The sequence below is a fragment of the Bifidobacterium sp. wkB338 genome (genome assembly GCF_003688325.1).
Classification (GTDB): domain Bacteria; phylum Actinomycetota; class Actinomycetes; order Actinomycetales; family Bifidobacteriaceae; genus Bombiscardovia; species Bombiscardovia polysaccharolytica.
Window position 1 is genome coordinate 1 of sequence record NZ_NPOR01000013.1, and the last position, 115,343, is coordinate 115,343.

The window sequence follows — 115,343 nt, forward strand, 5'->3', positions numbered from 1 at the left end:
GGGGCAGCGGTGAATTCAAGCCCCGGTAAACGGCGGTGGTAACTATAACCATCCTAAGGTAGCGAAATTCCTTGTCGGGTAAGTTCCGACCTGCACGAATGGCGTAACGACTTCCCCACTGTCTCGACCAGGAGCTCGGCGAAATTGCAGTACGAGTAAAGATGCTCGTTAAGCGCAGAAGGACGAAAAGACCCCGGGACCTTTACTATACCTTGGTATTGGCGTTAGGTGCGGACTGTGTAGCATAGGCGGGAGGCTTCGAAGCGGGTGCGCCAGCATCCGTGGAGCCGGAATGTGAAATACCGCTCTGTCCTCATCTGGCCTCTAACCTCGGCCGGTCATCCCGGCCAGGGACAGTGCCTGGCGGGTAGTTTAACTGGGGCGGTTGCCTCCCAAAGAGTAACGGAGGCGCCCAAGGGTTCCCTCAGCCCGGTTGGCAATCGGGTGTTGAGTGCAATCGCACAAGGGAGCTTGACTGCGAGACCGACGGGTCGAGCAGGGACGAAAGTCGGAGATAGTGATCCGGTGCCGGCGTACGGACGCGGCATCGCTCAACGGATAAAAGGTACCCCGGGGATAACAGGCTGATCATCCCCAAGAGTCCATATCGACGGGATGGTTTGGCACCTCGATGTCGGCTCGTCGCATCCTGGGGCTGGAGCAGGTCCCAAGGGTTCGGCCGTTCGCCGATTAAAGCGGCACGCGAGCTGGGTTCAGAACGTCGTGAGACAGTTTGGTCTCTATCCTCTGCGCTCGTTGGAATCTTGAGGAGCCCTGCCCATAGTACGAGAGGACCTGGGTGGACGAACCTCTGGTATGCCGGTTGTCGCGCCAGCGGCACGGCCGGTTGGCTACGTTCGGATGGGATAACCGCTGAAAGCATCTAAGCGGGAAGCCCCCTCCAAGATAAGGATTCCATGAAGCCTTGCGGCTTCTGAAGACCCCATGCAGAACACATGGTCGATAGACCGGACGTGGACACCCCGCAAGGGGCGGAGCCGACCGGCACTAATGGTCGAGGACAACACAACACCCACCCCTTACAGGGGTGGCGGCATCAACACCTGCTGCGAAGCCTGCCTGCGGCAATATGCACGAACATTCGCAGGCGATCGAACACACGAGACACGCGTCCACCATCCGGTCCCCAAGCCGCCAGGACACCCCGACCCCGCACGGGTCGGCAGAATTGAAGATTCGCGGCGGTCATGGCCTGGGGGAGACGCCCGGTCCCATTCCGAACCCGGAAGCTAAGACCCAGCACGGCAATGGTACTGCACCCGGAAGAGTGTGGGAGAGTAGCACACCGCCGCCACAACACGAAAAAGTAAAGGCCTCTGATGACACGAATCATTAGAGGCCTTTACTGTATGCACGGACATACACCCAATGCCGCTTCTTCAGACATTGCGCCAGTCTTGAGCTTTCATCGGCTCGGTTCTTGCTCCGTCCTACAAACAAGACACCGGCCCTTGTTAGAGTGAGAAGAACCTGACAACAAAGGAGATGACAGTGAAGACGATTGAATTGGGTACCTCTGGTGTCGAATTCTCTAGCGTAGCCCTTGGGGCCATGAGGATTGACAACAAGACCAGGCAGGAGGCATCAGAGATTGTAAAGGCGGCACTGGATGCCGGCATAGATTACTTTGACACCGCAGACTGCTATCACGATGGTCTGTGCAGCACCATGCTGGGCCAGGCCTTGAAGGACTGCGGTGTGAAAAGGGAGGATGTTGGTATACAGACTAAATTCGGCATCTTCCGAGATAAGGAGAGCGGCAGGGTCACCCGTTATGACTTTTCCAGGAAGCACCTGTTGGAGGCCATGGAGCAGGAGCTCGAGAACCTGCAGACTGACTACGTGGACTTCGTCCTTCTGCACCGGCCCGACACCCTGGTCGAGCTGGATCAGCTGGCCGAGGCCTTCAATGAGCTTCAATCTTCAGGCCGCGTTCGCCACTTCGGGGTCAGCAACGTCAATCCCATGCAGGTAGAGCTGCTCCAGAGTGCTCTGGATCAGAAACTTCAGGTGAACCAGTTGCAGTTCGGCCTTGGACATACCGGTATGATTCGCCAGGAGATTCATGTGAATATGGCCGACGAGGCCAGTCTAGACCACGACGGTGGGATTTTGGCTTACTCCCGCCTCAAGCGTATGACTATTCAAGCATGGAGTCCTTTCCAGAGTGGGACCGGCGAAGGGGTCATCATCGACAACCCGAAGTTCCCTGAGCTCAACGACTGCCTTGCCAAGATCGCAGATGAACATGGCGTCAGTAAGAACGCCATTGCAGTCGCATGGATACTCCGTCATCCGGCCGGGATGCAGGTCATCATCGGATCCATGAACCCGTCCAGGATTGCTGAAATGGCCTCCGGGGCGGATGTAGAACTGTCTGCTGAGGAGTGGTATCAGCTCTATGTGAGCGCGGGCAACGATATCTTCTAAATCCTGTGGTCTTCCGCGCTGTACTGTCACAGTGCCTGCCGGATCTTTGGAACAGACAATAGGGAATCGGTGGGGAAGACCGATATAACTGCTGGAAAGCAGTTATTCCCATAGTTGCAGGGTCAGTTGCTATGCGTTATTTTGTTCCCCACCGGTGCCCCCGGTAGCGCCAAAATCACGTACCACGACCAGGCAAAGGTTGCTAGGGCCGCGGAGCTATATCGAACGAGGGGCGAAGCGCTGGGTCTCTCGCTGTGGCTTCTGCTAAATCTGGCATCTGGCCAGTCATGACCCAACCCTTTATGATCGCCTGCATGGGCATGATCACCGTGCTAAGCCGCGATCGGGGAAGAGGAGCTATAAGCCACGCCATTGACGAAGGGGAAGTCCAGTGCATCGGGTCGGTTGTGCTGGGCTTCCCCTTTATAATCTCTATTTTCATATTCTTCTTACTATTCTCGTGTTGGCCTGTCTGTCAGCTTGGATCATCGGTACCATTTCCAATTTCCCTTGCATCCGGTCTGGAACCGGTCAGAAAGACCCTCTTCCATCTGTTGCCAATCCGCCTCTGGCATTCGACTTTGCAGGCCGACGGATAACGGTCCAGGTGAAAGCCTTGCCTTCGATGGATAGAAGCATCGGCTCATGGGCCGACTCGGAATCCACGGCATGATCTGCGATGATGGCGCTATAGGTCCTGCGCGGGGTGACCGTCTGGCTAATGTCTCTGTAGTAACGCTGGACTACCTCATCGAAATAGGCCAGGGCTCGCTCGGTTCGTTCGTCCTAGGGTCTGCCTTCAGCGCCCAACTCAGGGTAGCGGGTCTCGAATATCCGGGGCCGCATGCTGTGCCGTCTCTTCCAGCGCTTGGACATCATTGTCGCTAACTGGACGGCTCGGTGAAACGCCTGATGGACCGTCTCCCGTGAGCACTCGGATAATCTCGTTGGTCATCGGGTTTGAACCGGTATTGTCAGAAGGTTCCCTCGTGTGAGAGTTGCACCTGTCATAGGCTTACTCTGCTGTCAGAGGGTGCGACACACAAAAGAGCCAGCTCACATTATCGCTGACACGGCTTCGGCACCGATTCCGTTCTGCCCGATGGGCCGCTCTGCAACAGTCCCTGACTGATTCAACCCTAACGGCGTTGATGACGGCGGTCCACGAATGCCTGGGACCCCCGGTCGATCACTCCCGAGACCAGGGTGGTGAGGGCGGCTGAAAGGACAGCGAAGGCCAGGCTGGCTATAGCCCCCTGCTGCTGCCCCTCTTCGGACTCGAGCCCCCCATTACGTCGGGTCTGTGCATTGTCCCAGACTGATTGGAATATCTTGCCGGCTAGGTAGCCGGCAAGGGATGGCAAGACCCACTTGATGACCTTGTCGGTGAGGGAGTCTGGGTCAGATTTAACTGAAGAAGTCATATCGCGTACCTTGTCGTCTATTGCGTGGAAACGTTCGACGATGGCATCAGCACCGTCCTTGGAAGGCCCAATCGCACTAGTCATGATGCCATTATCCCACACTGCACCGCTTGTGCCTGATACTGAGGGCCGTCGTGGTCCATACGGATGGTGTTGCTTTCCGGTACCGCAGGGGGCGAAGGTAGAATAGGTACATGACAGTTTCACAGCCAATCGCGAGTGAAGGAGCTCGCAGCAAAGGACGCGTCGTCTTGCTGCGCCATGGTCAGACTGCATGGAGCCTGTCGGGACAGCACACCGGGAAAACGGACATACCCCTCACGGGGGAGGGGCGGGATCAAGCCAGGAAGGCGGGGGAAAGACTCAGACGGGCTTTCCCGGACGGGTTTGAACCGGAATACGTGTATGCATCACCGCTGAAGAGAGCCCAGGACACGGCCCGCTTGGCAGGTTTTGACAGAATGACCATATGTAATGACCTGGCTGAATGGGACTACGGACGGGCAGAAGGGCGGACCAGACAGGAGGTGTCGCATCTGGCCGGTCGTGAGTGGAACCTGTGGCGCGACGGCACTCAGGCTCTGGGATCGGACATGGATGGGACATGGCAGGACACCCTTCCGTCCGGAGAACATGTGACGGTCAGAAACGGACCGGGGGAGACTCTGAACCAGGTGGCCCTTCGGGCTGGGCGGCTGGTGGCCAGGCTGGAGCCTTTGGTCAATCAGGGGCGGCAAGTCCTTCTGGTGGCCCACGCCCATATTCTGCGGATTCTGACGACCCAGTGGTTGAGCCTGCAGGCAGATGATGCCTGCAAGTTCCGCCTGGACACGGCCCACTACAGTGTCCTTTCCCAGTACAAGGGCAACAATGTGATAGAGACTTGGAACTGCTGAAGATTCGGAGGGCCTTCCATCCTGGACCATACCGTCATCTTCTGTCCCAGGCACTTGTGCCTTCGGATTTGCCACTGGTAGATCCAGATGAGGGTCTTGACAGGTTTCCGCGCCATAGGTTACAGCTCCAAGGCAAAAACATCAGGGCCGCCTCGGAGTTTGCCGCCTGCGGGGGTACCAGTGCCCAGAGCCCGTTACGAGGTGGGTGGCATCGTCCTCGCCGACCAGAATCTAATGAAGGACTGCGGAGTCGGCACAGATATGGTGGCGGTAGCTCAAAACGATGCGCTGGATGAACGCATCTGTCGACTGGATCAATTAGACAGGCATGGCTGGTTTTTGAGACTCTGTGCGGGCTTGGGCGAGGCTATCATGAGAGTCAAAGTCAATGCTGACAACGTTGCTGCAAGGACCGAGTACTGGAATGACACTTATTAAAACTAAAAACCGACTGGCCCATACTGTACAATCCGAACGGGGACGCAATCAAAGTTCACAGTGTTTTCGGCCCCATTCATGCGGGCGTATGGGGGTGCTGTGATGGCGGCGGAGCCTGACTGCTTCTTGGCCGTTGCATCTCTGGCGTGCGGCAATGACGAGCCGGAGTATCGCAGTGGCGGGGATCTTGCATCGGCGGGTGGCCGATGCCGACTATATTGAGGACGCGAAAGGGCGGACATTATGCCACAGCGATTCACCACGGTCTTCTTCGACCTCTATGGGACCCTTCTGGACATTAGGACCGACGAGGATGGACCTGAAGGATGGCAGTACCTCTGGGAGTATTTCCACTCCCACTGTGACATCTGGCCTGATGCCACAGCTGTCAGGAGGGATTTCAAGCGGATTCAGGCCCCATTACAAGCCGAGGCGGATCGCCGTTACGAGGTCGGTGAGGTGGAGGTCCGTAAGGTCTTCGCCGCCCTCTTTGATCAGGCTGGTCTACCCCACGATTGGCGTGATGTAGACGACCTGGCCTGGTCCTTCAGAAAGGCCACCACCACCCTTCTCAGGCCATACCCGGGTGCTTTTGACCTCTTGGAGGCTCTGAAATCGGCGGGGCTGCGGGTCGTTCTAGTCAGCAATGCGCAGGCCTCCTACACGGATCCCGAGTTGGATTTGACCGGCCTGCGTCCGCACCTGGACCGGATTTTTATATCCAGCGACTGTGGGGTGAAGAAACCCGATCCCGCCTTCTTCCGGATGGCTCTGGACGCAGAAGGGGCCGATCCGGACAGGACAGTCATGGTGGGCAACGACCGCGGTGCGGACATCATCGGAGGCAACCGCAGCGGTCTGACCACGGTCTATTTGGCCACTGGTATATCGCCGGGTAGTGACGGCGGTTTCTCGCCCGAAGCGGACCTCTCCCTTGCTGGTGCGGACTATGACCAAGTCTTCGACCTGGCCACAGGGGGTCTCAATATCGGAGGGGACCGCAACCAGTCATAAGGAGGGGGCGATTGTAGGTTGTTCCTGGACTGCCCGGATTCCGCGGATACGGGAGCATCCGACCCGCTGCCCGATTCCGAAACGGGGAGGAGATGCAGCGGGCCGGGTTTGACCATTACCTCAAGGAATGAGCAACCGGTGTGTGAGAGGTTTTGATTTACAGGGCCAGAACTGCGAAACTCTGTCCCCTCAGGGCCAGGGTGCCTTGGGAAAGATCGCAATTTACCATGACCAAGGGGCGGGGAATCTGGTCGGCGGCACCGGCACTGACCAGACTCAGCGGGAGGTCCTCCTCCTGTCGGCTGGGATTGAGAGCCACCAGGAGGCGATCGTCGCCCTGGGTGCGGGTGTAAGCGAAGGAACGGCCATGCCTGGGGGCGTGGACCACGGCGAAGTCGGCGCCCGGTCTCAGGGACTGGTGCCCACTCCTCAAGGTGGTCATCTGCCTGATGAAGGTCAGGAGTGATTCCGGGTCTCCATCCTGGTCGGCCACGTTCGGGGCGTCGGGACTCCCGTCCACGGGCAGATAGAGTTCGGTCGGGTCGGCCTTGGAGAACCCTCTGTTAGCCGAGCTGTCCCACTGCATGGGGGTGCGGGAACCTGTCCGGTGATAGCCGCCCTCCTTGGTGGGCAGGGTTTGGTAGCGCATTCCGATTTCGTCACCGTAGTAGATGAAAGGGACCCCTGGCATGGTCAGGAACATTCCATAAGCCACCTTGATTTCTTCGGGGGTCAGACGGGGCGCTAGGCGGGTGGTGTCGTGGTTGCAGGTAATGAAGCAGAAGCTTCCCAGATTTCGGCTACGCAGGTATTGGGGAAGGTAATCAGCCAGGAAGTCTGATATGCCGGTCTTGCTGTCTGCCTTGAAGTAGCTGGCATCGTCAGGCCCTTCCAGCTCGTCTTCAGTGTTGCGTGTCAGGAAGTTGTAACCGTTTGGTACGCCTGCCCACCGCCAATTCAGGTAGAAGTCCATGTCGAAGCCAGCCTCCAGGGACTGCCAGGGCTTGCCCCATTCAGAGACGAATGCTGCCTGGGGGAATTCCTTCCTGATCGGCTCGAAAAGGCGATGCCAGGTGTCGATGGTGGCCGTCTTTTCCTTGTCGTCGTTCTTGACGAGAGAGTCGGCCATGTCCACTCTGAAGCCATCGCAACCCTGACTCAGCCAGAAGCGCATGACGTCGATCATGGCCTGGCGGGTGGCTGTTGGGCCTGGGTCGTCGGGTGACTGCTGCCAGGAGCGGTCCCTTGAAGCGAATCCATAGTTGAGGGCTGGTTGGCACTTGAAGAAGTTGAGGATGTAGGCGGCATCCCTGGGAGCCTCACCGCCTATGAAGGGCATGCCGGGGTAGCCCTCGAAGCTGCTGTCCGTCCAGATGTAGCGGTCGGAGTACTCGTTGCGGGAGGCCCGCCCGCTGCTGGCGAACCAAGCGTGTTCTTCGCTGGTGTGCCCGGGAACCAGATCCAACAGGACATGGATTCCCCTTCGATGGGCCTGTCCGAAGAGGTCGACCAGGTCCTGGTTGGTTCCGTAGCGGGATGCCACCTTGGTGTAGTCCCTGACGTCGTAGCCTGCGTCCTTGAACGGGGAGTCAAAGCAGGGGTTGATCCACAGGGCGTTGCAACCCAAGGAGGAAATGTAGTCCAACTTGGCTGTGATGCCCGGTATGTCACCGATGCCGTCATCGTTGCTGTCGTAGAAGCTTTGAGGATAGATTTCGTAGAAGACTGCTTCGTCCAGCCATGATGGTGTCTGGTGCATATATACTCGCTTTTTTCGTCTGACCTTCGTCGGTCTATCTGTATGGACGCTGACCATGGTAGAGATCGATGATGACAATGGATGCATCATAAAACGCTGGGGCGGTCGATGACCGAGGTTGGCGGAACAGCGCGCCGTTGGTAGTGGAGTTCGTGCTGATTATCTGGGCCCGGGCGGCATCGAGCGCCCTCTGGCGGTTCCCGGCTAAGATCGGCTCGGGCGAATGAAGGACCACAACACGGTAGAGACCGATGCCCCGGCTCTGCGTGCCATGTCATGTATCGTGGACCTCACCGCATACTTCTCGCTCACGCCTATCGGTTCGTTGCCGTCGCTTGCAATCAGTGGTAGGCAATGGTGCCCGTCTAGAATGAATGGACATGGTCACTCTTCAGGATATTGCCCGAGCCGCCGGGGTCTCGGTCGCCACTGCCTCGTGGGCCATCAATGACGACCCCAAGGCCCGTATTCCGCAAGCCACCCGCAACAGGGTCCGCAGGGTGGCCTCCGAACTGGGTTACCGCCGCAACGCCCTGGCGCGTGGGCTTGCCAGGGGGCATTCCGATCTGATCGGTTTTATCAGCGACGGGGTCGCCACCTCACCGTTCGCCGGTCAGGTGATTCGCGGTGCCCAGGATGAGGCATGGAGGCAGGGGAAGATTCTACTCGTCGTGGACACGGGCGGGGACAGGAAAATAGAGGAGAGGGCTTTCGAGTTTATGTTGGAACGCCGGGTGGAGGGGCTGGTCTATTCCAGCTGGGTCCACCGACGGGTCGACGCTCCTGCGGGGCTGGCCGGTGTGAACGCAGTGCTAGTCAACTGTTACGACCGGCTGGGCCGTCTGCCAGCCGTGGTCCCGGATGAGGTCGGTGGAGGGCTCAGCGCCACCCGCCTACTGCTCCAGGCCGGCCACCGGCGAATTGCCTTCATCAACGCCAGCGCCCGTACCCCGGCCTCCGTGGGTCGGCTCAAGGGCTACCGGCAGGCCCTGTCCGAGGCCGGTGTGGCCTACGACCCCTCACTGGTGATCCGCGAGAAGGAGGCCGACCAGGAGTCGGGCTACCGGGCCATGAGCGAGGTGATGGCTACCGGTGCCACGGCGGTCTTCTGCCACAACGACCGCACGGCCATGGGCTTCTATGATGCCCTACGTGAATATGGGCGGCGGGTTCCCGATGATATATCCGTGGTCGGCTTCGACAATCAAGAGGTGATATCCGCCCACCTCCACCCGGCTCTGACTACCGTGGGCCTGCCCCAGTATGACCTGGGGAGATTGGGAATACGTGCGCTCATGGCAAGGGGGGACGATTCGACTAACCATCCGGCTGCTGGCTCTGGCGGCCTCGAGCCGCAACTGGTTCCTTGCCCTCTGGTCGTCAGGGATTCCATAGCTCGGATCTGATCCTCTGGTGCCTCCGCCCCGGGGGCAGAAATTACCCGGTCTTCTCTGTGGCTATCTCATGCCATTCGTTCCGCTTCTTGTGGAAACTCCTGTCCGACTACTTGCCGGGTCGCCATCCCGTTTGACAGCGGCGTAGGCACTTTTATAATGGTTGCTTAACCGCTTAAACAACTGGCGGGGATCCTGCCGAGGTCGTCGAGGAAGATGCGCGGCCCGGACGTATGGATCATCGGCGATACGAAAGGGTCAACATGAATAAGCTCTACTATCAATTCCCAGGCACCTGGTTTGGGGACTGCATGCCCTATGGGAAAGGCGATGAGTTCTTCCTCTTCCATCAGCGGGACACCCGCGACCCGGCCCCATTCGGGCAACCCTTCGGATGGGACCTGGCCACCACCAGGGACTTCGTCCATTACCAGGATTGTGGCACCGCCATACCCAGGGGCGGTGACGGAGACCAGGACCAGTTCATTTTCGCAGGCAGCGTCTTCGAGGGGCCGGACGGCTACCACGCTTTCTACACGGGTTTCAACCGTGATTATCCGGCCGAGGGCAAAGCCTCTCAGGTCCTGATGCAGGCCGTCAGCCAGGATCTCCGCCATTGGCGGAAGTTGGACCAGGCCCCCGCTATCGCCCCCCAGCCTGGGTACGACCCCGACGACTGGCGAGACCCAATGGTGGTCAGGGACGAGCAGGCCGGTAACTACCTGCTCATCCTGGGAGCGCGGAAGAAGGGGCCCAAGACCATGCAGACAGGACGGACGGTCAAATTCACTTCCGACGACCTGGTTCACTGGGAGTTCGGCGGGGATTTCTGGGCCCCCGGTCTTTACACCATGCATGAGATGCCTGACCTATTCAGAATCGGGGACTGGTGGTACCACATCGTCACCGAATACAGCGACCGACATGGGATGACCTACCGGATGTCGCACAGCCTGGAAGGCCCGTGGACAGCCCCTGTGGATGACGCCTTCGACGGGAGCGGATACTATGCGGGTCGTACCTTCGAGCTGGGCGGAAGACGGGTCCTCTTCGGCTGGGTGGGGACCAAGGCAGGCGACGACGACAGGAACAACTATGAGTGGGGCGGGACCTTCGTTCCCCACGAGGTCTATCAGAGGGAGGATGGGTCCCTGGGTGTGAGGCCGGTGGATACCCTCTGGGCCGCCTTCAACCCCCGCACCCCCATGGACGATGTGGACATCCAGGCACCTCATGAGAGGAAGGAGGTGGTCATTGACCCCGACTGCCCCGACCTCTTCTCATTCGAAGCTGATGTCAGATTCACCCCGGGCACCCGGTCCTTCGGTCTGCGCTTGCGGGAGGAGGCCGGGACCGGGCGGTCTTATCAGTATGACTTCCAAGTGGGGCAGGGGCGTTACCTATTCGAGGGGTCGCCCAATGACCCCTGGTTCACGGTCATGAACATAGGCCTTGAAAGGCCGATCCGTCTGGAGGCCGGACGTATCTACCACCTGCAGCTGGTGGTCGACGACACCATAGCCACCCTCTATGTGGATGGAGTGGCCCTGAATGCCCGGATTTACCGGCCGGGGCAGGCCTTGGGCATCTACGTGACCGAGGGCGGTCTTCAAGTCACCGGGATGAGCCTGGCCAAGGGCCTGCAGAAGTAGATGTTTTCCTGCCGGCCTCTGGGCGGGCAGATTCGGTTCGGGCATCCTCCTGATGAATTTGTGCCATGACGGGAATAATATTTGCCTCGGGAAGTTGAGTGATGTAGGCTCAAGTTTCGGAGTGGTCATGATGGCTGCTTGCCCGGGCCGACGGGAGCCGGCCATCGGGACCACGAACGAAGCGCGAGCGGAGAACGTGAACGTCGAGGTGTGGGGTCAGGCCCTACGCCCAATTTCATCAGGAGGTAACGAGTATGGCACGTGCAGTTGGCATCGATCTGGGAACCACCAATTCCTGCATTGCAACCCTGGAGGGCGGCGAGCCCACCGTAATCGTCAACGCTGAGGGCGCGCGGACCACGCCGTCGGTGGTGGCATTCAGCAAGTCCGGCGAGATTCTGGTCGGCGAGGTGGCCAAGCGTCAGGCCGTCACCAATGTGGACCGGACCATCAGCTCGGTCAAGCGTCACATGGGAACCGACTGGTCCGTCGAGATCGACGGCAAGAAGTGGACCCCTCAGGAGATTTCGGCCCAGATCCTCATGAAGCTCAAGAGGGACGCCGAGTCCTACCTGGGCGAACCCGTCACTGACGCGGTCATCACCTGCCCTGCATACTTCAACGATGCCCAGCGCCAGGCCACCAAGGATGCCGGCAAGATCGCCGGTCTGAACGTCCTGCGCATCATCAACGAGCCTACTGCCGCTGCTCTGGCCTACGGCCTGGAGAAGGGCAAGGAGGATGAGCGCATCCTGGTCTTCGATCTGGGCGGCGGCACCTTCGATGTCTCCCTGCTGGAGATCGGCAAGGATGACGACGGCTTCTCCACCATCCAGGTTCAGGCCACCAACGGCGACAACAAGCTGGGCGGTGACGACTGGGATCAGAAGATCATCGACTGGCTGGTCACTGAAGTCAAGAACAAGTACAACGTGGATCTGTCCAAGGACAAGATTGCCCTGCAGCGGCTCAAGGAGGCCGCCGAGCAGGCCAAGAAGGAGCTGAGCTCTTCCTCGTCCACCAGCATCTCCATGCAGTACCTGGCCATGACCCCCGACGGGACCCCGGTCCACCTGGACGAGACCCTGACCCGCGCCCACTTCGAAGAGATGACTTCTGACCTGCTGGGCCGCTGCCGTACGCCGTTCAACAACGTGCTGCACGATGCCGGCATTTCGGTTCAGGACATCGATCACGTGGTGCTGGTCGGCGGCTCCACCCGTATGCCCGCTGTCAAGGATCTGGTCAAGGAACTGACCGGTGGCAAGGAAGCCAACCAGACCGTCAACCCCGATGAGGTCGTGGCTGTCGGCGCTGCCGTGCAGTCCGGCGTCATCAAGGGCGACCGCAAGGACGTGCTGCTGATCGACGTGACCCCGCTTTCCTTGGGCATCGAGACCAAGGGCGGCATCATGACCAAGCTGATCGACCGTAACACCGCCATCCCCACCAAGCGGTCCGAGGTCTTCTCGACTGCTGAGGACAACCAGCCCTCCGTGCTGATCCAGGTCTATCAGGGTGAGCGTGAGTTCGCCCGTGACAACAAGCCTCTGGGGACCTTCGAGCTGACGGGCATCGCTCCGGCTCCGCGCGGCGTTCCTCAGATCGAGGTCACCTTCGACATCGACGCCAACGGCATTGTGCACGTCTCCGCCAAGGATAAGGGCACCGGCAAAGAGCAGTCCATGACCATCACCGGCGGTTCCGCCCTGCCCAAGGACGAGATCGATCGCATGGTCAAGGAGGCCGAGGCCCACGAGGCCGAGGACAAGCAGCGCCGTGAGGACGCCGACACCCGCAATGCCGCCGAGTCCGCCGCCTACCAGACCGAGAAGCTGGTCAACGACAACAAGGACAAGATCTCCGACGAGGTGGCCAAGGAGGTCACCGACAAGGTCAACGCTCTGAAAGAGGCTCTGAAGGGCGAGGACATGGACAAGATCAAGAATGCTCAGAGCGAGCTGATGACCTCTGCCCAGAAGATTGGCCAGGCCCTCTACGCCCAGCAGGGCTCCGGTGACGCTGCAGGCGCTCAGGGCGCTGCAGGTGCCGCCGGTGCTGCCTCGGGTGCGGGCTCCTCCTCGTCCGCCGATGACGACGTGGTGGATGCCGAGGTCGTGGATGACGACGACAAGAAGAAGGACGGCGAGTGACATGTCGGCCTTCGACAAGGATGATGCCGGGCCGCTGAAGGGCGACCCGGCCGCCGCCGGCGAACCGGACGGAAACGAGGCCAAGGCCTCTGACGCCGCCTCGACGGCCGGTCAGGAAGCGGCTCGCGGACGTCACGCCGACAAGACCGCTGCGGACGAGGGCCAAGCGGCCAGCCAGTCCTCGTCGGATTCCTCCGCCAAGGATGCGTCATCAGCAGATGCTCAGGCTGACGATAAGACGGATGCTGACTCGGCTAAGGAAGACGGTGCCGACAAGGGATCAGAGGGGCTGACTCCTCTGGGTCAGGCCAAGAAGGAGGCCGCCGATTATCTGGAGGCCCTCCAGCGCGAGCGGGCCGAGTTCGTCAACTTCCGCAACCGTGCCAAGAAGGAGCAGGACATCTTCCGCCAGCACGGCATCGTGGATGTGCTGACCGCCCTTCTTCCGGCCCTTGATGACATTGACCGGATCAAGGAGCACGGGCAGATGGACGACTCCTTCCAGGCTGTGGCCAAGAAGATCGACAAGACCTTCGAGAAGTTCGGTGTCGAGAAGTTCGGTGAAAAAGGCGAGGACTTCGACCCCACCAAGCATGAGGCCATCCTGCACAAGCCGGACCCCGAGGCCAAGAAAGAGACCGTTGACACGGTGGTCGAGGCAGGTTATCGGATCGGCGACCGGGTGATCCGGGCCGCCAGGGTAGTGGTGACATCGCCCGGGCAGTAGCAGGGACGGTGATTGCGGACCTTCCGCAGGCTGAATCGACGCCTTCGCATGCGGCGGCTGGGTGGGGTTATGATCCCGCCCGCCGCCGCACGCGAAAGGGCGGATTCCAATTCGATATATTCGTAGCTTATGAGGAAAGGAGACATGGATGGCTGAGAATGAATGGCTGAGCAAGGACTATTACAAGGTCCTTGGTGTCTCCAAGGACGCCAGCGAAGCGGAGATCACCAAGGCCTACCGCAAGCTTGCCCGCAAATACCATCCCGATCTCAATAAGACCAAGGAGGCCGAGGAGAAGTTCAAGGATATCTCCGAGGCCTACGACGTGCTCAGCAACAAGGAGCAGCGTCAGAAGTACGATGCAATCCGCCAGTTCGGCATGGGGGGAGCCCGGTTCGCCGGGGGCTCCGGCCAGGGCGGCTTCAACACCGATGCATTCTCGGACATCTTCGGCTCCATGTTCGGCGGGGCCGGGGCACCCGGAGGCACCCGCATCCGTTTCGGCGATGGTTCCGGACAGCCCGACTTTGCTGACATCTTCTCCTCCTTCGGCGGGGGTGGCGGTCGGACCGCTTACCAGGAGAGCAGGCCCAGGCCTGTCAAGGGAGAGGATCGCAACTCGAAAATTGGGCTGTCCTTCCGTCAGGCGGTCAAGGGGGCCACGGTCTCCCTGAGCGTGGGAGGCAAGCGTTTCAAGACGCATATCCCCGCCGGGGTGCGCAACGGCCAGCGGATCAGGCTGGCTGGCAAGGGTCGGCCTGGCAGGGACGGGGGCGCCAATGGCGACCTCTACCTGCAGATCAGCGTCCAGCCCAGCCAACGGTTCACCATGAAGGACAGGGATTTGGTCATGACCCTGCCGGTGACGGTAGCTGAGGCGGCCCTGGGGGCCAAGGTCCAGGCCCGGGATATCGATGACCAGGTCGTCACCTTCAAGATTCCGGCTGGCTCCTCCAGCGGCGACGAGATTCGCATCGCCGGCAAGGGGGTTCAGGACCGGCGCGGCAAGGGCGACCTGGTGGGGCGCCTTGAGATCCGCATGCCCGGTCGGCTCGGCATGGCCCAGAAGAAGGCCATGCGCGACTTTGCCAAGGCAAGCGGTGACTTCGACGAGCAGATCGCCGGGGAGCGCATGAAGATATGACGATCCGGATGCCGGATCAAGTCGGAACGAGCAGCGGAAAGGAGTGATGATCATGGTCAGGGTGGATCCTGAGACCAGGCGGATTTATCTGGCCTGCGCTCGCGGTCTGGTGGCCGGGCACATCAGCCTGGATGCTGCCGACGATGCCGGCTTGGACATCGAGCTGCCGGTCTTCAGCGTCGGTCAGGTCGGGCAGTTGGCCAATATCCATCCGCAGACCCTGCGCCAATATGACCGGCTGGGTCTGATTGTGCCGGAACGGACCGAGGGGGGCGCGCGCCGATACTCCCTGCGGGATCTGGATCGGCTTGGTCAGGCTCAGCATCTGAGCCAGGACGAGTCCATCAACCTGGCCGGGGTGACCAGGATTCTGGCCCTGGCCGAGGAGAATCGTCAGCTGAGGCGCCAGCTGCGCCGCTCCCACCAGTCACAGGGATCCAGCATGTTCGCAGCAGCTGCCGACGGCCGGGTCGTCGAAGTCAGGCGTTCCAGCAGGGCCCGGCTCTGGCGGCAGGACACAACGCATGACGAGGCCGACCCCACGGAGTCCAAATCGCTGATCGTCTGGAGCGTACGCTCCTGAGATGGGTGAGGGGCCTGTGCTATGGTGTACAGGTTGGCCGCTCGCCCAAGAGCTGCGGCTGATCGTCGCCTGAATGCTTTGAGTACGGGGAAACCGCTTGCGCGAAATTCGTCATTCTCTGCTTTGCACGCGGCCTGCGAACTGTCGACCGACAGTACCGTTTTCTTCCCTGTTGTGAAAGGTCATTGTGACTGCTTCATCCATGCCCGATTCCAATTCTTCCAATTCCGGCCAATCTGCCGTAGAACCTATGACTTTCGACCAGCTGGGGGTGCCTGAGCCCTTGGTCCGTGTTCTGCGCAAGGACGGCAAGACCAGCGCCTTCCCCATCCAACGGGACACCCTGCCTGATGCCCTGGCTGGCCGTGACATCCTGGGACGGGGGCGGACCGGTTCCGGCAAGACCTTGGCCTTCAGCATTCCTCTGGTGGCTCGACTGGCTGCTGGCGAGGGAGGACGGGCCCGCCATGGTCGCGGGGGCGCCGCCGGATCCGGCAGTCTGCCCCGCCCGCGTGGTCTTGTCTTGGCTCCCACCCGCGAGCTGGCCAATCAGATCGACGAGGTTCTCAACCCCCTGGCCCAGGCCTACGGCATGCGGACCTGCACAGTCTACGGCGGTGTTGGCCAGGGTCGTCAGGTCGATGCCCTTCGGCGCGGGGCCAAGATTGTGGTGGCCTGCCCGGGTCGCCTGGAGGATTTGCTCCGCCAGCGCAAGCTCAGTCTGGAGGACGTGGAGATCGCCGTGCTGGACGAGGCTGATGAGATGGCCGACATGGGCTTCTTGCCCGCTGTGGAGCGGATTCTGGCCCAGGTTCGTCCGGGCGGTCAGCGCATGCTCTTCTCGGCCACCCTGGATCATGGTGTGGATGCCGTGGTCAAGCGTTTCCTCAAGGATCCCAAGATTCACGAGGTGGATTCGGCCACCCAGCATGTGGATCTGATGACCCACCACATCTTTCGGACCACCCAGGCAGCCAAGCATGATCTGGTGCGCAGGCTGGCCTCGGGTACCGAACGGCGTATCCTCTTCACGCGAACCAAGTTCCAGGCCAAGAAGCTGGCCAAGAACCTGATTGACAACGGCATCCCGGCTGCACAGTTGCATGGCAATCTTTCTCAAAACCAGCGCGATCGCAATCTGGGGGCCTTCTCCCGAGGCGAGGTGAAGGTCCTCGTGGCTACAGACGTGGCCGCCCGCGGCGTGGACATCAGTGACGTAGACCTGGTGGTCCAGGTGGATCCACCAGCCGATCCCAAGTCCTTCTTGCACCGGTCGGGCCGCACAGCCCGGGCTGGCCGTTCCGGCGATGTGGTCACCCTGGTTCTTCCCGACCAGTGGCGTGACACCAGGCGGATGCTGCGCATGGCCCATATCGATGCCAAGCCGGTTCAAGTGACTGCCGATTCGCCCGAAGTTACCGAGCTCGTGGGGCCGTTGGCCAAACCTGTACACGGCTGGTCCTTGCAGGTCGAGCAGCCGCAGGCTTCCAACGGTCGGCCTGCTCGTAGCGGCCGTGGTGGACATCGGGGCCGTTCCCGCGCAGACAGGCGCTTTGATCGTGGTGGCCAGGGCCGTGCTGCAGGCCGGGGTCGGGATCGTCGACCTTCCCGTTTTCAGCGGTCCTCAGAGGACCGACCAGTATTCGATCGCGAGGATGGCCCCTTGGACGGCCGGTCCAGAGTCCATCGTCATTCCGGCAACGGCGAGCGGGTCCACGGTCATGACCGTGGTCGCGCTGGCTCCCGTTTCGATGCTGATCGTCGTGGATTCCGCCGCGGTCATCGCCGCCACCGCCGTGATGACAACCCCTTCCGCTCCGCTTCTAAGCGCTGATCCGCTGATGGGCGCGTTTGCATAATGCGCCCATAGTGGTTATCGGTGCTGATTAGAATCGACAGTGTCTTCACTATTGGGAAGGCGATTGCCGGCTTCGCTGACACATCTCTGAGTGTTCGACGAGAAATTACAAGCTTGTCGGTTCAGGAATTGTCGTGCAATCCTACCCTGGCCCTATGCCAGGGTTTTGCTTATCAAACTGTCTGATTCGACTATGCATCTACTGACTGATGGGTCATGGCAGGAAAGCGGTGGTAATGCGTCGCTGCGACTGGAATTAGCAGGGGCTTCATCGGTCATGATGACGAACGACTTGGCGCATTGTCCAGTAACTGGATGCGGTCAAGAACGGCAAAGAAGAAAAAGCATTATCTCGACACTGTGGAGCTGAGGGTAGTCGAAACCCCGACCTCTTCGATGCGAACGAAGCGCTCTACCAACTGAGCTACAGCCCCATACGTTGCCCGACCGTAGCCGAACAACAGACTGTACTGTATCGCAGGGTGGGCACAAACGCAATTTGGACGGTCTGTGCCATGACTCCGTGTTACGACCCATGGTTCGGTTTTCGCGTCTGCCGGATGGGTTGTCATATTCAGTCACTGAGGTTCGCGTCCTGCTTGATTTTCCCGGGCTCGTCCTGGTCGGCGGCTACCTGCGCGGATTCGGCCCTTTTGCCCCTGCCTGCCCTGGCCTTGATCAGGCCGATAACGGTCGGCATGACGGATATGAGCAGAATAAGGATGATGACCAGTTCGAAATGCTCCTGGACGGCCGGGATACCACCGAAGAAGTAACCCAGGAGGGTGAAGAGGGTGGACCAGACCAGGCCCCCCAGAACACTGAAGGGTGTGAACCGGCTCCACTTCATCCCCGAGATCCCCGAGATGAAAGGCATGAAGGTCCTGATGAAGGGGAAGAAGCGGCCTAGGAAAACAGCCAAGGGGCCCCACTTGTCTATCATTCCCTCTGTTTTGGCCAGCCGCTCCGGGGTCAAGGCCTTCACCCTGCCTGACCTGATGATGGCCCGTCCGAAAAAGTGCCCTATGAAGTAGTTGCTCTGGTCGCCGAGGATCGGAGCCAGGCAGACGAGCGGCAGGAGGATGTCCAATGCCATCCCGCTGGTGGGGTCGTGTGCGAAGACGCCGGCCGCGAATAAGAGGGAGTCACCGGGCAGAAAGGGCATGAAGACCACGCCCGTCTCGATGAAGATGATCAGGAAGATGAATGCGTATGTGGGCACCAGTCCCATGGCAATCCACCCCGCGATAGCGCTGCGCGGATCTTTGAGTAGGTTGATGAGCCAGTGTATGAATCCCATTTGTCAAAGACCGTCCTGTTATGTTGAAACACGAACAGTTTCAAACTGTAACAAGTCTGGTTCACGGCAGGTTGGCATTCACTAGACCCTTGCGAGGAAGACACAACCACCGGCCTCTGGCACTGGGCCTGTGCGAGGGAGGTAAATTGTTCCTATGGTGACTTAATTCGAAGGGTAACGGCTGGTGTCCATGGTCAAAGCCGTTATCAATGACTCCAGTCCAGCCAGTCGTTAGGTCCGCCTGACGTGCAGGTGGAAGGCGGTGGCCTGTCATGGGCTCCCAAGGCCTATCTGCGGATGCCGTACCTGACGGACTCCCTGATAGGGATAGCAAGAGGCGTTTCCTATTTGCGATTATTGGGATTCCCCTGCTAGTCTAATTGACATAAGAGGAATTGTTAATTTAATATCCTATTTACAGGGCTTTGGTAAAACCAAAGCGAAATACATGGCTGTATTCCATTTGACCATGTACCGCATTCGAAGAAGCGAAGTGGCTGACCGAAGGAGGAAGGGTGCAGGTTAATCATCAAGATGCGAACGTCGTTTTGGACCGGGCCGTCGGGTCTCCCGCGTCCGAAGCGACGCTGTCTCATAGTGCGCGAGCGTCCGCGCCGAAAAGGAAAAGACGGTTTCCAGGGAAGGTAGAATCCTCCAAGCGCCACAGTTTCAATCTTTGGCTCCTCATCGTTCCCCTTCTCATTTTCGTAGTTCTCTTTAGTTATCTCCCTCTGTTCGGGTGGGTTTACGCCTTCTTCGACTACCAGCCCCCTATCCCTCTGTCGAAGAGCAAATTCGTGGGCCTCCAGTGGTTCGAGATGATGATTCAGAACCCCGCTCAGCTTCGCGCGGTCTGGCAGGTGCTCATCAACACCTTCGCCATCAGCGGCCTGAACATCCTGACTAGCATGTTCCCCCTCTTCTTCGCCATCGCCCTCAACGAGATTAGGTCCCGTTGGTTCAAGAACGTCGTCCAGACATTGACTACCCTGCCCAACTTCATCAGCTGGGTCCTGGTCTACGCCGTGGCATTCGCCATGTTCTCCTCCTCTGGAATGGTCAACGAGACCCTGATGGACCTCCATCTGATCACAGACCCCATCAAGTTCCTCGATTCCGACTCGCACACCTGGCTGAAGATGCTGGCCTGGAGCCTGTGGAAGGGGCTGGGCTGGGGGTCGATCATGTACCTGGCGGGCATCGCCGGCATTGATCCTGAGCTTTACGAGGCAGCCGAGGTGGATGGGGCAAACCGCTTCCAGCAGATCATCCATGTGACGATTCCGCAGTTGATGCCCACCTACTTCGTGCTCCTGCTCCTGTCAGTTTCCAACTTCCTGAACAACGGGATGGATCAGTACTTCGTCTTCCAGAACGCCTTCAACCTCAAGCACATCCAGGTGCTTGACCTCTACGTCTACAACGTGGGCATGGGCCAGAACAGTCTCTCTCTCGCCACAGCCATATCCATGCTGAAATCCATAGTCAGTGTGGTCCTCTTACTGAGTGTCAACACACTGTCCAAACGTGTGCGCGGCGAGTCGATCATCTGAGGTCCCGAGCGGAAAAGGAGAGCTGAAATATGAGTGACGCTATCGACACATCTGCCAGGACCTTGGACGGGTCCCATCTGATTCGCAGATCAAAAGGGGAGAAGGTCTACAATGTTTTTAACATCGCCTTCTTTGTCCTCTTTGCCTTCATCTGTACATATCCCTTCTACTACCTGATCATCAACAGCATCTCCGACAATGATGCAAGTGCGGCTGGTGATGTCAACTGGTTCCCCCAAGGTTTCCACCTGGAGAACTACAAGGCCGTCTTCAAGCTGGAGGGCCTGGGGGATGCTGCTATGGTCTCCCTGGGACGTACCGTGATCGGCACGGCCCTGACCGTCATAGCCAGCGCCTTCCTGGGCTTTATGTTTACTCAGAAGAAGATGTGGCACCGGTCCTTCTGGTACCGGTTCGTCATCATCACCATGTACTTCAATGCTGGTCTGATCCCTATGTTCATCACGATGAAGAATCTGGGTCTGACCAATAACTTCTGGGTGTACATCCTGCCGGCCGTCGTGCAGCCCTTCAACATTATTCTGGTGAAGACCTACATCGAGTCCATCCCCTCTTCCCTCCAGGAGGCGGCCGAGGTTGACGGCGCTGGCACACTGACCGTTTTCAGAAAGATAATACTGCCTATGTGCACGCCGATCCTGGCCACGGTGGCTATCTTCTCGGCCGTGGGGCAGTGGAACTCCTTCCAGGACACTCTGCTTTACATGTCGGATTCCAAGCTCTACTCCCTGCAGTACGTGCTCTACCTCTACATCAACCAAGCAGCTGCCCTGGCCTCCTCGGTCAAGGCTAGCGGTACGGGTAGCGCTCTGAATGCGGCCGCTATGGCCACCCAGCAGACCCCGACCTCAATTCGCATGACTGTTGCTGTGATTGTGGTGCTGCCCATTCTCTTCGTCTATCCCTTCTTCCAGCGCTACTTTGTCAAGGGCATGATGCTCGGCGCCGTCAAGGGGTGAACCGTACCCCCCCCCCTCCCGCAAAGCGGCATCCGGCCGGGAGGGGATTCGGCCGGACCTGCCTGTGGGAGGTGACGTTAGTGAGGTAGATGGTTCCGGCCAATAGAGAAGGAAAAACAAAACGGGAGAGCCGACGTGGGGTGTCGACTTCCGATCTGGCCCTAAGGGGTCGGACCGCTCCGGAAGAACTAAACAATAAGAACTAAACAATAAGAATCAAAAATAGAAGAAAAAGGAGGAACAATGTCCCTCAAGAAGAAGGCATCAATGGCGATGGCCTTGATCCTGTCCTCGGCCATGGCCCTTGCAGGCTGCGGCGGTGAGAGCAGCAGCGAGGGTGCTGATGACAAGGGCCTGATGAATGTGGAGATGTTCTCCATGTCCGCCACCGCCCAGGGAGAGCAGAAGGGTTGGTTCGCCAAGATACTCAAGGACAAGTTCAATATGAAGATGAAGGTGGTTGCACCTGCTCAGACGGGTAACGCGGAGACCATCTTCCAGACCAGGGCGGCCACTGGCAACCTGGGTGACCTGATTTTGACCAACACGGACAATGGTCGTCTGGAGAAGCTGGTCAAGGCCAACCTGATTGCCGACATGACTCCTTACATGAAGAATGAGAAGCATCTAAAGAAGTTCCAGGGTGCCCTGGACAGGGTCACCAAGGTGGCGGGTAAGGATGGCGTCTGGGGGGCCCCGTCCGATGTGGCCACTCAGTCGCCCGCCAAACCTTCCGCCGGTGACGAGCCGGGCACGGCCCCCCATATCCGCTGGGATTACTACCGCGAAGTGGGTTACCCCAAGATCAACAATCTGGATGACTTCCTTGACGTTCTCAAGCTCATGCAGGACAAGGCCCGTGAGGACACTGGGAAAAAGGACATCTATGCCCTCAGCCTCTTCAAGGACTGGGACCAGGAGATGATGAAGTACCCGATGGATATGGCATCCTGGTACGGGTACAATCCCATGAACACGGTCCTTACCCGGGCCGACGGGAAGGACGACCAGCCTGTTACCAAGGAGGGTGGCATCTACGAGCAGATGCTGCGTTTCCTCAACAAGGCCTCCAGGATGGGCCTGGTGGATCCGGATTCCTCCACCCAGACCTGGGACAACATTTCCCAGAAGGTCCACCAGGGCAAGGTCCTGGCAGACATTTGGAGCTGGCTGGGCCAGCCGGCCGTCAATACCGTGGGCAACAAGGCCAAGGGGGTTGGATTCATGCTGGCCCCAGTACCCGGCCTGAAGGTCTACGCGGACGGGTTTATGCCCGACGGTCATGACCCGGTCATCGCCGTGGGTGCCAAGGCCAAGAACAAGCAGCGCCTGGTCGACTTCATCGACTGGCTCTACTCGCCCGAGGGTGTCTATGCCACGGCCACCGGTGCCATGGGACAGGCCTGCCCGGAGAAGATGTGCTGGGAGCGGACCAAGGACGGTAACAAGATGACCGACCTGGGTATCAGGGTCATGTTCGGGACTGAGGAAGACCCGGACAATAGTCAGCCGGTACCTGCCAAGTTCGGTGGCGGCCAGTACGGCAAGGGAGTGTCGATGATGCACTTCACCGGCATCCACAAGAACGACATCGACCCGACCACCAAGGAGACCTATAACCCCCAGCTGTGGAAATCTGAGCTGGCCAAGCCTGATGCCCTCAGGGATGACTGGTCCGCCCATATGGACGGTGCCAAGACCGCTCTTGAGTGGCTGCAGAAGCATGACGAGGTCATGGTCGCCGTCGGGGCAGGCTTCGTGGCTCCGACTGAGGACTCCTCCATCAAGGCTTTGCGCGGCCAGGTCAAGTCCGAGATCGTCTCCCAGTCCTGGAAGGCGGTCTACGCCAAGGATGACAACGAGTTCAACACCATCCTGAAGACCATGAGAGACAACCTGAAGGGGCTTGGATACGAGCAGGTCGAGAAGATCGACATGGCCAACGCCAAGGCCCAGACCAAGGCACGTCAGAAGATTGTCAAGGAATGGGAGGAACAGCACGGCAAGTGAGATCCGGTCCGGTGAAAGACGGCCCGGGTTCTGGCGGGGGCCGTACAGCCCCCCGTACGCCCCGATGACCTGCCCGGACCGGTCAAGGAAATCCAATTCAGATTTTTCTGGCCGGACCGGGGAGCCGGACGGTGGTAAGAGACGCCACGGGTTGGGTGGCGGATGACAAAGAAGGAAGATAATCGATGAACCTCAAGAAGAAGGCAATGGCGGCGATCGCCGTCGCCATCACCGGTGCCATGTCCTTGGCGGGCTGTGGTGGCGGTGCTAATTCAAGCGATGGCCCGGACGACCACTCTGAAATGACCGTTGAGATGTTCTCCCAGGACGCCACGGCCCAGGGTATGCAGAAGGGCTGGTTCGCCAAGCTGATCAAGGACAAGTTCAACATCAAGCTCAAGGTCATCGCACCGGGTGTCACCGGCAACAGCGAGACTCTCTTCGAGACCCGTTCGGCAGCCGGGAACCTGGGCGACTTGATTCTGACCCACACCGGCAATGGCCGCCTGCAGAAGCTGGTTAAGGCCGATCTGATTACTGATCTGACCCCCTACATCAAGAACGAGAAGTACTTGAAGAAGTACAAGGGCGCCCTGGACAGGGTGACCAAGGTGGCGGGTAAGGATGGCGTCTGGGGCATCCCCGGAAACGTGTCCTCCCAGTCCCCGCTCAAGTCGAACGCTGGAGATGAGCCCGGCACGGCTCCCCACATCCGTTGGGACTACTATCGTGAGGTCGGTTACCCGGAGATTAAGAACCTGGATGACTTCCTCAACGTTATGAAGCTCATGCAGGACAAGGCCCGGGCCGACACCGGCCAGAAGGACATCTACGCTCTCAGCCTCTTCAAGGACTGGGATGGGGAGATGATGAAGTTCCCCATGGATATGGCCTCCTGGTATGGGTACAATACGATGAACTCGGTCCTGACCAAGGCTGACGGCTCTGATGACCAGACCCCCATCCAGGAGGGCGGCATCTACGAGAAGCTCCTGCGCTTCCTCAACAAGGCCCAGAGGATGGGCCTGATTGATCCGGATTCTTCCACTCAGACCTGGGACAACATCACCGCCAAGACCAGCCAGGGCAAGATGCTGGTCGACATCTGGTGCTGGCTGGGCCAACCCCGCATCAACTCTGCTGCCAACAAGGCCAAGGGAATCGGGTTCATGCTGGCGCCCTTGCAGGACATGAACATTTATTCAGACGGCTTCGCCCCCGATGGGGTGGATCCCATCCTGGCAATCGGTGCCAAGGCCAAGAACAAGCAGCGCCTGGTTGACTTCCTCAACTGGCTTTACTCGCCTGAGGGTGTCTATGCCACGGCCCAGAACGCCGGTGGCCCCGTCTGCCCGGAAAAGCTCTGCTGGACCAGGAGCTCTGAAGGCAACAAGATGACCGATTTCGGCCTCAAGGCCATGAATGAGGCCGACGGACTGAAGGTCCCCGCAGAGTTCGGCGGCGGTGACTACAACAAGGGCATCTCCATGATGCACTTCCAGGGGCTGAACCAGAACGACATCGACCCGACCACCAAGGAGACCTACAATCCGGCCCTGTGGAAGACCGAACTGGCCAAGCCCAACGCCCTCAGGGATGACTGGTCCGCCCATATGGACGGTGCCAAGACGGCCCTGGAGTATCTGGAGAAGCACAAGCAGATTGTGGTCGCCCCCGGCTCAGGGTACATCCCGCCCGAGGAGGACTCCCAGATCACCGCAGTTCGCGGCCAGGTCAAGTCCGAGATCGTCTCCGAGTCCTGGAAGGCGGTCTATGCCAAGGATGACAACGAGTTCGATACCATCCTGAAGACCATGCGCAACAATGTGAAGGGGTTGGGCTACGAGAAGATCGAAAAGATCGACATGGCCAACGCCAAGGCTCAAACCAAGGCACGCCAGGACATTGTGAAGGAGTATGAGAACAGGACCAAGTGATTCCACGATTCCGGCCTGCCTGGCGGTCCATGATCCGTCAGTAGAGCCGGGGTCCTATAGGTAAAGCGAGGGGGGCGGTGTCCGCCAGGTTCAGAGCCAGCGGACAGCTGCCCCCTTTCTGTACCCTGTATGCCACTCTTGGCAGCCTGGACGCAACCGTGGTTCATGCGAGCGGCCTATACCCTGTCAATCTACGCGAAATGTGATCTGCCATTCAGCGAGGTGTGCGGGGGCACCGCCTTGGTTACAGAGAACCGTTCTTATAGGTGGTTGTGGTGTCTCCCTTGGCACCCCGCTCGAAACGGTCGAAGGCCCGTAGATAGATTAGTGACTTGGCATATGCCAGCCAGGAGAAGCCGAAGATTATGGCCATGACCCGCAGGAAGGGAACATAGTAGACGAGGAAGGCGAAGGCCACGTCGATGGCCAGGAGGCAGATGGCGTAGAGGGGGATCCCCATGGGAACACCGACGGAGAGTTTGAAGAAACCCCAGACAGTATTGGTGTAGCGGGATTGCAGGGGGTAGAAGAACTCGTATGAGAGGACGAGTAGGACGGTTCCGATGATCAGGACAATGATGGCGAGATAGGTCATCGCCCCCTTCATGCTCAACCAGAAGGCCAGTGAGTAAATGATGATGGCACCCAGCGCCACGTGGATGATGAAGGCGATTATGGACTGCTTGAACTCCCGGATGAAGCGGTGCAGGTACTGTCTGCAGAGGGGAATGTCGTCGTGGTCGTCATAGGCGAAGACCGTGCCGTAGAGGGCGCTGCGGGAGGGCCCTATCGTGATCAGGGGTATGCAGGTGACGACGAAGAGCAGGTTCAGAGCTGTGAATCTGAGCAGGGTGTTCACGAACTGCCAGAAGGGGCTTTCGAGGTTGAAGTGCATGATCCGCCTTTCCTCTTTGACTCTACCTGTCAGTGCACCCGGCGGGGGCGGCGGCACGCGGGCAGGAGACTGGGCGCGGCCATCCTGTTGTTCTGTCTTCTGCTCCGTTGGCTACAGGAACAGCTGTCGGACGGGTCTGTCAGAAAGGTGACCGATCTTGCCTGGACCCATGGGTGGGAGCGGTCCTGTCTTACGTGGTGACATGCCTTGCAGCATACCGCGGCTTGACAGCTAAGTTAAATCGGTGTACTAATCTATTTACAAACATATAAATAAGCCTACTACGGTAAACACGGCGCCGAAAAGTAGTGGAAGCATTCGGCGCATGGCTGGCAACGCAATGGAGCGGGCTTATAGGAAAGACAGGAGGGCAGGATGTCAACTGGCGACATTCCGTTGAACGCCACCCGGCGGGGTAAGACTAAACGCCAAGGGGGCATAAGCGGCAAGAAGAGACACAGCATCAACCTCTTCCTCTTGACCGTCCCCTTTCTGATACTGGTCATCCTCTTCAGTTACTATCCACTGCTCGGATGGGTATATGCCTTCTATGACTATCAGCCACCCATTCCCCTTTCGGAGAGCCAATTCGTCGGCTTCCAGTGGTTCAAGATGATGATCCAGAATCCGGCCCAGCTGCATACGGTCGTCCAGGTCCTGATCAACACTTTCGTGATGAGCGGCCTGGGCATTCTGACCTCATTCTTCCCGCTGTTCTTTGCCATCGGCCTCAATGAGATTCGCAGCAAGCACTTCAAGAACGTCATCCAGACCCTGACTACCCTGCCCAACTTCATCAGCTGGGTCCTGGTCTACGCCGTGGCATTCGCCATGTTCTCCTCCACTGGCATGGTCAATGAGCTCCTGCAGAACATCCACCTGATTTCACAGCCTATCCACTTCCTGGATTCCGATAACTGGACCTACATCAAGATGCTCCTGTGGAGCCTGTGGAAGGGTCTGGGCTGGGGGTCCATCCTCTACCTGGCCGGCATATCCGGCATCGACCCCGAACTCTACGAGGCCGCCCAGGTGGATGGGGCCAACCGATTCCAGCAGATCATACACGTTACGATTCCGCAGCTCATGCCCACATACCTGGTCATGCTGATGCTGAGCGTCTCCAACTTCCTGAACAACGGGATGGATCAGTACTTCGTCTTCCAGAACGCCTTCAACCTCAAGCACATCCAGGTGCTTGACCTCTACGTCTACAACGTGGGCATGGGTCAGAACAGCCTCTCTCTTGCGACGGCCATATCCATGCTGAAATCCCTGGTCAGTGTGGTCCTTTTGTTCCTGGTCAATTGGGCCTCCAAGCGGACCCGTGGCGAGTCAATCATCTGAGCGTGAGGGGAAAACAATCATGAGCGACAGCATGGCAATCGAATCGAAGGGCGTTTCTCCCCTCCTGCAGCGGACCAAGGGCGAGAAGGTGTTCAATGTCTTCAACATCGTCTTCTTCATCCTCTTCGCCTTTATCTGTACATATCCTTTCTACTATCTGATCATCAACAGCATCTCCGACAACACCCTGAGTGCCGCCGGCAAGATCACGATTCTGCCAAAGGGAATCCACTGGAGCAACTATGTGGAGGTCTTCAAGCTGGAGGGCCTGGGCACGGCAGCCATGGTCTCCCTGGGACGTACCGTGATCGGTGCCGCCCTGACCGTACTGGCCAGCGCCTTCCTGGGCTTCCTCTTCACTCAGGAGGGAATGTGGCATCGCAAGCTCTGGTACCGCTTCATCATCGTGACCATGTACTTCAATGCTGGTCTGATCCCTATGTTCATCACGATGAAGAATCTGGGTCTGACCAATAACTTCTGGGTGTACATCCTGCCGGCCATCGTGCAGCCCTTCAACATTATTCTGGTGAAGACCTACATCGAGTCCATCCCCAAGTCTCTCCAGGAGGCGGCCGAGGTGGACGGCGCCGGCACACTGACGGTCTTCTTCAAGATCGTCCTGCCCATGTGCACGCCGATCCTGGCCACGGTGGCCATCTTCTCGGCCGTGGGGCAGTGGAACTCCTTCCAGGACACCTTGATCTACATGACTGATTCAAAGCTCTACTCTCTGCAGTATCTGCTCTATCAGTACATCAACCAGGCAAGCTCCTTGGCCAGTGCAGTCAAGGCCAGCGCGGGCGGCGCCCTGAATATGGCGGCCCTGGCCACCCAGCAGACCCCGACCTCAATTCGCATGACTGTTGCCGTGATCGTGGTGCTGCCCATCCTCTTTATCTACCCGCTCTTCCAGCGCTACTTCGTCAAGGGCATGATGCTCGGCGCCGTCAAGGGCTGATCGAGAGGAGGTGCAACCTAGCCGCCGTGCGGGCCTGATCCCACGCGGCGGCCAGGAAGCGTTCATGTCGATTCATCAAGGAGGACAAATCGATGAGAGATGCAAGGCCGGCAATGGCCCCGCCGGTCCGAAGGAGATCAACCACGGGGTTGACCATCACCGCTCACGGAGTCGTCGGCGGTGGGCAGGGGCCTGGGGGCCGGGAGCATGGACTGAGGGGGACCACGCAGGCCGTTGAGACAATCTAAGAGACATAGGGATGTAAGCGGAAGTCAGAACCCTCCTGATGACCTGCAGCCCGCCGACTTGCCGAAGGTGACAGGACGGGCCCAGGAGCCGGACGGTGTCTGGAAAGGGGAAACAATGCAAGCCAAGAAGCTGACGGCGGTGGCTGCCGCTGTCATAACCGTGTCCATGGCCCTGGCGGGCTGTGGCGGCGGAGACAATTCCGCCAACGAGAAGGACGACGGGTCGCTCATGCAGGTGGATGTCTTCGATGGTCTGGCCAACTACCAGGGCATCCAGAAGGGCTGGTTCGCCAAGATGGTCAAGGACAAGTTCAACCTCAAGTTGAACATCGTGGCCCCCAATGTGGCGGGCGGGGGCAGCACCCTCTTCGACACCCGTTCAGCAGCCGGGAACCTGGGTGACATCATTATCACCGGCTCCGGCTCCGGCCAGGCGGCCAAGCTGGTCAAGTCCCACCTGATCGAGGACATGACACCGTACATGAAGAATGCGAAGAACATCAAGAAGTACAAATCCGCCACCGACGCCTTCAACAAGGTGGCCGGACAGACAAGCGGGGTCTGGGGGGTGCCCGGGTCGGTCACTTCTCTGCCGCCCACGGAGCCCTCCGAGGGGCTGGAGCCCACCTTCGGCCCCTACGTGCGGTGGGACATCTACAAGGAGGTAGGCTATCCCAGGATCGCCGACATGGATGACCTGGTCAATGTCCTCAAGCAGATGCAGGACAAGGCCAGGGCAGATACCGGCGACAAGAGCATCTACGCCATGTCCCTCTTCAAGGACTGGGACGGCAACATGATGAACAACGCCAAACAGCCCACCTGCTACTACGGTTACGACGAGATGGGCTTCGTTCTGGCCAAGGCCGACGGCTCTGACTACCAGTCGGTCACCCAGAAGGGCGGGATGTACGAGAAGGCCCTCCAGTTCTTCAACAAGGCATCACAGGCTGGCCTGGTTGACCCCGAGTCGACCACCCAGAACTACGACACCATGTATGCCAAGTACCAGCAGGGCAAGATCCTCTTCTCCTTCTGGCCATGGCTGGGGCAGGCCGCTTACAACACCACGGACAACAAAGCCCAGGGCAAAGGCTTCATGATCGCCCCCCTGGAGGATATGAAGATCTTCTCCTATGGCGCCACGCCTGACGGGGGCAGCACCTTCATCGCTCTGGGTTCCAAGGCCAAGAACAAGCAACGCCTGGTCAACTTCATCGACTGGCTTTACTCACCTGAGGGGGTTTACGCCTCCGGTGCCCAAACCGGCGGATCCGCTGGTCCTAAGAACCTGAACTGGACGGTCAAGGACGGCAAGCCGGTTCTGACGGATTTCGGCGAGAAGGTCCTCTTCGGCAACGGTGCCAACGTGCCGGCCGATTGGGGTGGCGGCACCTATAAGGACGGGGTTTCGGCCTTGAACTACCCGACTGTGATTGTCCAGGACAAGGATCCCTCCACGGGCTACCCCTACAACGCCAGTATGTGGCCCTCGCAGCTGGCCAAAAATACGGACGCGCTGAGCACTGACTGGTCTGCCCACATGGGCGGGGCCAAGACCACCATGGAATATCTGAAGAAGAACGACAAGATCATGGTGGCCCCCGGTTCCAGCTACGTGACCCCGGACGAGTCCTCCCAGATCAAGACCCTCCGCGGCCAGGTGAAGACCGAGATCGTCAACGCCTCCTGGAAGGCCTCCTTCGCCAAGGATGACAACGAGTTCAATGCCCTCCTCGATGAGATGCGCTCCAAGGTTGACGGGATGGGCTACAAGCAGGTTCTCGATGTGGACATGAAGGACGCCAAGGACCAGAACACGGCCCGGGTAAACATCAAGAAGCAGTTCGAAGACAAGAAGTGAAGCAGAGTATGAGCGTCCGGTCCCGTCGGGAGCCCTGGGGGTTCGGGCCTCACATGAAGTCTTGACCACCTTGCTGGGCCTGTGTCGAGCGACCGGCACGAGCCGACCAAGGGAGTCTGAAAATCAGACTATTGCAGAGAAAGGTAACAAGGAAACCATGAAGAAGAGTAAACTCGCAGTGGTGATGGCAGCGGTGCTGTCAGCCTCGCTGGCCTTGGCCGGCTGTGGCGGCGGAGGAGACAACTCGGCCAACGAGAAGGATGACGGCTCCTTGATGAAGGTGGACGTCTATGACGACCTGGCCAACTACCAGGGCATCCAGAAGGGCTGGTTCGCCAAGATGGTCAAGGACAAGTTCAACCTCAAGTTGAACATGATCTCGCCCAATGTGGCCGGTGGTGGCAGCACTCTCTTCGATACCCGTTCGGCAGCCGGGAACCTGGGCGATCTGGTCATCACCGGAGCTGGCAACGGCAGACTGACCAAGTTGATCAAGGCCCACCTGATCGATGACATGACACCGTACCTGAAGAATGCGAAGAACATCAAAAAGTACAAGTCCGCCACCGATGCCCTCAACAAACTGGCTGGGCAGAGCAGCGGGGTCTGGGGGGTGCCGCAGAGCGTCTCCACCAAGAGCCCGACCGATCCCTCCGAAGGTAACGAGCCTGTTTTCGGCCCTTACATCCGCTGGGACTACTACCGTGAGATTGGCTACCCCAAGTTCAACAACCTGGATGACTTCCTGCAGATCCTCAAGCAGATGCAGGACAAGGCCCGGGCAGATACCGGCGACAAGAATGTCTATGCCTTCTCCCTCTTCAAGGACTGGGACGGCAACATGATGAACAACGCCAAGCAGCCCACAACCTACTTCGGTTACGACGAGATGGGCTTCGTTCTGGCCAAGGCCGATGGTTCTGACTACCAGTCGGTCACTCAGAAAGGCGGGATGTACGAGAAGGCCCTCCAGTTCTTCAACAAGGCCAACCAGATGGGCTTGGTCGACCCCGAGTCCTCCACCCAGAACTACGACACCATGTCGAACAAGTACAAGCAGGGCAAGATCCTCTTCTCCTTCTGGAGCTATCTTGGTCCTGCCGCTTACAACACCACGGAAAATAAGGCCCAAAGCAAGGGCTATATGCTGGCCCCCATGGGTGACATGAAGATCTTCTCCTACGGAGCCACCCCCAATGGCGGCGCCGCCATTATCGCTGTCGGGTCCAAGGCCAAGAACAAGCAACGCTTGGTGAACTTCATCGACTGGCTCTATTCCAAAGAGGGCGTCTATGCCATGGCTGGCAATGTCAAGGGCATGAACTTCGACATCAAGGACGGCAAGCCCGAGCTGACCGACTTCGGCAAGAAGCTTCAGAGCGACAAGTCCTCCAAGGTCCCCGCCCAGTTCGGCGGCGGCTCTTACGCCGACGGTGTATCTGCCCTGAACTTCACCACTGAGCTGGCCACTGACATCGATCCTGATACCAAGGAGCCATATGACTCCAGCATGTGGAAGTCCACCATCGACCAGTTCAGCAACTCGGCCCTGGACAAGGATTGGTCCGAGCACATGGACGGGGCCAAGACCTCCATGCAGTATCTGGAGAAGGCGAACAAGCTCATGATCGCCCCCGGCTCCAGCTTCATCCAGCCCGATGAGTCCTCCCAGATCTCTACCCTGCGCGGACAGGTGAAGACCGAGATCGTCAACACCTCCTGGAAGGCAGTCTTCGCCAAGGACGACAACGAGTTCAACAGCCTAATGGACGAGATGCGTTCCAAGGTCGACGGACTGGGCTTCAAGCAGGTACTGGATGTGGACATGAAGAATGCCAAGGACCAGAACACGGCACGTGTCAACATCAAGAAGCAGTTCGCCAATCGCGAGAAGTCGGAAAGCAACTGATTCCGCGCCGGACGGTGAGGCAGGGGAGCTCTGGCGACCCTGCCCGCCGTCAGACATGTACCGGTGGGGAGCGTTAGTCGGGCGGGTGGTCAGCCACCCTCTGCCGCGCTCCCCTTGCCATGCCGATGGCACAGCGGATGGTTCCACAGTCATCGGTGATGAAGCAGCCTCGGTCCCAATCAGGGGCCGTGCCGCGAATGACAGAAAAAGACAGAGAAGGAAAACGAGGTGCGAGAGCTGTATGCTCCCATTTGAAAAGAATTCAAGGATTGTCTTCTGTGGAGACTCGGTCACTGATGTCAACCGTGATTACAAGGCCGTTCCCGCCGGTTGGGGCTCTTTCGGCGATGGCTATGTCAACCTGGTCCATGCCCTTCTTACCGCTGTCTACCCCGACCGGGAACTCATGATCATGAACGAGGGAGTCAGCGGAGACGACATCAAGTTGATGGCGGCCCGGTGGGACAGGGATGTGCTCGACATGAAGCCCGACTACGTCTCCGTCATGATAGGAATCAACGATGTCTGGCGTCACTTTGATGGCCCCTTCCGTCAGGCGGACCTGGTCTCCCTGGATGAATTCGAACAGACCTACGAGAATCTGATGTGCAGGACCGAGCCCCGTGTCAAGGGCCTGATTGTCATGAGTCCCTTCATGATGGAGCCCAACAGGGATGATCCGATGAGGGCCATGGTCGACCGTTATGCCGAGGTGGCAAGGCAGGTGGCGGACCGGCATGGGGCCACCTACGTGGACGTCCAGGCTGCCATGGACCACTTCCTCGAGAAACAGAGTAGCTACATACTCAGCATGGACCGTTGCCACCCCGGGATCGAGGGGCATATGCTGGTGGCTAGGACCTGGCTCCAGGCCGTCGGCTTTGACTGGGAAAGGACCACATTCGATGACGAAAAGTGAACAGGAGCCCCGCCCCCTGCGTGAAGACGTAGTCGGGGCCGACAATCTTTCGCGGGTGGATGACGAGATCAGCCGTGGCGCCTTCAAGGCCGATTGGGCCTCCCTGTGCACTATGGAACCTCCCACCTGGTTCGCCGATGCCAAGTTCGGCATCTTCACCCACTGGGGCCTATACAGCGTGCCCGCCTTCAATAACGAGTGGTACTCGCGCAACATGTATATCAAGGGGTGCCCGGAGTTCGACCACCATGTGAAGACCTACGGACCTCAGAAGGAGTTCGGTTACAAGGACTTCATCCCCATGTTCAAGGCAGAGCGTTTCGACCCTGACCAGTGGCTGGACCTCTTCCGCCGGGCTGGCGCTCGCTACTACATGCCCGTGGCCGAGCACCACGATGGATTCCAGATGTACCGCAGCGATCTGTCGGAATGGAACGCCTTCGACAAGGGGCCCCATCGCGATCTTATCGGCGAGCTGCGGCGGGCCACTCTGGATCAGGGCCTTCATTTCGCCCTGTCCGACCACCGGGCTGAGCACTGGTGGTTCATGGGCCACGGGCAGGAGTTCGACAGCGACGTGCATCAGCCCATGAAGAAGGGCGACTTCTACTGGCCCGCCATGCCCGAGCCTGACAATCAGGACCTCTTCAGCAAGCCCTATCCCACCAAGGAGTACCTGGACGATTGGCTCCTTCGGGTCTGCGAGGTGATCGACGCCTATCGGCCCGAACTCCTCTATTTCGACTGGTGGGTTCAGCATGAGGCGTTCAAGCCCTATTTGCAGCGCCTTGCCGCTTACTACTATGACCGGTCCGTCGAGTGGGGGGCCCCGACCGCCATCTGTTACAAGATGGACGGCATGGCCTGGGGTTCGGGCATCGTAGATGTGGAGCGCGGCGGCTTCGCCAACCCCACCCCCTTCGTCTGGCAGACGGACACTGCCATCGCCCGCAACTCCTGGTGTCACACGACCACGTTGGATCACAAGTCGGTGGCTGAAATTCTGGCCGCCCTCCTCGACGCGGTCAGCAAGAACGGCAATCTCATGCTCAACATTGGTCCTTGCGCCGACGGGTCCATCGACCCCGAGGAGGAGGAGATGTTGGAATCCATCGGTCGTTGGATGGATGTGAACGGGGAAGGAATCTATGGATCCCGCCCCTGGTGGATCGCTCAGGAGGGTCCCACCCACCCGGCAGAGGGGTCCTTCGCGGACCAGACCGAGGCCGTCTTCACCTCCGAGGATTTCCGGTTCACCTCGGCATCAGGCGCTATTTACGCCTACCAGCTCAAGCCTGCAGCAGACGGACGGGCCCTGATTAAGGCCTTCGCCCCACGCGGCAAGGAGGGGTCGGTCTTTCAGGGGATTGTCCGCCAGGTTAGCCAGTTGGGTGCAGGACCAGTCAACTACCAGCTGACGGACCAGGGACTGGCGGTTCAAGGCCTCAAGGACCCCGTCGCGACCACGGTCGCAGGTCTGCCCTTGGGCATCCGGATCGATGTGGAGTGAGATTCGGATTCTGCATGATTTCTGTCACCAGCTCTAGGACATAGTGACCGACAACAACAAGGAAAGTTAGGAAAACATGAAGTTTCTCAACGGAGAGTGGCTGGTGCGAGACGGTTTCGACGTCAAATATGCGGCCAACATCTACAGCGCCGACGTCGAAGAGAGGAAGCTGACCCTCTACGCCCCCTTCCAGGTGATCAGGAATCCTGGCATGACCCTGGACGGAGGACTGCTCACCATCGAGGTCACCTCTCCCCGTCCCGACATCATCACCACCCGGATCATCAACTACAGGCAGGATCACAGCCATGACCCCCGGTTCACACTGAACCGGACCGATCCCCCGGTGAAGATTGAGGAGAGTGAGAAGGGATGGACCTTCACCAGTGGCAGGCTGGTCTTGAAGATCGCCAAGGGTGACGCCATCGACTTCGAGTACGAGTATGAGGGCCGTCCGTTGACCAAGTCGGCGTGGAGGGGCAAGGCCCTAGTGACCGATGACAATGGCAGGCCACACGTGGTCGAGTCCCTCAATCTGGGCGTGGGAGAGAAGATCTACGGTCTGGGCGAGCGTTTCACCAACTTCGTCAAGAATGGGCAAACGGTCACCATCTGGAATCAGGATGGCGGCACAGGCACGGCCCAGGCCTACAAGAACGTCCCCTTCTATATGAGCAATCGGGGGTATGGGGTCTTCGTGGATTCCACTGATAAGGTGGAGTTCGAGATCGGTTCCGATGAGGTCTCCAAGGTCCAGTTCTCCGTCCCCGGCCAGGAGCTGACATACTCGGTGATCGGCGGCCAGGACCTTAAAGGGGTGCTGAACACCTACACCGATCTGACCGGCAAGCCCCCTCTGGTCCCCGACTGGAGCTTCGGTTTGTGGTTGTCGACCTCCTTCACCACCGACTATGACGAGAAAACCGTCAACGAGTTTGTCGACGGGATGGCGGAGCGGGACATTCCCCTGTCGGTCTTCCACTTCGACTGCCGCTGGATGGACGACCTGGAATGGTGCAACTTCGAGTGGAAACACTCCGCCTTCCCGGATCCCGAAGGGATGCTGGCCCGCCTCCACCAGAAGGGTCTCAAGGTCTGTGCCTGGATCAATCCCTACATCGCCCAGAAGTCCAAGCTCTTCAAGGAAGGGGCCGAGAAGGGGTACTTCATCAAGCGCACTGACGGCCAGGTCTGGCAGTGGGACAAGTGGCAGGCGGGCATGGCCATCGTCGACTTCACCAACCCCGAAGCAACGGCCTGGTACCAGAGCAAGCTCAGGCACCTGCTGGATCAGGGTGTGGACTGCTTCAAGACCGACTTCGGCGAGCGCATCCCCACTGAGGGCGTCGTCTATTATGACGGTTCCGACCCGGTCAAGATGCACAACTATTACACCCTCCTATACAACAAGGCCGTCTATGACCTCCTGGTCGAGGTGAAGGGGGCCGACCAGGCCATTCTCTTCGCCCGCTCCGCGACGGTGGGTGGTCAGTGCTACCCGGTCCACTGGGGTGGGGATTGCACCTCCAACTACCCCTCCATGGCCGAAAGCCTGAGGGCCGGCCTCTCTTTCGGCATGAGCGGATTCGGTTACTGGAGCCACGACATCGCAGGCTTCGAGGACCAGCCCACCCCCGACATCTACAAGCGCTGGACCCAGTTCGGCCTCCTTTCCTCGCACTCCCGCTACCATGGGTCCACCGCATATAAGGTTCCCTGGCTTTATGGAGATGAGGCCGTCGAAGTCACCCGTGAGTTCGCCAAGCTTAAGCAGCGTCTTGTGCCCTATCTGATCAAAATGTCGCATGAGACCCATGAGACGGGCCTGCCCATGATGAGGGCCATGGTCTTGGAATTCCCCAGTGACCCGACCTGCGAGGACATCGACACCCAGTACATGTTGGGTGACGACATCCTGGTGGCCCCAATCTTCAACGAGGACGGGACCGCCCGCTTCTATGTGCCAGATGAGGGCACGGGCCGACCCTGGGCCAACATGCTGACCGGGAAGACCTATGAGCCTGGACGCTGGTTCCAGGAGACCTACGACTACCACACCCTGCCGGTCCTGGTCAGGCCCGGCACCGATCCTCTCCACGTGTGAGCCAGATCCTAGTGCTACGTGCTACATGCGAGACCGGGTGCCGCTTTCGGCATCCGGCCCCTGTGCCCGGTGCGGTCCTCCCCGGACCAGTAGGTCAGGGGAGGACCTGGATTGCATAAATGAAAACGCTAATGGATGCATGTGCTCGTAGGCTTCCCCTCCGATTAAAGACCCTGCCGTCAGGGCGGTGCATCCCTTATCGATACAGCCTTATCGGCAGAAAGAAGTGGATGGTTCATGGCGACAGCCCTTGAATTCGTCAGACAGTTGGGCCTGGGTTGGAACCTGGGCAACACCTTCGATGCTTTTCCCCTCCAAGGGGAGCATGAGAAGGCCGTGAAAGAGGGTTGGACCTGGACCCCGGAGGATCAGGAGAAGCTCTGGTTCAACCAGCCCTTCACCCCTGAGTGCGCCCGCCTGGTCAAGCAGGCCGGGTTCGACACCATCCGCATCCCGGTGACCTGGGTGGAGTGGATTGACGGGGAGGGCCACGTGGACTCCATCTGGATGAACGCGGTCCGCCGGGCCGTCGACTGGAGCCTGGATGCCGGGCTCAAGGTGATAGTCAATGTCCATCACGATGGTGGTGAGGGTGATCTCCCCTGGATCCGCAAGGCGGACAAGGACCCGGATGGGGTCTGCAGGCGGTTCGCCGGACTCTGGCGTGAGATCGCCGACACGTTCAAGGATTACGGGCAGGACCTCATTCTGGAGGGTGGCAACGAGATTGGCTTCGATGGCATGGACCGGGACCAGGCCTATGTACTCTTGGAAAGGCTCAACCAGATTTTCGTTGACACGGTCAGGGCCAGTGGATCGCACAACGCCGACCGCTTCCTGCTGATTCCCGGTTACAACACCGACACGGCCATGACCTGTGACTCCCGTTACCACCTGCCTAAAGACAGCGTGGCGGACCGGCTGATCGTATCCATCCACTATTACTCCCCGGCCGACTTCGCCCTGGCAACACACGACACCACCTGGTGCAAACCCAGGCAGGAGTGGGGCAGTGAGGCGGACGTCAAGGCAATGGAGGCCGATTTCGCCACCCAGCGCCGTCGCTTTGTCGATACAGGCATCCCCGTGATCATCGGAGAGTATGGACTGCTGACCGAGGCCGTGGACGGGAAGGACCACGCCAGTAACCTCAAGTGGATATCGACCGTTCTAAACTGCTGCCGCGAGAATGGATCCTGCCCGGTCCTCTGGGATACCTCCACAAAGGAGATGTGTTTCCTGGACCGGACCACCGGCCGCTTCTTCGACCCCGATATGGCCTCCTTATTCGCCCAGGCCAAGGCGGACCGCCAGTAGGGGGAGGTACCGCGATGACCCTGTTCAACTGCAAACCCGCCCTCCGGATCGCCTCAGGATTCCACCCGGACCCGACCATCTGCCGGGCCCCTTCGGGCCGCTACTTCCTGGTCAACAGCTCTTTCGAGTATTTCCCGGGCCTTCCCATATACGAGAGTGGCGACGGGAAGCATTGGGCCCTGGTAGGGAACGCCATGGACCGCCCCTCCCAGTTCCCCTGCGAGGGCATGGGCAACAGCGGGGGCATTTACGCTCCCACCCTGCGCTGGCATGATGGCCTGTTCTACCTGATCGTCACCAACGTCAACAAGGGGACCATGATCATGACCACGCCGGACCCCCACCAGGGATGGTCCGATCCTCTGTGGATCAAGGGGTGGCCCGGTATCGATCCCACCCTTCTCTTCGATGACGATGGAACCGTCTACATCTGCGGCAATGAAAGCGACCAGGTTGACCAGGAAGGTAATAGGGAGGTCCCAGGTATCTATCTGTCCCGTCTGGATGTGGGCACGGGAACCGTCCTGTCTAAAAGGGAGGGAATCTGCGGAGGGACCACCGGGGCAAATCCTGAGGGGCCTCACATGTACAAGCGGGATGGCCTCTACTATCTGATGTGGGCGGAGGGAGGCACCGAGGCTGGTCACATGGAGAACATGGCCCGTTCCGCCTCGCCCACAGGCCCCTACGAGATGTGTCCGGGCAACCCCCTGATCACCAACCGGAGCACCCATCTGACCCTTCAGGCCATCGGCCACTGCGACTGCGCCGGATTCGATGAGGACCGTACCCTGATGGTCTTCCACGGAACCCGGAACAACCATGAGTATCCCGCCCAGGGTTGGCTGGGTAGGGAGTCCTATGCGGTCTGGTTCGCATGGAAGGATGGATGGCCCACTCTGGCCGACCAGTCCTACGATGTCCCCCTTCTGGGCAAGGGGGAGGCCCTTGAGGATCAGATTGACTGGATCGCCCCTTCCTTGGACAGGGCAGGTCGTTTTAGCGTGGCGGATTCGGGCGACCCAACGGCGACCCGCATACTTGTGGAGGCCGCAGGCCATGACTTCGGCCTGGACGACGGGGCGCCCATGATCGGGACCCGGCAGACCGACTTCCGCTGTACCTTCGAGGCCACCCTCCCCGAGCCGGCCCAGTTGGCTTATGGCCAGGCCGGATTGGCCGTCTACGCCAATGCCGACCATTACATGGATCTGTCGGTGGAACCTGCGCGCAATGGTCTGGTACATGTCCAGGTCCAGGTACACAACGCCGGCCTGGTCAGCCTGGTGGGGTCCGCAGAACTGCCGGCCGGGGCGCCCATAGGCCTTGAGGTCAGGGGGGACGAGATGGGCTACGCTTTTCGCGCTTCGGGGCGGGACGGGGATCACGATCTGGGTCATGCACCGGGCAAGGTCCTCAGCTTCACCAACGCCGGCGGCTTCACCGGAATCCTTCTGGGGGTCTACGCCCATGGAGCCGGACGGGTCACCTTCGATCCGGTGGCCTACCGGGTCTGAGCAATCCATACATTCGCAAAAACAACAAGAGATGTCGCCCGCTATGGAGCCATCTGGTGCCCGTCGGACGACCTGAAGGAGATTGAGCATGAAACCCACATTCAGCAGCTTCCTGTTCGGGGGCGATTGGAATCCGGAACAGTGGCCGGAGGACACCTGGGAACAGGACATCGAAAAACTCGAGGACGCCCACATCAACGAGGCCACCATCAACGTCTTCTCCTGGGCCCTTCTGCAACCTTCGGAAGACAGATATGACTTCTCCATGCTGGATAAGATTGTGGCCCTCCTGGTCAAGCACCGGTTCAACATCGTCATGGCTACGGGGACGGCGGCCCTGCCTGCCTGGATGGTCAGGACCCACCCAGAGGTGATTCGGACCGACCAGGAGGGCAGGCATCGCGTTTTCGGTGGCCGACATAACTTCTGCCCCACCAGTGAATACTTCCGACAGGCATCCGGGGCTCTGGCGGGCCATCTGGCCGAACGCTACGCCGACACCCCGGGCCTGGTGGCCTGGCATGTGGGCAACGAGTACGGCGGCGGTGGCGGCCTGTGTTACTGCGAGGGCTGTGCACGGGCCTTCCGTGTCTGGCTGAAGGAGAAGTACGGCACGGTCCAGGCCCTCAACCAGGCCTGGTGTGCCAACTTCTGGAGCCACACAATCTACGACTGGGATGACGTGGTTCCACCAGTGACCTACGGCGACGGGATCGGTGAGAACAAGTGCGTGATCTCCGGCCTGCAGATGGATTACCGCCGCTTCCAGGAGCAGGCACAGCTGGCCTGCTTCACCAATGAGCGCGACGCCATCCGCCGTCACGACGGTTCCACGCCGATCACCACCAACCTGATGGGGACTTTCAAGGACCTGGACTACTTCGAGTGGGGCCAGGAGATGGACTTGGTCAGCTGGGACAACTATCCGGGCATGGACACCCCATCCAGCTTCACCGCAATGTCCCACGACCTCATGCGGGGGGTGGGCGGAGGCCGACCCTTCATGCTGATGGAGCAGACGCCCAACCAGCAGAACTGGTTCCCCTTCTGCAAGGTCAAGCGGCCCGGCGAGGTCCGCGAACTCAGTTGGCAGGCTGTGGCCCATGGGGCCGACACGGTTCAGTTCTTCCAGATGAAACAGTCCCGGGGTGGCTGTGAGCGCTTCCACGGGGCTGTCATAGACCACAGCGGCAGTGAGGAATCCCGGGTCTTCAAGGAGACCGCTGCCCTGGGGGCCGAGCTGGATCGGGTGGGGGCCTGTCTCATGGGTAGCCGAGTGGTGGCCAGGGTGGCCATCATGTTCGACTGGCAGAGCTACTGGTCCCTGGAAGGTTGCGTGGGCCCCACGGCAGGCTTCTCCTACCCCCAGGAGATCCACCGCTTCTACCGTCCCCTTTACCGCCGCAACCTGGCTGTAGATTTCATACCCAGCACGTCCCCGGTCGAGACACTGAAGAAGTATGACCTGATCCTGGCCCCGGCTCTGATCTCCCTATTGCCCGGTGTGGCAGACCACCTGGAGTCCTATGTGTCCGACGAGGGCACCTTCGTCACCGGCTATATGGCCGGTATCCATGACGAACGCGACCTGGTGGTTCCAGGCGGGTATCCGGGTGTTCTGAGGGGACTGACCGGGGTTTGGGTCAAGGAGATCGATGCCCTGGCGCCTGATGAAACCATACCGGTGGAAGGTCTGGCAGCTGCTGACGGCCAGCCTGCTGGTCAGATTGTGGCCAGCCTGATTCATTGCGAGGGAGCCAAGCCCCTTGCCACCTACGGGGGTGGTGACTTCTACGCCGGCAGCCCCGCCCTGACGGTGAACGATTTCGGCAAGGGGAGGGCCTACTTCGTTGGCACTCCTTTGGACGAGGCTGGCATGGATGCCTTCATGGATTCCATCATTGACAGCCTGGGGCTCCCCGCGGTCGATACTCCCAAGAACGTCAGCCTTTCCATTCGCCAATCGGATGACGGGACACGGTATGCCATTGTGATCAACTCGGCCCACTCGCCAGTCACCACCGACCTTCCCCTCCTAAGGGGCGGTGAGGACCTCTTGGCCGGCGGCCGGGTGTCTGGCCCACTGCATCTGCCTCCCTACGGGGTGGCTCTGGTCGCACTGGCCTGACCGGCCAACAGTGAACTTGAGTATCCGGGTCCTGTCATGGCTGGCATCAAGGAGGTGGCCGCGCGAGCCGGCGTCTCCATCAGCACCGTATCCTATGCCATCAGCGGGAAACGGTCGGTCAGCGCCTCTACCAGGGCCAGGGTCATGCAGGCCGCCCGCGAACTGGGCTATGTACCTCGGTCGCATGGCCGTTTAGCCCGGGGTGCAGGGACTGGGATCATCGCCCTGAGCTCACCCATAGACGAGGGAACGGTCTACGGGGACTGGTCGCCTTTTTTCTTTGGGGTGGCCCGGCGCTCCCATCTGCGCGGATACGATGTTCTGGCCCTTATGGGGGAGGATGAGGACCTGGCTGCTCTGGCGGATTCAGGCCAGGTGGACGGGATTCTCCTGATGGATGTGACGGTGGACGATCCTCGCACGGAACAGGTCGCTTACTCGCGGGTTCCCGTGGTGTCCCTCGGTTGTCCGGACAGCCTGGACGGGGCCTACGCGGTGGATCTGGACTTCGAACAGATGGGCCGTTTGGCCGTCCACCGTATGGTCGTGGCCGGCCACACCCACATCCTCTTCTTGGGGGCCAACCCGGATGCCTATGAGGAGGGCGTCAATTTCCTGGTCCGGACCAGGAAGGCGGTCAGGTCGTCGGCCGTCGATGCTCATCTAGTTGTCACGGAGAAGTACCTCGACGGTGAGGGAGCCCACACCATGGACCGCCTGGTAAGTCGCGCCCTGGCCGCTGATCCGCAGATTTCGGCTGTTATAGGACAGGTGGACACGATGGGTATGTTCAACCTAGTCAGGGCCCTAGCTGCTTTAGGCAGACCGGTGGGATCGGCCATGTCGGTCATCCAGTTGGGCTCCTTCGGCAGGGGGGCCGTGTTGGACCCGCCTCTGGACGAAATCCCCCTGCGTCCCTACCCGGCATGCGGCCGTGCCGTCGATGTTCTGGTCGAGATGGTGGAGGGGAGGCGCCCCAGGCCTGGTAAGGGAATCAAGGAGTTGATTCCGGTAATCTACCTGGACCGGGGTTCGGTCAGGCCCCCGGGCAGGCCTGGTAAAGGGTAAGGCTCAGAGCCTGATCCGGGGACTGTCGAAATCCATCGAAATGATTCGTCCTCACGCTTTAGTCCCCTTTATGCTGATCAGTGCGTTCTTGCATGGTGATGAGGCCATGGCGTGTGGCTCGTGATGGAAGCGAGGTAGATATGCACAGTCAAAAGACGAGGAAGTCGACGATGTGGACCAGGCCGATGGCCGTTCTGGCCACTCTGGTAATCGCGATGAGCGTGGGGGCCTGTGGATCGGGCGGCGGATCGGAGGCCGAGGGGGCTGACGACGGATCACCGATGACGGTGGAGGTCTTCGACCAGCTGGCCAACTATCAGGGTAAGCAAAAGGGTTGGTTCGCCAAACTGGTAAAGGACAAGTTCAACATCACCCTCAACATCGTGGCTCCCAACGTGGCGGGCGGGGGCAACACGCTTTTCGACACTCGTTCTGCTGCTGGCAACCTGGGTGATCTGGTGGTCATAGGCTCCAACGGCGGTCAGGCCAAGAAGGTGGTCAAGGCAGGCCTGGTGGCCGACCTGACCCCTTATGTGAAAGATGCCAAACACCTTAAGACTTACCAGGGGGCCATGGATCAGCTCAGGGCCGATGCCGGCCGCAAGGACGGCACCTGGGGAATTCCTATCTCCGTCTCGGCCCTCTCGCCCACAGAGCCCAGTGAGGGGGTGGAGCCCACCTTCGGCCCCTTCGTCAGATGGGACTACTACAAGGAGGTCGGTTACCCCAAGGTTGCCACCCTGGAGGATCTTCTGCCCGTTCTGGAGAAGATGCAGGAGAGAGCCCGTCAGGAGACCGGCCGCAAGGACATCTACGCTTTGAGTCTCTTCAAGGACTGGGACGATCAAGCCATGCAAAACGGCTTCCAGTTGCCAGCCTTCTACGGTTATGCCGAGGGGACCGGGTATGTGATGAGCAATGCCGATGGGTCGGATGCCCAGTCCCTAATCGCCCCGGACGGGGTTTACGTGAGGGCTCTGAAGTTCTTCAACAAGGCGCAGAGGATGGGCCTGGTCGATCCCGATTCCACCACGCAGAACTACGACACCATGTTCGCCAAGTACCAGCAGGGCAAGATTCTCTTCTCCTTCTGGCCCTGGCTGGGGCAGGCGGCCTACAACACCGAGACCCACAGGAAGGAGGGGAAGGGGTTCATGATGCTCTCTATAGACGACATGAAGATCGCCTCCAAGGGGGCGCAGCCAAACGGAACCTCCACCTTCATCGGGGTGGGGGCCAAGGCGAAGAACAAGGCCCGCCTGGTTAGATTCATCGACTGGCTCTATTCGCCGGAAGGCATACAGGCCTCCGGCTCCCAGACCAACGGAGCCGCCGGTCTCAAGGAGCTGACCTGGAAGGTAGAGGGGGGGCGACCGGTCCTGACGGATTTCGGTGTCAAAGCTCTGGCCGGTGAGAAGGTAAACGTCCCCGAGGGATACGGGGGAGGGGGCTATACAGATGGGGCTTCCCAACTCAATGTCAACACGGTCCTGAACAAGGGTTTGGATTCTGCCACCAAAGCCCCCTACAACTATCAGATGTGGGATTCGGAACTGGACAAGCGGACCACGGCCCTCGACAGGGACTGGCAGGCACACATGGGCGGTGCCCGAACCACGATGGAGTATTTGGAGAAAGCGAAGAAGCTGGCCGTGATACCCGGGGCCAGCTATTCCACACCCAAGGAGTCCTCCGTCATCTCGACCATCCGGGGACAGGTCAAGACCGCCGTGGTCAACGGCTGCTGGCAGGCTGTCTTCGCCAAGGATGACGAAGGGTTCGACTCGGTCTGGTCCTCCATGGTGAAAAACGTGGACGGGCTGGGCTTCCGGAAAGTCTATCAGGTGGACATGGATAACACCCACAGTCTCTTCTCGGCGCGCAAGGCAATCGAGAAGCAGTATGCCGATCGGAAGTGATCCCAGTTCGCCTGATGCGGCCCCGGGATTCCGATCCTTGATTGCAGGATCGGAATCCCGGGGAATGTGGATGGCAGGGACTTGTCACCTTCTCGGGGTGTGAGTGGGAGTCAGGCGGTCGGGTCTTCCTGCCCCCTGAAGGTCCGTTTGATCCAGGCAGATGCGAGACGTGGCCAGATCTGTACGCAGGGTTCGATTCCATTGGTTCCCTGCCAGGCGGTCTCTTCGGTCCCCAGGCCCAGACCGTGGCCTCCGTGGGGGAAGAGGTGGGCTTCCACGCTGACGCCAGCCTGCTTGCACGCTTCTACCAGCATGAGGGTGTTCTCCGGAGGGACCAGGCCATCCTCCATGGTGTGCCAGACGAATACGGGCGGGGTCTTGCTGTCTATGTGCTTTTCGATGGAAACCGCCTCTAGGGCCTCAGGGTCCTCCTTCTTGTCGCCAAGGAGGTGGTCGATGCTCCCTCGGTGGGCGAGGGGGCCGGAGGTGATGACCGGATAGCCCAGCATAAGGCCGTCGGGGCGGACGGCGTCGGGGTCATAGCCGTGGGCCCGGAGGTCCTGGTCTCCGGCGGTAGTGGCCAGGTTGGCCGCCAGGTGGCCACCGGCTGAGAAGCCCATGATGCTGATGGCCTTGGGGTCCACGTGCCACTGGTCGGCGTGCTCACGGATGCGCTTCATGGCTTCAGCCGCTTCGACCAAGGCTGTCGGGTACACGGAGGGCCAGCAGGAATAGCGCAGAACGAAGGCATTGTAGCCAGCCGCCAGGAACTGTACGGCGATGGGTTCGGCCTCCCTGTCCGAGGTCATCTCATAGCCGCCCCCGGGGATGACCAGGACCGATGGGCGGACCCGGTCTGGCACTACCTCCTCGCTGTTGTCCAGGCTGTAGCCGACGAACTTGGCCCGGCTGCCGTCAATCCCCTCAATCTCCTGCTCGAAATACTGCATCTGCTCTCATCCTCTTTGATACTCAGGGCCCGCAGGCCGTGATTCATTGTAATTCACCAGGTGGTTCGGCGGTCCTTCAGAAGGTCACGGTCACGTCTACGGGATTTTCGCTGGTCTGGGGTGGTACTATCCCGCCACTCAGTTCCTGGCCGTCCAAGCTGACCGAACGCCTTCCAGTCCGCTTCATGGAAATCCGATAGGTGACCCCCCTCCAGGTCCTGCCGATGGTCAATTCGTTGAATTCGATGGGCAGGTGGGGTTCTATAGCCAGCCCGTCCAAGGTGGGCCTGACCCCCAGCAGGTACTGGGAGACATCCACGAAGGACCAAGCAGCCGTGCCTGTCAGCCATGAGTTCTTTCCCTCGCCGGGGGTGGGGGATTCAGGACCGGCCATCATCTGGCAGTAGACGTAGGGTTCCACCTTGCGGATGTCAGACTTCTCCTCCAGGTAGGCCGGGCAGGTGCGCTTGTAGACCGCAAAGGCCTCCTCGTCATCGCCGACCATGGCGTTGGCTATGGAGATCCAGGGGTTGACGTGGCAGAAGATGCCGCCATTCTCTTTGTAACCCTTGGGATAGGAGGATATTTCGCCCAGTTCGATACGGTAGGTGGAATAGGCGGGGGCCAGGATGGCGGTACCCCAGGAGGAGGTCAGCCTCTCCTTGACCGAGGTCAAAGCCTGTCGGGCCTTGCCGTCACCAAGACCAATACCGGCCATCACGCACATCCCCTGAGGCTCGATGTAGATCTGCCCCTCGGTGTCAGTGTGGGAACCGACAGGACGGGAGTAAGCATCGTAGGCCCTGAGGAACCACCGGCCGTCCCAGCCGGCCCCCTCCACGGCATGGGTCATCTTCTCGATGGCCTGGCGGACCGTGGCAGTCTCCTGGGCAACAGCCTCCCTGCCCATCCCGCAATCCGTCCCGTAATGGTCCAGGATGTCGGCGTAGTGGTCGGCGTAGAGGACGAACATACCCCCGATCAGGACCGACTCAGCCACGCCTGTGTCATTGTTCTCGACAGTCTGGAAACTCTCTCCCGGCGTATCGGAGAAGCAGTTGAGGTCAAGGCAGTCATTCCAATCGGCCCGTCCGATCAGGGGGAGCTTATGCGGACCCAGGTGGTTCATTGTGAACCCGACCGATCTGCGGAGGTGCTCCAGGAGGGGCTCTTCGGTCCCTTCCACATTGTTGAAGGGGACGGGCTCCTCCAGGATGGAGGAATCCCCGGTCTCGGCCAGGTAGGCGTAGGTACCGGCCACCAGCCAGAGAGGGTCATCGTTGAAGCCGCCGCCAATGTCGGCGTTCCCCCTCTTGGTCAGGGGTTGGTACTGGTGCCAGGCCGACCCATCCTCCAGCTGGGTTGAGGCGATGTCGATGATGCGCTGACGGGCGCGGCCGGGGATCAGGTGGACGAAGCCCAGAAGATCCTGGTTGGAGTCGCGGAAGCCCATCCCCCTCCCCGTGCCCGACTCGAAATAGGAGGCCGAACGCGAAAGGTTGAAGGTGACCATGCACTGGTACTGATGCCAGATGTTGACCATCCGGTCCAGGCGAGGATCGTCGCTGTCCACGGTGAACCGACCCAGAAGGTCGGCCCAATAGGCCTTGAGGTCGGCGAAAGCCTGGTCGACCTGGTCGTCCCTTCTGAATCGGTCGAAGAGGGCGTGTGCGGGTTTCTTGTTGATGATTCCCACCTTGGCAGGGTCATCCGGGTCCTCCCACTTGTCTTCCTTGGGCAATTGGACATAGCCCAGGATGAATACCAGGCTCTCCTCCTGGCCGGGGTCCAGGGATAGCCTGACCCTGTTGGCGGCTATGGGGAACCAGCCGTGCGCAACAGAGTTGTGGGCTCTGCCTTCGGTGATGGCCTGGGGAGTGTCCCAGCCGTTGAACCGACCCAGAAATTCGTCTCTGCTGGTGTCGAACCCGCGGGTATGTCGGTTGACGCCGAAGAAGGCGTAATGGTTCCGGCGTTCCTTGTACTCGGTCTTGTGGTAGAGAAGGGTGGCTTCCGATCCCTGCTCGACCTCCACTTCGCCTGTAGACAGGTTGCGCTGGAAGTTGCTGGAGTCGTCCACGGCGTTCCACAGGCACCACTCCACGCAGCCGGTCACATCCAGGAGGACGGGAGAGTCGGTGGTGTTCCTGATTCTCAGACGGTTGATTTCGGCATCGGCATCCACCGGAACGAAGGCGGTCATGACTGTGTCGATCCCCTTGTAGGAGGATTCGAAGATGGTATATCCGGTTCCCTGGCGGCAGCTGTACCGGTCAAGGGGGGTCCTGGAGGGCAGGAAGGTGGGCGACCAGGTGGCTAGGGGGGCGGACTCTGGGTCGTCCCGATTCATGAGGCTCAGATAGTAGCTACGGCTGCCGTTGTCGGCAGGTACCCCGTTGTAGCGGTAGCGGGTTATCCTCTGGAGCTTGGCGTCTTTATAAAAAGAATAACCGCCGCCTGTGTTGGAGATGAGGGAGAAGAAGTCCTGGTTGCCCAAATAGTTGATCCAGGGCAGCGGGGTGGCGGGTGTGTCGATGACATACTCCCTGGCTGCGTCGTCAAAATAACCGTAATGCATGTTCTCCCTATCCTCGATGCAACCTTGGCTCAGCCCCCTCGGGTTGGGGCCGGTTGGGCAGGCCGCAGGCAGCCCTTCCGGTCTGTATCAGGGGCCACGACATCCTGAAGGCAACAGCGTCCGATGGGAATAGCTGCCGGAATCGTACCCCACTACGGGAAGGACCGCTAGGCTGGCGACCCGCGTTTGTATTATCGTTTGACTAAGATGATAGCATTCATTAATAAACCTATAGATAAGCGTGTGTGGATTTCCTTTAATGGTTGAAATCATGTGGCGACCAACAGTTCGGAACCCCAAGGGTTGGGAATGTTGGAGCCGCTTGCAGTTATGATGGGGACCCACGAGGGCGGGCTGCAACCGCAGGGACGGGGTCCCCGCCCGCAAGGTGCCTGTGTAAAGGAGGTTCATGACCGGCGTAGAGGATTGGAACCAGTACCGGGCCGGCAAGAGGGCCACCGGATCCGGCCCAACGGTCGGATCCACTTTCTCGGAGAACCCTCGTGCTCGTCAGGTGTTTACCGGCAAGGCCTTCACCCGGCGCAAGCGGATGACTGCCGATGAACGCAGGGATCAGATTGTGAAGGCTGCCGTCAAGGTGATTGCCGTCAAAGGCTTTTGGGGGATGTCCCTGCAGGACGTGGCCGATCAGGTAGGCATCACAGAGGCCGCTCTCTACCATTACATCAACTCCAAGAACGACCTGTTCAGCATGGTCATGGAGCAGGCCTATGACTCTCCTGAAGCCGACGAATTCATCTACAAGACCTGTACGGGGACGGATGCGGACGGACACAGCCTCCTCTTCTTCCCCCGATTCTGCGCCAACAACGTTATTTTCAATGCCCGCAGGCCGGAGATGGTCAAGCTCTTCTCCATCCTGAACGGTGAGGCCCTCAGCCCTTCACACCCAGCTCACCGCTATTTCATAGGCCGCAACCAGAAGTTCTGGCAGACCATCAAGTCACTGAACTGGTGCCTGCCCAGAGGGTACGACCTGGACCGTTTCCACCACATGTGGATGCTGTGCATGTCGGCCATGGATGGCCTGCAATACCGCTGGCTGGCGGACGGGTCAGCCGACCTGGTGGCCGAGTGGCTCGCCTTCTCCGACGAGCTCTTCCCCCAGGAGAAGTGGCATGGGTTCATGGACCCCAGTGACATCGACCCGGATTCTGAAGAATGCCTGGCTTCCTACGGCCTTATCACGGGTGGGGGGCAGACGGCTTAGGAACGGCAGCTTCGTTCAGACGGCGTCTGCAGTGGGACGGCGGCCGCCAAGGGTATCCGTCGGCCGAAGGACAGCAAATGATCGCAAGCGGGTAAAGCGCTATGGATATGAAAGAAACGGAAGAGAGGATTGGCATGGGCCAAGAGAGCAAGTTCATCTTCCCGTCCGATTTCACTTGGGGAACGGCCACGGCCGCCTTCCAGGTGGAAGGGGCGGCACATGAGGACGGCAGGACGGATTCCATCTGGGACACATATTGCGCCCGACCGGGCGTAGTCGTCGACGGATCCAACGGTGATGTGGCCTGCGATCAGTATCACCGCTACCCGGAAGACATAGCCCTGATGAAGCAGATGGGTGTCGGCGCCTACCGCATGTCCATATCCTGGTCCCGTATTTTTCCTACAGCCGGTGGTCCGGTGAACCAAGCCGGGCTGGACCACTACCTGAAGGTCCTTGATATGCTGCGTGACAATGGAATCAGGCCCGTCGTCACCCTATACCACTGGGACCTTCCCCAGTACCTACAGGATGCCGGAGGCTGGCCCAGCAGGGACACAGCTCTCCGTTTTGGCGACTACGCCTCCGCCCTGGCCGCTTCCTTCGGCGATCGGGTGGACACCTGGACCACCCTGAACGAGCCTTGGTGCGCGGCTTACCTGGGTTATGGGAACGGGGCCCATGCCCCCGGGATCAAAGACTACGACCAGGCCTTGGCCGCCGTCCACCATCTGAACCTGGCCCATGGACTGGCCTGCCAGGCCATCAGGGCCCAGGTTGGGCAGGATGCCCGACTCTCGGTCACCCTCAACCTTCAGGTGACCCGGGCGGCCTCGGACAGCCCGGAGGACCTCGCCGCCAAGAAGAGGGCCGACCTCTTCGCCAACGAGGTCTTCCTGGCCCCCATGCTGGAGGGGGCTTATCCGGAAGGCGTCAGTCAGGCGGCGAGGGGGGACACCGACTGGCGCTTCGTGCAGGACGGTGACCTGGAAACCATCCACCAGCCCCTTGACGTTCTAGGACTGAACTACTATGCCACCACATATGTAAAGGCCAGGAGGGCTGATGGTGAATCCGCCGATGCCTCGGTCGGTCCCGAGGGCAAGCTGGTCGATCGCCATGCCAACGCTATGCCGGCCCAGGATAGCGTGGAGGGGCAGGCCCCGCAGGGAGAGCTGACGGGAATGGGCTGGAACCAGGAACCCCAGGGTCTGACCGATGTGCTGGTGGAGATGGGCCGACGTTTCCCCGACATGGAACTCATGGTGACCGAGAACGGCTCCGCCTGGGATGACCAGGTCAGTCAGGATCCGGACGCGCCCGGCGGGAAGATCGTCCACGACCCCAAGCGGGTGGCCTATCTGGAAGAGCATGTCAAGGCTGTGGCCAAGGCCATTCAGGCCGGGTCTCGGGTGACCGGCTACTTTGCCTGGTCCCTGCTGGACAACTTTGAGTGGGCCCTGGGCTACACCAAGCGCTTTGGGCTGATCAGGGTCGACTATGACACCCAGGAGCGGATCTGGAAGGATTCCGGTCTGCGTTACGCGCAAATCATCCGTGATCGCGCAGTCTGAGCAAGACGGCATACAAGACATACAAAGGTTACTGCAAGGCGGTTGGGCATCGCTGTCCGACCGCCTTCTTTGTCTTAGATCCAGCTGGACAGCCACATGTGCATGCGCCAGAAGTCATAGGGGATGGGCATGGCGGTCCACAGCGGGTAGAAGAAGACTGAGGTCAGGCCCAGCAGGGTCAGGCCCATGATCATGGTCTGCCGGTAGAGGACGATGTCCGAGTTCTGCCGCAGCCAGTTGACCACGTAGCAGATGGCCAGGATCATCCAGGGCAGGATGACGATGGAATAGAAAGTGAAGGTGGTCCGGTTCATGTATTGGATCCAGGGTAGCCAGCCGGCCAGCATGCCTGCCAGGACCCCCCAGATCCGCCAATCTCCGTGCTTGATCACGACGGCGATGACGATGGCTAGGATCATGCAGATGCTGCCCAGCCACCAGGTCAGAGGATTGCCCAAGGATGTGACTGCGGCTACACAGGGGGAGTCCTTGGCCAGTCCGCACAGGCCGGGGAAGCCCGTGAGCTTCTGCCAGTAGAAACTGGTGGGCCTGATCTGCAAGGGCCAAGTCAGGGGGTTGGCCATGTATGGGTGGCGGGTATGCAGGGTGGTGTGGAAGCGCCACATCTGCCGGTGGTATTCAGCCAGGGATCGCAGCCCTTCCGGCAGCCAGGTCAGGCCTTGGCCAGGGTGCTGGGCCGCCCAATTGTGCATGAAGGAATCGTCGTGCAGGAACCATCCCGTCCAGGAGGCCAAATAGGTGCCCGCCCAGATGGGGATCATAAGCAAGGCCGCCGGCAGTCCGTCCCTGAACACGGCGCTCTGCAGCCAGGATCCATACCCTGCTTGATGACGCTCCCAGCCATCCCAGAGCACCGAGATCAGGGCGAAGACGGCGAAGAAGTAGGCGCCCGACCACTTGGTCCCGGTGGCTAGGCCCAGCAGCAGGGCGGCTCCGGTCCGCCACCAGGACCAGGCGATGAAAGGGCCGGTGGTGGCCACGGGCAGCTCGACACGGCTTTTCTGCCCTTGCTGTCCCTGTGACTGAATGACCTTAACCCGGTAGTGCAGGCGGAAATCAGCCTGGTCCTTGGCCCAGGATTGTCGTAGCCTGGCCCTGGCCCAGTCCCGATGGCCCATCAGACACAGCCAGGCTCCCAGAACGAAGATCATGACGAAGTTGTCCAGCAGGCCGGTACGGCTCATGACGATGCCCAGACCGTCAATGGCCATGAGGAAGCCGGCCGTCAGGGCGATGGGCAGGTTGTGGAAGAGGCGCAAAGCTACACGGCAGAGCAGCAGGATGGCGACGGTGCCGGCCAGAGCGGTGGCCACTCGCCAGGCGAAGGGATTGCCTGCTCCGCCGAACAGTTTGAGACCCAGGGCGATGCACCACTTGCCTACTGGCGGGTGAACCACGTATTCGGCCTGGGGCAACCAGTCGCTTGTCTGCCCCTGGGCGAAGATCTGGTCGATGGGTAGGTTCAGCGGGCCGGCTTTTTTGGGCCAGTTGCGTGGCTCGCCGGTCATCAGCGTGGTCCAGGCGTCTTTGACGTAATATGTCTCGTCGAAGACGATGGCCCGGGGGCTGCCCAGCCGCACAAACCGCAAGAGCCCGCCTAAAAGAGCCATGAGTATGCAGGCCAACCAGCCGCTCTGCCGATGGGAGGGCCTGTGGATCCGGTTGACCCGACCCTTGGTGTGCTGACCCATGGGCGAGCTGAAGATAGACAGCATGACAGGGCGACCGGACCGGTGGGCGGCGTGCCTGCCGTGTCTGGAGGAGCGATGCTGCGAAGAAAGCCCTGCCAAAGATGTCATCACCCCTAGATTAGGCCATACTAAAGGCATGAGCAGCACGAATGGCCGGAGCGATGGACATATGCAGGGCAGAGAAAGTCATGAGAAGCCGATTCCACCTAGTGTTTCACGTGGAACGGTAGTGTTGGCGGCCACGCCTATTGGCAATGTCGCCGATGCCTCGAAACGTTTGGTGGAGCTCCTGCAGTCGGCGGACCTGGTTGCTGCGGAAGACACGCGGCGGCTCTACGACTTAGCCAACCGATTGGGCGTGCGTGTAGGCGGCAGGGTTATGGCCTATCACGATCATAATGAGCGACGGATGGCCGATCCCATTTTGGATCAGGTTCGTGACGGAGCCTGCGTGCTGGTGGTCTCGGATGCGGGTATGCCCACCATCAACGATCCGGGCATGGCCATCGTAAAGCGGGCCATCGAACGAGGCATACCGGTCACCTGCGCTCCCGGCCCCAGTGCTGTGCTGGACGCTCTGGCTCTCTCCGGTCTGCCGACTGACCGCTTCTGTTACGAAGGGTTTCTTCCCCGCCGACATCAGGAGCGGTTGCGGCATCTGCGCACTCTGCGCAGCGAGGAGCGGACCATGGTCTTCTACGAGACACCCCACCGCATTGATCAGGCTATGCAGGACCTTCAGGAGGTCTTCGGCTCCGACCGGCTCATGGCCCTCTGCAGGGAGCTGACCAAGGAGCATGAGCAGATCCGGCGGGGTACCGTCGGCGACATTGTGCGCTCCCTCCAGGAGGATCCCCCCAGGGGGGAGATGGTCCTGGTCGTGGCTGGTGCTTCTGCTTTGGAGGCCAGGCGCAACGACCCTGAGGCCATGGATGATCGGCAGTTGGCAGACCTGGCACGCGAACTGGCCAGATCCGAGGGCCTACGGCTCAAGGAGGCTATCGCCCGGGTGGCTGCCGAGCATCCCTTGGCCGATGGCAGCCTGCCTAATCGCAAGCGGATCTATGCCTTGGCCGTTGAAGAGGATAAGGAGGACTGATTCCCGTCCTCTTCATCCAGCAGCACTTCGAGCGCCCTGCGCACACCGGGCCCACCCAGCTGTGAGACGGTCTCCAGCAATGCCGGCGAAGCGGCGGGATTGGCCACCAGCCACCGGCGCAGCCGGGGCTCTTCTCGGGCGATGGTCCAGAGGATGCTCGGGTCGGTCTCGGGATCTGTGGCCATCAGTGCCGTTGGCACCAAGGGAGGCTCTGGCGGTGGGGCCCGCCCCTCGGCCATTGGTTCGAGGCTATTGGGTTCGTCTTGACTCCAATCGTCTTCCGTTGAGGGGTGCGACCGGCTGCTGATGGCAGTCATGAGCCGGGTCATGCGTTCAGTAGCGGAGGATTCACGACGGTGTCTGATCCGATCCTGGTGCCGATGATGGCCATGACTACGTCGGCCGTCCCTCATCGCCTTATTCATAGGATCGCCTTGAGCCGTCTTATGGTATCCAGTCCTTGAGCGTGGCCAGGCCATCGGGGGTTGGAGGACAGAAGCGCCTCGCAGGATCCGCAGCTGACATGATACCGCTCCATGAGCTCATGGAGAACCGCCATGATGTCCTCACCGTTGCATTGGCCCGTGGGCTCACAGGCCAAATCACAGGCCGTCCAGAGCGGCGAAGTCACCCAGAGCCGCCCAAGCTTCATCAGATAACGGGCATCCAGCTGTCGCTGATGGGGGCGAAGGGGCCTGCCGTAAACCGGCGTGCGGAAGTGGGAGTTGGAGATGATGTCCAGAGCATCGGGGAAATGGCCGTTGATCCATACCCAGAGCGCCAGTCCGCCGCATGCTGCTGCACCGTAAGGGACCATGGACATGACGATCGAGGCGCGACCGTAGAGTCCCTCCGCCTGTTCGTTCAGGTAGCAACAGGATCGGTCCAGGCAGGTCACGATTCCCTCGTTCACCAGCAGGCTGAGGCTGAGTGGACCTGGCAGATCTCCGATCTGAATCAGACTGGGCAGCGGTTTGGGCTCAGGAACCGGGGTTCCGAATTCGGTCGTAGGCGGACGGCCACGGGTGCGCGTTGGGCCTGTTCCGTATCGTGGCCCGAAACACTGCTGAGCGGTGTCGACGAGCGGTGCCCGGCCTGGCGGCTTGGTTGTAGCTCTAAGGGTGCGGCTGGCGCCAAGGGTAGTGGCAGGCGCCCACGTCGCTCCCCCGAGGACGTGTTCTCGATTCATGGTTCGACTGTAAAGTGCCGTATCCGGGCTTGCCTGAAGGAGGCCTAAATTTGTGAACTTGTGGATAATCTGCTTGACAGCCGGCAGTCTTGTGGATGAGGCGGGGGATTGTAGGCCTAAGCCGATAATCTTGCTGGTATGAGTCATATCCTTGTTTCCGTCGCCTGGCCCTATGCAAATGGGCCCCGTCACATCGGCCACGTCGCTGGGTTCGGCGTCCCTTCGGATGTCTATGCACGCTACGAACGCATGAAGGGCAATGATGTCCTTATGGTTTCGGGGACCGACGAGCACGGCACTCCCATCCTGGTGGAGGCTGATGCCGAAGGGGTAGGTCCCCAAGAGATTGCCGACCGCTACAACCGGGTCATCGTCAAGGACCTGTGCGATCTGGGACTCAGCTATGACCTCTTCACCAGGACCACGACCGGCAATCACGAGAAGGTGGTGCAGGAGCTTTTCCGCCAGTGCCGGGCCAATGGCTACATCTATGAGGGTCAACAGAAGGTGGCTATCTCGCCTTCCACCGGACGAACCCTGCCGGACCGCTATATTGAGGGGACCTGCCCCATCTGTGGTGCCGATGGCGCTCGCGGCGACCAGTGCGACAACTGCGGCAACGAGCTGGATCCGGACGAGCTGATCAACCCTGTGTCCAAGATCAATGGGGAGACGCCCCGTTTTGAGGAATCCAGGCACTTCTTCTTGGATCTTCCTGCCCTGGCCGAGGCTAACCTGGCCTGGTTGAAAACCCGCAAGGGTTGGCGCAGCAACGTGCTCAACTTCTCCCTGGGGCTCTTCAAGGAGGTCAAGCCGCGGGCCATCACCCGCGACATCGACTGGGGTATTCCCGTGCCGGTGGACGGGTGGGTCGACGACCCCAACAAGAAGCTCTACGTCTGGTTCGACGCCGTCATCGGCTACCTGTCGGCATCCATCGAATGGGCCCGCCGTCAGGGCGACCCTGAGGCATGGCGCAAGTGGTGGAATGATCCCAAGGCCTTGGGCTACTACTTCATGGGCAAGGACAACATCACCTTCCACTCGCAGATCTGGCCCTCGGAGATTCTGGCTTACAACGGCCAGGGATCCAAGGGAGGAGAGCCGGGGCCCTACGGCGAGCTCAACCTGCCTGAGCAGGTGGTGGCCAGCGAGTTCATGACCATGGAGGGCAAGAAGTTCAGCTCCTCCCGAGGCATCGTCATCTACGTCAAGGACATCCTGGCACGTTACCCAGTCGATGCAGTTCGCTACTACATTTCCATTGCCGGGCCGGAGACTTCGGACTCGGACTTCACCTGGGCGGAGTTCGTCCGGCACAACAACGAGGAGCTGGCCGCCTCCTGGGGCAACCTGGTCAATCGCGTTGCCAACCTGCTCAACAAGGATTTCGGTCAGATCCCTCACATTGAAGAAGGCTGGCTGACTGAAGAGGACCGGACTCTCCTGGAGGAATCCCGGTCGGCCTTCGACACTGTGGGATCCCTGATCGAGCGCCAGCGCCAGAAGGCCGCTCTGGGTGAGGCTATGGCCCTGGTCAGCGATATCAACAAGTACCTATCGGCACAGGAACCATGGAAAATCAAGGAGGACCAAGACCGCCTGGCCACCGTCCTCCACACCGCCGCCCAGGCTGTCTGCGACGCCAACACCCTTCTGGCCCCCTTCCTGCCGCACTCGGCCCAGAAGGTCTACGAAACCATGGGAGGTGAGGGGACCTTCTCCCCCCTGCCCCATCTGGAGGAGGTCCAGGACCTGGACAAGCCCGGCTTCTCTTACCCGATCATCACTGGCACCTACCAGCTGGGCGTCAATGTGCACCCTTGGAGGAGCGAGCCTGTAAAGGAGGGGGCCCTGATCGCCAGACCCGCCCCCATCTTTGCCAAAATCCCCAAGGAGGCCGTGCAGGAGGAACTGGATCGGTTCCAGGCCCAGTTGGACGAGCGCAAGGCTAAGGAGAAGGCACGCTTCGAGGCCGAGCAGACCAAATTGAAGACTGCGGAAAACGGATCTGAGGAAGGCTGACCCCCCCCCCCTCCACTGTGTCTTTCCGGATTCCTGGCCGCCTTTCCCGGGCCCTGACCGGACCTACGGCAGGAAGACCAGGTGCATACAGGGGCACAGGATTCACAGGGAACTTTGAGCTTATCCTACCCGGACTTGCAGAAAGCCATGGTTGTATAAATTGTGCCGGTTGAAGTGATGACCGGCGGGGCTCCTCCCTGGGCCTCATAACTGAATCCCTTCTTCTCTCTCAACCCGACGGTTCCTTGCCGTCGGGTTTCTCTTTATCCTGACCTTGCCATTGCGCTCATGGTTGCGAGGTTCCCGGCTGTTCCCGCCCTACCGTAATCCGGTGCGTTTCCAATGAACAGAACAGAGTAAGCGCTTGCAATGACCTATATTTGTACTTATACTGAGAGATGCGCATGGAAGCGTCCGGCCGGGGTCGCGAACCCGTACGGAAATAATGTGCAAAGACGCTGAAGGAACTGTCATACGGATGGTGGGTCCTGAATACAGGAACTGTCTGTATACGGTCACGAACACGACGTAGTGGGAGAAGTATGAGAAGAACAACGTTAATGAAGGGGCTGGCCCTGGTGGTTAGTTCAGCCACCTTATTCGGCATGGCCGGCTGCGGCTCAGGCAACGGCTCCGGCGATGGTTCGAAGAAGGCCGATTCGGCCAGTTGCACTGCCTACAAGAAGTATGGTGACCTGAGTGGCAAGAAGATCTCCACCTACACCCCCTGGATCGACCAGGAGGGGGATGCTACGGTCAAGGCTTTCAACGAATTCGCCAACTGTACCGGGGCTAAGGTGGAGCATGAAGGTTCGCGTGACATGGCCGCACAGCTCCCAGTCCGCGTCAAGGCCGGTTCCGCTCCGGATGTGGCCATCATGCCTCAGCTGGGAATGATCAAGAACATGGTGGCCACGGGCAAGGTCAAGGATGTCCCCGCCAAGGCTGCTGCGAATGTGAAGAAGTACTACTCCAAGGATTGGCAGGATTACTCCACCCTGGATGGCAAGCTGGTCTCCATCCCGGTGGATGCCAATGCCAAGTCCTTCATCTGGTACTCGCCCAAGGCCTTCAAGGAAAAGGGCTACAAGGTCCCGACCACCTGGGACGAGATGATGGACCTGACCAAGAAGATCGCCGATGACAACAAGGGGGATACATCGGTCAAGCCCTGGTCCGTGGGTCTGGAGGGCGGAGCCGACTCCGGTTGGCCCGGCACCGATTGGCTGGAGGATGCCGTTTTGCGGTTTACCGATGCCGACACCTACAACAAGTGGGTCGACCACACAATCCCCTTCAACGATCCCAAGATTCTGGCCGCTTTCAAGGAGATCGGCAAGATCCTGAAGGATCCGGCCTACGTCAACGGTGGTTTCGGCGACATCCAGTCCATAGCCTCTACCGCGTGGCAGGATGCCGGCACCCCCTTGGTGGATGGCAAGGGCTACCTCATGCACATGGCTCTCTTCTATCAAAGCAACTACCAGACAGCCAACCCCGATATCAAGATCGCCAAGGACGGGGATGTCTGGGCCTTCCCCATGCCCAGCAAGGATGCCCAGCATAAGAGCATGATTGGCGGGGGTGACTTCGCCATCGCCTTCTCCGACAAGCCCGAGGTGCAGAAGTTCGAAGAGTTCCTCTCATCGCCTGAGTACGCCAACGCACGCGCCAAGGCTATGACGGGCTGGATTACGGCCAACACCGGACTGGACGAGAAGAATCTCAAGCCCATCGACAAGCTGGCTTATGAGTCTCTGACTGCCGAGGGAACCACCTTCCGTTTCGACGCCTCAGACATGATGCCTGCCGAGGTGGGTACGGGCTCCTTCTGGAAGCAGATGATAGCCTACTTTGCCCAGAACAAGTCCGAGCAGCAGGTGCTCGACGCAGTCGAGGAATCCTGGCCCAGCGACGTCAAGTGAGTTCGTGTTCCCTCGGGACGCTTCAAGGCCCACAGCTCCATAAGTCATAGTCAGGCCCTGTGCCACCCCGACGCACGGTAAAGAGTGCACCCCCTCCGCCAGCCCCGGCTGCGGAGGGGGTGGCCTGAGAAAGGCTTCTTACAACCATGGATTTCATTCTGCATCCGGACAGCAACCTGTCCAAACTCCTGGCCATGCTTCTGGCCATCCTCATCTTCGTCGGCGTCATGGCGTTGATCCTCTTCCTGACCAACCTGCCCAAGCGGATGCCCTCCTGGGGAGTGGCGGTCATGTTCCTCCTGCCCTCGGTGGCCCTGGTATGTTTCGGCCTGCTCTACCCCACAATCGTCACTTTCCGTGACTCCTTCTACGGACGTGACGGCAACGAGGCGGTGGGGTTCGCCAATTACGTGAAGATATTCTCCGAGCCTCAGTTCGTCCAGGTCCTGATCAACACGATCCTGTGGACTGTTCTGGTTCCCTTGTGCTCTACGGCCATCGGCCTGCTCTACGCTGTCCTGGTGGACAGGACCCGGTTCGAGAAGCTGGCCAAGTCCCTGATCTTCCTGCCCATGGCCATATCCATGGTAGGGGCCTCCATCATCTGGAAGTTCGTCTATGACCAGCGCGTGGGACTCCTGTCCGCCGTCTATACCGGTCTGGCCCACCTCTTCGGCAACAAGACGGCCTCGGCCCCGCAGTGGCTGATGTCCTCACCGCTAAACACCTTCCTCCTCATATTCGTCATGATCTGGATTGAGGCCGGGTATGCCATGACCGTCCTGTCGGCGGCCATCAAGGCCATTCCTGACGACTTGACCGAGGCAGCCCGTCTGGACGGGGTCGATGCCCGTCAACAGTTCTTCTATGTGACCGTCCCCATGATCAGGCCCTCCATAGTGGTCGTTCTGACCACCGTGGCCATGGCCGGGCTCAAGGCCTTCGATGTGGTCAGGACCATGACGGCCGGCAACTACGGGACCTCGGTGATAGCCAACGAGTTCTACACACAGTCCTTCCAGTACCAGAACACAGGTCTGGGGGCCGCCCTGGCGGTGATCATGTTCATCGTCGTCATCCCCCTGATAGCGTTCAACGTCCACCAAATGAGAAAGTCGCAGGATGTGAGATGAGCAGGAAACTGACCCGCCATGAAAAGGCGCTGATCCGCACCAGGAACAAGCTGTCCTCTCCCTGGAGCTCGGCCATCTCCATTATCATCGCCGTCTTGTGGACCATCCCCACCGTCGGCCTCCTGGTGACCAGTTTCCGTGACAACAGGATGGCCATATCCACCTCCGGCTGGTGGACCAGCCTGAGCCCCTCCCATTGGAAGGATTTCGGCCTGGGCAACTACAAGTCGGTGCTGGGCGGTGGCTACAACCTGGGCGCCTACTTCGTCAACTCCTTCGTCATCACCATCCCCGGCGTACTCATCCCCATCACCCTGGCGCTCCTGGCGGCCTATGCCTTCGCATGGTGCGAGTTCCCCGGCAAGAACATCCTCTTCGTTGCTGTCTTCGCCCTCCAGGTGGTCCCCATCCAGGTGACCATGATTCCCCTGCTCTCCCAGTATGTGAAGTGGGGGCTCAACAACACCTTCTGGGTCCTGTGGCTGTCGCACACCATGTTCGGACTTCCGCTGGCCATCTTCCTCCTGCACAACTTCATGCTGGATATACCCAAGGAACTGATCGAGGCGGCCAAGGTCGACGGAGCCAGCCATGTGCAGATCTTCCTGAAGGTGGTCCTGCCCCTCATGGTCCCTGCCATAGCATCCTTCGCCATTTTCCAGTTCCTCTGGGTCTGGAATGACCTGCTGGTGGCGCTGGCCTTCGCTGGAAACACCCCGGCGACAGCCCCGCTGACATCCCGCCTGTCCGACATGGTCGGTTCCCGCGGGTCGGCCTGGTACCTTCTGGCACCCGGTGCCTTCATAGCCATGGTCGTCCCGGTGGCCGTCTTCCTATTCCTGCAACGCTATTTCGTCCGCGGTATGCTTGCTGGGGCGGTCAAGGGCTGAAAAAACCTGTTCGGAGTCCGGCAGATTCATCTGATCCGCAAGAACAAGTGAGTAGGATGCGCAACCATGAAAATTGTCCAGAGTCTGGCTGTTCTCTTCGATTTGGACGGGGTCCTGGTTCCCACGGTTCGCCTGCACAAGGCCGCCTGGAAAGAGCTGTTCGACCAGGTCCTGCCGGAGGACGTCAGCCCTTATGAGGACCAGGACTATTTTAATTATGTCGATGGCAAGCCCCGCTATGACGGGGTTTCCGCGGTCCTGGCCAGCAGGGGGGTGGACCTGCCGCAGGGGAATCCTGCGGACGGACCTACGGTCCGCAGCATCTGCGGGCTGGGCAACCGCAAGAACGCCATATTCGAGCGTCTTCTGAATGAGGAGGGGATTGAGCCCTACCCCGACACTGTGGATGTCCTGCGTCACCTGATGGGGACAGGCAAGCGCCTGGCGGTGGTATCCAGCTCCCGCAACGCCAATACCGTGCTCAGCGCGGCCGGCATCAGGAACTTCTTCGACGTCATAGTGGACGGGAATGTCAGGGCCAGGGAGGGGCTCAAGGGGAAGCCAGCCCCCGACACCTATGCCTTTGCCGCACACCTCTTGGGGGTTCGGCCGGAGGAGGCCGTGGTGGTCGAGGATGCCCTTTCCGGGGTGGCGGCCGGCCGGGCCGGGGGGTTCGGCATGGTTGTCGGTGTGGATCGGGGGGCCGGTCGGCAGGCCCTCTTGGACTCCGGTGCCGACCATGTGGTCGACCAGCTGATCGAGATGATTCAGGACGGATCCGCCCGCGCCGATCTGGCAAGGCCGGCCGACCTGGATCCGACCACCTACCCTGTGGATCCTTGGGCACTGATTGAGAACAAGGAGGGGGATTCAAACAGTGCGACCCTCTTTTCCGTGTCGAACGGGAACATCGGGGTTAGAGGGGCCGGGGACCCCAGTCGGGACCTGGGCAGCGGGACCTTCATGAGCGGCTTCCATGACACCTTCACCATCAAGCACCCTGAGACCGCTTACGGGTTCGCCCGTGTCGGCCAGGTGATCCAGGGGGTACCCGATGCCTCCGATTTCTCCCTGAGCCTGGATGGCTACCCACTGGGCAGTCCGGTCTCTGCCAGCCAAAAGGTCGATTTCAGACGGGGGATATCATCCTACGTCCGGCGTTACCGTACCGACGATGGGGCCGACCTGTCCGTGACGGTGGAGCGTATGGTCTGCCTCTTCGACCCCCATCTGGCCCTCTATACTCTGATTATCGAATCACCTGACAGGACAATGACGGTGGATGTGGATGCCAGGATCAACGGCAACGCACCCCGTCGACAGGCTTCTAACGATCCACGGAAGTCCAACCTGGTCGACGGCTGCGGCATACACGAGGTCCTGGAGGACGCAGACGGGGATCAGGAGGGCCCTGTCTGCCATGTCTACCGCTGCAACAACTCACAGATGACCGCAGTCCTGGCCGTCCGCCAGTATGCGGAAAGTACAGGCGGCGATCCAGGTGCGAGGCCCATGGTGACCTCCGCCCTCCCGGAGGATGTCTGGCACCTACGTGTGCCTGCAGGCGGAAGGGTCTCAGTCCGACGCTACGCCGCCTACCGGAGCCCATCCATCCTCCCGGTCGGGGTCGATTGCGGTTTGGTCGTGCGCACAAGGGAGGGGTCGGATGCCAGGAGCATGGTCCTGGCCTGCCTGGAGGATCTCGACAGCGCCTGCCATAGGGGGGCAGGCGGTCTTGAGGGGGCGCAGCGTTCCTGGCTGGAGGACTTCTGGCGAAGGGGGGACGTGCAGGTGGCTGCCGGGGACGGTGGCCGTATCCAGCAGGTGAGCCGGTGGGAGATCTTCCAGCTGGCCCAGGCCACGGCCCAGGTCAGGAACGGAGTGGGGGCCAAGGGATTGAGTGGTTCGGGATATGACGGTCACTACTTCTGGGACACAGAGATTTACATCCTTCCCTTTCTGACCTACACCGACCCCGCACGAGCCAGGGCCATCCTCCACTATCGGCATGAGATGCTCCCGGCTGCACGCAGGCGCGCTGCCATCATGAATCTGGACGGGGCCCTTTTCCCCTGGAGGACCATCAACGGCGAAGAGGGGTCGGCCTACTTCCCCACCGGCACCGCCCAATACCACATCGACGCCGACATAGCCTATGCCCTCATGCAGTATGTGCTAGTGAGCGGGGATGATGATTACCTGGGCCGGGAGGGGATTGACATACTGGTCGAGACCGCACGTATGTGGGCATCCCTGGGCAGCTACCAGTCGGACGGACGTTTTCATATACACAGTGTGACCGGGCCGGACGAGTACACGGCTTTGGTGGATGACAACCTCTATACCAACCAGATGGCCCGGTTCAACCTCATGGCCGTCATACAGGCCGTCCACCGGCTTGATGCGGCCGACGAGACCGGGGAGATCCTGGCCCAGGCCCGTCAACGCCTGGGATTCGGTGATGAGGACCTGAAGATCTGGAAGGGGATGGCCGAGGCTATGTTCATGCCTTACGCCAATCAGGAGGGGGTTCATGCCCAGGACGCCCAATTCATGAACAGGCCCAAGTGGGACTTCGAACACTGTCCGGCCCGCCCCCTGCTCCTCTACTACCACCCCCTGGCCATCTACGGCCACAAGGTCCTCAAGCAGACGGACGTGGTCCTGGCCCTCTTCCTGCTCAGCTCCTGGTTTACCCCCGAGCAGAAGTTGGCCGACTTCGATTATTACGACCCGCTGACCACTGGGGATTCCACCCTTTCGGCCGCCTCCCAGTCGATTCTCGCTGCCGAGGTGGGGCGTAAGGAGCTGGCCATGGACTACTTCAGGCGGTCCCTCTTCGCCGATGTGTTCAACCTTCATGACAATACCGAGGATGGCATCCACCTGGCGGCCGCCGGTGGTGTCTGGTCGACCTTGGTCTGCGGCTTCGGTGGAATGAGGGATACGGGGGGAACGGCCATAGGGATCGATCCCCGTCTGCCGGACGGGTGGACCTCTTTGGAATACACCCTTCTGATCAGGGGGACGTCGATCAGGGTGACGGTGACGCCGGAAGGTGTGGGGTTGCAGCGCATGTCAGGACCGGCTATGGTCCTCAACGTCAATGGTCATCCCCGTCAGGTGTGAACGAGGGCCTCTGAATACAGCTATCTAAGGAGGTTCACCGGTCAGCGGATCATACCGGCGGGCGGGGGGCCGACGGTGGCCCGCTCTATCAGTGTGGTGGGGAAGATGATCGTCTTCAGTGCCAGGTCGCCCTCGATGGCCTTCAGCGCGACCTCGGCCGCTGTCACCCCCTGCTTGCGTACCGGTTGGGCCACTGTAGTCAGTCCGAATGGTCGGCCCAGGTCGTGCCCGTCGATGCCGATGACCGAGACGTCTCGACCCACTGCCAGGCCGCGCTCGCGGATGGCTTGGATGGCCCCCATGGCCATTTCGTCCGAGGACGCCATGATGGCAGTGATATCGGGGCGCCGGTCCAGGAGGCGTTTGGTGGCCAGGTAGCCATTGGATGCCGTCATGATGGTCACTGCTTCGTCCAAGCTGTCGGAGCACTCGAGGTTGAAGCGCGTCAGGGTCTGCTTCCAGCCATCCCGTCTGCGCTGGGAGGGAGCGAATGGGCAGAGGTCATTGGTCTGACCTGACAGGTGGCCTATGGTCTTGTGCCCCAACGTAATCAAGTGACGGCAGGCCTGTGCCGCAGCCTGCCCGTCGTCGATTCCTACATGACTGTAGCCCTTCTGGCGAACGGAAACGAAGACGGCCGGCACACCCAGGGATCGAAGTTCGGCCTCCTCCTGCTTGTCGAAGAAGAGTGAGAGGACCAGGACCGCGTCCACCTTTCCCACCAGATCCCGTGCCTTGAACCGTTGACGTTTGGGGCCAAGGTAGTCGGGCAGGGAGTAGACAAGGGCGTCATAGCCTGCCTTGCGGAAGGTCTGTTCCGCGCATTCGAGGATGGTGCTGAAGAACCACCGCGACATGTCCGGCTGGATCAATCCGATGGAATGGGTCCGCCCGCTGGCCAGAGAGGAGGCGGTGGGGGAGGGGGTGTATCCCAGGGCCTTGGCGGCCTGGAGGACTAGTTCACGGGTTCGCCCGCCCACCCCGGGCAGCCCCCGTAGGGCCCGTGAGACCGTGGCCGTTGAGACGCCGGACAAGCGGGCCACGTCTTCGATTCTTACGGTCATACCGTCATTATGCCAGCGTGAAGTCACAAGGGAATCCGCGATCCTCGAGGCGGCTGGATGCCTTTGTTCTGCTGGTCAGGTGATTCTTGCTGATGCAGACACGCCCGGATTATCGGGGTTGCATCTGGTTCAGGCTCCAATAAAATAGGCAACGCTTGACGAATCCAGGGCGGACACGCGCGGCGTTGCATAGGCGAGGAACATAGCCGGGCGTCACCATCGGTCAGTCACTCTCCCGGACGGTCACGGCAATGAGAAGACCAGATCAGAGAAGTTCAACAGGGAACGTGAGGGTGTCCTCCAATGTACGTCGATTCTGCGAAGAATCAGCACAGCAGCAACCTTCGATGGATCCTCCCCTACTGCAGGCCGGACGCCGGTAGAATCGCCGCCGCCTTCCTGCTTTTTGCGGCGGATAAGGTCCTGGTCATGCTTATGCCCATTTTGGCGGGCATGATCGTGGACCAGGTCATTGGCCAGGGACATGAGGACCGGCTGCCCAAGCTTTGTTTCGCCATGATAGCCGTCACCCTTGGGCGCAGCATCTGCCGCTATGGCTACCAGATGTTCATGGAGCGATTCGGCCAGAACACCATCTATCGGCTGGTCAGCGACGAGTATGAGAAGCTCCACGACATGGACTTCACCTACTTCAACCACACCCGCAACGGCGACATCATGAGCCGGATGACCTCGGACACCGATGCCATCCGCCACTTCGTCTCTTGGGTCTCCTACAACATCCTGGAGGCTGTCTGTCTCTTCGTTGGGTCGCTGGCCGTCATGTTCACCATCGAATGGCGGCTGGCCCTAGCCCTGCTGGCGGTGACGCCATTCCTCTTCTACTTCACCTGGCAGCTCTCGAAGCACGCCCACCCGCTCTTCTACGCCATCCGCAACTCGCTGGCATCCCTCAATTCCATGGTCGAGGAGAACATCGAAGGCAACCGGGTGGTCAAGGCCTTCGTCCGCGAGCCCTATGAGACCGAGAAGTTCGATCGGCACAACGATGACTACATGGAACGCAACATGGACTCCGCCCGCAACAGCCGCACCTATATGCCATGGCTGGACGGCTGCTCCTACATGCTCCAGCTGATCACCCTGATCCTGGGCGGCTGGCTGGTCATCCGCCAGCAGATGACCCTGGGCGCCCTGGTCTCCTTCAACAGTTTTCTGTGGATGATTGACGGCCCTGTGCGCCAGTCCGGCTGGCTGATCAACGATGTGGAGCGATTCAACGCCTCCTGCGTCAAGATCCGTCGGCTGCTGACGGCCGAGCCCAGGATTGTCGAGCGCAAGAACGCCCAGGCCAGCGTGGTCCAGGCAGCCACGGTTCGCGCCAAGGTCAACGGCGAGCAGACCGAGGACCCGGTCAGAATCCGTGGGGACATCCGCTTCGACCACGTCAGTTTCGCCTTCCCTGACGATCCGGAGACCCCCATTCTCAAGGACATCGACTTCCACGTGGCGGCCGGCACCCGGCTGGGCATACTGGGGGAGACCGGCTCGGGCAAGTCCACCCTGGTCAGCCTGGTGGCCCGCTTCTACGACCCCACCGTGGGCCATGTGCTCATCGACGGGATCGACGCCAGGCAGTGGCCCCTGGATCTGCTGCGGCGGCAGGTCAACATCGTGGCACAGGACACCTTCCTCTTCTCGGACACCATCGGCGACAACATCGCCTTCGGAGCCCACCGCGACGACGAGCAGTACGTCAGGACCATGGCCTCCATGGCCGGCGCTGACTCCTTCATCAACCGGATGCCCGAGGGCTACGACACCGTGGTGGGCGAGCGCGGCGTGGGCCTGTCAGGCGGCCAGAAGCAGCGGCTCAGCCTGGCCCGGGCCCTGGCTGATGACCCGGCCATCCTGATCATGGACGACACCACATCGGCCGTCGACATGGAGACCGAGGCCACCATCCAGCGGCATCTGCAGGAGATGGAGGGCACCAGGACCATGGTTACCATCGCCCACAGGATCTCCTCCATCAAGGATTCCGACCTGATCCTGGTCCTGGACCACGGCAGGATCGTAGAACGCGGGTCCCATGAGGATCTGGTCCACGCCCACGGCCGCTATTACCGGATATACCGCAAGCAGTTGGGGCTGCAATCCGGGCAGTCGGTGGGATTCTGACACATCAGCAGGCATGGCAAGGTGAGACGATGAAGCAGAAAGAGCAACGTTCGGCGGGCACCGCGCGCAGGAACACCTTCCGCGAGGACGAGGACCTGGAGGAGCAGATTGACTTTGGGGACATCAAGCGTATAGGGGCCTATCTGAAGCCCTACCTGCGCCAGGGGGTGATCATCCTGGCGGCGGTCCTGTCCATGAGCGCCATCGCAGTAGCCATCCCCTACATGACCAAGACCATGATCGACACGGTCATCCCCTCCAAGGACCCGGTCCGGCTCTTCGCCCTGGGCGCGGTCTTCCTGCTGGCCATCGTGGTCTACGAGCTTCTTCTGCGCTACCGGACCGTGGCCATCACCCAGGTGGGCCAGCTCATGCTCAAGGACATGCGCCGGGACCTCTTCACCCACATACAGACCCTGCCCTTCTCCTACTTCGATTCCAGGCCCCACGGCAAGATCCTGATCAGGGTGGTCAACTACGTCAACACCCTCTCGGACACCCTGAGCTCGGGTCTGATCAACGTGATCGCAGACATCTTCACCTTCCTGCTGACCCTGGTGGTCATGTTCGTCATCGACTGGAGGCTGACCCTCTGGTCCCTGGTCCTCATGCCCCTGTTGGTGCTCTATGTGCTGGTTCTCCAGCGCTTCCAGCGGCGGGCCTACCAGCGTCTGTCCAACAAGCAGAGCAATCTGAACGCCTACATCCATGAGTCCATCGCAGGTGTCAAGACTACGCAGACCTTCGTCAGGGAGCGCGAGCAGTTCCACACTTTCCAGGAGCAGCAGGGGCAGGTTCGCAGCTCCTGGATGCGGGCCGTGCACATCCAGTACCTGATGTGGCCAGGAGTGCAGAACATCTCCACCATCACCATCGCACTGATCTACTATCTGGGGATCACCGGCCTGGGCGGCGTGCAGGTGACCACGGGTATGCTGATCGCCTTCGTCGGCTATGCCAACAACTTCTGGAACCCCATCATCAACATCGGCAACTTCTACAACCAGCTGATCACCTGCTCGGCCTACCTGGAGCGCATCTTCGAGACCCTGGACGTCCACCCGGAGATCGAGGACCGCCCGGGGGCCATAGAGCTGCCGCCGGTCAAGGGCAGGGTGGACTTCAACGACGTGGTATTCAAATACGAGCCCGGAGGCCGCAACATTCTCAACCTGGTGGACTTCCATGTGCCGGCAGGCAGCACGGTCGCCCTGGTTGGACCCACGGGTGCCGGCAAGACCACCATCGTCAACCTTCTCTCGCGCTTCTACGACGTGACCGAGGGGAGCGTCTGCGTGGACGGGCATGACGTGCGCGATGTGACCCTGGCCTCCCTGCGCCGACAGATGGGGGTCATGCTTCAGGACACCTTCATCTTCACCGGCAATGTGCGCGAGAACATCCGCTACGGCCGTCTGGATGCCACTGACCAGCAGATCGAGGAGGCCGCCAAGGCCGTCCATGCCCACGAGTTCATCATGGAGCTGCCCGACGGCTACGATACCAAGGTCGAGGAGCGCGGATCCACCCTCTCCGCAGGTCAGCGGCAGCTGATCGCCTTTGCCAGGGTTCTGCTGGCCGACCCCCGCATCCTGATCCTGGACGAGGCGACCAGCAGCATCGATACCCGCACTGAGGAGGCCCTCCAGGCCGGACTGGCCCACCTGCTCAAGGGGCGGACCTCCTTCGTCATCGCCCACCGGCTGTCCACCATCGAAAATGCGGACCAGATCTTCTACATCGATCACGGGCAGATCGTGGAGCATGGCACCCACCAGGAGCTTCTGGCCAAGAGAGGTGCCTACTACCGGCTGCACGAGTCCCAGTACGCCATGATCCGCACGGCCAACGGCGACCAGGCGCAATCGACACAGCCGGACGATGATGCTAGACAGGGCAACCAGGTTCGGCAGGATTCGGTCGTCTCTGCGCAATAGCAGGCCGGCCTATGCGTTGCAATGGTTCCCGATTAGCAGGATTACATCGTTGTAAAATGAGCAACGACAAGTCAAAAGCCGACAGGTTCGGCAGCCAGGGCAAAGGAGCAGATGTTGAGCAATACGGTTCACAAGGACGCCGAAGGAGCCGACCCCTACGGGTATCTGATGGTGCACTTCATTGAAGACCCCCAGGGGTATGCCGAGCGCCTCTACTTTGACCTGTCCCGGGGCGACGACCCTCTGAGCTGGGATCCGCTGTACGGGGGCAGGCCGCTGCTGACCTCGCACCTGGGCACCACCGGCCTGCGGGACCCCTACATGGTGCGTGACCCGCGCAATGGCCGGGTCTATGCCATGGCCACCGACCTGCGGGTGTTCGGCGGCGATCAGTCACAGGGCAGCGGCTGGGAGCACTGGTCCCACCACGGCAGCACCAAGCTGATGATCTGGTCCACTGACGACCTAATTCATTGGTCTGGCCCCCGGCCGCTGGATGTGTCCTTGCAGCAGGACGGCAGCAGGGTCCCCTTGGGCATGGCCTGGGCTCCGGAGTGCCTATGGGTGCCCGACTACGAGGGGCCGGAGCAGGGTGCCTTCGTCCTCTACTGGTCATCCAAGCTCTTTGACCAGGATGATTCCGACCATGCCGACCCGTCGGTATATGACCGGGTGCTCTGGGGGTCAACCACCGACTTTACCCAGGAGCACTTCCGTTACGGGGGAGTCCTTATCGATACCGGTCGCAATGCCATCGACACCACCATGGTCCAGCGTCCCCTGCCTGGCGGCGGCCTGCGCACCTACCGGGCCACCAAGGACAACGGCTTTGGTCGGGGCATCTGGCTGGACAGCACCGACGATCCTCGATGGTGGCTGCCACAGGCCCGGTGGACCACCATCCAGGAGCGCATTGGCGCCGGCTGGTGCGCTGATGGCAACCCCTCGGGCGTGGAGGGTCCGGCCCTCTACGCCGACCACGCCCGGAACCGTTGGTATCTGTTGGTGGATGTGATCCCTTCGGTGGGCTACAGGCCCATGGTCAGTGATGATCCGGATGCGGGATTCGACTACGCCCGGGAGCAGGACTTCCACCTGCGCCCCCATACCAAGCACGGCGGGGTCCTGTCCCTGACCCGGCAGGAATACGAACGTCTGCGCCCTTTGGCGCAACAGAACTGAAACAAAAGGACCGAGAAAGGAGCAAGACATGGACAAGGCCTGGAGACCGCCTATGGGGTGGAACAGCTGGGACAGCTACGGGACCACCGTCACCGAGCAGGAGGTTCTGGACAACGCGCAGATTATGCGCGACAGGCTGCTCCCAGTGGGCTGGGACACGGTCGTCATAGACATCGCCTGGTACGACCCGACCGCCAGGGCCCATGGCTACAACGCCAAGGCGCCACTGGTCCTGGATGACTATGGTCGGCAGCTGCCCGACCCGGTCCGGTTTCCGTCGGCGGCCGACGGCCAGGGGTTCGCTCCGCTGGCCGCTCGGATCCACGATCTGGGATTGCGCTTCGGCATCCACGTCATGCGGGGCATCCCTCGGCTGGCGGTTGAGCGGAACCTGCCCGTCCTCGGCACCTCCTACACCGCCGCCCAGGTGGCTGATACCGCCCATGTCTGTGTGTGGAATCCCGACAATTACGGTCTGGACCAGTCCCATCCGGGAGCCCAGGCCTGGTATGACGCCCAGGTTGACCAGTTCGCCCGTTGGGGGGTGGATTACCTGAAGGTGGACGATATGCAGGTCCCCTTCATGGATCGTGAGATTGACGCCTACGCCCGGGCCATCCGCAAGGCCGAGCAGGCCCATGGCCATCCCATGACCCTCTCCCTGTCCCCGGGCACCCGGGTGCCCACCACCCATCTCGGCTTCCTGCGGGATCACGCCCAGCTCTGGCGGATTTCGGACGACCTCTGGGATCGTTGGCAGGACCTATACGCCCAGTTCGCCCGTCTGGCCCGTTGGGCACCTTTGCAGAGCACGGGCCACTGGGCCGATGCGGACATGCTGCCCCTTGGGCATATCGGGCTGCGGGCCGAGCGGGGCGGGGACCGGTCAAGCCTCCTGACAGCCGACGAGCAGCGCACCATGTTGAGTCTTTGGGCCATGGGGCGCTCGCCGCTGATGGTGGGCGGCGACCTTCCCAGCAGCGATGAGGCCACCTTGTCGCTTCTGGATAACCCGGCCCTGGAGGAGGTCACCGCCGGATCGGCCGACAATGGCGAGATCATCCGGGAGCCGGTCGAGGGCGGGGATGACCAAGGCAAGGAGATCTCAGGCGAGGAAATCGTCTGGAGGGCCCTGGCCAGCGACTGGGCCGACGGAACCCCCTCGGCCCATGCCAGCGGGGTCTATGCGGCTGTCTTCTGGACCGGGGATCGCCCGCGGCAGGTCAGGACGGCCCTGTCCTCACTGGTGGGCCTGGATAGGGCGGACGGGGCCTGGACCCCGGTCGACCTGTGGCGGGGCCGGACCTCGGAGCCCGCCCAGATCAGCCTGGAAGGACAGGGTGTCGACCGTGAGCTGGTGACTCTTGTGCCTGCACACGGTGTGGTCTGGGTGGCTCTGGATCCCCACTGAGGCTGATCAGCGCTTGGAGCCCCAGATGCAGAGGTTGTTGCCCAGGGCGCTGAAGGTCATGACCATGCGGTGATCCTTGTCCCTGGGCAGTCGAGCGAAGACTCCCTGGTAGGTTACGGTCCCGTCTTCCTCCTTGAGGTCCATGGACAGCCGTCCCTGGTCGTCGACCTGCCAGTGGCCCTGGCGCGCTCCGGTCACCTGGCCGCCGGGCTCCAGGCGAATGTCCACGGCCTTGACCACGCCCCGGTATCGGGTGCTGTGAGTGTCAGTCACCTTGCGCGGTCCCTTGAAGAAGATGGTCGGATCATGCTCCACCAGCTCATAGGTGCCGGCCTCGTCCTTGGCGCTGTACGGGCCTCCGGCCTTGGTGCCCAGATACTCATAGGGGGCGGCTACCAGCCACCCGTCTGCTGTGGGCATCAACTGCCTGACCCGGATCTGATGCTCCTCCTTGCGGTCGGAGAATCTGGTGTGGTAGACCACGTAGTCCCGTCCGTCCTTGTCGTGCAGAGCCGTGTTCCCGCCCTGCGAGACCTCGATGTCGCCCTTCTCGTCCCCGCTCCACTGGTAGGAGCCCATCAGGCGGATGCCTGTCTTGCTGGTCCAGTTGTCGGCCTCGCCGCTGGTGGCAATGGCCGGGTTGCCCTGCTGGTCCAGGTAGGGGCCGGTGATGGAGTCCGAGCGGAACATCCGCATTTGGTAGCCTCCGGTCTGCACCAGCTTGCCGTAGGAGAGGAAGAGGTACCAGTGGCCGTTGGTGTGCAGCAGTGCCGATCCTTCGCCTGAGTTGCCGAAGCCTCCGGCGAGTTTGTGCCCGTAGTAGGCGTCGGACTGGTTGGCCTGGGTGGGATAGGTGGTGGAGTAGTCGCGCAGGCCGGTCTTGGGGTCCAGGCGGATCATCCAGATGCCGCCGAACCAGGAGCCGAAGCTCATCCACAGGCCCCCCTGCCCGTCATCCTTGACACAGGCGTCAATCGCATTGATACCCGTATCCGTGTAGGACTGATAGCGGTCCAGCTTCGGGTCCGAGCCCAGTACCTTGGGAACATCGGTGCTCATGTAATTGGCCCGGGTGAAGCCGGAGTAGACCACCGGTCCCACATAAGTCCAGTCGCCGTCCACCCGGTCGGCAGTCAGCAGGACGATGACCGAACGATGTTCGGCCCCGTTCAGGCTCAGGTACATGCACCACTTCTTCATTGTGGCGTTGTAGTAGACGTCAGGCGCCCACATGTTGCCGGTCACGTCCGGATTGGAGGACTGCTTGGGCCAGTCCTTCCAAATCTTGGCAAAGATCTTCTTGTAATCGTGGCTCAGGTTGTTGGTGAAGGGGGTCCAGTTGACCAGATCCGTGCTGCGGGCATAGGCCCGGTGCGAGCCGAAGACGTAGTAGCTCTTGCCGGAGCGAACCACGGAGGGGTCGTGGACCGAGACACGCTTGGGTTCCTGGCTGGTGGCGGTTTTTGTGCCGCTGGCTGACGGCTGCTGGTTCGAGCAGGCGCCCAGTGCCCCTGTCAGCAGCACCGCCAGACCCGCCGTCAGGGCAGTCAGGGCCTTCATGGCCCGTCCGGTGCGTTTGGGTCTTCTCATGGTTCCTCGCTTTCCGTGAAGACAGCCCGATCGACATCGATGACGACCCGCGGCGCATGACCGGCCTTGCGGCTCGGTTCGGATGAGCGAACAGCCCGGCCTCATCCATGCAGGCATCGGGCGTCGGGGACTGATCTCCATGTATAATTTCTATCGTTAGAAACGATAGTCGTCGGCGTTGAAGCCGGCAAGCCGAGCGGAAGGAATCGTCATGGGTGAGGATGCTCTGGACGGTAGACGAGAATCTGGGGATGGGGTTGCACTCATGTGCTACACCCGGCATCCCACTGATCGGCAGGAGGCCAACAACGAGGATGTCGCCCTGAGCATGCACCTGGCCCTGCGTTCGCGGGCGACTGGCCATTGGGAGCCCCTGAACGGCGACTACGGCATCTTCTTCGCTGCGGCTGTGCCCACCAAGGCAGTACCGGATAGTGCCCGCGGGGCCTGCACGGCCGGGGCTGCCCTACCAGGCGAGGAGGCGCCACAAGAGGGCGAGCGCAATCCTGGACTGGACGCTCACCAGTCATCTCAGGCGGCCCAGGAACTTGCGGTGGTCCCAGGGCAGGATCTAATCCTTAAGAGTCTGATTGACCCCTTCCTGCTGCCCCTGAGAGACGGTACCTTCGTAATTTTGGCCACTAGAGTCGCCCGGGGCGGCCAGTCGGACGGCTCCCAGGCTGACTCCTTCCTGATGGCTCTTTCACCGGATCTGCTGACCTATCGACGGCTGCCGCAGGTCCATATCCTGGGTGCTCATGGTGTCCACCGGCCCAGGGCGCGGCTTCTGGACGATGGCCAGGGCTGCCGGCTTTACTGGGACGACGACCTCGGGCGGCTGTGCACGGCCACGGTGGACGACCCAAGGCGGATGGGCATGGTGGCCGACATGAAGGTCCTGGAGGATGGCGATTCTCTGGCCCAGGGCGACCCCCTGCCCCTGGATCGGCGGCGCGCCTTGGAGGAGGACTGCGGCATGAAGGGCATCCTGGCCGGCAATGTGGTGCTGGTCAGCCCCGATTGCGAGCGTGGCCTGCTGGAACGCTTCGGCCGCATCTACAACACCGGCGTGAAGGTGGATCCGGTTCAGGTGTCGCGGGGTGACGGCCTGGAGTCGGTCCGGCAGGCCCGGGCACGGCTTCTCTACAGCGACGGATCCACCGCCTTGCGCGGGGTGGATTGGGACCAGAGTCAATTAGATCGCCTGGCCAATGATCTGGCCCAGGGTCGTCTGAATTCTGGAGAGACCAGGCTGATCGGCGGACGGGTCCGGCAGACGGCTTACCCGGTCCCCTTCGCCCGGCAGCGGGCCGATCCCTCTATTTTCCGCTGGTCCTGGAGGGGCCAGCGCCTGTTCATGTTCATCGCCACAGAGGATGCGGATGGCAACTGCGTCGACCCCTTGAACGGGCATACGCACATGCCCCTGCGGGTGGCCGACACCATCGAGGGCCTGAGCGATCAGGCCGGCGGTCATGAAAAGGAAGTGGATCTGCTGCGCAGGGGTGATCGCAACAGCGAGGGACGGGTCATGACGGGCTGCTTCTGGGCCCCGGAGATCCACCTGATCGGTGGCAGGCTCTCCATCCTCTTCATGCCCTGCTTTGATGGCCCGCAGACCAATCCGGATGGGACCGCCAACGATCGAGCCGGAAAGCCGGACATGTGGACGGGCTGCTGCCATATCATGCAGCTGCGCCGTGACGACCAGGGCCGGGATCTGGACCCTCGCCAGCCTGAGAACTGGGACAAGCCCCGACCCATTCTGCGTGCTGAAGGCACCCCTCTCAACCCCATCCAGCGCATCAGCCTGGACATGACGGTCCTGCACGATACCGGCCGCTGGTATTACGCCTGGCAGCAGCTGGGCTCGGTCTGGATCGCCGCCTTCGACCCGGCCCGCCCTGACCGTCTGACCAGCACGCCGCGCCAGATCATTGTGCCCGAGTTCGCCTGGGACAACATGATTGCCGAGGGGCCCAACGCCGTGGTCCACGATGGCCGGATCTTCCTGATCTATTCCGGCTCCCTGGTGGGCATCGACTACACCACCGGGCTGGTGACCGCGCCGGCCGGAGTCGGCGCCGATCTATGTGATCCCGGCGTGTGGAAGAAGCTGGACTACCCATTGCAGAAGTCCGGGAAGTACAATGGCCATTGGCAGCTGGGCACCGGCCACGGCATGTGGTCCCAGGACGAGGACGGCACCATGATCTACGTCTTCCACAATGCCGAGCATGACCAGGACCGCTACCTTGGCCGCGACAGTCAGGTACGGCGGGTACATTGGTCTGCTAAGGGGATGCCCGTATTGGATATGCAAACGGATGAGGAGCTCGACCCCACCCGCGCCACGGTAACCTTGGAGGTCAGGGTCTTATGAGTTTAGCCGCTTCCCCCGGCACAGGACGTGGTTCCACCCCGACTATGAAGGACGTGGCCCAGGCTGCAGGAGTGTCGGTCAAGACGGTCTCCAATGTAGTCAATGACTACGAATTTGTCTCCGAGGCCACCAGAGGCAAGGTCAACAAGGCCATAGAGGAGCTGGGCTACCGGGTCAACGTACCGGCCAGAAATCTGCGGCTGGGCTACACGGGGATGATCTCCCTGGCCATACCTGATTTGACCATGCCCTACTTCGCACAGCTCTCCTCCCTGGTTATCGAAGAGGCCAAGAAACTTGGTATGAGGGTGCTGGTAGAGCCCACCCTCTACTCGCGCGAGGGTGAGATTGAGGCCCTGCACGGCTCCCAGCGATCCATGATCGACGGCCTCATCTACAGCCCGCTGGAGCTGGGCATGGACGACCTGGACCAGTTGCGGGTGGACTATCCCCTGGTGGTTGTGGGCGAGCGCATCTTCAGCGATCAATTTGATCATGTGGCGACGGAGAACGTTGAGGGTGCCAAGCACGCCACCGCCTATCTGATCAACACCGGCTGCCGTCGGGTGGCGGTCATCGGCACCCACCCCGGCGAGAAGCTGGGTTCGGCTGCTCTTCGCTTGGAGGGGTACAGACAGGGTCTGGAGGAGGCCGGCCTGGACTATGACCCCCGGCTGGTGGCCCCATCGCGCATGTGGCACCGTATCGACGGGGTCAACGCTATGAACTCTCTGTTGGACCAGGGCATCGTCCCCGACGGGGTGGTAGCCTTGAACGACATGCTGGCGGCAGGAGTTTTGCATTCCATACAAATGCACGGCATGTCGGTGCCGGACGACATCTCGGTCATCGGCTTCGACAATTCAGACGATTCCCAGTATCTGTCGCCTTCGTTGACCAGCATCTCGCCTGGGCTCAAGGCCGTGGCCAGGCTCTCGGTCCGTGTTCTCAAGGACAGGATCAACGGGGTGCAGCCGCTGAACACCAAAGAAAGTCAGCACGTCTTCCGCAAGGTGTCCTCCTCGCTGGTAGTTCGCAATTCAACCCGTGCCCTGCCCGGAAACGAAATCGCCGTCTGATTGTTGATCTTCTTTTCTTTTTCGGGTGTCCCGGGTTCCTTGATTTCTAACGTTGTAATATACTGAAGACGTTCCCGAATGATTTGAGGCGGCATCGGCGGACCATGGAGGCCTGCCGGTCGGAGCGCGGTCGCTTCGATGCCGATATGGAAAGGTGTGAACATGCGTCATCAATCGTCATCAGACGCAGGACGACGGAGCCGGGGAGGAGTTGCAGCGGCGGCCCTCGTGGGCATGATACTGGCGGGCGGCACAGTCGCTTCTCCAGCCTGGGCGGATCAGACCCAAGCGGGCGGCAGCGCCTCAACCGGGATGTCAGCCAGTCAGCCGCAGCCCCTGCTCGGCTATGATTTTTCAGCCCTTGCTCCAGGAGCCAAGGAGGCAAAAAATACAGTCTCAGGCTCATCCTTTGGCCCGGCCCGCATCATGGACGCCGATGGCCGGCCGGCCGGGGCGGTCAAGACCGACGATGCGCTCTTGTTCGATGGATCCGCCTATGTCAGGCTTCCCGATGACATACTGAGCGGACACGCCAGCGCCACGGTGTCCATCCGCGTGCGCAACGATCGGTTCAACGCCTCAGGTCCCTGGACCTACCTCTGGTCGCTAGGGGGGACCGGCCAGCAGGCCGTCGGCTCCTGGACAGCCTCCACCCACACCTCCCTGTACACCTCCATCACTTCCAAGGCCAACGGCCAGGGCGAGACCTATCTGCCGGCAGCCAAAAACCTGCCCGACGACCGTTTCTGCACGCTGACGGCCACCATCGACGGCAAGGACAACATGGTCCGCCTCTATATCAACGGTCTGCAGGTGGCTGAGGGCAAGGCCACGGTCGACCCCGCCGCCTTTGGCGACCACCATCACAACGTAATCGGCCAGTCACGATATCCTGGCATAGGCGACGCACTCTTCCATGGCGCGGTGCAGTCATTCGCCGTCTATCCGCAGGCCCTGAATGCCGATCAGATCGTCGCCACCCTGCCCTCGGAGGACCTCGGGGATCTGATCGACCAGCAGGCCACATCACTGGTGGTCCCAGCCGCTGTGGACGGTGATTTCGACCTGCCGGTCTCGACCACTGTCGCCTCAGTGAGCTGGACCTCTTCGGCTCCCGGAACAGTAAGTGTCAACGCGGCCACCGGCAGGGCCCATGTGGTCCCCGGCAAGCGGGATGTACCTGTTACGTTGACGGCCCGGCTGCAAGCGACCAAGACCTCGAAGTCGTCCCTGAACGCCAAAGCCATCAAGCAGGACTATCGGCTTATTGTCAGGGGTACTTCCAAAGACGGTCAGGACGCCTACTCGCGCGTCTCTGTGCATGATCCTTCCGTGGTCAAGGCCGGAGGGCGCTACTACATCTTTGGCTCCCACCGGGCCTGGGCCCGCAGCACCGACCTCAAGCATTGGGAGCCCTTCACCAACAATCTGAGCCGGGATTACCAGCGCATCCTGGATCCCATCTGGAAGGCATGGCCCAAGCAGTCCTCCAATCCGGACGTGACCGGCAACATGTGGGCGCCCGAGGTCTACTACAACGCCACCATGAAGAAGTGGTGCATGTACCTGAGCCTGAACGGGGGAGGGTTCCCCTTCCAGAAGTCGGTCATCGTCCTGCTGACCGCCGACGACATCGAGGGGGACTGGAGCCTGGTGGGCCCGGTGGTCTACTCCGGCTTCCAGAAGTCCAACGTGGCGGCCACCGACGTGCCCAAGGTGCTAGGCCCCAATGCCGATTTGTCACGCTATGCCAGCCTCACGGATACGGGTATCAATGCGATTGACGCCTGTGTCAAGGATGACGGGCAGGGGGGCCTGTGGATGAGCTTCGGCTCCTGGTTCGGGGGCATCTGGATGATCCGCCTGGACCCCAAGACCGGCCTGCGCGACTACTCCACCACCTATCCCACCCAGGCCAACCAGTCCGACGCCTACTACGGGCACAAACTCGCCGGAGGATTCGGCAACTCAGGCGAAGGCACCGCCCTGGTCCATCAGGGCGACTGGTGGTATCTGATGCTTTCTTACGGCGGACTCGGGCAGACCGGCGGCTACCAGATGCGTGAATTCCGTTCCCGTTCCATCACCGGCCCCTACCTGGATCAGAATGGCAAGCCGGCAGTCTATGGGCGTGCAATGAATGATCTGGATGTCAATCGGGGTCTGCGGATCGACTCCTCCTTCGCCCAGCCCGGACAGGACCAGGTGCTGACCTCCCAGGGAGGCAACGCACTGTTGATTGACGAAGATCGCGTCTTCAACGTCTACCACACTCGCTTCGTGCGCGCTGACGGCAACCTGGAAGAGCACCAGGTCCAGGTCAAGCAGATGGTGCAGACCCCTGACGGCTGGTTGGTCATGACACCCTTCGAATACCGGGATTCGGTAGGTAGGGTCGCCTCCAGCCAAGTGGTCGGCGACTACCAGGTGGTGGTCCATGACCCGGTCCATTACTATGCGGGTTCTGGCTTGTCCAGCCCGGCCATCTATCGGTCGGTGTCAGTGAGCCTGCTGGCTGGCGGTCGGCTGGGCGGCCAGGTGCAGGGCTCATGGACGGCGACCGGCGGCGACCTGACCATAAAGGTGGACTCGGCGGATCCGGGCACTTTGTTGCACGGCGTCTATCGGGCCAGGCTGGGCCGACAGCTTGATGAACAAGGCCATCCGGTCGTCTTCTTCTCAGGGCTGGGCGGCGATGTCTTCACCGATGCCGGTGCCGATGTCTCCAAGGCGGCAGGTGCCGCAGCCATCTGGGGTACTCGTGCCCTGGCCGATGCCAAGGTTCAAGAGGAGGCCGATGGTGGCGATGGTCATGTGACTGTTCCTGCCGCAGACTCCACTCCTGCATCAGCAGGTCGGCCCGGCAAGGAAGGCAGGGCCGGTCGCCTGCCCTCGACTGGGTCGGCCTTGTCGGCTCCCGTCGCAGCTGCGTCTGCGGCTCTTGTCTTGGGTCTGGGCGCACTGGTGTTCACTGCCATTCGCCGAGCCCGAGGCTGAACCCGAACGAGCCGCTACCGAAGCCGCCCTCCGCCGTTGACTTGGTCTCCCGGGGACGGTGAGCGAACCAATAATATTCAACGTTGTATATTGGTCGTACAGACCAGTATCTTCGTCTTCGTGATAGGAACACATGATGAGCGCATACCACAATCCCCTGGTACTCCAGCGGGCCGATCCTTGGGTCATCAGGCACAGGGACCTCTACTATTTCACTGCATCCTACCCGGCCTATGACAGGATCATCCTGCGTGCCGCCGCCAGGCTGAATGACCTGCAGGCCGCACCTGAGTGCACCATCTGGCGCAAGCACGAGTCCGGCCCCATGAGCAGGTACATCTGGGCGCCTGAACTCCACCAGATCAACGGGGCCTGGTACATCTACTTCGCGGCCGCCGAGGAGGACTTCGGTTCTGCCGATCTGCCCACCCACCGCATGTATGTGCTGGAGAATACCAGCGAAGACCCCATGGATGGCGAGTGGACCGAGAAGGGGCAGATCCACACCCCGATCGATTCCTTCTCCCTGGATGCCACCACAACGGTGATCGGGGGCAGTCAGTACCTGATCTGGGCCCAGAAGGATCCGGCCATCGCGGGCAATTCCAATCTCTACATCGCCCGCATGGCCAACCCTTGGACGCTGGCCACTGATCCTGTCATGCTCTCCAAGCCCGAATACGACTGGGAATGCATTGATTTCAAGGTCAACGAGGGGCCAGCCGTCCTGCTTCACCAGGGCATGATCTACCTGACCTACTCGGCCTCGGGAACCGGGGTCCCTTACGCAGTGGGCATGTTGACCGCCCGTGAGGATGCCGATCTGCTGGACCCGGCCTCCTGGACCAAGAGCGATCGTCCTGTCTTCAAAACGGCAGAGGAGAACCATCAGTATGGCCCCGGCCACAACTGCTTTACGGTCAGCGAGGACGGCAGCCAGGATCTGATTGTCTATCATGCCCGCAACTACACGCATATCGAAGGGGACCCCCTCTTCGATCCCAACCGGCATGCCAGGGTGGGACTGGTCACTTGGACCGACCACGGCCCGGACTTCGGACGGCCTCTGCCGGACGATCGGTGGACCCCGACAAGCCGTCAGATCCTGCCTCCCGACGGCAGTCATTGAGCGGCATTGCCGGGCCATGCCCGACACGCTTGTACATCGTTGGAGAAGTGAGTAGTATATAATTTGCAACGTTAGAAAGATGTCGGTTTACAAAGGCGTGGGCTACGTTCACGTATCTGGGAGCGTGACCAAGCGATGCAAGCCATTGGACCAGATGGGCAGGACATGGTTGTTCCGGCCGTCATCGGTTCCTTTGTAACCGTTGCTTGATGTCGAAAGGACAGAGACAATGAAGGCAATCAGAAAGGCTGCGGTAGCCGCGATCGCGCTCGCCACGCTCAGCACCGTGGGGCTCTCGGCCTGCGGTTCTGGCAGTGGAGGCAAGGATGCCAAGGGCAAGGACGGCGTCACCAACATCGTCATGTGGCACGGATTCTCCGAGGCCGATGGCAAGACTCTGAAGAAGATCGTCGAGAACTTCAACAAGTCCCAGAAGAAGTACCACATCGACGCCCAGCTGCAGCCCTGGAGCACCATCGGCGAGACCATGGTCACCAAGGTCACCTCGGGCGACGGCCCCGACTTCGTCACCACCGGAGCCGACAATGGCCAGGGCTGGTCCATCGACGGCACCTTCCAGTGCGTGCAGGACTTCTATGACGATCCCTCCAACGAGACCAAGAACTACCTGCCCAACGTGACCAAGCAGACCGAGTTCACCATTGACGGCAAGAAGCAGCAGTGCGCGGTCCCCATGGGCTACGCGCCCACCACTGTCTGGTACAACACCGATATGTGGAAGGCCGCCGGCCTGACCGATCAGGACTATCCCAAGACATGGGACCAGCTCCTGGATGTGGCCAAGAAGCTGACCAAGGGTGACGGTTCCCAGTACGGTATGGCCCTGTCCGACTCCGGATGGGCAGCCTTCATGAAGGGCAACGGCACTGGTCTATACGACACCAAGGGCAAGGTCACTATCAACTCCGAGCAGAACAAGGCCTTCCTGCAGAAGATGCGCGAGTTCTACAAGGGTGGTTACTCCAAGACCGGCATGGATGACACCGCTGCACGCGAGTCCTTCGAGTCCGGCCAGTCGGCCATGGTCATCGTCGGCCCCTGGGAGGATCAGGCAGCCACCGACAAGGGCATCAAGCACGATCTGTTCCCCGTACCCAACGGAGACGGCACCTATGTCTATCCCGATGGCAGGAAGGGCTCCAACACCGGTTCAACCGGTCTGTATTGGTGGGTCACTTCGCAGGTCAAGGACGAGGCCAAGAAGAAGGGTATCTATGCCTTCTTCAAGTACTACAACAACCATGACAATCAGGTCATGTGGTCTCTGGGGTCCGCCTATCCGCCGAACAACAAGACCGTGACCACCGAAGAGCTCTCCAAGCGCCCCCTGATCGCCAAGGTCTCCGAGAATACGGACAACTCCTACATCGGCATTGCCGGCCTCAAGGGCGGCTTCGGTGATATCTCGGCCACCCTGGATTCGGTGACCCAGAACACCGCCCGCACCGACGATGACATTTCCGCCTCGCTGTCCAAAGCCTCCAACAAGATCCAGAAGTATCTGGACGAGTACAAGGCTGAGGACTGATTGACCATCCGCCCCTGAGGAATCGGTCTGGCGGCCAGTAGCGCCGCCGGCCGGTCCCCTCATGGCTGACCGTCGCCTGGGCCCGGCGTCCGGGCGACACTTTGGAGTACCTATGTCCACTACCACTGGGATCCCACCCGCGCAGGGCGCCGACGCGGTCATCAAGGACAACAAGAAAACCCTTTCCAGGCGCAATATTCGAATCGGGTTGAGCTTTATAGCACCGGCCCTGATTGTCCTGTCGGTCTTCGTCTTTTACCCGACCATCAAGACCTTCTTCACCTCGCTGACTACAGACCGCATCAACCGTAAGGGCATCTTTGTCGGTCTGCACAACTACGCCGAGCTTTTCACCAACGCGGACTTCTGGACCGACTTCCGCAACACGGTCATCTATGCGGTCGCCTACGCACCACTGGTGGTCATCGTCGCCCTGGCCTTCGCCCTGTTGCTCAACCGCAAGGACATCAAGGGGGTCGGCTTCTTCCGCACCTGCCTGTTCATGCCCTACATCATTTCGCTGACTGTGGCCTCCATCGCCTGGAGCTTCATCCTCTCGCCCTCCCTGGGTCTTATACCCTACTGGGGCAAGGTGCTCTTCGGCATCCAGCACATGGATCTGCTGGGGACCAAGTCCACGGCCTTGGCCACCATCATCTTCATCACCGTTTGGAAGAACTTCGGCTATTTCATGGTCATCTTCCTGGCCGGTCTACAGGGGATCAACCCGGACCTGTACGAGGCGGCCTCCCTGGATGGGGCCAACGCCTGGCAGCGTTTCCTGCACATCACCCTGCCCGGGCTGATGCCCACCTTCAACTACGTGGTCATCTTCGGACTGATCGGATCCTTCCAGGTCTTCGATCAGGTCTTCATTCTGACCTCCGGAGGTCCCGACCGCGCCACGGAGACCATCGTCTACCGTATCTATACCGAAGCCTTCGGCAACGGCAAGATGGGCTATGCATCGGCCCTGTCCTATGTCCTGCTGATCATGACGCTGATCATCGGCGTTATCCAGCTGGTCTGGAACAACAAGCATGAGAAGGAGGAAATCGGATGAGCCAGTCGACTCCTACCGCAATCGAGCACGATAAGCTGCTCAAGAAGGCCCATGCGCGACACATGGTGGCCAGGGTCCTGACCTACTTCCTGCTGATCCTGATGACGGTAATCATCATCTTCCCGCTGCTGATTGTGTTGATTACCTCCTTCACGCCCAACAAGCTGACCCAGACCTGGCCGCCCAAGGTGATTCCCTCCTCATTCACGCTGGACAACTACACCTCGCTCTTCCAGCGGATGCCCATCGGCAAGCAGCTGATGAACACAGTAATTTTCGCCGGAGCAGTGACGGTCTTCTCGGTCTTCTTCGACTCCCTGGCCGCCTACGGGCTTTCCAGGATCGACTTCAAGGGGCGTGGCTTCCTGCTGGGAATCCTGATCGCCACCATGATGATCCCCGGCATGGCCCTGCTGATCCCGGTCTACAAGCTGCTGGCAAGCATGGGCCTGGTCAACTCCTACTGGGGCATCATCATCCCCAGGCTGGCTGATGTGGGCGGCATCTTCCTGATGCGGCAGTTCTTCATCTCCTTGCCCAAGGATCTGGACAACGCAGCCCGCATTGACGGTGCCGGCGAGTTCCGCATCTTCTGGCAGATCATCCTGCCCAACGCCAAGTCCTCGGTGCTGGTGGTGACCATGTTCAACTTCATGGGCAACTGGAACGATTTGCTATGGCCCTTGATTATGACAAGCCGCCCGGAGACCAGGACCATCACCGCCGGTCTGGCTATGCTGACCGGACACGGCTCCTCGGTCACGCCCTATGGCGTGGTCATGGCGGGCGCCCTGATCTCGGCGCTGCCCCTGCTGATTATCTTCTTCTTCATTCAGAAGAGCTTCGTGCAGGGCATCGCTATGACAGGCATTAAGTGACCGACAAGGCCGACATCATCGGCACTAGGTACAGGGCCCGTTGAGGGGTGGGTCGCTGTGCCTGGTGCCCAAGGGGCCGATGGGGGATGACCACCTCCGTCGGCCCCTTGTTCATTCTGGATTTAGACTGGGCTGGTGAGCGTAGCGGATGGGGAGGTCAGGCATGGATGAGCGTCAGGGCGATCGGTATGGGCTTAGCTCCGACCAAAAGGATGCCCTGGGGGTTCTGGCATCGGCGGATCCCCACGCCGGACAGTCCAAATGGACCATCTTCAGGCAATTGCCGCCGGCCAAGCGCTGGCCCTACTTCGCCCAGCACTTCCTTCCTGGTGTTCTGGCCGCTGGTCTGGTACTGGCCCTGCTGATCGGCTTGGTCGTCACCAGACTGACCAGGCCACCGGACCCGCTTATTTCAGTTCAGGGCTTCAACATGAGCGCCCATGAGGAGGGATTCGATCGCCTCAAACAGGGATTTATGCGCGACCAGGGAATCAAGGATGGTCGGCTGGTCGATATAGAGGCGACCTTGACGCTGAATGGCCAGGGCTACGACGATTCGGCCAAGGCCCTGACCCGGGTCACTGCAGGCCAGATCAACATGGTGATCGCCCCCGCGGGCCTCTTTCCGACTCTGTGCAAGCGTGGGCTGGTGGCTAAGCCCTCGCAAGGGTTGAAGGGCGGCGACCTTCGGCGGTTGGCCAGCCAGGGCGTACTGGTGGATTCCAAGGGCCGGCAGGTATCGAACCCGTCCCATGCAATGGGTCTGGATCTCTCCCGATCATCTCGCTGGAAACAGGTGCCCGGTCTGCCCAAGCATGCCGTCCTGGGACTGAGCAACATAGCCGACACCGTATCCTACGTCCGGGCCTTCGTTGACTATATGGATTTCGACTGAGTTTCCGGGTCCCTTTGAACTGTGCTTGCAGCATGGATTCCCAGGGTGGATTCCCGCTCCAGCAGACGGTAGCCCACAATCACTCGGCGAGGGGTTCGGCCCGAATCTTCATGGCCCTCCTGCTGACCGACATGGTCCAGCATCATGGAGACGGCCATCCGCGCCATCTCAGTGAAATCCACTGCCACGGTGGTCAGGGTGGGGACGGAGTAGGCTCCCGGTTCAATCCCGTCGAAGCCGGTGACCGCGACATCCTCGGGCACCCGCACTCCGCATTCAGCCAGGCCTCGGATGACGCCAAGGGCCAGGGCATCATTCATGCAGCAGAGGGCATCGTAGGGCATGCCCTGGCGGACCAGGGCATGGGCCGTCCGCCGTCCGGCCGGGGTGGACCAGTCGCAGGCGACCAGGGCCTGGGAAGTATCCATGCCCAGGTCCTGCATGGTGTCCAGGGCCTGCCGGTAGCGGTTCCGCCGCAGGGTCACGCTCAGGGCATGGCTGGCGCTCAGGGCTCCCTGATGGCCGCCCACCACGCCGATTCTCCGCCGCCCACAGGCATGCAGATGGTGTATGGCGGCGGACATTCCGTCCCTGCTGGGAGTCTCGATGGAGTCGTAGCAGGCTTGGTTCTGCACACTCATGTCATCAAAGAGCAGGACAGGCAGTCCGTTGGCCACCTGCTGGATCTCCCGGGCGCTGTTGTGGGTGGAGCAGACGAAGAGTCCGTCGCACATGGACGAGCGCAGCTCCTGGATTTGGCGGAGCTCCTTGGTCTTGTTGTACTGGCTGACCTGGATGATCAGCTTCAGATTCCTGGCGAAGAGCCGATTGGATAGGGAGTTGGCCAGCCTGGCGTAGTAGCCGTTTTCCAAGTCCGGCACAATCAAGGTGAATATGCCTGACCTGCCCGAGCGCAGGGCACGGGCGGATACGTTGGTGGAGTAGTGGAGTCGCTGGGCCTGTCTGATGACCTTGCGGCGTGTAAGGGGTTTGACGATGTCCATGCCGCGCAGGGCCGCCGAGGCTGTCGATGGGGATACGCCTGCGGCATCCGCCACATCCTTGAGTGTTACCACCGCTTCGCCTCCTTGCGAATGACCAGGAACCGACGGGTCAAGTCTGGTCCCATAGGTCGACCCGCCTATCGAATCGTTGCAATAATTCTATGTCCATCACCTGCCGAACGCGCCCACAACAGCGATGATTTGACAAGGGGGCAGCGAGAATTGCATAATCAAATCGTTACGATTCCTATGGGATGACGACAGGTTTCACCCTCTGCAAGTATGCAAAGACGTATGCGTAGGCAAAGCAGCCGGGGTCCTGTAGACCCGATCCGCTTGCCAGGCCTTTCAAGGGCCGGGAATGGAGAAGGAGACTGATGATGACAACCAAGGCAACCATAATGAAGGGCCTGGCCGTGCTGTCGGCACTAGCCATGGCGGGCACTCTCGCCGCCTGTGGCGGGGGGGGGGGGGCTCCTCCACCGATGACAAGGGACGGCCCATAGTCAAGATACTGGTGGTGAAAAACTCCAACGAAACCAAGATGGCCGACATGACCTGGGCCAAGGAGCTGGCCGCCGACTGCGACTGCTCCATCCAGTGGCACGAAGTCAGCGATGACGCCTGGGGGCAGCAGAAGAATGCCTCGCTGGCTGCTGGCGAGATCGACGATCTGAACATCAGGGCTTTCAATCCGGACGATGCCGTCCGCAATCCTTCAGCCTTCGAGACCTTGGGAGATGACCTGGACAAGCTCCCCAATGTCAAGCGCTTCTTCAAGGAGCAGCCCACAGCCCGCAAGTTCGTCACTGTAGACGGCAAGGTCCGTGTCCTGCCATCCAGCCGCACCAAGGGGTTCCTGGCCTCGGGGCAGCATCTGATGATCAACCGCGTCTGGCTGGAGAAACTGGGGCTCAAGGCCCCTACCACCTGGGACGAGATGCGTACAGTCATGGAGGCCTTCAAAACCCGCGATCCCAACGGCAACGGCAAGGCCGACGAGATCGCCTTCAACCCGCGGGAACTGGTCACCGGCAAGATCGGTGACTGGTGGAGCCCCTTCCTGATGATGAATTCGACCGGCATCGTCACCCATTTCAACTCCGGACCCTCGCAGCAGGGGATCTATCTGCGCGACGGCAAGGTCGGCAACTGGATGCAGACCGACCAGTTCCGTCAGGTCATCGCCTTCTACCGTGAGATGGTCGAGAAGGGATGGGCCCCCTCTGACTGGGTCACAGCCAAGGACGACAAGTACAACGCCCGAAACCAATCTGACGGGCAGACCGCCAAGGTAGGCATGGTCTTCGGCTGGGACGACTCTGCCTTCGGATCCTACGGGTCGGCCATGGCCCAGCAGTATGAGAGCATCCCAGTGCCTGCGGCCGACGGGGTCTCCGCTGACAAGGTGGTCTGGGACGGCTCACGCGAGGCCAACCGCTTCGAGGACTACCACATGGCCATGTCCGCCAATGCGACCAACAAGGATGCCGCACTGAAGGTCATTAACCTGCTTTATTCCGAAAAGTACTCCGTCCAGCAGCTCTACGGTTCCTTGACCGATAAGTACCTTGAGAAGACCGGCCCGCACGCCTACCGGGTCACCGACAAGTTCCACCAGGCCCAGGACGCGGCCAAGATTCCGGCCCTGGAAGACCGGCTGGCTGGCTGGGTTCCTGATGCGGTCACCGTTGAGGGCGACCGGGGCATGGATCATGTGGCTGCCGTGGACAAGGCCTATGAGGAGCAGTATAAGCACTACGACCACGAGCGGGACATGATGCCTATCTATGTGCGTATCAGCGAGGCTGATCAGAACACCGTGGCCAACAACAACACCGCCCTGTTCAACTACGCCGTGCCTGTGGTCTCCAACTGGCTGGCCAAGGGGGGCGTCCAGGATGATGCCGCCTGGAAGGACTTCCAGAGCAATCTGAAGAAATATCAGATCGAAAAGAACACCACGATCTGGCAGAAGGCCTACGACAAGGCCTTCAAGGTCAAGTAAGCCAATCGGCGCGGATAGGGGTCCGGCGGTCGGCTCTGCAGGATGGCCGATCGCCGGCTCCTCTGGCAAGGAGGTTGAAGGTGCGTGTGGACAAGGAAGCGATCGATCGCGGTAGCGACGCACAGGTGGTGGATAACGACAAGGTGCGGAAAACCTGGCCTCTGCATAGGCGGCTGGCCTGGCATTTCCGACGATATTGGCAGCTCTGGCTCATGGCCTTGCCGGCTCTGGGCTTCACCGTGCTCTTCGCATACGTGCCCATGTATGGCATCCAGCTGGCCTTCAGGGACTTTGTCCCTGCCAAGGGGCTGACCGGGGGCCGATGGGTGGGACTGCAATATTTCAGGCAGTTCTTCCAGTCGCCCCTCTTTGCCTCCACCATGATCAACACCTTCAAGATCAGCCTTGGGACGCTGGTCCTGGGGTTCATCACCCCTATCATTCTGGCCCTGCTGATCAACCAGATCGGCTCGCAGCGGATCAAGGGATTCGCGCAGACCATCACCTACATGCCCCATTTCATCTCCACCGTGGTCATCGTGGCCATGCTCAACATCTTCCTGACGCCCAATACCGGACTGATCGGCCGCTTCCTGGGCAAGGACAACGTCCTGGACAGCCCCGGTGCCGTGGCGCCCATCTACTGGATCAGCGAGGTCTGGCAGCACTGCGGATGGAACGCCATCATCTATCTGGCGGCCCTGAGCTCGGTGGACCTGTCCCTTTATGAGGCTGCCAAGATGGACGGGGCAGGCCGGCTGCAGCTGATCAGGTATGTGGACCTGCCCACCATCATGCCCACCTGCGTGGTCCTGCTGATCATGAACATGGGCTCGGTACTGTCCGTGGGCTTCGAAAAGGTCTGGTTGATGCAGAACGCCATGAATCTGCCGGGTTCCGAGGTCATATCCACCTATACCTTCAAGATCGGCATCCAATCCTTCCAATTCAGCTACGGAACGGCCATAGGCCTGTTCAACACGGTCATCAACTTCATCTTCCTGGTCGCGGCCAACTGGATATCCAAGCGGGTCACCGACACCAGCATCTTCTGATTGTGCAGGATAAGGAGCGTCATCATGACTAGCAGCAACGTCGCGCAACCGGCACCCAAGGCGGACCCTGGGGCCATTCCATGGAACAAGCACACCAGACAGCAGCTGAAGCCGGGGGATATGGCCGTCGATATCGTCATCGCCCTGCTCCTGGCCGTCATTCTTTTGGCGGTCATCTACCCGCTCTGGTTCATCGTGGTCGCATCCCTGTCCGACCAGGGGGCGGTCTCCTCGGGGCGGGTCACGCTCTGGCCCGTGGGCTTCACGCTGGCCGGCTACCAGAGGGTTTTCCAGGATGCCCGCATCTGGACCGGCTATGGAAATACGGTCCTGTACGCCGTCCTGGGTACAGCTCTGAACCTGGTGGTCACCATGCCTGCGGCCTTCGCCCTGTCACGCCTGGAGTTCAAGCCCCGCAGAGTGTTGCTCTTCCTGTTCACCTTCACCATGTACTTCGCCGGCGGGCTCATCCCCAACTACCTGCTCTACAAGCAGCTAGGCCTGCTCAACAGCATGTGGGTCTTCATCCTGCCTGGTGCCTTGAGCGTTTGGAACCTGATCATCGCCCGTTCATTCTTTGAGACATCCATACCCGAGGATCTGCATGATGCGGCGCGAATCGACGGACTGGGCTACTTCGGCTACTTCATGAAGATCGTCATCCCCCTAAGCTCGGCCATCATCGCCGTCATCGGCCTTTACTACTTCGTGGGCCACTGGAACGACTACTTCACCGGTCTGATCTACATCCGCCAGGAGGCCAAGGAGCCTCTGCAGAACGTCCTCCAGTCCATTCTGCTGGCCAACCAGACCAACCAGATGGGCAGCGGCAACGGCGGCCAGAACGTCCTGCAGCAGCAACAGCTGGCTGACCAGATCAAGTATGGCGTCATCATCGTATCCACCCTGCCCCTGTTGATCATCTACCCCTTCCTGCAAAAATACTTCAACAAGGGTGTCATGATCGGCGCGGTCAAGGGATGAGACCATGAGCCTCATACCGGGTGTGCAGCTGGTCAGGCGGGCGGATGGGTCTGTGGCCCAGTTGCACGCTCTTGGCATGCTGAAGGATGGCAGCCGCTGGCTGGCCTATGGCGAGATCAAGACCGGGGGCAGCCGGTTCGGGGGAATCTGCTGCTATGCCACTGAGGACTTCGTCCACTGGCACGACCTGGGCTGCGCTCTGCCAGTGGGGGCTCCGGGAGGGATGACCTCTCCGGGGCGGATTGTGGAGCGCCCTAGGGTCCTGCGTTGTTCGGCCAACGGTATCTATGTCATGTACCTGCATGTGGAAGGCGAGGGGGATTACCGTTACGCCCATGTGGGCACGGCTGTCAGCGAGCGGCCCGAGGGACCCTTCCGGCCCCTTTCAACCATGCGGTTTGGCATGAATGCCAGCCGCGACATCTTCGCCTTCCAGGACCAGGATGGCAGCGGGTATCTGGTTTCCGAGGACCGGGATCAGGGAACCCACATCTACCGGCTCTCAAGGGACTACCTGTCTTTGGTGGAGGATCTGGTCTGTCTGCGTGGCCAGGACGGCCGCTTCGGCTATGAGTCCCCCATCCTCCTGCACCGGGGCGGCTGGTACTACTGGTTCGGTTCGCAGCTGACCGGCTGGGATTGCAACGACAACATGGTGTCAGTTTCGCGGGACCTGCGCGGTCCATGGAGCCCGTGGAAGCCTGTGGCGCCTCTGGGGACGCAGACCTACCAGTCGCAGTGCGACGCCATCGTGCCCCTGTCGGATGATCCGGCCATGCCCTGCCTGTACATCGGAGATCGGTGGCGGCCGGATCATCTGGGCGAATCCCCGCTGGTGACCTTGCCCATATTGATCAACGACGGTTGCGTTCGTCTGCTCTGGCGGGAACAATGGAATCCAGAAAAGGGGTGGCGATGAAGCGCTTCGCAGTGGGATACGAGTTCCTATGCCGAATCATCATGATGATATTCGTGGTCCATGTGGCCTTTCTGGCCCATACTCTGCTGGGACTTGTCCTAGTCGGATTCTTCCCCTCCATGGCGGCCACCTGCACCACGTACCGGACCTGGCTGCTGGACCTGAAAGACCGCTCATGGACGGTCAAGCAGACCTGGATGACCTTCCACCGGGCCTGGCGCTCAGAGCTGGCTGCGGCCAACCGCTTCGGATGGCCCCAGTTCCTGGTCTGGGCACTCCTGATCTGGGAGTACTGGCTGACCATGACCAATGACATGGGCACCCTGACACCGGTGGTCTCCGGCCTGCTCCTCCTGCTCAACCTGTTGTACGGGCTTTTCGTCCTACTCAGCTGGCCGGTGCGGTCCAACTTCGACGAGGGCCCGCTTTGGGCGGCCCGGACCGCCCTGTCCATGGTGGTGGGGCGTCCCCTATGCTCGCTGATGGTCCTGGCCCTGCTCATGATCACGGGCTGGGCCTACTACACCTGGCCGGGTCTGGCCGTGACCTTCGGCCTGGCCGTGCCGCTCTTTGCAGACATGGCCGCCGTTTATTCCTGGGGACGGCTGCCGGGCATGGATGTCCATGTGCTCGAACCCGCCAAAAAGCGGGTCAGCGGGTCAGGGTCCGCTTCAAAATCCGATACTCGCTCTCGGTGATGGGCATAATGGATCCGTGGCGCTTGGTCAGTCGGCCGAAGTCCATGTCGTTGACCAAGGTCCAGTCCTGTTGCCGCCTGGATGACAGATCAGCCGAGCGGAAGGGCAGGTAGCCCCGGCCCTCGATGAACTGGTCGCAGATCAGGCCGAAGGGCATGGTCCGGCCGTCGGGTCCAGCGGCATCGGCATCGTTGTAAAGGAAGAGCTCGGGGCCCTCCAGATAGCGCGAGGAGTAGCGCCCCTGGCCGAAGATGTCGGTCAGGTTGGATAGGTAGGACCAGGCTTGGTCGTCGTCCGTGCGCACCAGCTCATGGGTGACCGCATAGGGGTTGCGCGTGCGCTCCAGGGTGATCTGGTCATCCTTGGAGGCCCGGTACCACCAGCCGTCGGGCGCCTTGAGCATGGTTGTGTCGATGATCCCGTTGCTGCGGTCGATCCACTTTACCGGGCGGGAGAAGGTAATCAGGTCAGTGCTGGTGGCGTAGTACATGTTGACGCCGTCACCCAGCTCGTTGGCCAGGTCGGCTGCAGCCGGGTCTTCGGAGCTGTCGGCCGCCGCCGTGGCCCAGAAGACTATCCATTGCTCCCTGTCGGCATCCCAGCAGGCCTCCGGTGCCCAGGCCATGCCGGCCTTGGGAATGGCCGAGGCCACATCCACCAGGCGGGGCCTGCCCCAGTGGGCCAGGTCAGGCGAATCCCAGATGACCAGGCCGGTGGATCCGTTCACGGTGGCCCGGCCCTCCTGCCAGCCGCCCCTGTGGTAGACGGACAGATCGGTGGCGATGATGTGGAAGAGGCCGTCCGGTCCCCGGACGACATAGGGGTCGCGCACGCCGCCCTCGCCCTCGCTCCAGGTCAGCACCGGGTCTGACTGGGCCCGCAGATCATGCCAGTGCAGGCCATCGCGGCTAAGGGCGAAGTAGAGCTGCTCGTCCGTCTCGGCCTGTTCGTGTCCGGTGAAGTGGACGAAGAGGTAGGCGCTGGTCGCCTCCGACGAGGGTTGACAATCCGTAGACATGTTCCACCTTTCCTGCTTACGGCAACGGTACCGTGGCGGCTGGGGACTGGCGGACGGACGGCGGGTGCTCCTTCGCTCTTCCGTTCCGGCCGTTCCAAGGCCGTCATGGGCGATTCTAGCTGCCGACCTTCCTTTTGGCAGAGCCGGCCGTCCGGGCGGGTCGTGGTTTGGGCCGCACGGGTTCTTAGACTGTGGACCATGAGCAGGCATCATCGCGACCGCAGCTGGGCTCCCGACCCCGAGCCGCTGCCCGAAGGCATTGGAGTCATCGACGATCATACCCACATGGCCTCTGTGGTCCCCTTCGCCCAGGAGATGGATCGGCAGGCCAGGGAGCGCGGGCAGGATCCGGTCCCCGTCCGCACGGTCGACCAGCAGCTGGAAAGGGCCCAGGCCGTGGGCGTGGTCGGGGCCATCGACGTGGGCTGCGAGCTGCCCCACCTGCAGACGGCTGTGGACCTGGCCTTGGCCCATCCCGGGGTGGTTCACGCGGCTCTGGCCATCCATCCCAATGAGGCCGTTCTGCACGGCCATCGAGGGGTGCCGGGACCGGACGGACTGCCACTGAAATATCAGCCCTGGCATGAGGTTTCTTTCGAGCAGGCGCTTGAGGGGGTCGCCCGCCTGGCTCGCGCTTATCCCGACCAGGTGGTGGCCATCGGGGAGACGGGCATGGACCTCTACCGGACCGGTCAGGGGGCCGAAGAGATCCAGCGGCAGGCCTTCCGCGACCACATCGCCCTGGCCAAGGAGCTGGGTCTGCCCATGCAGATCCACGACCGCGACGCCCATCGGCAGGTCATTGAGACCCTGTTGAAGGACGGCGCTCCCGAGCGCACGATCTTCCACTCCTATTCGGGGGATGCACAGATGGCCCAGGTGGCCGCCGAACACGGTTGGTATCTGAGCTTTTCGGGAACGGTTTCCTACAAGGGCAACGAGGGAATCCGCCAGGCCCTGTCCGTGGTCGGCATGGACCACATCATGGTGGAGACCGATGCGCCCTACCTGAGTCCCATGCCCTATCGGGGGCGTACCAACTCCCCCTACATGATTCCCTACACCCTGCGAGCCATGGCCGATGCCTTGGACTGCCCTCTGGCCCAGGTGGCCAAAGCGACGGCAGCCACCACGCGCCGTGTTTATGGCCTATGAGGGATGTCCGACGGACGGTGCCAGGCCGGGATTAAGCTTATGGTGTGTCGCGGTCTGAATCGCCCCTGCCGAGTGTGGGGGGACAGTGCTACGGTTGTCGTCGCACGTGTGCGCAAACAGCAACATACGGCACCCGGAAGTAGATGAGTGAAGGCATTGGCCGATGGAGGGCTCTATGGCGGATGAGCGGCATGAGTTAGCGGCTCAGGATGATGGCAGGGGCGCTGACGAACCACCCCGGTTATCCGGCGAAAAAGCGGCGAAGCCGACGGCGGCCTCTCGTAAGGGTCGGCTGACGAAAGAATCGATTCTCCCTCCGGAGAGTTTCACCAAGGCTCCTAAGATTTCGGCCAAATCCCGCACCCGGGAAGAGGAGAACGAGCTCAAGCGGGTCCGGCGCGAAGCCCAGAGGGCGGCCCAGCGTCGCCGTACCCCGCCGAAGGGTCCTCTGGGCCGCTGGTGGAGGCGGGTGCAGTCCTCGCCAGACAGGATCAGCCTGGGCATGTGCATCGTGGCCCTGGGCGTGGTCTACGGCGACATCGGCACCTCGCCCCTGTACACCATGCAGGCCTTCGTGGCCGGGCAAGGCGGTATGGCCCGTGTGGACAGGGCGGCTGTGCTGGGCATGCTCTCCCTGGTCTTCTGGTCCATCACGCTGATTACCACGGTCAAATACGTTCTGGTGGCCATGCGCATCGATAACAAGGGCGAGGGCGGCATCTTCGCCCTGTACACCCTGGTCCGGCACTACGGCAAATGGCTGGCCATCCCTGCCATGGTCGGCGGCGCAGCCTTCCTGGCTGATTCGGTGCTGACTCCTGCTGTCTCCATATCCTCGGCAGTCGAAGGACTCAAGACCATCCCCGTCCTGACTCCGATTTTCCGTGAGAACGGGAACCTGACCATGGTCATCACCTTCGTGATCATCCTGATCCTGTTTGCGGTTCAGTCGCGCGGAACCGAACGGATCGGCAAGGTCTTCGGCAGCGTGGTCATGGTCTGGTTCGCCTTCCTGGCCCTGATCGGCATCTACTGCATCGGCAACGACTGGTCCATCTTCGAGGCGCTGAACCCGGTCTACGGGATTCGCTTCCTCTTCAGTCCGCAGAATCCGGTGGGCCTGACCATCATGGGCACGGTCTTCCTGTCGACCACGGGAGCCGAGGCTCTCTATTCTGATATGGGTCACGTGGGCCGCGGCAACATCTATGCCACCTGGCCTTTCATCAACGTCGCCCTGGTCTTCAATTACTTCGGCCAGGGGGCCTGGATCCTGCGCAACAGTGACAATAAGGCCCTGCAGGGTGTGGACGGGCTCAACCCCTTCTTCCAGATGATGCCCACCACCGTGCGTTACGTGGCGGTTCTCCTGTCGGTGACGGCCGGCGTCATCGCTTCACAGGCCCTCATCACGGGCGCCTTCACCATGGTCTCGGAGGCCACGGGCCTCAACTGGATGCCCCATCTGCAGGTGCGTTACCCGGCGCGCACCCGTGGTCAGCTCTACATCCCCACCATCAACTGGGTCCTGTGCGTGGCAACACTGACTGTGCTGGCCATCTTCAAGGATTCCGAGCACATCTCGGCCGCCTACGGACTGGCTTTGACAGTGACCATGATCACCACTACCGTCCTGCTGGCCGACTACATCTGGCACGACGGCAAGCGGGCGCTCTCCCTGCTCTTCGCCCTGGTCTTCCTGGCCATCCAAATCCTCTTCTTCATGGCCTCCATGGCCAAGTTCATGCACGGTGGCTGGTTCACCATGCTGCTGACTGCGGCCATCCTCTACATCATGTACACCTGGGACGTGGGCACCAAGGTGGAGCGCTCCCAGCGCCGGCATATGACGGCCAAGGAGTGCCTGCCCGCTCTGGAGATGCTCCACAACGACTTCCGCGTCCCCTATTATGCGGACAATCTTGTCTACCTGACCTCGGACGCTGAGATGCGGCGGCTGGACACCGACATCTTCTTCTCCATCTTCGCCAACCGGCCCAAGCGTGCTCGCGCCTGGTGGGCGGTCTCGGTCCAGACCACGGATGCCCCCTATACCCGCAAGTATTCGGTGGAGAACTTCGGTACTAACTACCTCTTCCGTGTGCGCATGAGGCTGGGCTTCAAGGTGGACCAGAATGTGGCCACCTACCTGCACCAGATCATGCACGAGCTGATCGACAGCGGCGAACTGCCCAAGCAGCCCTCCATCTACCCCAAGGTGGACGAGGACCCGCAGATCGGCACAGTCACCTATGTGCTGGTCCACAAGGCCCTGATGCCCGAGTCCAAGATCGACTCCCGTGGTGCCTTCTCGCTGAAGGTCAAGTACGCCATCCGCAAGGTGGCTGGTTCGCCGATCAAGTGGTTCGGCCTGGCTCCCTACAACCCCATCGTGGAGGTGCAGCCCCTGTTCGTCTCCACGCGAGCGGTTCCCAAGCTGACGCGCGTGGTCCTGCCACCCCGCAAGATCAAGGGCGGCAAGCATCACAAGGGCTGATTGAGTGGAATCTCACCCCATGGAGCTTGGCCCAAATCGGGTCCGGGCCATAGAATTGACGGCATGGAACCTGGTGCCCGGCCTTTCCGGGCTACCGTCGAAAGGTGATGTGATGACACAAGCTCAAGCCAATATCGGAGTCGTGGGTCTGGCCGCCATGGGTGCCAGCCTGTCCAGGAACCTGGCACGGCACGGCAATACAGTCGCGGTCTACAACCGCCACTATTCGCGTACCGAGACCCTGATCAACGATCATGGTCAGGAGGGCCATTTCGTTCCGGCCAAGACGCTGCAGGAGTTCGTGGCCTCGCTGTCCAAGCCCCGCACAGCCATCATCATGGTCAAGGCCGGGGATCCCACCGACCAGATGATCAACGACCTGGCCGACCTGATGGAGCCTGGAGACATCATCGTCGATGCCGGCAATGCCTACTTCAAGGACACCATCCGCCGGGAGAAGGCCATCCGGGCCCGTGGGCTGCACTTCGTGGGCTGCGGCGTCTCCGGCGGCGAGCAGGGCGCCCTCTTGGGGCCCTCCATGATGCCTGGTGGGACCGATGAGTCCTGGAAGACCCTGGGACCCATCCTGGAGTCCATTGCCGCCAAGGTCGATGGCGAACCCTGCGTCACTCACATTGGCACCGATGGGGCGGGCCACTTCGTCAAGATGGTCCACAACGGCATCGAATACTCAGACATGCAGGTGATTGCCGAGTCCTATGATCTGATGCGCAGGGGCCTGGGCATGGAACCCGAGGACATCGCCCAGGTCTTCGAAGAGTGGAACCAGGGGGATCTGAACTCCTACCTGGTGCAGATCACAGCCGAGGTGCTCCACCACACCGATGCCACCACCGGCAAGCCTTTCATCGACATCGTCACCGATCAGGCCGGCATGAAGGGCACCGGCACCTGGACCGTGCAGACCGCGCTGGACCTTGCCGTGCCCGTGACCGGCATCGGCGAGGCCGTCTTCGCCCGGGGACTTTCTTCCTCGCCCGAGCTGCGCAGCCAGGCGGCCCAGGAGGGCCTGAAGGGTCCGCAGCCCAAGGCCGTCATGGCTGATCTGGCCGCCGACCCCGAGGCCCGCAAGTCCTTCATTGAGGACATTCGCCAGGCCCTCTATGCTTCCAAGATTGTGGCCTACGCCCAGGGATTCAACGAGATGCAGGAGGGAGCCCGAGTCTATGGCTGGAAGCTGGATATGGGTGCCATCGCCCGCATCTGGCGTGGCGGCTGCATCATTCGAGCCAAGTTCCTGAACCGGATCTCCGATGCTTATGCCTCTGGCCGTGAGCCGGGCTCCCTGCTCTTCGATCCATTCTTCAAGCAGGCTGTCGAGCAGGCCCAGGATTCCTGGCGGCGTGTTGTGGCCCGTGCCACCCAGGCCGGCATCCCCATCCCCGTCTTCGCCAGCTCTCTGTCCTACTACGACGGGCTGCGTTCCGATAGGCTTCCCGCCGCCCTGATCCAGGGCCAGCGTGACCTCTTCGGCGCTCACACTTATGGGCGCGTAGATCAGCCAGGCGTCTTCCACACCCTCTGGGCCGAGGACAAGTCCGAAATCAAGCAGGACTGAGCTTCGCCGGAATCGCAAGGGTCCGCGCAGCCGCTAAGACGGCAGCGCGGACCCTTTTGTCAATCTGTTATCGAATCTTGGCTGTGGATTCCCGGATCACCAGCCGACAAGCGGCGGTCGTCCTGGTGGGAGGATGATTATCGTCGCCGCCCTGCAGACGGGCCAGGAGGGCATCCACTGCCTTGCGGGCCAAGTCCTCCTTGTCGGTGCTGATGGTGGTCAGCGAAGGTATATAGGACTCTCCCTCCTGGATACCGTCGAATCCCACGACGGCTATGTCCCGGGGGACCTCCACGCCGCATTCGTGCAGTCCGCGGATCAGGCCCAGGGCCAGGGAGTCGGTCATGCAGAAGATGCCGTCAAAGGGCAGGTCGGACGTCTCTGCCAGATGATGACCCAAGTCCCGGGCCAATTCCCCGTCCCAGCGGTCCAGGGTCAGGAAGTCTTTGGAGCGGGCCTTGATTCCGGCGTCTTTCAAAGTCTTCAAGCAGCCGGCCACCCTGCGGCCGCGTACCGAGTGCCGTTGGACCGGATCGGTGCTGGCCGTCATGTCGGCACCCACCACGCCTATTCGTCGGCATCCGCAGTCCAGTAGGTGCCGCACGGCCATGGAGGCTCCCTCGAATCCGGCCGTCATGACCGAATCGAAGACCGGCTCGGCTGAGGGGTCGTCCAGCAGGACCAGAGGCTTGCCGTCGGCCAGCTCCTGCATTTCCTCATTGGTGATGCTGCCTGGACTGAAGATGGTGCCGTCGCAGAGTTGGCTGGTGACATGCCGGAGGATGGAGACCTCGTCCTGTTTGGAGTTGGAGGTCTGCTGGATGATGGCCTGCATGCCGTGCGCGTTGATCTGCCGCGAGATGGCCGCACTCATCTGCGAAGGGTAGGGCTTGTCCAGCTCGAAGATGGCCACCCCGATGATGCCGCTCTTGCCTGAGCGCAGGCTTCTGGCCGACAGATTGGCCGAGTAGCGGAGCTTGTGGGCTGCAAGCAGGACCCTGCGCCTGGTGTCATCCGCTATGCGTGTATCGCCTCGAAGGGCATAGGAGGCAGTGGCCCGAGAGACCTGAGCCTCCTTGGCCACGTCGCTCATCGTCACCATTTCGCACCTTTCCCGTGGTTCAGCCATTATCTTAGGCACGTGGGTGGCCTTATCTTCATGTGATTGACACGATTCAACCAACGTGCTATACCATATCTTGATAGCAGTTGAATCGTGTCAATTCCCGGGTCTCGACGTTGAACAGCCCGGACGGATGTTCAGAGGATTGATTGCAAGGAGGAGTCATGAAGCTGAAGCGAGCATGGAAGGGCATAGCTGCGGTGCTGGGGGTCGGTATGTTGGTGTCGGCCATGGGAGCCTGTGGAGCCGGTGGCGGTGCTGATGGGTCCAAGACCACGCTGACCTTCCTGTCATGGAACAACGAACAGACGATGAGGCCATACATCGACCAATTCGAGCAGGAGAACCCAGAAATCAAGGTGGACTTCAGCTACTCGCCGCCGACCGCTGAGTACGTCCAGACCCTGCAGACCCGACTGGTCGGCAATCAGGCCCCGGATGTGTTCGTCATCACCTCCGAGAACAAGGCTGACCTGATCAAGAACAGCTACGTGCGCGACCTGACCGATGAGCCCTTCATGCGCAACATCTCCCAGGCTAATAAGGACTTCGTCAGTCATCAAGGCAAGGTCTACGGCATGTCCGTGTCCTCCTGGGCTTCCGGAATCGTCTATAACAAGGACCTGCTGGCCAAGGTAGGCGCCAAAAAAGTGCCCGAGACCTGGGACGGCTTCCTACAGCTGTGCAAGAAGCTCAAGGCCGCCGGGGTCACGCCCTTCCTTGAGGGCATCGCTGACGCTCCCAGTCAGATTCCCGACGCTTTTTTGGGTTCTCAGCTGGCCAGGGACAAGGTGGATGTGAACAGCCTGATTGACCGCCGCCCACAACAGCCAGGCAGCGATCAGCGCGAAGCAGTTGCGGCCTGGATGAAGCTCTATGACCAGGGCCTGTCCACGCGAGACACAGTGGGCATCAGCGGCGACGACAGAAAGACCCAGTTCATCAACGGACAGGTGGCCATGATCTGCACTGGGCCCTGGGACCTGCCCTCCATCAGCCAGTCCGGATTCAAGTGGGGCATGGCCCCCATGCCGCTCATGGAGGAGGGCATGCCTAACTACGCCCAAGGATCACCTTCGCCTGCCTACGCAATCTACTCACATCTCAAGGGAGTCAAGCTCAAGGCGGCCAGGAAGTTCCTGACCTTCATGGACGGCCGCTGGGCCTTGCAACATTCGGCGGATAGCGGGGATGTCATCACCGTCCAGGGGTTCAAGGCCAAGGTCAAGCCCGAGTACGAAGAAGTCTACCGGACCAGTGTGCGGCCAGGTCGTTACTTCCTGGTTATGAATTTCTACGCCAAGCCGGATGTGCTGACCACGGTCCGTCAGTCCGAAACCCAGCAGCTGGTGCAGGGGTCCATCAATGTAGATCAGTGGGCCAAGGCCATCGACGACAAGATGGCCTCGGTCAAGTAGGAAGGGCTGGAACATGGCTTCCCAATCCTCGGCAGAGCGTGCCAACGCCCATCGACGGCGCATGGTCGGTCTGCGGCAGGATCTGACCTCTTTCTGGTTCCTCCTGCCAATACTGGCCGTCTTCGTCATCCTCTTCGCAGTGCCGCTGGTGCAGACCATCATCTACTCGGTGACCGACTTCAACGGCTACAGCCTGAACATGCACTATGTGGGCTGGAAGAACTACCACAGCGTGTTCACCGATTCCTCGACCATGCAGGGCCTGGTGTTCACCATCCTGTACGCCGTGGCCCAGACTGTCCTGGTGACCATCTTCGCCATCCCCCTGGCCGTCACTCTGAACCGGAAATTCTGGGGCCGCAACTTCGCCCGTTCCCTGTTCTTCTTCTTCAGCGTGCCTTCGCTGGCCATCATGGGCATGGTCTGGAAGTACATCTTCTCACCCATGAAGTCAGGCGTCTTCAACACCATCCTCGGTGTCTTCGGCCTGGGACCGGTGCCCTGGCTGTCCAACTCGACCCTGGCCCGGTGCTGCGTCATCTTCATCGCCGTCTGGGCGCAGATCGGCTGGCATGCCACCCTCTACTTGGCCTTTTTGCAGTCCATTCCCGGAGACCTTTATGAGCAGGCCACAGTGGACGGGGCCAGCAGCCGCCAGCAATTCGTCCACATCACCCTGCCCCAGCTGATCCCAGGCATCGTCACCTCCAGCTTCCTGCTCATGTCGGGCGGTCTCAAAGTCTACGACCTGCCCTACACCATGACCAAGGGCGGCCCCGGGTACTCCACCTATACGGTGACCCAGTCCATCATTCAGCAGGGCATCGGCCAGTCCCAGTATGGGCTGGGTTCGGCCCTGGCGGTCCTGTTCACCGTGGCCACGGCACTCGTGGTCTTCGCTCAGATGGGCGCCGCCAGCCTGATTTCCAGGAGGTTCCAATGAGCAGCAGCAAGAGCTCGACCCTGACCCTGAGTCAGCGGGAACGGCGGCGTTCGGTGGTCAGAAGCGTGGTGGTGCTGATCATTGCCCTGATCTGCGCTGTGCCCCTCTGGTACATCCTGATCAACACCTTCAAGACCATCCCTGACATGGCCACCAATCCGCTGGGCCTGCCAAAGCAGTGGACGCTGCGCAACTACACGCGGGCCTTCGCCACGGTGCCCATCGTCCGCAGCCTAATCAACACCCTGATCGTCACCTTCTTCGGTGTCCTCTTCCAGGTGCTGATCGGAGCTCTGGCTGCCTACGGGATGATTTTGCGCAAGTCGATATTCACTTCGGGCATCGGAGTGATCCTCATGATCGCCTTCGTCATTCCCACCCAGTCCACACTGATTCCCCTCTATCGGATGGAGTCCAGCGTGGGGCTGGTCAACACGCTCTTGGGCCTGATTGTCATGTACCTGGGCGGGGCGGTCTTCTGCTACTTCCTGATCGTGGGCTACATGCAGTCCCTGCCCTTTGAGGTCATTGAGGCCGCCAGGATCGACGGGGCCGGACCCTTGAGGATCTTCTGGAGCATCGTCCTGCCGCTGATCAGACCCATACTGACTACGGTGGTGGTCTTCCAGACCATGTCGACCTGGAATGACTTCATGACGGCCAACGTCTTCATCAGCAGTTCCAACCTGCGCACCATCGTTCTGCAGGTTTACAACGCAGTCGGCCAGTTCACGACTGATTGGCCCAGCTTCATGACCATTACGGTCCTGGCCCTGATCCCGGTCTTCATCTTCTTCATCTTCTGTCAGAAGTGGATCGTCTCCGGACTGGTTGCCGGAGCGGTCAAGGGGTAAGGCGGCCAGTTGGAAGGTCACAGTCAATGGCGGCGGTCGGAGGTTCAGGTTCCGGCCGCCGCACTCATGAAGGATCGGAGTCACAGTCCATGGAGGAATTCGCAAGCGCACATCAAGGGTCGGAGGGGACGGATTTGGCGAGCAACCCACTGCATCGCTACTGCGCGGACCCGGATCTGGTCATGATCGGGGACCGCTGGTACCTCTACTGCACCGAGGATGGTCTGCCTGAATGGTCCTCGCATGCTTTCTACGTCTATGAATCCGGGGACTTGTGCCGTTGGACCCGCAGAAAGATATTGGACCTGGACCAGGTCCCCTGGTGGCATGGGGGACAGGGTGCCTGGGCCCCATGCCTGTTGGTGCGCCGGGGACGCTGCATCCTGTATTTTGTGGCCGACGGGCAGATCGGCCAAGCCGTCGCTCCCGGTCCGATCGGTCCCTTCCGGGCGGCCCAGGAGCCATTCATTGCCCAGGGTGACTACGACTGTCTGCCCATCGATCCCTCGGTCTTCGTGGATGACGGCGATGTGCCTTATCTGCTGTGGGGCAATGGCCGTGCCTACATGGCGCGGCTGAGTCCGGACGGCCTGCGTCTGGAAGATGGCTCAGTGCGCTCCGCCGTGCCTGACAACTTCCGCGAGGCCGTCACCATCTGCCGACGTAGGGACACCTACTATGCCTCCTGGTCGGAGAACGATACCAGAGATCCGAACTACCGGATCCGCTGGTCCAGCGCGCCCTCGCTGGACGGGCCTTGGACCGCGCCCCAGGTCCTGATCAAGGCCGATCATGCCAAGGGGATCCTGGCTACCGGGCACCACTGCATCACCCGTGTGCCGGGCCGGGATGATTGGATCGTCGCCTATCACAGGTTCGCCAGGGACGGCCAGGGCGACGGCTGTCATCGCGAAATCGTCTTTGCCCCCTTGGATTTCGCTGATGACGGCGCCATGGTCCAGGTCTGTCCGCAGGTGGGATCCTACTGGTACCCGGCCCAGGACCTGGTTACTCCCTGACGATGGGGTGGCCGCCGAAGGCGCTGCGCAGGGCGGAGACCACCTTCATGGTCATGGGATCCTCGATCTTGGAGGACTGGCGGGCGTAGAGGGCCGAGGTGATGGCTGGTGTGGGCACCCCCAGCTCCAGGGCGTCCGCAATCATCCACTTGGTTTCGCCGGTCTCATCGGCCTTGCCGGCGATTCCACTCAGGTGCGGGTCTTCCTTCAGGGCTTGGGCCAGCAAATCCAGCAGCCAGGACTGGATGACCGAGCCCTTTCGCCAGGACTCCACCACTTCGCCTGGCTCCTTGATCAGGTCGGAGGCCTCCAGGACTGCGTACCCTTCGGCCAGAGCCTGCATCATCCCGTATTCGATACCGTTGTGGACCATCTTGGCGTAGTGGCCAGCGCCGGTTCCTCCCGCGTGGACCAGACCGTAGTCGCCCTCAGGTTTCAAGGTGTCCAGGATGGGCTGGATCCGGGCCACGTCTTGATCTGATCCTCCGACCATCAAGGCGTAGCCCTTCTCCTTGCCCCAGATGCCGTTGGAGGTGCCCACATCCACCAGGCCTATGCCCTTGGCGGCCAGGGCTTGGGCGTGCTCCTGGTCCTGGGTGAAGCGGGTGTTGCCCCCATCCACGACCAGGTCGCCGCGCTCCATCAGCTCGCCAAGCTGATCGAGAGTGGACTCAATGGGCTTGCCGGCCGGGACCATGACCCAAATCACTCGTGGGGCATCCAGCGCTTGAACCAGGGCTTGCAGGCTGTCCACATCCCTGCCCGAGTCCGGCGCGATGTCGTAGCCGACCACCTGGTGGCCACCGGTACGCAGACGGTCCGCCATGTTCTTGCCCATGCGTCCCAGGCCAATCATGCCGATCTTCATAGTGTCAGTTCCTCTCCCTTGACTGCAACAGTGTGAAGTTGACCGCGATGGTTGGTGGTCGGCCGCGGTCGGGCCGCTTTGCCGGTGCTACTGGCGGGCTGCCTGCCGGGCGCGCTCGGCCTGAACCTGGGCGGTGTGCGCTTTGACATCACACTGCAGGCCCAGGGTGTCGATGACCTCTTCGGCCTCGATCTCAGGAGACATGCGCAGACCCACGTCGATGGTCAGGTGAACCTCGTCCGGTCCCAGGGGTTCCAAGTCATCGAACTGGGAGCGGAGCATCTGCGGCTTCATGAAATGGCCCTTCCTCTTGGAGAGCCGTTCCATGATGGAGTCGTAGTCCCCGCTCAGGTGAATGAAGACCACCCCAGGCATCCGCAACCGGTCACGATAGATCCGTTTCAGGGCGGAGCAGGTGACGGTTCCGGGCACTCCTCGCCGCATGTGATCCTCGATCCAATCATGGATGCTGTCCAGCCAGGGCCAACGGTCCTGGTCGTTCAGGGGAATGCCGCGGGCCATCTTGTCGATGTTGGCCTGGGGGTGGAAGTCGTCGGCCTCGGCCATGTCCCAGCCCAGTTTGCTGCCCAGGTGCTCATTCATGGTGGTCTTGCCGCAGCCGGCGACCCCCATGATGACCAGAACAGGTGTGCGGCCCTGGAAGTAGTCCGGGGGAACCGTGTTGTCCACTGCCGAGGGGACCTGGGGCTCCGGGTGATCTTCTGCGCTCAGCGCGTCGGAATTCTTCAACGATGTGTCGACCATATGCAACCTTTCTGAAAAGTAATCTGACAATGACGATCAGGCGGTGATGGGCACAAAGATGCTGGCGATCATGACCAGGACCAGAACCACTACCGACAGCAGGCATTCCAGAACCGACCAGGTCTTCAGGGTCTCGCCAACACTCAGACCGAAGTACTCCTTGATCAGCCAGAAGCCCGCGTCGTTGAGGTGGGAGAGGAAGATGGAGCCGGCGCCGATGGCGATGACCAGGAGTGTAGTGGCCGTGGAGCCTGCATGCATCATGGTCATGGCGTTGCTGAGAATGCCGGCCGTGGTCAGGATGGAGACAGTGGCCGAGCCGGTGGCGATGCGCACGAAGACGGCGATGACCCAGCCCAGCAGGAAGATGGAGATGTTGGAGTTCTCCACAAAGGTGCCGATGATCTTGCCGATGCCGGTGGAGACCAGGACGCCCTTGAAGCCACCGCCTGCGCCCACAATCAGCAGGATGCCCGCTACAGCGGGAAGCGACGCTCCCAGGGAGTCATTGACGGTCTTCCAGGAAATGCCCGAGGCGGCTTTGAGGACCAGCATGGAAACAATCAGTGCTATGGCCAGGGCCATGACCGGGTTACCGATGAAGTTGATGGTCTGTGCCAGGCCGTCCTTGCGATCCTTGAACCCGGGAATGGCGATCTCGAAGATGGAGGTCAGCAGCATGAGGACTGCAGGCAGCAGGATGCAGCAGACCGAGAGAGCGAAGGATGGCAGCCGGGTCTCCTCCTTGCCGGCCTGCTCGCTCTTGGCCACAAAGTCGGCCGGGGCTTCGATGGGAACCCAGCGGGAGGCCAGACGGGAAAAGGCTGGACCCACGACGACCAGGGTAATCAGGGCGAAGGGGATGCCGAACATCATGGTCAGGCCCACGTTTCCGGTCTGCTTGAACTGGCTCAGGGCGGCCAAGGGGCCAGGGTGAGGAGGCACACAGGCGTGCATGATGGACAGGCCTGCCAGGGTGGGGATGGCCACACGCATCAGAGGGAGCTTGGTGCGGCGGGCCACCAGAATGATGACCGGGACCAGAATGACCAGGCCGACTTCGAAGAACATGGGCAGGCCGATCAGGGCGCCGATCAGGGCCATGATCCAGGGGATGGTGGCGGGCTTGGACTTGACGACCAGGGTGTTGACCACCTGGTCAGTGGCTCCGGTGTCCATGAGGACCTTGCCGATCATGGCTCCCAGGCCGATCAGAATGCCCACGGAGCCCATGGTGGAGCCGAACTCGCCGGTAAAGCTGGTCAGGGTGGCCACGGGTCCGTAGCCAGAACCGATGCCGACCACGAGGGCGGCACCCAGCAGTGAGACAAAGGGATGAAGTTTGACGACAGTGACTAGGAAGATGAGCACCGCCAGGCTGAGCACCAGGCTGATGCCCAATTGGGTGGTGTTCAGGGAAACGGCCTGACTCGCCGCCAGGGTTAGGTACCCGTCGGCTGTCGGCTGCGACGCTAAAAGCATGGCTGCCTCTTCTCTGAGGATGCGAGCCATTCAGCCTGAACAGCTTCCCGGCTCTTATTTTTGCATTACATAATATCGACAGTGTGATATTACGTATGCCTTAACAGACAGTATTTTACACGAATCTGTGACAGATTGGAAGACGGCATGCTAAGAGGCAGGATTGAGTCTCAAATTATTTACATATCGCTCTGGTCCCATTGGGAATGAGCCAGGTTGCTAGAGTGGAATTCGTGAAAAACGCGAGGAAACCTGATGACGAAACGGCTGCAGAAGGCACCCTGCATGATCGGCTGCTGGATCAGTGGGGGGCGGCCATTGTAGATGGCACCATCGCTCCGGGAGACCGGCTGCCCGCCCCCGACCTGGATAGCCAGAGGCCTTCGCGCACGGTCACCCGCGAGGTCACCAGGGTTCTTGAGGCCATGGGTCTGGTCACTGTCAAACGCAAGGTCGGTGCCACAGTCAATCCTCGTCAACTCTGGAATATCTATGATCCGCAGGTGATCGAGTGGAGACTGCGCGGACCTGACCGGGGACGGACCTTGCATGAGCTGTCTGAGCTCAGGGCATGCGTGGAGCCCATGGCTGCCCAGCTGGCGGCCGGCAACGCTGATCAGGATCAATGGGCGAAGCTGACGCGGGCCGCCATTGATATGGTGGCCAACGCTGACCGGGCCGACGGGCCGGACTATCTTCGGGCTGACGAAACGTTTCATCGGACCCTGCTTGAGGCATCGGGCAACGCTATGTTCGCGGCCTTGGGCGATGTGATTGCATCAGTGCTGTCTGGGCGGACCCGGCATGAGCTTATGCCCAGGAAGGCCGATGAGAAAGCGTTGCGGCTGCACGGCGACGTAGCTGCGCTGATACGTCGGGGCGATGCGGAGGGGGCCCGTCACGCCATGGATTGGATTGTTGACGAATCCGATCGGGCTGTCGAACAAATGACAAGAAAGGACTCTGGAGACTCCGCCCGCGGTGCGGATAAGGAATCTTCAGAGTCCTGAGATCTCTAGAGGCTCTTGGTGCAGAAGGCTCAGTTCAGTTTCGAGGCGGCATCAGCGTCCAGGAGCCAGAGGGTCTCCAGAGTGCCCCTGGCATAAGAAGAGGGGACATGGGGATCGTCTGTGGTTCCCAGGGCAGCAGCCACGGCCGAGGCCTTTTCGGTAGTTGAGGTGAAGAGCCATACCTTGGGGGTTCTGCGGATGAATGGCGTGGTCATGGTGACCCTGAGCGGGGGCAGCTTGGGGGAGTTGCTGACACCCGTCACCAGCAGATCGTCGTCCTGCAGCCTGACCTCAGGACGGTCGGGGAAGAGGGAGGCATAGTGTCCGTCAGGGCCCACGCCAAAGACAGCCAGATCCATCCGGCCCTCAGGGCCCAGCTGGTCGATGATCTCCTGCTGATATGTGGCTGCCGCCTGGGTCAGAGCCCGTTCGTTCTCCTCCTGGTCGGCGGCTTCAACCTGAGCTGGGCTGCGAGTGTCCACAGGCATGGAATGTACGTTGGCCTGCGGCAGCAGCCCCTGGTCGATCAGCGAGCCATACCAGGCCCGCCGTGCCTGTTCGTCGTTGCGGTCCGGGTCTTCCAGGCCCACGAACCGCTCATCGCTCCACCAGAGGTGGACCCGGCTCCAATCCACACTCTGGCTCAAGGGATCAGCGCCCATCAGGGCATAGACATCCGCCGCATCTCGCCCGCCGGTCAGCGCCAGGTCGGCCCGGTCCTGACGGGCCAGAAGGTCTCCCAGCTCCAGCAGGATGCGGGCTGCTGTAGCTTGGTTGAGCAGCTCGGTTGTGGCATAGGTAACGATACGACGCTCGGTCATCTGATCCTCCTCGCATGCAGGTGATGCTTGCCTCAGCCTACACCCCTGCGTTTGCATATGAATTCAGTCGCTGCCTGGGTTACTGGTGGTCAACCATTCCCCAGCCGGTGTGGATGACCTCCTGATAGACCTCGTCAGGATCCAACCGACCCAGTTCCTCGCTCATGCAGTCCACAGCGGTGCGCAGGGGCATGGAGATGGTCTGTGAAGCTTGTCCAGGTTGGTTGATTCGGGCCTGGTCATCATTGTGGCGCTCCATGCTCATGACTCCGTCAGGGCGTTCGAAGTAGACGCCGGTGACGGCCTGGGCCTTCGGATCGCGCTCGACGGTGACCGGCACCTTAAGTTTCAGTGCCAGCCAGGAGGCCAAGAGCTCCAATGGCAGGTAGTGGGCCTGGCCGGTCACCCTGACCGAACGGATGGGCAGGTGGGGCGGCTGCTGCACCATTGAGGTCAGCTGTGCCCGCCAGATGGTGATCCTGGTCCAGGACAGGTCCACGTCCTGAGCGCGCGAATGGGCCAGCAGCCCAGCGAAGGCAGTCTGACGATCGTCGGCCTCCATGGCATCAGTGATTCTGCTTGCGGCCATGGTTCCGATGGAATCCTGCGAGGGATCCAGTGGCGGATTGGTAGGCCACCAAACCACCAGAGGGGCATCAGGCACCAGGAGGGGGATGACCAGAGCATCTGAATGGTTCAGCAGAGCCCCCACTGGTCGCAGGACCACTACCTCGCCGGCACCGGCATCCGAGCCGAAGCGGATCTCGGCATCCAGTGTGCGGTCGCCGTCATGGTCGGTGTTCTTGTAGGAGACGCAGTCTTCAGAGGACTGTGCTGCAGCGAACTTCTGATCCGCTTCCTGCTCGGCCTGATGGTCTTCGGCGTCAGTCACCATGGCGATGACCCGGCAGGGGTGTTCACGGCTTGCGGCGTTTACGGTTTCCAGGGCCGTCTCCAGATGGGCCTGCTCGGTGACGATGACCAGGGTCAGCACCCGTCCCTGGGCCGCCTCTCCCCGCTCCACGTGGAGCTCGTCAATCTCCCGGGCGATGGCGGAGGTGGTGGTGTTGTTCAGTCTGACAATCATGGCATCCTCCAGTGGTATCCGTCGCGGGCCAGCATCAGATCTGCCTCCCGCGGACCCCAGGTGCCGGCGCGGTAGGGCTGGGGCTGGCCCTGTCCGGCCCAGAACTCCTCAATGGGGTCCAGGATCTTCCAGGACAGATTGACCTCCTCGGTGGTGGGGAAGAGGGGCGGGTCTCCCAGGAGCACGTCCAGAATCAGCCGCTCATAGGCCTCCGGGGAGGCCTCGGTGAAGGAACGCCCGTAGGAGAAGTCCATGTTGACGTCACGCACCTCCATGGCCGAGCCAGGGGTCTTGGCCCCGAAACGCAGGGTCACGCCCTCATCGGGCTGTACGCGGATGACCACGGCGTTGGCGCCCAGTTCCCGGGTGGCTGTGGCCTCGAAGGGCAGGTGGGGGGCACGCTTGAAGACGATGGCGATCTCGCTGACCCGCTTGCCCAGACGCTTGCCTGTGCGCAGGTAGAAGGGGACGCCGGCCCAGCGGCGGGTGTCCACATCCAGCCTGATGGCCGCGTAGGTTTCGGTGGTGGAGGAGGGATCGATCCCGTCCTCGTCCAGGTAGCCGACCACGTGCTGGGAGCCCTGCCAGCCGGCCGTGTACTGGCCTCGGGCGGTGTGGGCCGCCAGGTCCTTGGGAAGGTGGACAGCTGAGAGGATCTTGGTCTTTTCAGCTGTCAGATCTGAAGCCGAGAAGGAGACCGGCTCCTCCATGGCCGTCAGGGCCATCAGCTGCAGGAGGTGGTTCTGGATCACATCCCGGGCTGCTCCGATTCCGTCGTAGTAGCCGGCCCTGCCGCCGATGCCCATGTCCTCGGCCATGGTGATCTGCACGTGGGAGACGTAGTTGGAGTTCCAGACCGGCTCGAACATCATGTTGGCAAAGCGCAAGGCCAGGATGTTCTGCACGGTCTCCTTGCCCAGATAGTGGTCGATGCGGAAGACCGAATCCGGCTCGAAGACCTCGGAGACCACTCGGTCCAGCTCCTTGGCCGAGGCCAGGTCGTGACCGAAGGGTTTCTCGATGATGACACGGCGCCAGGCCCCTTCCGTGGAGTGGGAGAGCCCCGACTCGGCCAGCTGACGGGCCACCTGGGGGAAGGCCTTGGGCGGCACCGACATGTAGAAGGCATGGTTGCCACGGGTGCCACGGACCCGGTCCAGCTCAGAGACGGTGGCCGACAGGTGGCGGAAGGCCTCGGCATCGTCGAAGCTGCCTTTGACGAAGCGCATGCCCTGGCTCAGATGTCGCCAGGTGGATTCGTTGAAGGGGGTGCGGCAGTGGGCGCGGACGTTCTCCTCCGCAAAGGCGACGAATTGCTGGTCGCTCCAGTCGCGCCGTCCGAATCCGATCAGCCCGAAACTGGCTGGCAGCAGTCCCCGGTTGGCCAGGTCATAGACGGCCGGCAAGAGCTTTTTCTTGGCCAGATCTCCGGTAACGCCGAAGATGACCAATGAGCTGGGTCCTGCGATGCGCGGCATGCGCAGATCGCGCGGGTCCAGCAGGGGGTTGTGCCAGGGCGCCTGTCGGCCGCCGTCCTCGTCGGGGGGAGTGGGCTGGTCGGCGGAGCGCACAAGTGGTGAAGTGTCCATAGTGCTCCTCGTGAAATACCGTGGCTCCCAGTGTACTGTCGGCAGCAGAAGGGCAGGGCTGATTATCCGCTGAAGTGTGAATAAGCGTCGCAAAGGTCACATTTGCGGCAAGGATCCCTAGAATGGTCGGTATGATTCCCAATGTTCCCATGGCTGAGGCCCTGCATCGTCAGTATGCGCCCTCCCAAGCCGCCTATGAACTGATACACACCCACTGCCAGATCATTGCCGCGCTCGCGGTGCGCATGACCGACCAGGTCAACGAGCGCCTGTCGCGTGGTGATGACCCTGACGGGGTCCTGCCCGAGCGGCCGCTTGATCGTGATTTGGTCCGCACGGGCGCCTTGCTGCACGACATCGGCACCTATCGTATCCTCAAGGATGACGGTTCTCAGGGCCGGCCCCTGACCTTCCAGGGTGAGCGGTACATCGAGCACGGGCTGGAGGGCTATCGCCTGCTGCTGGACGCTGGTGTGGACGAGTCGGTGGCCCAGTTCGCCCGCAACCATACCGGGGTTGGGCTGACCCGCCGCCAGGTGGAGGAGGAGCATCTGAACCTGCCGCCGGACGACTACCTGCCGGTCAACCCTGAGCAGGAGGTGGTCATGTATGCGGACAAGTTCCACAGCAAGCACCAGCCGCCTATCTTCGTCTCCGAGCCCACTGCCGCCAAGCGCACGGCCAAATATGGTCCCGACAATCTGGCCCGTTGGAGGCAACTGGTGGCCCGATACGGGGTGCCGGACCTGCAGCCCCTTGCTAAGTACTACGGCATGACCATCGTCTGATCCTGCTGGACCGGACCCCAGGAACTGCGGAAACGACCAGCGAATTCGCGCACCATCCACGGGTCTGGTTGATAGGGGTCGACTGGATCGGTCCGGCAGTCCGCAACGGTTTTCAGGAAAGAGATCATGCCCTGTGGCCCGTAAGCGTAAGGGGCTGCGCACCAGACCGGGTTTCCCTCCAAAATCAGCGGCCGATCCGACCCACGGAGGAAGGCCAGGTCCACGCTGATTGGAGCAGAAGATCGACCCTTGGCTGCCTGGAGGGCGCAGTCCTCGGCGGTCGCTCGGTGTTCGGGATCGAAAACGGCACCGTCAAAAATCGTGGTGATGACCCTAGAGCCCTCACCTTCATGCAGGCAGTATCCGCTGGATGCTGCAATCCGTCCCCTATTGATGATGATCCGCCACTCCTCTTGGATATCGGGCAGGTGGGTCTGGATGCGAATCAACGATTGCGCAGGGGCCGTCCGCAGCTTGCTCTGCAGATCTTCAAGGTTTCGCCGGGCTGCAGGCAGGCCCGATACCCGACCGGCGGCCAGCTGCGACCAGGGGCGCTGCCCCAAGCCCGATGGCAGTCGGCGCCAGGTCAGGATGGTTTCGACCGTCACAGTCAGAATTCTGCGTCCGGTCAGAGACTGGTCCAGATCATCCAGCCACATGGTCGGTGGGGCTGACAGGGCCCATGAGGGACGGCCGTGGGATACCAGCCAGGCGTTCTGGGCGATCAGCAGCCCTGGGGTGATCCATATGGCTTCCTTGATGCCGACTTCCCGAATGGGTCCGAATCCATGGTGATGGTGCAGGATGATTCCCCGTTGCCGATGTGGGTCCTTGTTGCTCAAATCGATTTGTTCGGCCATGACCCGGGGTATCCACTCCTCATGGGTGATGACCGAACAAATCAGTGCAGTGCCATCCGTCTTCGGCCCGGAAGGCTGAGGCTCAATCGACGATGAATCGGTCGTCGTAGGTGCCCTCGTCTACGGTGTCCGAACCGCCTGAGGTCAGGATGATCACGGTGCAGTCATGACGGCGGGAGACCCGCTTTAGGGTGGCCAGCAGGGTATCCCAGTCGCCCGGCTCCAGCCCTTCGGTGGGTTCGTCGGCGATGAGCACATCGCATTCGCAGCACAGGGCTCGGGCCACGGAGGCCAGGCGGAAGTCCAGGTGGCCCAGATCAGCGGTCAGTTTGTCCTGCAGACGCTCCGGGAAGCCGACTTCGTCCAGCAGTTGACGGGCCAGATTGTCCTTGGGGCCCAGGAAGGTGCGCCCGCTGGCATCCATGGTGTAAACAAGATTCTGCACAGCGGTCAGGTCGTGCCTCAGGGCATCGGTGCCAAAGATGGCCCCAATTTGGTGGCCCCGATAGTCGGAGGCCAGCAACTGGCGCAGGTCCGTGCCCCGGAAGAGCACACTGCCCTGGGTGGGGGCGCGCAGGCCAGTCATCAAGGCCATCATGGCGGCCCGTACGGAAGGGGAGGTGGTCTCCACCGAGTAGATGCGGCGACGCTGGAATTCCAGATCGACATCGTCCAGGATCTGTTCGGGGCGACCCTGGATCTTGCGCGTGTAATCCACGTGCTTCAGGGAGAGCACCGGGTAGCCTCCAGGAACCAGCACCCGTTGGTCATCGGTATCCAACAGCGGGTCCTCTTCCTGATCGTCATCGGAATCTTCGGTATCTTCATGCTCGATGACCACTTTGAAGGCAGCCAGCGCGGCATCTTCTTCTGAAGAATCATCCTCCTCGGTCTTTTTGTCTGTCTGAGTGGTTGCTTCTTCCTTGGATTCCGTTTCCGTCTCCGACCCTGTGTTGGGTTCGGACATGGGTTCGGCGTTGGTGCTCTCGTCGGCTGTTTGCTCAGCTTCGGCCCTTGTCTGAGCGGCTTGCTTCTGATCGGTCTGTTTCTGGTCAGTAGTTGCCTGGGACTCTTCGTCTGGTTGCTGGTCTGATGTCTTTTCGCTCATGCCTCGTCCTCCAGGTCGTTGGTGTATAGCTGGGCGGTTCTGAAGGCCGCTACTCTGGCGGCTGCTGCTAGAGCGAGGACCAGGCAGACGGCCAGGCCAATCAGGATTATCTTCCAGATCAGACCAGCATGAGGCATGCTGGCCAGGCTCCCCAGATGGAAGAGCGACCGCCCCAGCGGCCGACTGATAGCGGTGCCCAGCGCCAGGCCCAGGGCCAGTCCGGGCAGGGTGAGCAAGAGGGTCTCCAAGGCGAACTGCCAGCCCAGCCGGGCCTTGTGGACACCGATGGTGATGGCCATGCCGATTTCGTTGGTGCGGCCGTGCAGCATGAGGAATAGGCAACCCAGCAGAATCAGCCCGCCCAGCAGGCAGACCAGGATGATGACAGTTCGCGCCTGGTCGGCAGCCTGGTGGACCGGCTCCATCCGACGCTGATAGTCCTTCAGGCTGGGAGAGTCTATGTCGTACTGCGAGGCCTTGAGCCCGTCCTTGCGTAGCTCCTTGATGAACTTGTGGTAGGTGCTCGGCGAATCCAGGACGAAGGCCACCAGCAGCTCATGGCCAGGGTCACCGGGTTTGCTGGCCGTATCCAGTCCCAGCATGGCAAAGGTGGGATAGGCCGTGTAGATGGCCCGGTTGGCTGCATGGTCGGCGGCCTTGCGGTAGTGATAGATGCCCGAGACGGTCAGCTTGACCTGCTGATCCTGCTGGCGGGGATCCTTGATGGTCAGGGTGTCGCCCACCTTGAGTTTGTTGGCCTGCGCCATCTGCTTGGAGATCAGCACCGTCTGGGTGCCGGAGGCATTCTGCGAGGCGTAGTCCAGCCCCTTGCCCTGGTCCAGCACGAAGGGACCGTGAGGCAGGGTGGGCTCGGCCTGCTTGTCGGAGACGCCCACCAGGGAGTAAGTGCCTGACTGGGTCAGTCCCTCCGGGTTGATGTCGGCGGTCTCATGGAAGTAGGCCTTGTACTGCATGCCA

Annotated in this window: 82 protein-coding genes, 1 tRNA gene, 2 rRNA genes and 1 pseudogene (1 of these 86 running past the window's edge); 62 read left to right on the top strand and 24 right to left on the bottom strand. The window is 60.8% G+C overall.

The window, feature by feature from the left end:
• The 3 genes from CI603_RS03095 to CI603_RS03105 form a co-directional block, all read left to right on the top strand.
• A 23S ribosomal RNA gene (locus CI603_RS03095) occupies positions 1 to 1,031 on the top strand; the annotation flags it as partial.
• Between the two features lie 167 nt (positions 1,032 to 1,198).
• Positions 1,199 to 1,315 (top strand): 5S ribosomal RNA (gene rrf, locus CI603_RS03100).
• Positions 1,316 to 1,512: 197 nt separating this feature from the next.
• Positions 1,513 to 2,451 carry an aldo/keto reductase family oxidoreductase gene (locus CI603_RS03105; protein WP_121913004.1) on the top strand — a complete coding sequence of 313 codons (939 nt, stop codon included), beginning with the start codon at positions 1,513 to 1,515 and terminating at the stop codon, positions 2,449 to 2,451.
• A 1,139-nt stretch (positions 2,452 to 3,590) separates the two neighbouring features.
• Here CI603_RS03105 and CI603_RS03110 read toward each other — a convergent pair.
• A complete protein-coding gene (locus CI603_RS03110) occupies positions 3,591 to 3,959 on the bottom strand; it encodes a DUF4235 domain-containing protein (protein ID WP_121913075.1) in 369 nt (122 codons plus the stop codon).
• Between the two features lie 110 nt (positions 3,960 to 4,069).
• Here CI603_RS03110 and CI603_RS03115 point away from each other — a divergent pair, with 110 nt between their 5' ends.
• Together CI603_RS03115 and CI603_RS03120 are read left to right on the top strand one after the other, a co-directional pair.
• The gene (locus CI603_RS03115) at positions 4,070 to 4,771 is read left to right on the top strand and encodes a histidine phosphatase family protein (RefSeq protein WP_121913005.1); all 702 of its coding nucleotides are present in this window, start codon (positions 4,070 to 4,072) and stop codon (positions 4,769 to 4,771) included.
• Between the two features lie 681 nt (positions 4,772 to 5,452).
• Positions 5,453 to 6,223, top strand: a complete 771-nt coding sequence (locus CI603_RS03120; RefSeq protein ID WP_121913006.1) for an HAD family hydrolase — start codon at positions 5,453 to 5,455, stop codon at positions 6,221 to 6,223.
• 157 nt (positions 6,224 to 6,380) lie between these two features.
• Here CI603_RS03120 and CI603_RS03125 read toward each other — a convergent pair whose 3' ends face one another.
• On the bottom strand, positions 6,381 to 7,982 hold the full coding sequence (locus CI603_RS03125) for an alpha-amylase family glycosyl hydrolase (protein WP_121913007.1): 1,602 nt from the start codon (positions 7,980 to 7,982) through the stop codon (positions 6,381 to 6,383).
• A 380-nt stretch (positions 7,983 to 8,362) separates the two neighbouring features.
• Between CI603_RS03125 and CI603_RS03130 the strand changes: the two genes are divergently transcribed.
• From CI603_RS03130 to CI603_RS03160, 7 genes are all read left to right on the top strand, one after another.
• Positions 8,363 to 9,388 (top strand): LacI family DNA-binding transcriptional regulator, encoded by a 1,026-nt coding sequence (locus CI603_RS03130; RefSeq protein WP_259465461.1) that lies wholly within the window; start codon positions 8,363 to 8,365, stop codon positions 9,386 to 9,388.
• 251 nt (positions 9,389 to 9,639) lie between these two features.
• Positions 9,640 to 11,028 carry a glycosyl hydrolase family 32 gene (locus CI603_RS03135; protein ID WP_121913076.1) on the top strand — a complete coding sequence of 463 codons (1,389 nt, stop codon included), beginning with the start codon at positions 9,640 to 9,642 and terminating at the stop codon, positions 11,026 to 11,028.
• A gap of 254 nt (positions 11,029 to 11,282) precedes the next feature.
• Positions 11,283 to 13,181, top strand: a complete 1,899-nt coding sequence (dnaK, locus tag CI603_RS03140) for a molecular chaperone DnaK (protein WP_121913009.1) — start codon at positions 11,283 to 11,285, stop codon at positions 13,179 to 13,181.
• Between the two features lies 1 nt (position 13,182).
• Complete coding sequence (grpE, locus tag CI603_RS03145) at positions 13,183 to 13,908, top strand: nucleotide exchange factor GrpE (RefSeq protein WP_121913010.1); 726 nt, start codon at positions 13,183 to 13,185, stop codon at positions 13,906 to 13,908.
• Between the two features lie 148 nt (positions 13,909 to 14,056).
• Positions 14,057 to 15,052, top strand: a complete 996-nt coding sequence (locus CI603_RS03150; RefSeq protein ID WP_121913011.1) for a DnaJ C-terminal domain-containing protein — start codon at positions 14,057 to 14,059, stop codon at positions 15,050 to 15,052.
• A gap of 52 nt (positions 15,053 to 15,104) precedes the next feature.
• Complete coding sequence (locus tag CI603_RS03155; RefSeq protein ID WP_110424916.1) at positions 15,105 to 15,635, top strand: heat shock protein transcriptional repressor HspR; 531 nt, start codon at positions 15,105 to 15,107, stop codon at positions 15,633 to 15,635.
• A gap of 202 nt (positions 15,636 to 15,837) precedes the next feature.
• The gene (locus CI603_RS03160; RefSeq protein WP_259465465.1) at positions 15,838 to 17,469 is read left to right on the top strand and encodes a DEAD/DEAH box helicase; all 1,632 of its coding nucleotides are present in this window, start codon (positions 15,838 to 15,840) and stop codon (positions 17,467 to 17,469) included.
• Between the two features lie 385 nt (positions 17,470 to 17,854).
• Here CI603_RS03160 and CI603_RS03165 read toward each other — a convergent pair.
• Both CI603_RS03165 and CI603_RS03170 read right to left on the bottom strand, forming a co-directional pair.
• Positions 17,855 to 17,927 (bottom strand) — tRNA-Ala (locus CI603_RS03165).
• 140 nt (positions 17,928 to 18,067) lie between these two features.
• The gene (locus tag CI603_RS03170; protein WP_121913013.1) at positions 18,068 to 18,793 is read right to left on the bottom strand and encodes a VTT domain-containing protein; all 726 of its coding nucleotides are present in this window, start codon (positions 18,791 to 18,793) and stop codon (positions 18,068 to 18,070) included.
• 818 nt (positions 18,794 to 19,611) lie between these two features.
• Between CI603_RS03170 and CI603_RS03175 the strand changes: the two genes are divergently transcribed.
• From CI603_RS03175 to CI603_RS03190, 4 genes are all read left to right on the top strand, one after another.
• Positions 19,612 to 20,346 (top strand): ABC transporter permease subunit, encoded by a 735-nt coding sequence (locus tag CI603_RS03175; protein ID WP_248004281.1) that lies wholly within the window; start codon positions 19,612 to 19,614, stop codon positions 20,344 to 20,346.
• Between the two features lie 29 nt (positions 20,347 to 20,375).
• Positions 20,376 to 21,326 carry a carbohydrate ABC transporter permease gene (locus CI603_RS03180; protein WP_121913014.1) on the top strand — a complete coding sequence of 317 codons (951 nt, stop codon included), beginning with the start codon at positions 20,376 to 20,378 and terminating at the stop codon, positions 21,324 to 21,326.
• A 243-nt stretch (positions 21,327 to 21,569) separates the two neighbouring features.
• Positions 21,570 to 23,336 (top strand): ABC transporter substrate-binding protein, encoded by a 1,767-nt coding sequence (locus CI603_RS03185; protein WP_121913015.1) that lies wholly within the window; start codon positions 21,570 to 21,572, stop codon positions 23,334 to 23,336.
• A 185-nt stretch (positions 23,337 to 23,521) separates the two neighbouring features.
• Positions 23,522 to 25,273 carry an ABC transporter substrate-binding protein gene (locus CI603_RS03190; protein WP_121913016.1) on the top strand — a complete coding sequence of 584 codons (1,752 nt, stop codon included), beginning with the start codon at positions 23,522 to 23,524 and terminating at the stop codon, positions 25,271 to 25,273.
• Between the two features lie 244 nt (positions 25,274 to 25,517).
• On the opposite strand, the gene CI603_RS03195 is transcribed toward CI603_RS03190, so the two are convergent.
• The gene (locus CI603_RS03195) at positions 25,518 to 26,168 is read right to left on the bottom strand and encodes a YesL family protein (protein ID WP_121913017.1); all 651 of its coding nucleotides are present in this window, start codon (positions 26,166 to 26,168) and stop codon (positions 25,518 to 25,520) included.
• 375 nt (positions 26,169 to 26,543) lie between these two features.
• On the opposite strand from CI603_RS03195, the gene CI603_RS03200 reads away from it, so the two are divergent.
• From CI603_RS03200 to CI603_RS03255, 12 genes are all read left to right on the top strand, one after another.
• Positions 26,544 to 27,515, top strand: a complete 972-nt coding sequence (locus CI603_RS03200; protein ID WP_121913018.1) for a sugar ABC transporter permease — start codon at positions 26,544 to 26,546, stop codon at positions 27,513 to 27,515.
• A gap of 19 nt (positions 27,516 to 27,534) precedes the next feature.
• Positions 27,535 to 28,476 carry a carbohydrate ABC transporter permease gene (locus tag CI603_RS03205; RefSeq protein ID WP_232339520.1) on the top strand — a complete coding sequence of 314 codons (942 nt, stop codon included), beginning with the start codon at positions 27,535 to 27,537 and terminating at the stop codon, positions 28,474 to 28,476.
• A 363-nt stretch (positions 28,477 to 28,839) separates the two neighbouring features.
• Positions 28,840 to 30,588: an ABC transporter substrate-binding protein gene (locus CI603_RS03210; RefSeq protein ID WP_121913019.1), complete on the top strand. Its 1,749-nt coding sequence runs from the start codon at positions 28,840 to 28,842 to the stop codon at positions 30,586 to 30,588.
• A 157-nt stretch (positions 30,589 to 30,745) separates the two neighbouring features.
• Positions 30,746 to 32,497: an ABC transporter substrate-binding protein gene (locus CI603_RS03215; RefSeq protein WP_121913020.1), complete on the top strand. Its 1,752-nt coding sequence runs from the start codon at positions 30,746 to 30,748 to the stop codon at positions 32,495 to 32,497.
• Between the two features lie 241 nt (positions 32,498 to 32,738).
• Positions 32,739 to 33,416 carry an SGNH/GDSL hydrolase family protein gene (locus CI603_RS03220; protein WP_121913021.1) on the top strand — a complete coding sequence of 226 codons (678 nt, stop codon included), beginning with the start codon at positions 32,739 to 32,741 and terminating at the stop codon, positions 33,414 to 33,416.
• A complete protein-coding gene (locus CI603_RS03225) occupies positions 33,403 to 34,926 on the top strand; it encodes an alpha-L-fucosidase (protein ID WP_121913022.1) in 1,524 nt (507 codons plus the stop codon). Before CI603_RS03220 ends, CI603_RS03225 begins: the two co-directional genes overlap by 14 nt.
• A 76-nt stretch (positions 34,927 to 35,002) precedes the next feature.
• On the top strand, positions 35,003 to 37,030 hold the full coding sequence (gene yicI, locus CI603_RS03230) for an alpha-xylosidase (protein ID WP_121913023.1): 2,028 nt from the start codon (positions 35,003 to 35,005) through the stop codon (positions 37,028 to 37,030).
• Between the two features lie 237 nt (positions 37,031 to 37,267).
• The gene (locus CI603_RS03235; protein ID WP_121913024.1) at positions 37,268 to 38,347 is read left to right on the top strand and encodes a glycoside hydrolase family 5 protein; all 1,080 of its coding nucleotides are present in this window, start codon (positions 37,268 to 37,270) and stop codon (positions 38,345 to 38,347) included.
• Between the two features lie 14 nt (positions 38,348 to 38,361).
• Positions 38,362 to 39,864, top strand: a complete 1,503-nt coding sequence (locus tag CI603_RS03240; RefSeq protein WP_121913025.1) for a glycoside hydrolase family 43 protein — start codon at positions 38,362 to 38,364, stop codon at positions 39,862 to 39,864.
• 88 nt (positions 39,865 to 39,952) lie between these two features.
• On the top strand, positions 39,953 to 41,992 hold the full coding sequence (locus CI603_RS03245; protein ID WP_121913026.1) for a beta-galactosidase: 2,040 nt from the start codon (positions 39,953 to 39,955) through the stop codon (positions 41,990 to 41,992).
• Between the two features lie 36 nt (positions 41,993 to 42,028).
• Positions 42,029 to 43,060, top strand: coding sequence for a LacI family DNA-binding transcriptional regulator (locus tag CI603_RS03250; RefSeq protein ID WP_121913027.1), 1,032 nt, complete (start codon positions 42,029 to 42,031; stop codon positions 43,058 to 43,060).
• Between the two features lie 185 nt (positions 43,061 to 43,245).
• Positions 43,246 to 44,979 (top strand): extracellular solute-binding protein, encoded by a 1,734-nt coding sequence (locus CI603_RS03255; RefSeq protein WP_395947964.1) that lies wholly within the window; start codon positions 43,246 to 43,248, stop codon positions 44,977 to 44,979.
• A 110-nt stretch (positions 44,980 to 45,089) separates the two neighbouring features.
• On the opposite strand, the gene CI603_RS03260 is transcribed toward CI603_RS03255, so the two are convergent.
• Both CI603_RS03260 and CI603_RS03265 read right to left on the bottom strand, forming a co-directional pair.
• The gene (locus CI603_RS03260; RefSeq protein WP_121913029.1) at positions 45,090 to 45,929 is read right to left on the bottom strand and encodes an alpha/beta hydrolase; all 840 of its coding nucleotides are present in this window, start codon (positions 45,927 to 45,929) and stop codon (positions 45,090 to 45,092) included.
• Positions 45,930 to 46,005: 76 nt separating this feature from the next.
• Positions 46,006 to 48,507: a GH36-type glycosyl hydrolase domain-containing protein gene (locus tag CI603_RS03265; RefSeq protein WP_121913030.1), complete on the bottom strand. Its 2,502-nt coding sequence runs from the start codon at positions 48,505 to 48,507 to the stop codon at positions 46,006 to 46,008.
• Between the two features lie 409 nt (positions 48,508 to 48,916).
• On the opposite strand from CI603_RS03265, the gene CI603_RS03270 reads away from it, so the two are divergent.
• Positions 48,917 to 49,738 carry a TetR/AcrR family transcriptional regulator gene (locus tag CI603_RS03270; RefSeq protein ID WP_121913031.1) on the top strand — a complete coding sequence of 274 codons (822 nt, stop codon included), beginning with the start codon at positions 48,917 to 48,919 and terminating at the stop codon, positions 49,736 to 49,738.
• Between the two features lie 107 nt (positions 49,739 to 49,845).
• A complete protein-coding gene (locus CI603_RS03275) occupies positions 49,846 to 51,312 on the top strand; it encodes a glycoside hydrolase family 1 protein (protein WP_259465462.1) in 1,467 nt (488 codons plus the stop codon).
• A gap of 74 nt (positions 51,313 to 51,386) precedes the next feature.
• Here CI603_RS03275 and CI603_RS03280 read toward each other — a convergent pair whose 3' ends face one another.
• Positions 51,387 to 52,943: a dolichyl-phosphate-mannose--protein mannosyltransferase gene (locus tag CI603_RS03280; protein WP_121913077.1), complete on the bottom strand. Its 1,557-nt coding sequence runs from the start codon at positions 52,941 to 52,943 to the stop codon at positions 51,387 to 51,389.
• 250 nt (positions 52,944 to 53,193) lie between these two features.
• Here CI603_RS03280 and rsmI point away from each other — a divergent pair, with 250 nt between their 5' ends.
• Positions 53,194 to 54,123: a 16S rRNA (cytidine(1402)-2'-O)-methyltransferase gene (gene rsmI, locus CI603_RS03285; protein ID WP_232339541.1), complete on the top strand. Its 930-nt coding sequence runs from the start codon at positions 53,194 to 53,196 to the stop codon at positions 54,121 to 54,123.
• Here rsmI and CI603_RS09150 read toward each other — a convergent pair.
• Positions 54,087 to 54,548 carry a hypothetical protein gene (locus tag CI603_RS09150; RefSeq protein WP_232342074.1) on the bottom strand — a complete coding sequence of 154 codons (462 nt, stop codon included), beginning with the start codon at positions 54,546 to 54,548 and terminating at the stop codon, positions 54,087 to 54,089. The genes rsmI and CI603_RS09150 overlap by 37 nt on opposite strands.
• Complete coding sequence (locus tag CI603_RS03295) at positions 54,545 to 55,036, bottom strand: hypothetical protein (protein WP_141650028.1); 492 nt, start codon at positions 55,034 to 55,036, stop codon at positions 54,545 to 54,547. The genes CI603_RS09150 and CI603_RS03295 overlap by 4 nt, the downstream gene beginning before the upstream one ends.
• A gap of 414 nt (positions 55,037 to 55,450) precedes the next feature.
• On the opposite strand from CI603_RS03295, the gene metG reads away from it, so the two are divergent.
• The 5 genes from metG to CI603_RS03320 all read left to right on the top strand — a co-directional run bounded on the left by metG (position 55,451) and on the right by CI603_RS03320 (position 64,414).
• Positions 55,451 to 57,337, top strand: coding sequence for a methionine--tRNA ligase (gene metG / locus CI603_RS03300; RefSeq protein ID WP_121913034.1), 1,887 nt, complete (start codon positions 55,451 to 55,453; stop codon positions 57,335 to 57,337).
• 542 nt (positions 57,338 to 57,879) lie between these two features.
• Positions 57,880 to 59,262: an ABC transporter substrate-binding protein gene (locus CI603_RS03305; protein WP_046322291.1), complete on the top strand. Its 1,383-nt coding sequence runs from the start codon at positions 57,880 to 57,882 to the stop codon at positions 59,260 to 59,262.
• Between the two features lie 146 nt (positions 59,263 to 59,408).
• Positions 59,409 to 60,395 (top strand): carbohydrate ABC transporter permease, encoded by a 987-nt coding sequence (locus CI603_RS03310; protein WP_046322292.1) that lies wholly within the window; start codon positions 59,409 to 59,411, stop codon positions 60,393 to 60,395.
• Positions 60,392 to 61,285, top strand: a complete 894-nt coding sequence (locus tag CI603_RS03315) for a carbohydrate ABC transporter permease (protein ID WP_046322293.1) — start codon at positions 60,392 to 60,394, stop codon at positions 61,283 to 61,285. Before CI603_RS03310 ends, CI603_RS03315 begins: the two co-directional genes overlap by 4 nt.
• Positions 61,286 to 61,351: 66 nt before the next feature.
• Positions 61,352 to 64,414 carry an HAD-IA family hydrolase gene (locus CI603_RS03320; RefSeq protein ID WP_121913035.1) on the top strand — a complete coding sequence of 1,021 codons (3,063 nt, stop codon included), beginning with the start codon at positions 61,352 to 61,354 and terminating at the stop codon, positions 64,412 to 64,414.
• Positions 64,415 to 64,455: 41 nt separating this feature from the next.
• Here the strand turns inward: CI603_RS03320 and CI603_RS03325 are convergent, their stop codons facing one another.
• Positions 64,456 to 65,478 (bottom strand): LacI family DNA-binding transcriptional regulator, encoded by a 1,023-nt coding sequence (locus CI603_RS03325; RefSeq protein ID WP_121913036.1) that lies wholly within the window; start codon positions 65,476 to 65,478, stop codon positions 64,456 to 64,458.
• Between the two features lie 303 nt (positions 65,479 to 65,781).
• On the opposite strand from CI603_RS03325, the gene CI603_RS03330 reads away from it, so the two are divergent.
• The 4 genes from CI603_RS03330 (at position 65,782) to CI603_RS03345 (ending at position 72,150) form a co-directional block, all read left to right on the top strand.
• A complete protein-coding gene (locus CI603_RS03330) occupies positions 65,782 to 67,620 on the top strand; it encodes an ABC transporter ATP-binding protein (protein ID WP_121913037.1) in 1,839 nt (612 codons plus the stop codon).
• A gap of 29 nt (positions 67,621 to 67,649) precedes the next feature.
• On the top strand, positions 67,650 to 69,557 hold the full coding sequence (locus CI603_RS03335) for an ABC transporter ATP-binding protein (protein ID WP_121913038.1): 1,908 nt from the start codon (positions 67,650 to 67,652) through the stop codon (positions 69,555 to 69,557).
• 111 nt (positions 69,558 to 69,668) lie between these two features.
• The gene (locus tag CI603_RS03340) at positions 69,669 to 70,739 is read left to right on the top strand and encodes a glycoside hydrolase family 43 protein (RefSeq protein WP_121913039.1); all 1,071 of its coding nucleotides are present in this window, start codon (positions 69,669 to 69,671) and stop codon (positions 70,737 to 70,739) included.
• Positions 70,740 to 70,791: 52 nt separating this feature from the next.
• Complete coding sequence (locus CI603_RS03345) at positions 70,792 to 72,150, top strand: glycoside hydrolase family 27 protein (RefSeq protein WP_183122231.1); 1,359 nt, start codon at positions 70,792 to 70,794, stop codon at positions 72,148 to 72,150.
• Positions 72,151 to 72,156: 6 nt separating this feature from the next.
• Here the strand turns inward: CI603_RS03345 and CI603_RS03350 are convergent, their stop codons facing one another.
• On the bottom strand, positions 72,157 to 73,740 hold the full coding sequence (locus tag CI603_RS03350; protein WP_121913041.1) for a glycoside hydrolase family 43 protein: 1,584 nt from the start codon (positions 73,738 to 73,740) through the stop codon (positions 72,157 to 72,159).
• Between the two features lie 211 nt (positions 73,741 to 73,951).
• Between CI603_RS03350 and CI603_RS03355 the strand changes: the two genes are divergently transcribed.
• The 8 genes from CI603_RS03355 (at position 73,952) to CI603_RS03390 (ending at position 85,713) form a co-directional block, all read left to right on the top strand.
• Complete coding sequence (locus tag CI603_RS03355) at positions 73,952 to 76,123, top strand: family 43 glycosylhydrolase (protein WP_121913042.1); 2,172 nt, start codon at positions 73,952 to 73,954, stop codon at positions 76,121 to 76,123.
• Positions 76,120 to 77,202, top strand: a complete 1,083-nt coding sequence (locus tag CI603_RS03360) for a LacI family DNA-binding transcriptional regulator (protein WP_046322303.1) — start codon at positions 76,120 to 76,122, stop codon at positions 77,200 to 77,202. The genes CI603_RS03355 and CI603_RS03360 overlap by 4 nt, the downstream gene beginning before the upstream one ends.
• Before the next feature lie 162 nt (positions 77,203 to 77,364).
• A complete protein-coding gene (locus tag CI603_RS03365; RefSeq protein ID WP_183122225.1) occupies positions 77,365 to 80,199 on the top strand; it encodes a family 43 glycosylhydrolase in 2,835 nt (944 codons plus the stop codon).
• 136 nt (positions 80,200 to 80,335) lie between these two features.
• Complete coding sequence (locus CI603_RS03370) at positions 80,336 to 81,328, top strand: family 43 glycosylhydrolase (RefSeq protein WP_121913078.1); 993 nt, start codon at positions 80,336 to 80,338, stop codon at positions 81,326 to 81,328.
• Between the two features lie 229 nt (positions 81,329 to 81,557).
• Positions 81,558 to 82,877: an ABC transporter substrate-binding protein gene (locus CI603_RS03375; RefSeq protein ID WP_046322308.1), complete on the top strand. Its 1,320-nt coding sequence runs from the start codon at positions 81,558 to 81,560 to the stop codon at positions 82,875 to 82,877.
• Between the two features lie 112 nt (positions 82,878 to 82,989).
• Entirely contained in the window at positions 82,990 to 83,940 is a 951-nt protein-coding gene (locus CI603_RS03380) for a carbohydrate ABC transporter permease (RefSeq protein ID WP_046322309.1), read from the top strand.
• Entirely contained in the window at positions 83,937 to 84,818 is an 882-nt protein-coding gene (locus CI603_RS03385) for a carbohydrate ABC transporter permease (protein ID WP_121913044.1), read from the top strand. Before CI603_RS03380 ends, CI603_RS03385 begins: the two co-directional genes overlap by 4 nt.
• A gap of 163 nt (positions 84,819 to 84,981) precedes the next feature.
• A complete protein-coding gene (locus CI603_RS03390; RefSeq protein WP_121913045.1) occupies positions 84,982 to 85,713 on the top strand; it encodes a hypothetical protein in 732 nt (243 codons plus the stop codon).
• Here CI603_RS03390 and CI603_RS03395 read toward each other — a convergent pair.
• On the bottom strand, positions 85,695 to 86,789 hold the full coding sequence (locus CI603_RS03395; RefSeq protein ID WP_121913046.1) for a LacI family DNA-binding transcriptional regulator: 1,095 nt from the start codon (positions 86,787 to 86,789) through the stop codon (positions 85,695 to 85,697). The two genes, CI603_RS03390 and CI603_RS03395, sit on opposite strands and share 19 nt — an antisense overlap.
• Positions 86,790 to 87,078: 289 nt before the next feature.
• Between CI603_RS03395 and CI603_RS03400 the strand changes: the two genes are divergently transcribed.
• The 5 genes from CI603_RS03400 to CI603_RS03420 all read left to right on the top strand — a co-directional run bounded on the left by CI603_RS03400 (position 87,079) and on the right by CI603_RS03420 (position 92,381).
• Positions 87,079 to 88,725, top strand: coding sequence for an extracellular solute-binding protein (locus CI603_RS03400; protein WP_259465463.1), 1,647 nt, complete (start codon positions 87,079 to 87,081; stop codon positions 88,723 to 88,725).
• Positions 88,726 to 88,811: 86 nt separating this feature from the next.
• Positions 88,812 to 89,780, top strand: a complete 969-nt coding sequence (locus CI603_RS03405; RefSeq protein ID WP_110424922.1) for a sugar ABC transporter permease — start codon at positions 88,812 to 88,814, stop codon at positions 89,778 to 89,780.
• 24 nt (positions 89,781 to 89,804) lie between these two features.
• Complete coding sequence (locus tag CI603_RS03410; protein ID WP_046322317.1) at positions 89,805 to 90,764, top strand: carbohydrate ABC transporter permease; 960 nt, start codon at positions 89,805 to 89,807, stop codon at positions 90,762 to 90,764.
• Positions 90,765 to 90,768: 4 nt separating this feature from the next.
• Positions 90,769 to 91,683, top strand: coding sequence for a family 43 glycosylhydrolase (locus tag CI603_RS03415; RefSeq protein ID WP_121913047.1), 915 nt, complete (start codon positions 90,769 to 90,771; stop codon positions 91,681 to 91,683).
• Positions 91,680 to 92,381, top strand: coding sequence for a YesL family protein (locus CI603_RS03420; RefSeq protein WP_046322320.1), 702 nt, complete (start codon positions 91,680 to 91,682; stop codon positions 92,379 to 92,381). Before CI603_RS03415 ends, CI603_RS03420 begins: the two co-directional genes overlap by 4 nt.
• On the opposite strand, the gene CI603_RS03425 is transcribed toward CI603_RS03420, so the two are convergent.
• Positions 92,335 to 93,399, bottom strand: coding sequence for a glycoside hydrolase family 43 protein (locus CI603_RS03425; RefSeq protein WP_121913048.1), 1,065 nt, complete (start codon positions 93,397 to 93,399; stop codon positions 92,335 to 92,337). The two genes, CI603_RS03420 and CI603_RS03425, sit on opposite strands and share 47 nt — an antisense overlap.
• Positions 93,400 to 93,597: 198 nt before the next feature.
• Here CI603_RS03425 and CI603_RS03430 point away from each other — a divergent pair, with 198 nt between their 5' ends.
• From CI603_RS03430 to gndA, 3 genes are all read left to right on the top strand, one after another.
• Positions 93,598 to 94,554, top strand: coding sequence for a TatD family hydrolase (locus tag CI603_RS03430; protein WP_121913049.1), 957 nt, complete (start codon positions 93,598 to 93,600; stop codon positions 94,552 to 94,554).
• A gap of 175 nt (positions 94,555 to 94,729) precedes the next feature.
• Positions 94,730 to 97,051, top strand: coding sequence for a KUP/HAK/KT family potassium transporter (locus CI603_RS03435; RefSeq protein ID WP_121913050.1), 2,322 nt, complete (start codon positions 94,730 to 94,732; stop codon positions 97,049 to 97,051).
• A gap of 112 nt (positions 97,052 to 97,163) precedes the next feature.
• On the top strand, positions 97,164 to 98,630 hold the full coding sequence (gene gndA, locus CI603_RS03440; RefSeq protein ID WP_121913051.1) for an NADP-dependent phosphogluconate dehydrogenase: 1,467 nt from the start codon (positions 97,164 to 97,166) through the stop codon (positions 98,628 to 98,630).
• 67 nt (positions 98,631 to 98,697) lie between these two features.
• On the opposite strand, the gene CI603_RS03445 is transcribed toward gndA, so the two are convergent.
• Complete coding sequence (locus CI603_RS03445) at positions 98,698 to 99,732, bottom strand: LacI family DNA-binding transcriptional regulator (RefSeq protein WP_183122226.1); 1,035 nt, start codon at positions 99,730 to 99,732, stop codon at positions 98,698 to 98,700.
• 185 nt (positions 99,733 to 99,917) lie between these two features.
• Between CI603_RS03445 and CI603_RS03450 the strand changes: the two genes are divergently transcribed.
• The 4 genes from CI603_RS03450 to CI603_RS03465 all read left to right on the top strand — a co-directional run bounded on the left by CI603_RS03450 (position 99,918) and on the right by CI603_RS03465 (position 103,987).
• A complete protein-coding gene (locus CI603_RS03450; RefSeq protein WP_121913053.1) occupies positions 99,918 to 101,171 on the top strand; it encodes an ABC transporter substrate-binding protein in 1,254 nt (417 codons plus the stop codon).
• Between the two features lie 13 nt (positions 101,172 to 101,184).
• Entirely contained in the window at positions 101,185 to 102,114 is a 930-nt protein-coding gene (locus CI603_RS03455) for a carbohydrate ABC transporter permease (protein WP_183122227.1), read from the top strand.
• Complete coding sequence (locus tag CI603_RS03460; RefSeq protein WP_121913054.1) at positions 102,111 to 102,968, top strand: carbohydrate ABC transporter permease; 858 nt, start codon at positions 102,111 to 102,113, stop codon at positions 102,966 to 102,968. The genes CI603_RS03455 and CI603_RS03460 overlap by 4 nt, the downstream gene beginning before the upstream one ends.
• An 89-nt stretch (positions 102,969 to 103,057) precedes the next feature.
• Complete coding sequence (locus CI603_RS03465) at positions 103,058 to 103,987, top strand: family 43 glycosylhydrolase (RefSeq protein WP_121913080.1); 930 nt, start codon at positions 103,058 to 103,060, stop codon at positions 103,985 to 103,987.
• On the opposite strand, the pseudogene gnd reads toward CI603_RS03465, so the two are convergent.
• The 3 genes and pseudogenes from gnd to CI603_RS03480 all read right to left on the bottom strand — a co-directional run.
• Positions 103,977 to 104,888, bottom strand: a pseudogene (gene gnd / locus CI603_RS03470) (phosphogluconate dehydrogenase (NAD(+)-dependent, decarboxylating)); the annotation flags it as partial. The gene CI603_RS03465 and the pseudogene gnd sit on opposite strands and share 11 nt — an antisense overlap.
• Positions 104,889 to 104,942: 54 nt before the next feature.
• The gene (locus CI603_RS03475; protein ID WP_082097679.1) at positions 104,943 to 105,620 is read right to left on the bottom strand and encodes a gluconokinase; all 678 of its coding nucleotides are present in this window, start codon (positions 105,618 to 105,620) and stop codon (positions 104,943 to 104,945) included.
• 36 nt (positions 105,621 to 105,656) lie between these two features.
• Positions 105,657 to 107,132, bottom strand: coding sequence for a GntP family permease (locus tag CI603_RS03480; RefSeq protein ID WP_259465464.1), 1,476 nt, complete (start codon positions 107,130 to 107,132; stop codon positions 105,657 to 105,659).
• Between the two features lie 203 nt (positions 107,133 to 107,335).
• Between CI603_RS03480 and CI603_RS03485 the strand changes: the two genes are divergently transcribed.
• On the top strand, positions 107,336 to 108,112 hold the full coding sequence (locus CI603_RS03485) for a FadR/GntR family transcriptional regulator (RefSeq protein ID WP_218054061.1): 777 nt from the start codon (positions 107,336 to 107,338) through the stop codon (positions 108,110 to 108,112).
• Between the two features lie 29 nt (positions 108,113 to 108,141).
• On the opposite strand, the gene pgl is transcribed toward CI603_RS03485, so the two are convergent.
• The 3 genes from pgl to zwf form a co-directional block, all read right to left on the bottom strand.
• Positions 108,142 to 108,933 carry a 6-phosphogluconolactonase gene (gene pgl, locus CI603_RS03490; RefSeq protein ID WP_121913055.1) on the bottom strand — a complete coding sequence of 264 codons (792 nt, stop codon included), beginning with the start codon at positions 108,931 to 108,933 and terminating at the stop codon, positions 108,142 to 108,144.
• 79 nt (positions 108,934 to 109,012) lie between these two features.
• Complete coding sequence (locus CI603_RS03495) at positions 109,013 to 110,020, bottom strand: glucose-6-phosphate dehydrogenase assembly protein OpcA (protein WP_121913056.1); 1,008 nt, start codon at positions 110,018 to 110,020, stop codon at positions 109,013 to 109,015.
• Positions 110,017 to 111,498, bottom strand: coding sequence for a glucose-6-phosphate dehydrogenase (gene zwf / locus CI603_RS03500; protein ID WP_255297783.1), 1,482 nt, complete (start codon positions 111,496 to 111,498; stop codon positions 110,017 to 110,019). Before zwf ends, CI603_RS03495 begins: the two co-directional genes overlap by 4 nt.
• 233 nt (positions 111,499 to 111,731) lie before the next feature.
• On the opposite strand from zwf, the gene CI603_RS03505 reads away from it, so the two are divergent.
• Entirely contained in the window at positions 111,732 to 112,397 is a 666-nt protein-coding gene (locus CI603_RS03505) for an HD domain-containing protein (protein ID WP_121913057.1), read from the top strand.
• Here the strand turns inward: CI603_RS03505 and CI603_RS03510 are convergent.
• The 3 genes from CI603_RS03510 to CI603_RS03520 form a co-directional block, all read right to left on the bottom strand.
• On the bottom strand, positions 112,376 to 113,257 hold the full coding sequence (locus tag CI603_RS03510) for a hypothetical protein (RefSeq protein WP_121913058.1): 882 nt from the start codon (positions 113,255 to 113,257) through the stop codon (positions 112,376 to 112,378). The genes CI603_RS03505 and CI603_RS03510 overlap by 22 nt on opposite strands.
• A gap of 82 nt (positions 113,258 to 113,339) precedes the next feature.
• Positions 113,340 to 114,365, bottom strand: a complete 1,026-nt coding sequence (locus CI603_RS03515) for an ATP-binding cassette domain-containing protein (RefSeq protein ID WP_121913059.1) — start codon at positions 114,363 to 114,365, stop codon at positions 113,340 to 113,342.
• Positions 114,362 to 115,343: the 3' portion of an FtsX-like permease family protein gene (locus CI603_RS03520; RefSeq protein WP_121913060.1), read on the bottom strand. 254 nt of this gene lie beyond the right edge of the window; 982 of the gene's 1,236 nt are visible here — the last part of the coding sequence; the start codon falls outside the window, past its right edge; its stop codon occupies positions 114,362 to 114,364. The genes CI603_RS03515 and CI603_RS03520 overlap by 4 nt, the downstream gene beginning before the upstream one ends.

Coding starts and splice junctions, on each gene's coding strand:
- CI603_RS03110 (WP_121913075.1), bottom strand. CDS start 3,959: ATGACTAGTGCGATTGGGCCTTCCAAGGACGGTGCTGATGCCATCGTC.
- CI603_RS03115 (WP_121913005.1), top strand. CDS start 4,070: ATGACAGTTTCACAGCCAATCGCGAGTGAAGGAGCTCGCAGCAAAGGA.
- CI603_RS03120 (WP_121913006.1), top strand. CDS start 5,453: ATGCCACAGCGATTCACCACGGTCTTCTTCGACCTCTATGGGACCCTT.
- CI603_RS03125 (WP_121913007.1), bottom strand. CDS start 7,982: ATGCACCAGACACCATCATGGCTGGACGAAGCAGTCTTCTACGAAATC.
- CI603_RS03130 (WP_259465461.1), top strand. CDS start 8,363: ATGGTCACTCTTCAGGATATTGCCCGAGCCGCCGGGGTCTCGGTCGCC.
- CI603_RS03135 (WP_121913076.1), top strand. CDS start 9,640: ATGAATAAGCTCTACTATCAATTCCCAGGCACCTGGTTTGGGGACTGC.
- dnaK (WP_121913009.1), top strand. CDS start 11,283: ATGGCACGTGCAGTTGGCATCGATCTGGGAACCACCAATTCCTGCATT.
- grpE (WP_121913010.1), top strand. CDS start 13,183: ATGTCGGCCTTCGACAAGGATGATGCCGGGCCGCTGAAGGGCGACCCG.
- CI603_RS03150 (WP_121913011.1), top strand. CDS start 14,057: ATGGCTGAGAATGAATGGCTGAGCAAGGACTATTACAAGGTCCTTGGT.
- CI603_RS03155 (WP_110424916.1), top strand. CDS start 15,105: ATGGTCAGGGTGGATCCTGAGACCAGGCGGATTTATCTGGCCTGCGCT.
- CI603_RS03160 (WP_259465465.1), top strand. CDS start 15,838: ATGCCCGATTCCAATTCTTCCAATTCCGGCCAATCTGCCGTAGAACCT.
- CI603_RS03170 (WP_121913013.1), bottom strand. CDS start 18,793: ATGGGATTCATACACTGGCTCATCAACCTACTCAAAGATCCGCGCAGC.
- CI603_RS03175 (WP_248004281.1), top strand. CDS start 19,612: ATGATGATTCAGAACCCCGCTCAGCTTCGCGCGGTCTGGCAGGTGCTC.
- CI603_RS03180 (WP_121913014.1), top strand. CDS start 20,376: ATGAGTGACGCTATCGACACATCTGCCAGGACCTTGGACGGGTCCCAT.
- CI603_RS03185 (WP_121913015.1), top strand. CDS start 21,570: ATGTCCCTCAAGAAGAAGGCATCAATGGCGATGGCCTTGATCCTGTCC.
- CI603_RS03190 (WP_121913016.1), top strand. CDS start 23,522: ATGAACCTCAAGAAGAAGGCAATGGCGGCGATCGCCGTCGCCATCACC.
- CI603_RS03195 (WP_121913017.1), bottom strand. CDS start 26,168: ATGCACTTCAACCTCGAAAGCCCCTTCTGGCAGTTCGTGAACACCCTG.
- CI603_RS03200 (WP_121913018.1), top strand. CDS start 26,544: ATGTCAACTGGCGACATTCCGTTGAACGCCACCCGGCGGGGTAAGACT.
- CI603_RS03205 (WP_232339520.1), top strand. CDS start 27,535: ATGAGCGACAGCATGGCAATCGAATCGAAGGGCGTTTCTCCCCTCCTG.
- CI603_RS03210 (WP_121913019.1), top strand. CDS start 28,840: ATGCAAGCCAAGAAGCTGACGGCGGTGGCTGCCGCTGTCATAACCGTG.
- CI603_RS03215 (WP_121913020.1), top strand. CDS start 30,746: ATGAAGAAGAGTAAACTCGCAGTGGTGATGGCAGCGGTGCTGTCAGCC.
- CI603_RS03220 (WP_121913021.1), top strand. CDS start 32,739: ATGCTCCCATTTGAAAAGAATTCAAGGATTGTCTTCTGTGGAGACTCG.
- CI603_RS03225 (WP_121913022.1), top strand. CDS start 33,403: ATGACGAAAAGTGAACAGGAGCCCCGCCCCCTGCGTGAAGACGTAGTC.
- yicI (WP_121913023.1), top strand. CDS start 35,003: ATGAAGTTTCTCAACGGAGAGTGGCTGGTGCGAGACGGTTTCGACGTC.
- CI603_RS03235 (WP_121913024.1), top strand. CDS start 37,268: ATGGCGACAGCCCTTGAATTCGTCAGACAGTTGGGCCTGGGTTGGAAC.
- CI603_RS03240 (WP_121913025.1), top strand. CDS start 38,362: ATGACCCTGTTCAACTGCAAACCCGCCCTCCGGATCGCCTCAGGATTC.
- CI603_RS03245 (WP_121913026.1), top strand. CDS start 39,953: ATGAAACCCACATTCAGCAGCTTCCTGTTCGGGGGCGATTGGAATCCG.
- CI603_RS03250 (WP_121913027.1), top strand. CDS start 42,029: ATGGCTGGCATCAAGGAGGTGGCCGCGCGAGCCGGCGTCTCCATCAGC.
- CI603_RS03255 (WP_395947964.1), top strand. CDS start 43,246: ATGGCCGTTCTGGCCACTCTGGTAATCGCGATGAGCGTGGGGGCCTGT.
- CI603_RS03260 (WP_121913029.1), bottom strand. CDS start 45,929: ATGCAGTATTTCGAGCAGGAGATTGAGGGGATTGACGGCAGCCGGGCC.
- CI603_RS03265 (WP_121913030.1), bottom strand. CDS start 48,507: ATGCATTACGGTTATTTTGACGACGCAGCCAGGGAGTATGTCATCGAC.
- CI603_RS03270 (WP_121913031.1), top strand. CDS start 48,917: ATGACCGGCGTAGAGGATTGGAACCAGTACCGGGCCGGCAAGAGGGCC.
- CI603_RS03275 (WP_259465462.1), top strand. CDS start 49,846: ATGAAAGAAACGGAAGAGAGGATTGGCATGGGCCAAGAGAGCAAGTTC.
- CI603_RS03280 (WP_121913077.1), bottom strand. CDS start 52,943: ATGGCTCTTTTAGGCGGGCTCTTGCGGTTTGTGCGGCTGGGCAGCCCC.
- rsmI (WP_232339541.1), top strand. CDS start 53,194: ATGCAGGGCAGAGAAAGTCATGAGAAGCCGATTCCACCTAGTGTTTCA.
- CI603_RS09150 (WP_232342074.1), bottom strand. CDS start 54,548: ATGAATAAGGCGATGAGGGACGGCCGACGTAGTCATGGCCATCATCGG.
- metG (WP_121913034.1), top strand. CDS start 55,451: ATGAGTCATATCCTTGTTTCCGTCGCCTGGCCCTATGCAAATGGGCCC.
- CI603_RS03305 (WP_046322291.1), top strand. CDS start 57,880: ATGAGAAGAACAACGTTAATGAAGGGGCTGGCCCTGGTGGTTAGTTCA.
- CI603_RS03310 (WP_046322292.1), top strand. CDS start 59,409: ATGGATTTCATTCTGCATCCGGACAGCAACCTGTCCAAACTCCTGGCC.
- CI603_RS03315 (WP_046322293.1), top strand. CDS start 60,392: ATGAGCAGGAAACTGACCCGCCATGAAAAGGCGCTGATCCGCACCAGG.
- CI603_RS03320 (WP_121913035.1), top strand. CDS start 61,352: ATGAAAATTGTCCAGAGTCTGGCTGTTCTCTTCGATTTGGACGGGGTC.
- CI603_RS03325 (WP_121913036.1), bottom strand. CDS start 65,478: ATGACCGTAAGAATCGAAGACGTGGCCCGCTTGTCCGGCGTCTCAACG.
- CI603_RS03330 (WP_121913037.1), top strand. CDS start 65,782: ATGTACGTCGATTCTGCGAAGAATCAGCACAGCAGCAACCTTCGATGG.
- CI603_RS03335 (WP_121913038.1), top strand. CDS start 67,650: ATGAAGCAGAAAGAGCAACGTTCGGCGGGCACCGCGCGCAGGAACACC.
- CI603_RS03340 (WP_121913039.1), top strand. CDS start 69,669: ATGTTGAGCAATACGGTTCACAAGGACGCCGAAGGAGCCGACCCCTAC.
- CI603_RS03345 (WP_183122231.1), top strand. CDS start 70,792: ATGGGGTGGAACAGCTGGGACAGCTACGGGACCACCGTCACCGAGCAG.
- CI603_RS03350 (WP_121913041.1), bottom strand. CDS start 73,740: ATGAGAAGACCCAAACGCACCGGACGGGCCATGAAGGCCCTGACTGCC.
- CI603_RS03355 (WP_121913042.1), top strand. CDS start 73,952: ATGGGTGAGGATGCTCTGGACGGTAGACGAGAATCTGGGGATGGGGTT.
- CI603_RS03360 (WP_046322303.1), top strand. CDS start 76,120: ATGAGTTTAGCCGCTTCCCCCGGCACAGGACGTGGTTCCACCCCGACT.
- CI603_RS03365 (WP_183122225.1), top strand. CDS start 77,365: ATGCGTCATCAATCGTCATCAGACGCAGGACGACGGAGCCGGGGAGGA.
- CI603_RS03370 (WP_121913078.1), top strand. CDS start 80,336: ATGAGCGCATACCACAATCCCCTGGTACTCCAGCGGGCCGATCCTTGG.
- CI603_RS03375 (WP_046322308.1), top strand. CDS start 81,558: ATGAAGGCAATCAGAAAGGCTGCGGTAGCCGCGATCGCGCTCGCCACG.
- CI603_RS03380 (WP_046322309.1), top strand. CDS start 82,990: ATGTCCACTACCACTGGGATCCCACCCGCGCAGGGCGCCGACGCGGTC.
- CI603_RS03385 (WP_121913044.1), top strand. CDS start 83,937: ATGAGCCAGTCGACTCCTACCGCAATCGAGCACGATAAGCTGCTCAAG.
- CI603_RS03390 (WP_121913045.1), top strand. CDS start 84,982: ATGGATGAGCGTCAGGGCGATCGGTATGGGCTTAGCTCCGACCAAAAG.
- CI603_RS03400 (WP_259465463.1), top strand. CDS start 87,079: ATGGAGAAGGAGACTGATGATGACAACCAAGGCAACCATAATGAAGGG.
- CI603_RS03410 (WP_046322317.1), top strand. CDS start 89,805: ATGACTAGCAGCAACGTCGCGCAACCGGCACCCAAGGCGGACCCTGGG.
- CI603_RS03415 (WP_121913047.1), top strand. CDS start 90,769: ATGAGCCTCATACCGGGTGTGCAGCTGGTCAGGCGGGCGGATGGGTCT.
- CI603_RS03420 (WP_046322320.1), top strand. CDS start 91,680: ATGAAGCGCTTCGCAGTGGGATACGAGTTCCTATGCCGAATCATCATG.
- CI603_RS03425 (WP_121913048.1), bottom strand. CDS start 93,399: ATGTCTACGGATTGTCAACCCTCGTCGGAGGCGACCAGCGCCTACCTC.
- CI603_RS03430 (WP_121913049.1), top strand. CDS start 93,598: ATGAGCAGGCATCATCGCGACCGCAGCTGGGCTCCCGACCCCGAGCCG.
- CI603_RS03435 (WP_121913050.1), top strand. CDS start 94,730: ATGGCGGATGAGCGGCATGAGTTAGCGGCTCAGGATGATGGCAGGGGC.
- gndA (WP_121913051.1), top strand. CDS start 97,164: ATGACACAAGCTCAAGCCAATATCGGAGTCGTGGGTCTGGCCGCCATG.
- CI603_RS03445 (WP_183122226.1), bottom strand. CDS start 99,732: ATGGTGACGATGAGCGACGTGGCCAAGGAGGCTCAGGTCTCTCGGGCC.
- CI603_RS03450 (WP_121913053.1), top strand. CDS start 99,918: ATGAAGCTGAAGCGAGCATGGAAGGGCATAGCTGCGGTGCTGGGGGTC.
- CI603_RS03455 (WP_183122227.1), top strand. CDS start 101,185: ATGGCTTCCCAATCCTCGGCAGAGCGTGCCAACGCCCATCGACGGCGC.
- CI603_RS03460 (WP_121913054.1), top strand. CDS start 102,111: ATGAGCAGCAGCAAGAGCTCGACCCTGACCCTGAGTCAGCGGGAACGG.
- CI603_RS03465 (WP_121913080.1), top strand. CDS start 103,058: ATGGAGGAATTCGCAAGCGCACATCAAGGGTCGGAGGGGACGGATTTG.
- CI603_RS03475 (WP_082097679.1), bottom strand. CDS start 105,620: ATGGTCGACACATCGTTGAAGAATTCCGACGCGCTGAGCGCAGAAGAT.
- CI603_RS03480 (WP_259465464.1), bottom strand. CDS start 107,132: ATGGCTCGCATCCTCAGAGAAGAGGCAGCCATGCTTTTAGCGTCGCAG.
- pgl (WP_121913055.1), bottom strand. CDS start 108,933: ATGACCGAGCGTCGTATCGTTACCTATGCCACAACCGAGCTGCTCAAC.
- CI603_RS03495 (WP_121913056.1), bottom strand. CDS start 110,020: ATGATTGTCAGACTGAACAACACCACCACCTCCGCCATCGCCCGGGAG.
- zwf (WP_255297783.1), bottom strand. CDS start 111,498: ATGCCGCGCATCGCAGGACCCAGCTCATTGGTCATCTTCGGCGTTACC.
- CI603_RS03505 (WP_121913057.1), top strand. CDS start 111,732: ATGGTCGGTATGATTCCCAATGTTCCCATGGCTGAGGCCCTGCATCGT.
- CI603_RS03510 (WP_121913058.1), bottom strand. CDS start 113,257: ATGGCCGAACAAATCGATTTGAGCAACAAGGACCCACATCGGCAACGG.
- CI603_RS03515 (WP_121913059.1), bottom strand. CDS start 114,365: ATGAGCGAAAAGACATCAGACCAGCAACCAGACGAAGAGTCCCAGGCA.